The organism is Aeromonas sp. FDAARGOS 1408, from assembly GCF_019048665.1.
Lineage (GTDB): Bacteria > Pseudomonadota > Gammaproteobacteria > Enterobacterales > Aeromonadaceae > Aeromonas > Aeromonas dhakensis.
In genome coordinates this window covers 906881-1019902 of sequence record NZ_CP077394.1, presented here as the reverse complement: position 1 = coordinate 1019902, position 113022 = coordinate 906881, and the positions used below count along the sequence as shown (strand labels likewise).

Below are 113022 nucleotides of genomic sequence, written 5' to 3'. Positions count from 1 at the left end.
GACCAGGATCTGCTCCGGGCAGGCCGTGAGACAGTCACCGCAGCGGGTGCAGTCGGCGGCAAAGTCGGACCAGGCGACGGACCAGGGCAGTTGTACCCGAGGTTCATTCGATGTCAGACGACCCCGAAACAGACTGCGACGCGACAGGTTGACCCCATCCGACATAACGGCTCCTTGTTGCTGGTGATGGCGCACGAGTGAGTCCTATGACAGGTATTTTCAATACCTATTATAAGAGTGGGTGTATATTGCGGCCCTGACAAGTTCAGGGATATACCACCAGGGAGATAAACAGGGGGGATTCTTGCGCTGGATCAAACCCTTGGCGCAGGAAAGAACAACGGGGGAAAGACAAAATACCCCCATTTGAGGATTGCTTATTAATCGATGGCTATTTTTTCGAGCGAGGTCGCTCAGCCACCGATGGAGGCCAGATGCGGGGTCATGCCGGCATTGCCTTCGTGCAGCCTGTGGGTCGCAGCCTTGCCGGCAAGGGCGCTGCGGATCCGCTGCTGCAATTCATCCTGCTGGCCGTCATCCGTCAACAGATCGCGAAGCTCCACCCCGTGATCGCCGAACAGGCAGAGGTGCAGCTTGCCGAGGGAAGAGACTCGCAGCCGGTTGCAACCGGCACAGAAATCCTTGCTGTAGGGCATGATGAGCCCGACCCCACCCATCGACTCCGGATGCATGAATACCTGGGCGGGGCCATCGTCGTCGCCACGCAGCTGCTGCAACCAACCGGCATCGAGCAGACGCTGTTTGATGAGCGCCCCGCTGGCGTGGTGATCGCGAAACAGGGTATCCATCTCGCCGGTCTGCATCAGCTCGATGAAACGCAGCTCGATGGGTTGGTGCCGGATCCAGGCCAGGAAGGCATCCAGCTGGTGGTCGTTGAGACCCTTAAGCAGTACGGCATTGATCTTGACCGACTTGAAGCCGGCGGCCAGCGCCGCTTCGATCCCCTCCATCACCTCCGCCAGCTTGTTCTCGCCGGTGATCTGGTGAAACTGACGCGGATCCAGGCTGTCGACGCTGACGTTGAGGGCGGTCAGGCCCGCATCGAACCACTCTTTGGCCCGCTCTTTCAAACGATACCCATTGGTGGTCATGGCCACCTTCTCGATGCCGGGGGTATTGGCCACCGTCTCTATGATGGCGGTGAAGTCCCGGCGCAGGGAGGGTTCCCCGCCGGTCAGACGCACCTTGCGGGAGCCCATGGCGGCAAAGCCACCGACGACGCGGCGGATCTCTTCGAGAGAGAGAAAGGGCTGGCGCCCCGCCTTGCCACCGGCCGGTGGCCGATAGCCATCCGGCAAACAGTAGGTACAGCGAAAATTGCACACGTCGGTGACCGACAGGCGCAAATAGTAAAAACGACGGGAAAAACCATCTTGCAGTGGCGACATAAACACCTTTCCAAATACGGGAGGCCAGGGCATTTCTTTCCTGACCCTTACAGCTCGAACATCGGCTGACGGCGGTTTCCCCCTATCATGAGGACTTAGGCAAAACCGCTCGGAGTTCATCTAGTTTTTCGATGCTAGCACAAGTTGGAGTACACTCCCATGCTACTTTGTGGGGTTATTGTCTGCAGTGAAGGAAGAGAGCCGGCATGGGAAAGTGGTTCAAAGTACATTCGGTCAGCAGCGCCATCGGACGCTCCATGGTGCTCATCCTGTTCATGGCGAGCCTGATCGCCGTGGTGGCCATGGTGACCCTGTTCTATTCGGTGCCCGATGCCAAGGCGATCAACCTCTCCGGCTCCCTGCGGATGCAGGCCTACCGGATGGCCTACGAGATTGAGCAGGGCCAGCAGGTGCTGAGCCGGCTCGATCAGTTCGAGCAGACCCTGCACGCCGCCGAGCTGCAGGAGACCCAGCGCTGGATCACGCCAGCCTCCCTGCGTCGCACCTACGGCGAGGTGCTGCAGCAGTGGCAGGTGATGCGCGAGCACATCGAGAATGCCACCCCGCGGCGCTATACGGATAACACAGAGCAGTTCGTCGCCGCCATCGATGACTTCGTCAACCAGATGCAGTATCACGTGGAGTTCAAGGTGCGCATGCTGGCGCTGGCCGAGGGGCTCGGGCTGCTCTCCATCATCACCATCGCCTGGTTCACGGTGCGCTTTACCCGCCAGCAGGTGGTGGCCCCGCTCAACCAGCTGGTCTATTGCGCCCGCCAGATCCAGCGCCAGGAGTTCGATCTGACCCTGCCCCCCCGCTGCGAAAACGAACTGGGGGAGCTGTCGGGGGCCTTCGTCACCATGGCCGATGAGCTTGGCAAGCTCTACCGGGAGCTGGAGAGCAAGGTGGAAGAGAAGACTGCCAAGCTGCAACAGGCCAACGACACCCTCTCCTTTCTCTACAGCACAGCCCAGAAGCTGCACGCGGCGCCGCTGAGCCGGCGCACCCTGCTCAAGCTGCTGGAGCGAGCGGCGGCCCACCAGCACATCGACTACATCCGGCTGACCCGTTTCGAGCACAATGCCATGCCGGACTACATCACCGGCCGCAAGGGTTGGCCAGGCGATCTGGAGGCGGTGGTCAGCTTCTATCTGCAGATGGACGAGCAGGAGTATGGCCGGCTCGACGTCATCAGCAGCCACCCCATCGACGAGCGGCTGATGAAGAACTTCTCCATGTTGCTGGCTCAGGTGCTGCACAAGGATCAGACCCTGCTGCAACACCAGCGCCTGCTGCTGATGGAAGAGCGGGCCGTCATCGCCCGCGAGTTGCACGACTCCCTGGCCCAGGCGCTCTCCTATCTCAAGATCCAGGCCACCCTGCTCAAGCGCTCGTTTGCCAAGGGGGATACCGCCAAGGCCGAAGCCGCCATGCAGCAGATCGATGAGGGGCTTGGCAGCGCCTACACCCAGCTGCGCGAGCTGCTCGGCACCTTCCGCCTCAGCATTGGTGACGCCAATCTCGGCGAAGCCATCAAGGTGATGCTGGAGCAACTCAAGCCGCAGACCCAGGCCGATATCAGGCTCCATTACGGTCTGGCCGATACCGACCTCGAAGCGGGTCAGCACATTCACATTTTGCAGCTGATCCGTGAGGCAGTCCTCAATGCCATCAAACATGCCAGCGCACAAGTGATTGATGTTAGCTGTGAGACCCTCGCCGATGGTAACATCCAGGTTCAGATTTCAGATGATGGTGTCGGAATAGGGATCGCAAGCTCGGCGGTCAACCACTACGGCCTGAGCATCATGAACGAGCGTGCCAACAAGCTGCATGGCCTGCTGACCATCAGCGAAAGGCCGCCCAGAGGCACCTGCGTACATCTGACCTTTCCCACCAGCCTAACAAGAGACGCCTGATGGACGAGATGAAATATAGTGTTCTGGTCGTGGATGACCATCCCCTCATGCGCAAAGGGATTGTGCAACTGCTGGCACTGGAAGAAAACATCGAGGTCGTCGGTGAAGCTTCCAATGGTACCGACGCCGTCGCCATGGCCAAGGAGTCTGAACCGGACCTGATCCTGCTCGACCTCAACATGAAAGGTCTCTCGGGCCTGGACACCCTCAAGGCGCTGCGCGCCGAGGAGGTGACCTCCCGGGTGGTGATCCTGACCGTCTCCGATGCCCGTCAGGATGTGGTGGCCCTGCTCAAGGCCGGTGCCGATGGCTACCTGCTCAAGGACACCGAGCCCGATATGCTGCTGGCCCAGCTGGCAGACGTGATGACCGGCAAGCAGATCCTGAGCGAACCGCTGCGCCCCTACCTCGAGAACATCTACGAGCTGGATCACCTGCAGCAGAAGCTGGAGAGCTTAACGCGTCGCGAAATGCAAATCCTGCGTGAAATTGCAAAGGGCCTCTCCAACAAACAGGTCGCCTCCGTGCTCCATATTTCCGAAGGCACGGTCAAAGTTCACGTCAAGAGCCTGCTCAAGAAACTAGAGGCGCAAAGCCGCGTGGAAGCGGCTGTCATGTACCTGGAGCAGCGCAACTAAGCCCCCTTTTTACCCAGCCAAAGCCACCGTCCGGTGGCTTTTTTCATCCTCTGGCACAGTCGCTGCATTGTCCTGTTCAGTAACAACTGAATGGAGGATGGAACATGAAACTTCAACCTTTGGCACTGTTCCCCTTGCCTTCCCACATCCTGCCTGGTGGCAAGCTTCCTCTGCGTTTGTTTGAGCCGCGCCACCTGCAGATGCTCAAAGAGTCATTCATCAATGACCAGGGGTTTGGCATCGTGATGGAAGAGGCAACCACCTCGGGCAAGTCGGGTCGGATCCTGCCGGTCGGCACCCGGGTCAAAGTCACCGACTTTTACACCCTGAATGACGGCCTGCTCGGTGTCACCGTGCTCGGCATGGAAAGATTCTGCATCCACGAGATGGAGACTGACGAGCTGGGTCTGCGCCGCGCCAAGGTCGAGGCCCTGCCCAACTGGCCGAGCACCCACTCCAATTTCAGCGACAAGCCGCTGGTCACCCGGTTGCAGGAAGTGTTCGAACAATATCCGGAGCTCGACGAGCTCTATCCGGACAAGCGGTTTGACGATGCAGCCTGGCTCTGCCAACGCTGGCTCGAGATCCTGCCGATGCCGATCTATGAGAAGCAGATGTTGATTGCCAAACAAAATAGCGAAGCGGCTCGTCAATTCTTGCGCCGTCTGATCGCACAGTGAGTCAATTCGGGCTTTGCAAAATGCAAATATTCCGATAATGAAAATGTCAATTTCGCATTTTGCAAATTGCAGGACGCAATAAAAACCGATAATCGCGCTGCAAGCCCTGTAAAACCGGTTCTGAAAAGTTGGCACGACTTTTTCATATAGAATCGTACAACCCGATTTATCCCGTGCTCTCTTCAGTATTTGCTGAAGAATTGGTCAACCACCCAGGTTGACCATTTTTTTTAGCTGCGATCCGGTGATGCGGGATGAAAATGACGTTGCAGGCACTCTCGCAACCGCATCAGACTGATGGGCTTGGCCAGAAAATCATCCATACCCTGTGCCAGGCACCGGGCTCTGTCTTCCGCCATGGCGTTGGCCGTCAGCGCCACTATGGGCATGCGGTAACCCAGCTCCCGCAAGCGGCGGGTCGCCTCCAGTCCATCCATCTGCGGCATTCGCATGTCCATCAGAATGAGATCCGGCTGTTGCTGGGCGACCTGCGCCAGCGCCTCCAGTCCGTTGGCGGCCACTCTGACCCGGCTCACCAGCTTTTGCAGCATGAGCGAGACCACCAGCTGATTGACCGGGCTGTCCTCCACCACCAGCACATCCAGAGCCTGAATGGGCTGCTGATCCGGCTCGGGTCGGCTGCTGCACTCGCATGGCAGCGCCATGCCCGGCAAATCGAACCAGAAACAGCTGCCCTCGCCGGGGGCACTGCGCAGATGGATGCTGCCCCCCATCAATTCCACCAGTCGCTTGCTGATGGCCAACCCCAGTCCGGTGCCGGAGAAGCGGCGGGTGGCCGAGCTGTCCACCTGGGAAAAGGGCTCAAACAGCAGCGCCTGATCCTCGGCCGAGATGCCGATCCCGGTGTCGGTCACCGTCACCCGCAACTGCTGATCATGCCACTCCAGCTGCAACAACACCCGACCCGTGCTGGTGAATTTCACCGCGTTGCCAAGCAGGTTGCTGATCACCTGGGAGAGGCGCACCGGATCCCCTTGCAACTGGGCCGGCACGGCCTCATCGACCTGCCAGCGCAGATCGATGCCCTTGGCGACAGCCCGCGCCAGCAACGGCTCGATGAGGGACTGGCAGAGCTGGGCCGGCTGCAGCGTCTCGCAGTGAAACTCCAGGGTGTGAGACTCAATCTTCGAAAAATCGAGTACGTCGTCGATGATGGTCTGCAGCAGGCGCGCCGCATGGGTGGCATGGCCAAGCAGCGTCTGCTGCTGGGGTTCGAGCTGGGCGTGTTGCAGCAGATCAAGCATGCCCAGCACCGCGTTCATGGGGGAGCGGATCTCATGGGTCATCATGGCCAGAAACTGCGACTTGGCACGGTTGGCTGCTTCCGCTTCGTCCCGCGCCCTGGCCAGCTCCTGCTCACGGCGGATCTGGTTGCCCACATCCCGCGCCGTGCCGCGATAGCCGATGAAAACACCGGCCCCGTCGAAACAGGGTTCGGCGTTGATCTCCATCCAGCGCGGCCCCCGCGCCAGGCTGACCTGCACCCGCACCGCCCGTACCGGCAGGTGCAGGCCGATGAGCCGGCGGTACTTGCCCCATTCGGGATCCCGCCTATCATAGGCGTAGTCGTAGAGACTCTGGCCAGTCTGATGCACCAGCATCTCTTCCTGCTGGCCAGGGGCCGAGACGTAGCTCAGCCTGTGCTCGGTATCCGTCTCCCAGAACCAGTCGGAAGCCATGCCGGCAAAGCTGCGAAAACGCTGCTCACCCGCCTGCAACGCCAGGGTCTTGAGTTCAACCTGCTCCTGCAAGCGGGCCCGATAAGCGATGTTGACCAGTGCCTGGGAGATGAGCGGCCGGCAGCGCTGCATGGCTGCCTTGCTCTTGAGATCGAAGGTGCCCATCAGGGAGTGGCGGCAGATGAGCACGCCGGAGAAACCGGGGGCCCGCAGCCCCGTCATCATGACGCTGGCCCAACCCGTCACATCGGCCAGCGGCGCCAGCTCGGGCAACTGGGTCGGGTCATAGATGACCAGGGTCTCCCCCTCGATGGCCCGGGAGAAGATAGGAGTCAGCTGCCAGGGGCGGCCCACTTCCCCCTCCTGGGTGCTGAGGTGGGTCAGCCCCCCCTCGCCCTCCCAGGCCACCACATCCGCGTGTTCGAAGCCGATGAAGGGTTTCAGCACCTGGATGAGGCTGTCCAGCACCTGCTCCAGCGTCTGGGCATCGGCCAGGGTGGCCACCCCGCACAGCAGGGTTTGCGACTCCTGCCGGTATTTGGCCTCGCGCTCCCGACAGCGCACCAGCTCCACCAGGGTGGTCTGCAGCTTGTCGCCAAGGGCTTCCAGTTCCGTATTACCAATCATCTTGTTTCCAGCGCAGTGTCAGCTGTCGAGAAAGATCACACTCGATATCATCAGGTTGCCGTGTGCCAGCTCACCGTGTGGCAGACGTCCCTGCTCACCGAAGGTGAACGGGGTGATGAAGGGGATGTCCCCCAGCCGGGTATGAAATTGATCGACAAATTGGCATAAGCTATCACCAAGAGCCAAGCGGCAACCAGCACAAAAGATCACGAGGGCACCAAACGGCTGCATCTCGGTGGCCATGCCGTACTCTGGCTCGATGCGGGTCGCATTCAGACAGCGCTGCAACAGGCCCTCCTGGCTGCTGTACATCAGCAGCAACCGCTCCCCGACCTGAGTATCGGTAAAGAGGCGCAATCCGCCACCTTCTGTCACGGCTTCGGGGTGGGAGAGCTTGTAATAGGGCATGTCATCCAGGGTGCCAACCTGCCTCGCCAGCGGAGACAAGGTGGTTTCTCGCAGGATGGGCCCCACCGGCCAGGGCGTCGTGCGTCCAGTCCAGCGGGCATAGACGGTGGCGGCCGGTTCATCGTCAATGGTGAGGATCTCACGTCCTGCCAACGCCGTGATGATGCCGCGCTGTTCGGTGGGGACATAGCCGGAGTGGAACTGGAACGCCAGCTGGCAATCGGGATAGAGCACCGCCAGCACCACCCCCTCGCGAGTACTGCCCTCGTCCCAGCACAACTGCCACTCCTCGCTCACGCTGTTGTCGGCGGCGGAGCCGCCGACCACCGGCACCGTTGTGCCCAGTTCGGCTTCGATGCTCTCCAGCATCGCCTCCTCCTGGCCCGGGCTTGCATGCAACAAGATGAGTTGCGGCAACTCGCCGGGGCGCCCCCCGTCAGCAATGGCGCTGCGCAGCAGCTGGCGCACATCGACGGCAGCCCCCGCCTGACCCGCCACACCGTAGGCGCCCTTGTCATCGTAGATGGCCGCAACCGCCACCCCTCGCCCTTGGCGGGCATGGTGGCCGGTCTGGGTCATGACCCCGCCGCAGGAGCTGCAACCGATCAGCCGAGACGACGGGAACTGCTGTTTGAAATGATGACGCAGTTCCTCGGCATCATGAGCCTGAGTAAAATAGACCAACAACAGCGAAGGGGAATCGGGTGATTGAGCGAGCAGCCGCTCACTGATCTGTCGGGCAGCCAGCAGGGAGGTCTCTTCAAGAGAGTGAGCCGTCAGAAAGTTCAACACCATCTCCTAGTTGTGCATGATGCTGGGGGTAAGCAAAAATCATACCTTAATCAAACAATTATCCCGTTTCATCGACTAGAATGCTCTCAATCGAGACCAAGCACAGGACAGCCGCATGTGGCAAAAGAACATCAATGATTTTGACCGGGTCGTCGCCATCGGTGGCGGCCATGGCATGGGCCGCGTGCTCTCGTCCCTCTCGTTCCTGGGATCGCGCCTGACCGGCATCGTCACCACCACGGATGATGGCGGCTCCACCGGACGACTGCGCAAGAGCCAGGAGTGTATCGCCTGGGGTGATCTGCGCAACTGTTTGAATCAACTGGTCACCGATCCCAGCATCGGCAGCCTGCTGTTCGAGTATCGCTTCGCCGGTCGTGGTGAACTGGCCGGCCACAACCTCGGCAACCTGATGCTGCTGGCACTCGACAACCTCTGCGTACGCCCTCTTGATGCTATCAAGCTCATCAGCGACATGCTGAAAATAGAGTCACAATTGTTACCCATGTCTGAATTTCCCACCGACCTGTGTGCCCACACCGTCTGTGGCAACCAGATCCTTGGGGAAGTATCCATCGATCAGCTCGATACCCCGCCGCTCTCACTCAGCCTGAGCCCCGAGGTTCCGGCCACCCGCGAGGCGGTACAGGCGCTGGAGCAGGCCGACATGATCATTCTGGGGCCCGGCAGTTTTCTCACCTCCATCATGCCCCCGCTGCTGCTGGCGGAGGTGGCGCAGGCCATCAACGAGAGCAACGCCATGCTGGTGTTCATCTGCAATCTGGTGGCGGAGAATGGCCCGGCTGGCCAGCTCAGCCTGCTCGATCAGTGGCGCTGGCTGGAATCACGGGTCGGTACGGGACGGCTCGACGCCATCCTGGCTCCTGCAGGAGAGTACCAACCTGAACTGGCTAGCAGGTTGATCCAGGCCGATCTGGGTGAAGCCGCGCTGCCCCATCGCCATGATCGCCTGAAACTGAAACTGGCCCTGGACAGGGTGATCCAACAACTGGTCAATCAACGTTAGCGGGCAGGTGGAGTCTGGCAAGTCCGGCGCCCATGCGCCGGCTGCCCGGGCTCAATGGTAGTTGGCAAGGTGGGAGAGCACCTGGGGCAAGGATTGTTCAAGCTCGTTGAGCAGACGGGCGACCTCGGCCCCATCCGCTTGTTTGCAGGCGAGCTCCAGCGCCATCACCTGCTGATAGCTGACTTGAGCACCGTAACTGCCGCAAGAAGACTTCATGCTGTGGGCAAGCCGGGCCAGGGCCGTCCAGTCCTGCCGCTCATAGAGCGGGCGTAGTTGAGTGAGCTGCTCGCCCACCTCCTCGATAAACACCGAGATCACCACCGGCATCATCTCCTGGCCGATATCTTCCGCCAATTGTCGCAATACCTTCTGATCCAGCCACTCCATTTCATCATCCTCCCGTGGTATTCAAACAGACCATACTATAGATGCCCGGCATGGTACCGTCACGTCTGCTTCCCTGCCAACAATTAGACCCGCACGGGGCATAGGATGAAAAACGTGATCGAGCTCGCCTAACCAGACAATAGATGGCCGGATTGCAACATAATGGTTGCCAATAAATTAACAATTAAATAACAATGACAGCCGTGAGAATGATGCGACTCAGCAACACCTCTCTCATCCCTTTTGCCTGTATGGCTGCTGCGAAGAACCAGGGTAGGATTCTACCCTGGTATTTTTTTACATTGAGATCAGGGTGTTATCACTTCTGATCGGCAGACACCCGCTCACCCAGCCGAAACAGGTTGAACTCGCCAGGCGCCATCCTGACCCAGTCTTCATTGCCGGTCAGCGGCCGCGTGGCAATCAGGGTCACCACATCGTTCGGGGTCGTCTCGCTCTGAAAATCGATGGCGACATCCTCATCCAGCAGACGTGCCTCCCCGAATGGAGCTCGCCGGGTCAACCAGTAGAGGTTGTTGCTGCAATAGGTCATCACGAACTCCCCATCCGACAGCAGCATGTTGAATACCCCGAGGCTGCGCAGCTCGTCGCACAGGGTCGCCAGATAGCGGAACATAGCGGGGAAATTGGCAGGGCGCCTGGGGTATTTCTGCTCCAGCCGCTCGAGCAACCAGCAGAAAGCGTGCTCGCTGTCGGTATCCCCCACCGGCCTGTGTCGCCCGGTGGCCAGCTTCTTGTAGCCGGTCAACTGGCCGTTGTGGGCAAAGGTCCAGTAACGACCCCACAGTTCGCGGGTAAAGGGGTGGGTATTTTCCAGCGACACACAGCCACGGTTGGCCTGGCGGATATGACTGACCACGGCGCGGCTCTTGATGGGCAGCGCCTGCACCAGCCTGGCGATGGGGGACTGGGCGCTGGGTTCGGGATCCTTGAAGGTACGAAAGCCCTTTCCTTCATAGAAGGTAATGCCCCAGCCATCCTTGTGGGGTCCCGTCTTGCCGCCGCGCAGCATCAGGCCGGTGAAGCTGAAGCAGATATCGGTCGGCACATTGGCACTCATGCCGAGCAGTTCGCACATAGGCTGCGGGCTCCTTGCTTACTTGATCGTCGCACGTTCAAGGGGTCGCCCGGCGGGGATTCAGAACTCTGCCGGCCGACCTCTTGCACCGGATCACGCTGGCCGGAACATAAACCCGCAGGATTCAGCGGTTCCGGCGCGGGATCACATCCTTACTTGGCCATCTCTTTTTCGACCAGCTGGATCAGGATGTGGATCACCTTGATGTGCACTTCCTGAATGCGGTCGGCATAGCCGAAGTGCGGCACCCGGATCTCCACATCGGCCAGACCGGCCATCTTGCCGCCATCCTTGCCGGTCAGCGCTATCACCTTCATGCCCTTGGCACGAGCCGCCTCGATGGCCTTCAGGATATTGCCGGAGTTGCCGCTGGTGGAGATGCCAAGCAGCACGTCGCCGCGACGGCCGACCGCTTCCACATAGCGAGAGAAGACGTAGTCGTAGCCAAAGTCGTTGGAAACGCAGGAGAGGTGGCTGGGATCGGAGATGGCGATGCCGGCGTAGCCGGGGCGGTTCTCGCGATAACGACCGGTCAGCTCTTCGGCAAAATGCATGGCGTCACAGTGGGAGCCACCGTTGCCACAGGAGAGTACCTTGCCTTCCTGCTTGAAGGAGTCAGCGAGCAGCTTGGCGGCCGCTTCGATGTTCTTCAGATTTTGCTCATCTGCCAGGAACGCCTGGAGCACGCCGGCAGCTTCGGTCAATTCATTGCGGATCAGTTCTTGGTACATGATGTCTCTTCCAAAATATGGGCGGCGCCATTGTCGCACAAGCCAATCCCGGAGTCGCCCCCCGCCCGTCAAGATGGCGCCGACACTACGTTATGCCGATCACAGAGCCAAGGTAACAAGCTTGTAAACAGCTTGATAAGTTTGTGCGTATGAATTACAACAGAGGCCACATCCAACAGGTCAGACCTCTGGATCAGTTAACCCCCAGTTCACCCAATTTCGGCAACTCATGCAAGGAGCGAAAAATGACGACGACCCTCACTCTGCTCGGAGTGATCCTGGTGATCGGCGCCATGGCTTATCGCCGGGCGTCTCTGTTCACCTCCACGCTTGCCACGGCGGCAGCCCTGATTGCCGGCACCCTCTATGGCCACGTTCCCCTGCTGGTCTGGGTACTGTTTGCGGTGATCGCCATACCTCTCAATCTGGTGGATTTTCGTCGCAATCAACTGACCAAGCCGCTGTTCAAACTCTACAAATCCATCATGCCGGAGATGTCCCGCACCGAGAAAGAGGCCATTGAGGCGGGCACCACCTGGTGGGAAGCCGACCTGTTTGCTGGCAACCCGGACTGGAAAAAGCTGCACGCCATCCCGGTCAGCACCCTCTCTGCCGAAGAGCAGGCCTTTCTGGACGGCCCGGTGGAAGAGGTGTGCCGCATGGTCAACGACTGGGAAGTGACCCATGAGCGGGCCGACCTCTCCCCCGAGGTGTGGCAATACCTGAAGGACAACAAGTTCTTCGCCATGATCATCAAGAAGAAGTACGGTGGCCTGGAGTTCTCCGCCTACGCCCAGTCCTGCGTGCTGCAAAAGCTGTGCGGCGCCAGCGCCGTACTCGCCTCCACCGTCGGCGTGCCCAACTCGCTGGGCCCGGGCGAACTGCTGCAACACTATGGCACCGATGAGCAGAAGGATTACTACCTGCCACGTCTGGCGGTCGGCAAAGAGATCCCCTGCTTCGCCCTCACCAGCCCGGAAGCGGGCTCTGACGCAGGCTCCATCCCCGACTTCGGTATCGTCTGCAAGGGCGAGTGGGAAGGAAAAGAAGTACTCGGCATGCGCCTGACCTGGAACAAGCGCTACATCACGCTTGCCCCCATCGCCACCGTACTGGGCCTCGCCTTCAAGTTGCGTGACCCCGAGCACTTGCTGGGTGACGAGGAAGAGCTCGGCATCACTTGCGCCCTCATTCCGACCCACATCAAGGGTGTCGAGATCGGCCGTCGCCACTTCCCGCTCAACGTACCGTTCCAGAACGGCCCGACCCGCGGCAAGGACGTGTTCGTCCCCCTCGATTTCATTATCGGCGGCCCGGCCATGGCCGGTCAGGGCTGGCGCATGCTGGTCGAATGCCTGTCGGTCGGACGCGGCATCACCCTGCCCTCCAACAGCACCGGCGGCGTCAAGATGCTGGCCCTGGCGAGCGGCGCCTACAGCCGCATCCGCCGTCAGTTCAAGCTGCCCATCGGCAAGATGGAAGGCATTGAAGAACCGCTGGCCCGCATCGGCGGCAACGCCTACATCATGGGCGCCGCCGCCAAACTGACCGTAACCGGTATCGATTTGGGCGAGAAACCCTCGGTCATCTCCGCCATCGTCAAGTACCACCTCACCGATCGTGCCCAGAAGTGCATCATCGATGCCATGGACATCCACGGCGGCAAGGCCATCTGCATGGGGCCCAACAACTACCTGGCCCGTGGCTATCAGGGCGCACCCATCGCCGTCACGGTGGAAGGGGCCAATATCCTGACCCGCAGCATGATCATCTACGGTCAGGGCGCAATCCGCTGCCACCCCTACGTGCTGCCCGAAATGCTGGCGGCCAGCCACCCGGATCAGGAGCAGGCCCTCAAGGACTTCGACAAGGCGATATTCAGCCACGTCGGCTTTGCCATCAGTAACCTGGTGCGCAGCTTCTGGCTGGGTTTGAGCGGTGCCCGCTTCGCCGCCGCGCCGTTCAAGGATCAGACCAAGGGCTACTACCAGCAGCTCTCCCGCCTCTCTGCCAACCTGGCGTTCTTGTCGGACATGGCGATGGGCACTCTGGGCGGCGAGCTCAAGCGTAAAGAGCGGGTCTCCGCCCGCCTCGGCGACGTGCTGAGTCAGCTCTATCTGGCCTCCAGCGCCCTCAAGCGCTATCAGGACGAGGGTCGCCAGCACGCAGATCTGCCGCTCTTGCACTGGGCGCTGCAGGATGCCCTATTCAAGGCACAGGAGGCGATCGACGAGCTGCTGCGCAACTTCCCGAACCGCTGGATTGGGTTGGCTCTGCGCGTCATCGTGCTGCCACTGGGGCGCGACCTGAAACGTCCGAGCGACAAGCTGGACAACCAGGTAGCCCGCCTGCTGCAAACCCCGAGCGAAACCCGCAGTCGACTGGCCCAGGGTCAGTATCTCACCCGCGAAGAGGGCAACCCCTTCGGTCTGCTGGAGCAAGCGCTGGACGACGTGCTCTCTGCCGAGCCGCTGTTTGAGAAAGTATGCAAGGCTGACGGCATAAAGCGTCCGTTTATGCAGCTGGACAAGGTGGCGGAAGCCGGCCTGACGCTGGGGGTACTCAACCAGACCGAAGCGGACCTGTTGCGCCGCGCCGAAGAGAGCCGTCTGCGCACCATCAACGTCGATGATTTTGATCCCATCGAGCTGGTCGCCAACAAGGCCCTGTTCGAGCCATCGGCCTATCACAGAGCCGCCTGAACGCCCTATAGATAGTCAAACGCCTCCCAAGTGGAGGCGTTTTTTATGGGGCAGGATCAGGATGACGACAAAGAGATTTCACAGATCAAATTTTATTTCCCAATAAGTTTCCTATCCTTAGTGAAGCAGTTAATGTAAGCACAGGATCCCAAACAGGATTGCATGATGGATGACCAAATCCTGATTATTGACGATGACGATCTGCCCCTTCTCGACGACCAGCAGGCTGGATGGAAGGTGATGATTGTGGACGATGAGCCCGAAGTGCATCGCATCACCAAGATCACCCTGAGCAAGTTTGAATTCGATAATAGACCCATTGAATTTTTGCATGCTTATTCAGCCGCTCAGGCCAAGGAGCTGCTCGCCAAGACCCCGGACGTGGCCTTGCTGCTGCTGGACGTGGTCATGGAGGTCGATCACGCCGGTCTCGATGTGGTCAAATTCGTGCGCGAGGATCTGCAAAACAAGATGGTGCGCATCGTGCTGCGTACCGGTCAACCGGGCCAGGCCCCGGAAGATGACGTGGTCAGCAACTACGACATCAACGACTACAAGGACAAGACCGAGCTCACCTCCCAGAAGCTGCGCACCCTGCTGCGAGCCAGCCTGCGCTCCTATCGCGACATCCGTACTCTCGAGAGCAACCGCCAGGGGCTGGAAAAGGTCATCGAGGCCTCCAAGGGGATCTTCGAGAAGCGGGCACTGCGGCAGTTTGTCGAAGGGGCCCAGGAGCAGCTCAGTGCCCTGCTCAATCTGGAAGATTCACATATCTATGATGTGAAGCAGTATGCCTACGAGGTACGGGATCAGATCCTGGAACCTCTGCTGCCGGGCCATCCGTCGCTGCGTCTGGCCGACGCTCCCGTCATCCTGCGTCAGGCCATGAACAATCGCGCCAACGTCTATGACGGCAACCAGATGGTGCTCTACTGCCAGAATCCACGCCATCATCTGCTGTTTCACATCGAGACCACTCGCCAGCTCAGCCAGATGGATACGGGCCTGCTCAGCCTGTTCACCGAAAACATCATAGTGGCGCTGGAGAACATCCGACTCAACGAGGTCATCGCCGACAACCAGCGCGAGATCATCTACCGCATTGGCGAACTGGTGGAGACCCGCTCCAAGGAGTCCGGCCTGCACGTCAAGCGGGTCGCCCTCTATACCGAGCTGTTCTGCCAGTTGCTGGGCATGAGCGAGGAGCAGAGCGAGCTCATCAAGCGCGCCTCTCCGCTGCACGACATCGGCAAGGTGGGCATTCCGGATGCCATCCTGCACAAACCGGGCAAGCTGACCCCGGAGGAGTGGGAGATCATGAAGACCCACGCCCAGCTGGGGCAGGACATGCTCTCCGGCAGCGATCTGGCGCTGTTCCAGATTGGTGCCACCATCGCCGGCAACCACCACGAAAAGTGGAACGGCAGCGGCTATCCCCGTGGCCTCAAGGGCGATGCCATTCCGCTGGAAGGGCGGGTGGTGGCGCTGGCCGACGTGTTCGATGCACTCGGCTCGGATCGCTGCTACAAGAAGGCCTGGCCGCTGGACAAGGTACTGGCGCTGATCCAGGAGGAGAAAGGCCAGCACTTCGACCCCCAGCTGGTGGAGCTGATGCTGGCCAACCTCGATAAATTCCTCGAGATCCGCGAACAGCACAAGGATATCTACGTCGGGGAACATTGAGCTGGATGGGTTGTTCAACCACCCCAATAATCTGCCCATATAGAAAAAGCCGCCCTGACAGGCGGCTTTTTACTGCTTCCAGCATTCCCCTCGCCTACTGTTCGGGCAGGTTGAGATCCAGCTTGGCCTCCGGCTTGGCGCTCTCGCTCTCGGCTTTTTGCGATGCCATGGCTTTTTTCAGCGCCCGCCGCTTTTGCAGCACGATGAAGCCCACGCCGCCGAGCAGGAGCAGCAATAATATGCCAGCGCCACCCAGCAGCCAGACCAGCCAGCCGCCGCTCTCCTTTTCCTCGAATTTGACCTGGCTCGGAATTGCCGCCGAGGCTTCTGACGCGGCAGAGGCGGCCGATGGCGGCGTTGCCAGCACCGGGAAGATATTGAAGGATTTGACTGGCAGGCTCACCTGAATTTCGCGGCCCAGCCGGGTTGTGCCAAACAGGGTGGCCGTCACCTCATATTGGCCGACTTCCTTGATGGCAGAGAGATCCACCTCCACCTTGGGTTCGGTGGCCACCGCATTGAACGGCATGCTGGTCCCGACCGCGCTGGTCGCCTTGCCCTGGATCACCACGGAAGCGGGATCCAGTTCATCCACGTCGATCAGGAAGGAGAGCTTGGCCCCGAACTCCTGAGAGGGAGGCGCGAGGGAGTAACTGACAGGTAGCGGATAGATCAGCACATCCTGATAGCGGGCACGGGAGAAGACCTGATTGCCCGTGCTGTACATGGCCCGGTATTTCCCGGCAGGCACATCCAGCACCGCCTCGGCGGTCATGATGCCGTCGCCTGGTACCTCGTCGAGCCCCTTGCCATCGTCACGATAGTGACCGAGCACCTCATCGACCACCGGCTCCCCTTCCGGCTTGGCGTCATTGAAACGCTGCAGCCGTACCGTCATGCCGAGATCGGACAGGTAATAACCATCCTTGGGTGGCGCGTCGTCGATCAGCAGCCAGGATTTGAGCTTGACCTTCTCCCCCTGATAAAGCTGGGTCGGCAACAGATCGGTTTCCAGCTTGATGTTCGACAGCAGGCGCACCCGGTTGTCGGGGTCCACCTCGCCGATGGCCTGCCAGGGGCCCGGCATAGGGTTGCGGATGGTGATGAGATCCTGATCCTTGAGCGCCAGCCAGCCCACATCAGGCGGCGTCACCTTGCTCACATAGAGCTTGCTGCCATCGGGCCGCACCAGGATCACCGACGGAGTGCCCGGCTTGCGCGTCACGATGAAGGTGATCTCCTTCGCCCCGTAATCGATGCGGAAGCGATTATCGAGCAGGGGGATGTCGGAGGGGGCAAATACCTCGTTGGCCCCAGCCGTCAGCGAGGCCAGCAGCAGCAGGCCGCCCCATAGCTTGCTCATTGCCGCCACAGGCAGGCTCCTCCCTTCTTCTGCACCAGATCCAGCCGCGCCTCGTGTACCGCCTCAACCTCGGCACTGGCCCGGATCACCTTGAGCGGCGGACGGTTGCTCTCCAGCCGCCGGATACTGGTGTCCTGGTTGCTTTCATTCTCATTGCTCTCGGTGGCTAGGTTCAGTTTGGTCTGGCCACCCGTCATCAACAGGTAGACGTCTGCCAGGATCTCCGCATCGAGCAAGGCCCCGTGCAGGGTACGGTGCGAGTTGTCGATACCGTAGCGATCGCACAGCACGTCCAGGTTGTTGCGCTTGCCCGGGAACAGGTCCCGCGCCATCGCCAGGGTATCCGTGATGCCGCAGATGTCGGCGGTCTTGAAGTTGAGGCCGAGCTTGCTGAACTCATAGTCCATGAAGCTCACGTCAAACGGTGCGTTGTGAGCAATCAGCTCGGCGCCGCGGATAAACTCGATGAACTCGTCGGCAATCTGGCTGAACGACGGCTTGTCACGCAAAAACTCGTCGGTGATGCCGTGCACCTGGATGGCTTCCGGGTCCACCAGCCGGTCCGGCTTGATGTAGACGTGGAAGTGGTTCCCGGTCAGCTTGCGGTTGATCACCTCCACACAGCCGATCTCGATGATCCGGTGTCCCAGATAGACGGGGCCACCGGCCGTGTTCATACCAGTGGTTTCAGTATCCAGAATGATCTGGCGATTCAGTTGGGGTGTGCTCATGATCCAATCTATGTCAAACTTCGGCTTTACCCGCTAGTTTACCCCAAGCCTCATGTTAAAACAGATTGATTTGTATACGGATGGTTCCTGCCTCGGCAACCCGGGCCCGGGTGGTTATGGTGCCGTCATGGTCTACGGCAAGCATCGCAAGGAGATCGCCGCCGGCTTTCGCCTCACTACCAACAACAGGATGGAGCTGATGGCCGCCATCATGGGGCTGCGCACCCTGAACGAGCCCTGCCAGGTGCGCCTCACCACCGACAGCCAGTATGTGCGCCAGGGGATCACCCAGTGGATCATCGGCTGGAAGAAGAAGGGATGGATGACCGCCAACCGTCAACCGGTCAAGAACGTCGATCTCTGGAAAGCGCTGGATGCGGAAGTCAGTCGCCACCAGATCGAGTGGCTCTGGGTCAAGGGGCACTCCGGACACCCGGAGAACGAGCGCTGCGATGAGCTGGCCCGCGAGGCCGCCAGCGGCAAACAGCTGGCCGAAGATACCGGCTATCAACCCTGACCGCCTTCCCCTCTGACGCATGAGTCTGACCGGCGGCTGACGACTAGCCGCCCTGGCGCGCCATCCCCGGCGTGGCGATGGAACCCGGCAGACGCCAGCGACGGCGCACCGGTGTCAGGGGGAAGCGCCGTTTGCGCGCCGCTATCACGTAGACAGACGCAAACGGCCGACAGTAATCCCGCCCCACACTCTCCCGCCACCAGCCGATCCGGCTCTGCCTGCCCATGAATGAATAGCCGAAGCGCTCGTCAAACATCACCTCGCAGCCAAGCAGCTGCAACCAGTCGGTGACCCGTGCCGGGGTGAACATGCGGGCGGACCAGGGCAGATGTTGACGCAGGAAAGGCAGGCAGTGGCCGATGCCCACCAGACTGAGCGGATTGTAGCCGCTGACGATGAGCCAGCCATCGTCGGTCAGTACCCGCTCCGCCTCCCGCAGCACCTGGTGCGGGTCGGGTGAAAAATCGAGACAGTGGGCCAGCAGGCAGGCATCCACGCTGCCGGTGCGTACCGGCAGGGCCAGCGGATCCCCCTTGAGATCCAGCAGGCGGCCGCCAGGGGCGACCCCTATCTGGTGGCGAATGGAGGAGCAACCGCAGGAGAGCTCGGCGCTCAACGCGCCGACCTTCAGCAGATGATAACCAAACAGATGCGGGCACCAGCTGTCGAGTCGCTCCTGGATCTCGGCCGCTACCCAGTCCCCCATGGGCAGTGCCGACCAGCTGGTCGGGATCTCGATTTGTTGTTCGGTACGTGCCACCTGCATAATAGGGCTCAACTTGGGGTTCGAACGCCATCCAGTTATATAAGATACCCTCCATAAAGAGAAGCAGACTCATGTATCCAGTGATCACAGTTCCAGCCTTTAACGACAACTACATCTGGTTGATCCGACACGAAAATCACTGCCTGGTCGTCGATCCGGGCGAGGCCGCTCCCGTGCTGGAACGGCTGGCCGTGCTGGAGCTGCAACTGGATGCCATCCTGCTCACCCACCACCATCACGACCATGTGGGCGGCGTGGGCGAGTTGCTGGAACATTTTCCCCATGCCCGCCTCTATGGCCCCAAGCTTGACCCCATGCCGGCGCACCACGGCCAGTGGCTCGATGACGGGGATCAGATCAACTGGCACGGCCTGAGCCTCGAGGTGATCCACGTGCCCGGCCACACCCACGGCCACATCGCCTACCACGGTCACGGCATGCTGTTTTGTGGCGACACCCTCTTCAGTGCCGGCTGCGGCCGCCTGTTCGAAGGGACCCCGGCCCAGATGTTCGGATCGTTGCAGCGCCTCACCGCCCTGCCCGATGACACCCTCATTTATTGTGCCCACGAGTACACCCTCTCCAACCTGCGCTTCGCCCACGCTGTCGAGCCCGACAACCAGGCGATCCAGCAACAGATCGGGCTGATCAGCAAGCTGCGCCAGCAGGGCCTGCCGAGTCTCCCCTCACGGCTGGGGGATGAGAAGCGCTTCAATGTTTTTCTGCGTTGCGAACTGGATTCTGTGAAATTTTCTGCTGAGAAACACGCTCTGAAATGCGTGGAAAATCCGGTAGATACCTTCACGATCCTGCGCCAATGGAAGGATGTTTTTTGAACAAACCTTGATCAGGGGGCCATTGCCCCTTATGATGCGAGCTGTTTTTCCCAAAGATGACCTGAGCGAGATGAAGGTACGAACGGCCTTATTGGCGGCGCTGTTTCTCAGCGGCTGCCAAAACCTGAGCCATCAGGATGACCGGGCGCTAACGGCAATCGAGCCGATCAAGTCCCCCCAAGTCAATAAAAAAGCGTATAAAAAACATTCTGCGCGCTTCCTGTTCGGTGACGAACAGATCGACGAACTGGATGACACCGATAACCTGTGGGTGCGTATCAGCGATGATATGCAGTTTGATCCGCAGGAGAACGACCGTGTCCGCCAGCAGCGTGATTGGTTGTTGCGCAATGATAAGCATCTGGCGACCATTGCCAGCCGGGCTGAGCCCTACCTGTATCTGATGGTAGAGGAAATCGAACGGCGTGAGCTGCCAATGGAGCTTATTACCATTCCCATGATCGAGAGCATGTTCGATCCCCACGCCCGTTCCCGCAGCAATGCGGTGGGTCTGTGGCAGTTCGTTCCTGCGACCGGCAAGAACTTCGGCCTGCGCCACGACAACTGGTACGACGGCCGCCGCGATGTACTGGCCTCCACCAATGCCGCGCTGGATTATCTGGAGTACCTGAACCGTTTCTTCGACGGCGACTGGCTGCAGACGCTGGCCGCCTACAATGCCGGTGAAGGACGGGTGCGCAACGCCATCATCCGCAATCAGAAGGCTGGCCGGCCGACCGACTACTGGTCGCTCGATCTGCCTCGCGAGACCCGGATGTACGTGCCCAAGATCCTGGCCATGGCTGACATGATCCGCAATGCGGACAAGTACAATGTCACCCTGCCGGTGCTGGCCAACAAACCGCAACTGCGGGTGGTCAACACGGGAGGTCAGATCGACCTGAACGTGGCAGCCCAGCTGGCGGGCCTGCGCCCGGCCCAGCTGAAAGAGGTCAATCCGGCGCTGACCCGCTGGTCGACCTCGCCCAAGGGCCCCTATCGCCTGCTGGTACCGGTTGAATATGCCGATACCCTGGAGCTGGCCCTGGCCGACCTGCCGCAGAGCGAGCGCATCCGCACCCGCTCCTATCAGGTGACCAGTGGCGACACCCTCTCCCGCATCGCCCAGAATCACGGGGTGAGCGTGCAGCAGATCAAGCTGGCCAACAACCTGCGCAGCAACAACCTGCGCCGTGGTCAGACCCTGATGATCCCGACCAGCGGCAGCAAACCGGTGGTCAGCCAGAGCGTCCAGAGCAAGCCACAGCAGCTCGCCAGCCGTGGCAGCGGCAAGATCCAGTACAAGGTACGGGCCGGCGACAATCTGTGGAGCATCAGCCAGGCACACGGGGTGACCCATGACGAGCTGGCCAAGTGGAACGGTCTCAACGCCAAATCGGCCCTGAAACCGGGCATGAAGCTGGTGGTCTGGCCCAAGCAGGGCAAGGGTGGCAACAAGTCCATGGTCTATCAGGTGCGCCGCGGCGATTCCCTCTCCTCCATCGCAGCCCGCTTTCAGGTCGCCGTGATGGATGTGATGCGCTGGAATCAGCTGGGCAAGAGCGATTACCTCAAACCGGGTCAGGAGCTGACCCTGTTCGTGAAGAACAACAGCTGATCGTTCATCACTTCATAAAAAAATACCCCGCCTGATGCGGGGTATTTTTTTATCTGGAGCAGGGCTCAGGGGGTGATGGCCTGGGCCGCAAAACGGGCCACGATGGGATTGTGATCCGAGGCATCGGTCGCCGGGCTGCTCACTTCCACCAGATCCAGATTGCGGTAGTAGAGGTGATCGAGCGGCCGGCCGAAGGCGGTCCGGCGCAGATCCGGCATCGGGATCGCCTCCTGCAGCCCCAGATCGCTTACCAGCCGCTTCAGCCAGAACTCCCGCTTGTCGCTCCAGGTATTGAAATCCCCGGCCAGAATGACGGGCCCCTGGTGACGATGGATGAGGGCGGTCAGATCGTTGATCTGCTCGCGAAAGGTCGCCATCCCCAGCTCGAAGTTGACCGCATGCAGGTTGACCACCAGCACGCCGTCAGGATCTCCCTGCAACGGGTAGAGGCTGACCAGACCGGATTTGGGGATGCGCAGCAGCGGCTCGGGCGAGCGCACGCCGCACACGAACGCCTGCGGCGTCTTGGCCACCGTCATCACGCCGAAGGAGACGCCGCCCTGAGTAAAGGCTTGCAATTGTTGCCACTGGAAATCACCGGCCTTGAGCCACGCCAGCATCTCGGGGCGGGTCGCCGACTCCTGCAACAGCACCAGATCCTGGGCCTTGGCATACTCGTCCAGTCCCTCGCGCCAGTTTTTGCGCTGACCCTTGTAGAGATTCCAGACGGTAATGCCAAACTCGCGGGGCAAGGCGGTGGAGGCCAGCGCCACCAGCGGCGGCTTCTGGCAGCTGGCGCCGGGGATGATGCCCTGCGCCGTGACCAGGTGATCCTGATCCGGCACCTCGAAACAGCCGACCAGTCCCAACGTCAGCAGCGACGTACCCAGAATGCGATAACTATTTTTCATTGGCTAACAACCACCTGCCTCTGCATTGTGTCATGACCATCCCAAACGTCATCGCTGCCGACTAGGCTCATAACTCGTGTCCGGCCCGGCTCATCCAGAAGGAATTCAACGATGGCGAGACAGCACCAGTACCGCGTGACGTTTTATGATCAACAAGGAAATTGTCATCAAGTGGAGCTTTCCACCGTCTATCAGATCAGACGGGATCCCCAGTGCGATCTCTGCCTGTTCGACACCCAGCAGTGCGTCGGCTCGGAAGAGATGCTGGAACGCATGATACGGCAAAAAACCGGGTTTGAGCAGGAAATATCCATCATCAATGCCCGGCTTATCTGACCCGGATCAGACCGGTACCGGGCGGGATTTTCCCTGTTCGTCGATGGCGACATAGGTGAAGATCCCCTCGGTGACGCAGTAGCGCTGGGCTTCGTTTTCACGCAGTACCGGCTTGACCCACACCTCCAGTTTCAGCCGCATGGAACTGCGACCAATCTTCAGGCAGCGCCCGTAGCAGCACACCACGTCTCCCACCTTGACCGGGCTGTGAAAGGTCATGCCCTCGACGGATACGGTACAAATACGTCCTTTTGCCAGCTCCTTGGCCATGATGCCCCCACCTATATCCATCTGGGACATGATCCAGCCCCCGAAGATATCGCCATTGGGGTTGGTATCGGCTGGCATTGCCAGGGTTCTCAACAACAGTTCCCCATCGGGGTGACGTCTTGTATCTACCATCATTACCGCTCTCTCTATATGGATGGCGGCATGATAGGGGGCGAGCTCCCCCTTGGCAAACCTCAATTGCCCGTCAAACGGCAGGCCCGACCAAGGAGCGGAGCCGCCTGTGCCCCACCGCCATACTCACACATAGCACCGGGTAGTATGCTCAGTGCCCCCGAGCTGCCAGCTCGGCAAACCAGTGCGCCGGATCGGGCCAGCGGTAGACAAACCCGCGCTGCTCGCAGATGCGCAGCCCCTCGACGGGAGCAAACCGGCCGACCGGCTCGATGAAGATCGGGGCCGGCAGGCCCAGCTGGCGCGCGGCAAAGGGATAGAACTGCTCCCGGCGCGGGTGCACTGGCGCACTCAGGTTGTAGGCATCCCCATCCTTGCCCTGTTTCAGCAGCAGCAGGCAGGCGGCCACCACATCATCCAGATGCACCAGGTTCACCGCCTGGCCGCCCCCCTCCAGGGTCTTGCCCGCCAGGAAACGGCCGGGATGGCGCTCTGGCCCGTAGAGCCCGGCCGGGCGCAGCACCATGGAGCATGCAATGCCGGCCCCCATCGCCGCCTGCTCGGCGGCCAGCATCCGCATTCCGCGCTCGTGGGCAGGCATGGGGTGTTCATCCTCCCCCTGCCCCGGCGCCCAGACCGAGGTGGCGCTCACGAACAGCAACCGCTGCACGCCGGCCCCCTTAGCCAATTCAGCCACCCGCGCGATGGCGGTCGGATAATCCTCGACCTTGCTCGGCGGCACGCAGATCACCAGCTCGCGGCAGCGAAACGGCAGGACCGCCAGCCCGGAGCCCAGTTGCAGCGGCCAGGCCTTCACCCCCTCTGCTGTCAGCTGCGCGGCTTTTTCGGCCGAGCTGACCGTCACCGCCACCTGGCGGCCCTCGGCCTGCAGCGCCCGGGCCAGCGGCAGTCCCAGCCAGCCTGCCCCCACGATCCCGGTCTGGTATTCACGCTCTGTTGTCATGACAAAATCCTGGCAAAAAAAAACGGCCATCCATGATGACCGTCGAAAGTAACGAAGGAAATAGCTGGATTAACCAGTTACCTCCCACAGCGGGAAAATCGGGAGCGTAGGCTCCTAATTCGTGGGGCCTATGCTAGTGGCAGGCAGTCCAAAAAGCTTTGAAGCGGATCACAGTTGAAAAGGATTTCTGAAAACGCTTTCAATTTTTCTGCAAAATTCGGGAGCGACATTGGCCCGTTCAGGGCCAATGTCGACCACTCAGGCGACGGATTCCCGTCTCACCAACTCGGCCTCGAACTTGAGCTCCAGCCCCTCGGCCGGCTTGTGATCCAGCAGGCTCAGCGCCAGCTCGGCGGCCCGGCCGCCCATCTCCTCGATGGGGTAACGCACCGTGGTGAGCTTGGGATAGATGTAGCGGGCATAGGGAATGTCATCGAAGCCCACCACCGAAATCTGCTGCGGGATCTTGTAACCGCGCTCCAGCAGGCAAGAGATGGCCCCCGCCACCATGGCGTCGTTGAAGCCGAGCACGGCGGTAAACTCAACCCCCCGATCCAGCAGCTCGCCCATCGCCACGTAGCCACCGTTCTCGTCGGCAAAGGCGCGGCCGATGAGGGCAGGATCAAGAGCGATGCCGGCCCGCTGCAGGGCGTGGTGATACCCGGCCATCCGTTGCTGGCCATCGACGAACTCTTCATCGTCCGAGGTGACGAAGGCAATCTTGCGATGACCTGCATCCAGCAAGTGCTGGCAGGCGGTGGTGATGCCGGCCTGGTTGTCCAGCCAGACGCAGCGATCTTCGGCGCCCGGCACCTGGCGGTTGATGAAGACCACTGGGGTGCTACCCGCCACCAGCTCGCTCAGCTCCTCGTCGGGCAACGCCTTGCTGTGCAGGATCAGCGCATCGCACTGGCGCTGCAGCAGCGCCTGGATGGCGTGACGCTCGCGCACCTCGTCGTGATTGCCGGACATGACGATGGTGAACTTGTCCGCCTTGTCCACCACGCTCTCGATGCCGCGCATCATCTGGGCGAAGAAGGGGCCACCACACAGATCCCCCACCAGCACGCCGATGCAGTTGGAGCGCTTGCTGACCAGCGCCTGAGCAAAACTGTTGGGACGAAAATTCAGTTCCTTCATGGCCGCCAATACGGCCTCACGCTTTTCTGGTGCCACCTGCGCCGTGTTGTTGATGACTCGCGACACAGTTGAAATGGACACATTAGCCAACCGGGAAACGTCTTTAATCGTTGCCACTATCAATTCCTTTGTTGGGGAAGCCTGTCTGTGTTGAACGGGCGATTATAACGAACCTGCCAGACCAAGAGAGGGCGCCCGATCACCTGGCAGGTTTCCTTTTGTAACAAAACCTTATGGGATAATAACCATTTTGGGGAAGGAATGGGAATCCGGCTGCCGCCAGGGCGGCAGCCGTCTCAATAAGCGTGACTCAGCTCGCGCTCGGACATGAAGCGCAGTGGCTGCTGCAGCTTGTGCTGATAGATGAGGTCGAACGACAGCACGTTCTGCACATAGTTGCGCGTCTCCTTGTAGGGAATGCTCTCGACCCAGACATCCATCGGCTTGTCCGCACTCTGATCGCGCCAGCGTTTGACCCGGCCGGGGCCGGCGTTGTAGGCCGCCGCCGCCAGGATCCGGTTGCCGTCATACACATCCAGCAGCCGCTTGAGATAGGCGCTGCCAAGGCGGATGTTCATGGCGGGATCAAACAGCTGCTGCTCGTTGCGATAGGGCACCCCCAGCTTGCTGGCCGTCTCCTTGGCGGTAGTCGGCATCAGCTGCATCAGCCCTCTCGCCCCCACCGGCGACTGCGCCAGCGGGTAGAGGGCGCTCTCCTGGCGGGAGATGGCGTAGAGCAGACTGGTGTTCATGGTTCGCTCCTGCGCCATCTGGGAGAAGGTGTGCTTGAGCGGCAGCGGGAAGCGCAAGTCGAGGGCATCCCAGGCCTCGGCCCGGATGCTGGCCAGAATGGCCAACTCGTGCCAGCCCTGATTGAGGGCGATGTGACCAAACTCGAGGCGCTGGGCCACCGGGTTGCGATCCATGTTGTGGATCCACTCCGCCCGCGCCGCCGTGATCTCGTTCATGTCGAGCAACTCGCGCACCCGCAGCAGGAAGGGCCAGCGGCGACTGGCGGTGCGCCAGTCCGGCACCTTGTGCGCCACGCTCTGGTTCTTCATCCGATAGGGCACGCCGGTGCGCTGCGCCGCCATGAAGCCGTAGAAGCCGCGCAGATTGGCGGTCTCCAGATAGAGATCCCGCGCCGGCTTCTGCTGGCCCTGCACTTCCAGCGAGCGCGCCAGCCAGTAGCGCCAGCGATCTTCCTTCTGCAGGCCCATGGGCATGCGCTTGACCCAACCGGAGAGCCCTTTCCAGTCCTGCTCCCAGATAGCGAGCCTAGCCCGCAGCTCCAGCAGATCCGGGTCGGCCTGGCGCACTACCGTTGCATCCAGCCAGCTGCGCTGGGCGGTGGAGCGATCCAGCAGCAGCCGTCTGGCCACCGCCCGTTCCACCGGTTTGAGCTCGGCCGCGCTCAGTGCAAAACGCGAGCGCAGATAGCCGAGCTGCCCCAACACCGCCTCCGGCTGCTGGTTGGCATAGCGGGCCAGTCCCAGCAGCAGCAACTTCCGGGAAGGGGCTGCGTTAGTGAAATAGGTCGTGTTCATCGCCTTGGCGGGCTGCTCGAACAGGGTGATCATCTGATCCCCATAGGCCTTCATGCCGCTACCGAGCTGGGCGCCGAGGTGGCGGATGAGATTAGGGTTCTCCGCCTCGAAGGCCAAGGTCATGCGGGTCCAGATCTTCTCCTGGGTGCGCAAGCCCGCCTGCTGCCAGAGCTGGAACAGGGGATCGCAGGCATCGGGACGGGACTGCCCGCTCAGCCAGAGCTTGCCCGCCTCCTGCAGCGCCTGGCTCTGCTGACCGGTGTAGTAGCGCGCCTGATAGTGCATGCAGAGCAGATCGGTGGAGTTCGGCTTGGCCGGGTAGAAGCGCAGGAACTGGGACCACTGCTGGCTCTGGGCCAGATAGGTGAGGTAGCTGCGCTCCAGCCGGTTGGACTGGGGGGTATCGCCGTGCTCGCGGATGAAGCGGGTCACGTCGCCATAGTCCGCGGCCCCGGGCCGGAAGGCCAGCTGGTAGTAGTCGAGATAGGGCAGCAGCGGATAATGGGTCAAACGGGCACGAATTTGCTGAAAACGGGCCTGATCGTCGGCCCGCACCGCGTCATAAGCCTGGCGATAGAGAGATTGTTCCAGGGTCTGCGCCGCCACCTGCGTCAGCAGCCCCGGCACGCACAGCGCCGATAAAATGATTCCCTGCACGGCTTTCACGAGAGACGTCTCCATTGAGAGGCAATGCCACCGCCCGTTGGCGGTGGTGTCATATTCCCTCATTCTACCCGTTAACCTCGGGGGCTACAGCTCGCCGGCGAGACTATTTTTACTCGCCGCTGGCGAGGCTTTCACTGCGGGCGAGGCGCCGCACGTAGCGCTCCAGGTAGGTCACCGGCAGTGGCTTGGAGGCCAGGTAGCCCTGGTAGAAGTGGCAGCCCTGGGCCTGCAGAAACTCCAGCTGCTGGCGCGACTCCACCCCCTCCGCCGTCACGTTGAATCCCATGTGACGCGCCATGGCGATCACCGCCTCGACGATGGCCATGTTGTCGCCATCGCGTGGTATGTCCTGGATGAAGGAGCGGTCGATCTTGAGCTCGTCCGCCGGCAGCCGCTTGAGGTAGCTCAGGGAGGAGTAACCGGCGCCAAAATCGTCGATGGCAAAGCTGATGCCGAGCGCCTTGAGCTCGCTCATCTTGCTGATGGTGTCTTCTGCGTGGCCCAGCACCACGGATTCGGTGATCTCCAGATTCAGGCTGGCGGGATCCATGCCGGTGGAGGCCAGCACGTCGTGGATCCGGTCGACAAAATCGGCGGCGTGAAACTGCTTGGCACTGACGTTGACCGACAGCTGCGGGATGTGGATGCCATTCTCCTCCCAGCGTACGTACTGGGCGCAGGCCTCGTACAGTACCCAGTTGCCGATGTCGACGATAAGGTCCGTCTCCTCGGCGATGGGGATGAACTCGGCAGGCGACACCAGCGCCCGACCGGGCGGCTGCCAGCGGATCAGCGCCTCGACGCCGATGATGTCTCCCCCCTCCACCATGTGCTGGGGCTGGTAGTAGAGGGTCAGCTCCTGCTGGTTGAGGGCGCTGCGCAGCTCGTTGTGGATGAGCAGCCGGCGATCCGCCTGCAGCTGCATGGAGGCGTCGAAGAAGCGCCGGGTCTTGCGACCGGCCGACTTGGCCTGATACATGGCGGTGTCCGCCTGCTTGAGCAGATCGTCCACCCCCTGCTCCCGGCCGGGGAAGAGGGTGATGCCGACGCTGGCGCCGATGTGCAGCACCTGACCGGCGTGGTTGTAGGGGGCTGCAATCTCGCTGATGAGCCGCTCTGCGATAAGGTCGGCCTGCATCTCCGCCTGGGGGGGACTGGCCGAGAGGGAGGGCAGCAACAGTACGAACTCGTCGCCACCAAGGCGCGCCAGACAATCCCCCTGGCGTACCAGCCGCTTGAGCCGGCTGGCCACCTCCTTGAGCAGCCAGTCGCCGGTGGCGTGGCCGAGGGAGTCGTTGATGGTCTTGAAGTGGTCGAGATCGATGAACAGCAGGGCGCCGATCAGATAGTCGCGGCTCGCCTCGCCAAAGGCGTGGGCCAGGGTCTCGTGCAGTTGGCGGCGGTTGGGCAGGCCGGTCAACTCGTCGTAGTAGGCGAGATCCTGAATGCGGCGCTCCGCCTCCTTGCGCTCGGAAATATCCTCGAAGCAGATGACGAAGTGGCTGATCGCCCCCCTGTCATCCTGCACCGGGGTGACGATTTCCCACTGAGGATAGGGATAGCCATCCGCGTGCAGGCGCTGGGTCTCCCCCTGCCAGCGGCTCAGGCTGCCGAGCTCGTAGCCAAGCCCCCCCAGCCCGCACCAGAGATCGTTTCCAAGGTGCAAACCGATCACCCGCTGGCTGTCAAAGCCGGTGATCTGGCTGAAGGCGTGGTTGACCCGCAGGATCTTGAAGTCGGGGTCGGTGATGATGATCCCTTCGTGGGTTTCGAAGGCCACCGCCGAGAGGCGCAGCTGGGCATCGCTCTGCAGCCGCTCCAGCTCCGCCACCATGCGCATGGAGAAGGTGGTCAGCACCGAGCCCAGATTGGGGATCGCGCTCTGATCGGAGAAGAGCAGCGCCAGGTGCCCCAGCAGCTGGCCGTTGCGATCGCACAGGGGCAGGCCGTAGTAGCCCTGCCCTGCCTTGAAGCCGGCGCAGTGCAGATGCTCGGCGGTGAGCGGCAGAATGCAGGTCTCGCCGCGCTGATAGACCTGCTGGCACGGCATGCCCGCCAGCTCGTACTCCTTGAGGTCGATGCCGTGACAGGCCAGCACCTTGAGCCGCTCGCTGCCGGTGCGCTCCGCCAGCCAGACCGCATCCGCCACCAGAATGTGGGCAAGCTGGCTGACCAGGGTATTGAAGAAATCGAGCCCGGTACGGGCGGAGAGCGCCTGGGCCAGCTGGGTCAGCAGAGGGTCTTGCAGCAGTGGCAGTTGCTGGGAGAGATCGGCAGGCAACTGGGTGCTGCGGGTGGTGTCGAGCGGCGCAATCCAGCCACAGCACATCTGCTGGGCCGGTACGTACTGGCCGCTCCAGAGCACGTGACGCACCTCGCCGTTCTCGTCGCCGAGGTGGCCGATGAACTGGGCCGGTTGCTGGGAGTGATAGAGTCTGGCGAGAAAGTCGGCAAAGCCGGCCTCGTCATCTGCCGCCAGTTGCCCGAACCAGGGGTGAGGCCCCTCCCCTTGCCAGAGCTGGTAGGAGGCATGATCGGACAGGCTCCACTGGGCATGTTGCCGATCATAAAACCACATCATCTGAGTGGCTTGCTGTTTCATGTACTACTCCAACACCACAACAACCACGTTCAAGTCCCTGACGACTCGATAGCGCCCACATTCTCAGCGCGCACGTCGGCAAGGGCGGTGCGGGGGGAAGTGCGAAAGATGCGAGACTAAGCGGTGAAAACCGGACATGAGGTCGACATGCGGCGCTGCCACGAAGGGACAGAAACGATCCAAGTTTCCCCATACTGCCTGCCTGTTTCGTCGAGCTCAAGTGCTTTTTGGTGCAGAACGGGAAAAGATCACAATTTCCCCCTCCCCTTCGCAGCAAGACGCCATTTAGTGATGCAGATCACATTTTAATGTTCAGCCATGAGTAATCTGAAGGTGAAGACACAAGCAATACGACCCGAAGGGGGCCAATATGAAAATCGAAATTACCAGCAAAATCATCGAGATCACCCCGGCTATCCGCGAGCGCATTGAATCCCGCTTTGACAAGCTCGAACGTCTTCAGGTGCCTCTTATCACACCCCATGTGATTGTCTCCAAAGAGCGTCTGATGTTTATCGTTGAAGCCACTGCTGGCATCCCCAACGGCAAACTGTTTGCCCAGGCAGAACATGAGGACTTGTACGCCGCCATCACCGAACTGGGGCAAAAACTGGAGCGTCAGATCAACCGCCACACCGAGAAACCCATCGCCCGTCGCGCCGCTGCGGCCGGCAAGGAAGTCCCGCTGCCGGACGAAGCCGACGCCTGATCCAAGGCACGACACATCCATCACACAAAAGGCGGGGTCTCCCCGCCTTTTTGCTGCCTGACGCCTTGGGCACACCCTCAGCTGAGCCAGTGCAGGCCGGCATCCACCCCCTCCTTGAGCGCATCTAGCACGGGCAGCATCAGCAAGGGATCCTCGCGTCTGGGCTGATCCGCCAGCTTGCCTCGCCAGCGTTCGCGCCCAAGCGGCGAGAGGTTGTCATAGACGGCGGGCTCCAGCGCAGGCGGGGTACCGAGCAGCGGCGGCGAACGCAGCGCCAGCCAGAGCCGCACATCCACCATGGAGCCCCCCTGCTGCAGCCGTTCGTTGAGCACGCTTGCCTCGGCATCATCCTCGCTCCCCTGCAATGGGGTAGCCGCTGGCAGCTCAAAGCGGCTGCGCCAGACCCGACTCTCTGCCTTTGCTGGCTGCCTGGGATCAAACCAGGGCTGCTCTTCCACCGCATCGGTCAGCAGGGCCAGATGCAGACGAAAGTCCGCCCTGTCTCCGTGCTGGAGATCCTGGTTGAGACGTTGCCCGAGCTGGGCTTCGTCCACCAGCCATTGCTCACGAACGGCGCTGGGTAGCATGGGATAACTCTTGGAAACGGTGGTTTCATCCTTTATCGGCCGTAAATCCGATCCTTTGAGCAGGAAAAATCCCGCCGAGGGGTTCACAACCGCAGAAGATCTGTTAGTATGCGCCTCGCACTTGTGGAGGGGTTCCCGAGTGGCCAAAGGGATCAGACTGTAAATCTGACGGCTCTGCCTTCGAAGGTTCGAATCCTTCTCCCTCCACCATTTCAAGTGCCGTCACGCCCCAGGTTGTGATGCAAAATCAGCAATGCCCCGTGGAGGGGTTCCCGAGCGGCCAAAGGGATCAGACTGTAAATCTGACGGCTCTGCCTTCGAAGGTTCGAATCCTTCTCCCTCCACCATCTATTCAAGAAAACCCGGCCTCGCGCCGGGTTTTCGCTTTTCAGCGTCCCACCACATTCATCGGCACCTTCAACGCCCCCATAAAAACGGGAGGCCTGCGCCTCCCGTTTTTGTCTCTTGCCGCCCGTTACAGGGTGAAGCGATAGAAGATATCCACCGCCTGGGCCACCCCGCTCATGGCCTGCAGATAGAGCCTTGGCATCAGTTCGTAGCGCAGCTTGAACTCGGCGATGGGGCTGAACACCCCGACCCCGTACTGGAACTGCAGTCCAGGCAGCAGGTAGGCCGACAGGGTCACCTGGGTGTTCTCACCACTGCCGGCGGTGTCGAGGGCCACGTCGCTCATGCCGAGGGATTCCCCCAGACTGGAGACCACGCCGTTGGCCTGGCTGACTGCGCCCGCCACCAGCAGGCCGTTGAAACCGCCATCCTCGCCGCTGGTCTGCAGCCCCTTGCCGCGCAGCAAGTAGGAGAGCTGCTCGGACTGGGCCATCTGCGGCTCCGAGTAGACGGTGATCTTGGGCTTGCTGGCCGGCCCGGTCACCCGCACCCCCACCGTCACCTTGTCCTCTATGGTATCGGGATCCCGATACGCCTCTATGTTGAGGTAGGGCTGATCGAGGGGGCCGGAGAAGAGGATGCGGCCATCCTTGATGATGAGGTTCTGGCCATAGGCCTTGAAGCGCCCATCGTTGAGCACCAGCTGACCATTGCCCGCCAGCGGCCGCGAGGGATCCTGGCGAATGTTGATGCTGCCCCCCACCTTGGTCTTGAGTCCCATCGCCTCCAGCCGCACGTCATCACCCAGCCGGATGGCCAGCTTGATCTCCATCGGCAGCGGCGCGGCCTTGGGCACCGGCGGCAGATCGTCGTAGACCACGGTCACGTCATCCGACACCGCCACCGCGCTCTCGGGCAGACTCTTGACCAGGATCCGCGCCCAGGGGATATCCACCTGGCCGGTGATCCGGGTCTCCTCTCCCAGCGAGATGGCGATGTCCGGGGAGACCCGCACCCGGCCCATGCCAGGATACTGGGCCTCCAGCTCCTTGCCTTCGATGGTGAGGCTACCGGTAACTGGCAGCTGCGCCCAGCTCAGCCAGCCCCCCAGCGCCAGCGGGCCCTTGCCCACCAGCATGGTGCCGTCCAGCTCGGCCCGGTTGCCTTCAATCTTGAGGCGGGTCACCAGCTTGGAGAGGGTCACCATGTCGGAGTGGGTCTGTACTTCCCCATCCAGCAGATTGAGCTGACCAAACAGCAGCGGCGAGGCCAGAGTGCCATCGAAGCGGGCATCGGCCGAGATGACCCCTTGCAGTGAGCGCACCTCGGGTATGAGCGGGGCGAAGGTGGTCAGCTTGAGGTCGTCAAACTTGAGCTGGCCGGAGAGATTGCCGCGACCGGATGGCTCCCGGATATAGAGCTTGGTATCGATGTTGCCGATCTGCCCGGAGGCAAAGTCGAGCCGGATGGCCGCCTGCTGGCGCTCGAAGTCCACCCCGAGCTCGAGGCGCTGATAGTCGGTCTTGAGTTCGTCGGCCACGAAGGTGCCCGGCGTGGTGCGCACGGTGGCGTGCAGGGTCGGCTGATTGCCGCGCCAGCTGGCCCGCCCGTCGGCGGAGAGCACCGCCTGCCAGCGGAAGTTGTCCGGCAGCCAGGGCCGCAGGCGCTTGAGGTCGAACTGGTTGAGGGCAAACTCCAGGCTGCCCTGCTGGGCCGATACCTGACTGCCCTTGACGCAGAGGCTGGCCCCTTGGGAGCCGAGGCAGAGATCCCCCATGGTCAGCCGCTGCCGCGGCAGATCCACATCCAGATCCCAGGGTGCGCTCAGCTCCCAGCGCCGCAGCGGCGTCTTCAACTTGAGCTCGCCGAGGGCGCCGCGCCAGCGATCCCCGCGCAGGCCGCCGCTCAGCTTGAGGTTGGCCGCCACCGGGTCGCCCTTCATGGTGAGCGACAGGGCGTGCTGGTTGAGATCGCCGCTCAGGTTGAGCGCCAGCTGGCTGAGGCTGGTCGTCCCCTGCACCAGGCTGGCCACCGTCAGGGCCACCTCCCCTGCCGGCTTGTCGCCGACCAGGGCATTGCCCTTGATGGCGATCCCCTTCAGATCGGTGCCGGCATAATAGAGGCGGCTGGCGGCCAGATCTGTGGTAACCCGCGGCGCCTGCTGATTGCCGGTCAGCCGCACCTGCCCCTTGATGTCCCCCTTGAGCCCGGGGTAGAGCCCGGCCAAGTTGGGGGCGTCGAGATCCGCATCCAGCTTCCACGCCTGCTGGCTCAGGCTGCCCTTGGCCTGCAGCTGGTTGGGGCCGCTTTGCAGCGCCAGCGCCGGGATGGTCCACTCCATCTTGTCGTTGCCGCTCGCGCTGCCCTTGATGGCCAGCGGATACTGGTTGAGCTTGCCGTCCACCTTCAGCTCGGGCAGTTGCAGTTGCCAGTGACCTGCCTCATCGAGCTCGAAGCGGCTGACAATCTTGCCCGCCAGCGCCCCCTTGAGATCGGGCACCAGCTCGGCCGGGTTGATCCCCTTGAACTCCGTGGTGCCCTGCCAGCGTACCCCCTTGTCCCAAGCGAGCTTGCCGTCCAGCTTGAGCTCCCCCTTGAGGGCGTTGAGCAGCAGGTTTATCTGGTTCAGCTGCGTCAGATCCCCCTTGCCGGTCAGCGCCAGCTTGAAGGGGGGCACGTCCGTGCCCTTGCCGGCGGTATTCAAGGCAAACTGGTAGCCGGAGAGCTTGCCCTTGGCGCTCAGCGTACCCTTCTCCAGCCGGTAGCTGGGCTCGTCTTTGGCAGGCTTGTGCAGCGGCCAGCCCAGGCTCTTCCACTCCAGCCCCGCATCAAACGGCAAGTCGGGGTCGAGGGCAGCCAGAGAGCCCTTGAGGTTGGCGGCTACCGGCCCCTTGGCCTGCAGCGCCAGTGCTAGCTTGCCCACCGAACCGCCGAGGGTCAGGCTGGCCTGTTGCCCCTGCAGTTCGCCATCCAGCAGCCCCTTGCGGGCCTTGGCATCCAGGGTCAGGGCGAGCGGGTAATCCTCTTTGAGCTGGATCTTGCCCTTGAGCGCCAGATCCGCCATGGCGTGGCGCAAGGAGAGCTCGCGCAGCGCGATGTCGCTCCCCTCGGCGCTGGCCGACAGCAGCAGCTTGTCGAGCCCTTCAATCAATTCACCTTGCTGATAGCGAAACGCCGTGACCTGCAAGCCTTCCAGCTGGATGGGGAAAGGCAGCCGGATGGCGGGCAGCGCGATAGGCTCCGCCGGCTTGGGCGGTTGCGCCTTGCCCGCATTTGCCGCTTTGTTCCCGTTGCCGGCAGCCTTGGCCACGTTTTGCGGGTTGGGGGCCGCCTTGACGCCAGCCGGTTTGGCAGTCTCGGCCAGGGTCACCTTGAGGCCGTCCAGCACCGGCCCCTGCACGATCAGCCCCTTGCGGCTGAGGGTGGCGCCGATGTCGAGGGACTTGAGGCTCACTCCCACCCCAGGCACTGTCACATCGAGATCCGCCACCGTCAGACTGTCGACCTGGATTTTCAGCGGCAGCGGGTGCCAGACGAAGGGTTCCGACGGCTCTTCCGGGGCCGGCTCCGAGTCGGCCACCTTGACCACCGGGTGGGTAACGTTAAGGGATTTGATCCAGAGCTTGCCCTGCAGCAGCTTGCCCAGATCCCAGTCCAGCACGGCGCGATCCACCGTGACGTCCACCAGCTCGTCCTGCCAGCCGACCCCTTCCAGGGTCCAGCCGTAGCCGAGCTGGCCCGCCACCAGCTCCCCCTTGAGGGAGGGAAGAGCAGCCCTAGCCTGCTGCCACAGCCACTTGTTGCCCTGATGGGTGAAGCCCAGCAGGCTGACGCCGATGAGCAGCAGGAAGATGAGCCCCATCAGCCACAGAAAGATACGTTTTACCCAGATCACAATGCAGACCCCCGCGAAAGATGCAGCCGCAGCGGCCGGTCAGAAGAACATAAGAGAAGAGAGGTGGAGCAGGGCCGGATCATAGTTCAGGCCCCAGCGCGAAGTGGAGCCGCAGCGGCTTCTCATCTTCGGAAATGCCCACCGCCAGATCGAGCCTGACCTGGCCGATGGGGGTCACCCAGCGCACACCGACCCCGGTGCCTATCTTCCAGGCCTCACTGTAGTCGACCGTGGCGGTACCGCTGTCGACGAACAGGGCTCCCAGCCACTTGTCGCTGAAGCGGTAGTTGTACTCGGCGCTGGCGACGCTCACGTAGCGGCCCCCCAGCAGCTTGCCGTCGCTGCCCCGCGGCGAGATGGTCTCGTAGCCGTAGCCCCGCACCGTCTGGTCACCACCGGTAAAGAAGCGCAGGGAGGGCGGCACCAGCGAGAAGCTGTCCCCTATGATGGCCCCCTGTTCGGCCCGCAGCAGGAAGCGGTGATCCTCCCCCAGGGTGCGCAGCCACTTGCTGCGCCCCCACACCCGCACAAAGCTGATGTCGGAGCCCCAGTAGGGGTCGGAGAACTCCAGGGTGAGCTGCTGGCGATCGCCCCAGTCGGGCACCAGACCGCCGCGCACCCGCAGCCGCGACCAGGAGACGCCGGGGATCAACAGCAAGCTGTTGCCCTCGTCAGCACCCTGGGTATAGACCTCGTTTTCCAGCCGGATGAACACGTCCCGGTCCCAGCTCTCCGGCCGCCGCTTCCAGCGGTGCACGCTGAAGGTGGTCAGATCGGAGCGGGTATCGTTGTTGTCCTTGTACTGATAGCCGGCCTGCAGCGAGTAGTAGTCCCGCAGCGGGTTGCCCACCGGGATCTGATAGTCGAAGCTGAGCTCCGCCTCGGGCTGGGATACCTTGGCGGTGGCGTTGAGCCGGTGGCCGTAGCGGTTGACCCAGGGCTTCTCCCAGGTGGCACTCATGCGCGGCCCCACGTCGGTGGCATAGCCGATACCCGTTTCAATCTCGTGATCGACCCGGTTGGAGAGAGTCACCTGCACCGGCACCCGGTTATGCTCGGCCTGGCTGATGAGGGGCTTGATGTCCACCTGCTTGAACAGCTTGGTGGAGGAGACATCCTGCGACATCTCCGCCAGCCGGATCGCCAGATAGGGGTCGCCGCTCTTGATGTTGATGAGGGGACGGATGAGGCGCAGCGCCTCCGGCGTTGCGTCGTAGCGGATCTCGCCGAAGTGGTAACGCGGGCCGGAGCGAAACAGGATGTAGATCTCGGCGGTGCCCTGATCCGGGAACACCTTGACCTGGCTCTTGCTGATCTTGGCGTCGAAGTAGCCGCGGGCCAGCCCCAGGCTGCCCAGATCCGCCTTGATGGATTCGTATTTGCCGTGGTTGAGGGGATCCCCCTCTTTCAGGGGCAGCTTGTCCAACAGCTCGCTGTAGAGCTCGTCGCTGCCGGCATCCCCTTCCAGCAGGATGTCGAGGCGGGAGATCATGACCGGCTTGCCGGGATCCACCTCAATGATCACTTTAGAGGGGGTTTTCTTGTCCCGGCTCAGGGTGATCTTGGGCTGGTAGTAGCCATAGACCTGCAGCGCCTTTTGCACGCTCTCGGTGATCTTGGGGCGGGCCGGACGGTACTGGCGCTCCTGATAGACCGGCAGAGCATTGAGGTAGGCCTCGACGTTGTCCTTGTTCTCCCCTTTCAATCCCTTGATCTGATAGGTGAGTTTGGCCGCCATGGCGGGCGTGACGAACAGCAGCAGACAGAGGCTCAGTCCCAGCGCGCGAAGCCCACGACGAAAAGCCCGTGCGGGCGGTGAGATCCCTGCAGGCAGGGGCGGATTGCATCCTGTCAAACGTCAATTTCCCCGAAGAACATGATTAAAATAATGCGATATTCAGAACGAATATGAGGCTCACTCGATCGCAAGCGCGCCTCATCCTAGCATATCCCCGGCTCGACATCAGAGCGGGTTGACCGCGAATTTCGCCATATTATTGAAGCCTTTGCCCGCGCGGGCCGCCCATTTTTCAGGCATTCCCCCGCAGACTTATGCCACTATGGGCCCAAAAGGGCAATCCATGACCCTCAGGGCCTGGCCAGATGGCCCCTGCCGGCCAATCCGGCCCGACGGCGCAATCTCCCCGATTTCCCGATGGGCGCGACACCAACTGTCGGCAACGGGTCAAGATAGCAGCGACGCCCCCTCCCCAAGCGGCACAGCCAGGCCCCTGGCCGACACTGGGCCGGTACTCGGCCATCTCACTCCCCCCTCCGCGGGACTGCGGATTTTATCTTGCCGGATCAAACAGTTGCCGTCACACAATCAAAGCCTCGTTCAACCCAATCGATTTATCCCGCTGCCCCCCTGCTCACTTCTCGCCCACACTGGAGCCATTGGATCAGACCCCTGCCCCACCAGAGGAGACACAGCATGCACGCACGCAGCGAACAGATGGCGGACTACATCGCCGATAGACTCGAATTCATCACCTTTCTCGCCTGTTGCAGCGCCCTGCTGGCCCTGCTGACCGGCATGAACGGCCAGCAGGCGCTGGCCTTCACCGCGCTAAACCTGCCGTTCGGGCTCGCCATCCTGCTGGGCATGGCCATGCTGGCACCGCTGCCGACCCACTGGCGCCTGCCGGGCATCACCCTGTTGCTGGCAGGCAGCGCCCTGGCGACCCTGCAACTGGGGGGCAACTGGCTCAATCCGCTGGCCATCTGGAGCCTGCATGCCCTGCTCGGGCTGGAGATCCTCTGGCAGGCGCGGCCCAGAACCCGGCTCGGAGCCCGCGCCCGCGGCTGATATGCCGATGACGGCTGACGCGCGGCAGGAATTGGAGTACTCTTTGCGCCCCCAATTTGCCCGCTACCGAGGAGCACCCCGATGAAAAAAGCCTGTGCCCAGCACATCCTGGTCAAGACCGAGAAAGAGTGTCTGGAGATCAAGGAGAAGATTGCCAAGGGAGCCGACTTCGGCCAGATGGCCAAGCGCTTCTCTACCTGCCCCTCCGGCAAGCGCTTCGGCGATCTGGGGGAGTTTTCGAAGGGCGACATGGTCAAGTCGTTTGACGATGCCGTGTTCAAGGGCGAGCTGCTGACCGTGCTCGGCCCGGTGCGCACCAAGTTCGGCTTTCACCTTATCAAGGTGCTCTACCGCAACTGAGTTCAGGACCCGGTTCAGGGTTCTGGATTCAGCTCCACCGGCCAGCCGCCGCAGCGGCGGGCATAGAAGCCGAAACGCCAGGGGTGGCGCGCCGCCCAGTCCTCCATCTCCGGCGCCGGGGTGAACCGGCTCTGCGGCCAGAGCGCTACCCGGCTCGGCCGCCCGTGCAGGGCCTGCCAGCGTGTCAGGCTCACCTGGGCCAAACGCCACTGATAGTCATCCTTCGGCAGCAGGGCCGGCGCAAATGCCAGCCCCCGGTTGCAATACTGGCCGTCGCCATCGCCCCCATCCACCAGCAGCCAGAAGACGTTGAGCAGATCCCCATACCCCACCTTGACCGGGTCATAATCGATGCGCACCGCCTGGCGCCGCGGTGGCACTTCCCGCCAGCTCGACCCCGTTGCCACCCGCTGACTCACATAGCCCGGCTCCACCCGGCTGACCCCGGGCAGGGTCTCGTAGACGGCCTCGGCGCGCCACATGTCCCCCGCCGCCAGCACGGCGCTGTCCGCCCACAGCGGAACACTTGGGAAAAGCAGCAGGATTGAGATAAATTTACTAACGTTATCAGTCAATTAAGTTTATCCTTCTGGGCACTTGTTCATCATAACCAGGGGATCCCCGTTATGCCCAGTTATTTGTGGTGGCCACTGCTGGCCTGGTTGCTGCCGCTCGCCGGCGCCCTCGGCAGCCGTGTTCACCTCTGGCCCTGGTGGCTGGGATTCGCCCTCTGCCTGCTCGGGGCCCTCGTCTCCCTCGTCTTGCTGGCTCGTCTGCCCTGGTGTCGCAGCCGCTGCGCCAACGGCTGGGGCGCCGTCCCCCTGCTGTTGCCCCTGGCCTTCGTGGTGCAGGCGCTGCGCACGCCGCTGGTCAACGACGTGAGCACGGATCCCAGCAACCCGCCCCAGCTGCGCTGGGCAGCCGAACTCAGAACGGCGCAGGATCTGCCCATTAATCCGGCCCCCTTGAAAGCATTTGAGGGGAAACCCGGTCCTCTCTTTACCAGCGCCCCCCCGGCCGAGGTGATCACCGAGGCCCACGCCCTGATGGAGCAGCTCGGCTGGCAAGTGCGACCAAGCCCACAAGGGCTCGAGGCGGTGGTCACCACCGGCTGGTTCGGTTTTCAGGATGACGTGGCGCTGCGGGTCTTTGCCGGACCCAGCGAAACCCGCATCGACATGCGCTCCGCCTCCCGCCAGGGACGCAGCGACCTGGGCACCAACCGGGCCCGTATAGAGGAATTTCTGATCCGCCTCAACGAGCGGCTGGGTCAGGCCTACAAACCCAATTTGAAGCAATAAGAAGGTCATCCATGCGCGTCGAGGTGAAGCCCGATCGGGAATATGCCTGGTTCATCCGCCCCTTTTTCTGGTTGCAAAAACGCAACTACGGCCAGGTGCTCATTCCGGGCAAGTGCTGGGGCCGCTCGCCGCGCCTGTTTGCCGCCGTCGCCACCCTCTATGGCGTCATCAACCGCAAGCGCTCCCCCATCGACCCAGTGCTGCGCTCCCTTGTGACGGTGCGGGTATCCCAGCTCAACTGGTGCCGCTTTTGCGTCGACATCAACGCCATGACACTGATCAAACGGGCGGGCTCCAGCGAGAAGGTGGAGGCGCTCGCCAACTGGCGCGAAAGCCCGCTGTTCGATGAGCGTGAGCGGGCCGTGCTCGACTACACAGAGGCGATGACGGGGCTCGATGGGGTCAGCGATGAGCAGGCTGCCCGCCTCAAGCCCTGGTTCGACGACGATGCCATGGTGGAGCTGACCGGCCTCATCGCCTTCCAGAACATGTCGGCCAAGTTCAACGCCGCCCTCGATATCGCCCCGCAGGGCTTCTGCCAGCTGCCGGTCCAGCCCGAGCGTCCGGCCCAACCGGATAACAAGGACGCCTGATGAGCGGCTCCCGCCTGCTGCTGGTGCTGGTGATGGGCTGCCTCATCGGCGCCTTTTTCGCCTTCGACCTTGGCCACTACCTGAGCCTGCCCCAGCTGCAGGCCCGTCAGGCCGAGCTGGCCGCCCTGGTCGACCGCCATTTCGTCAGCGCCGCCCTGCTGTTTGTCGCCGTCTATGTGGTGAGCACCGCCCTCTCCCTGCCCGGCGCCAGCCTGCTCACCCTGGCCGGCAGCGCCGTGTTCGGCGTTGTCTGGGGGCTGCTGCTGGTCTCCTTTGCCAGCAGCATTGGCGCGACCCTGGCCTTTCTCAGTGCCCGCTTTCTGCTGCGCGACTGGGTCGAGCGGCGCTTTGGCGACAAGCTGGCCAGCTTGCAGGCCGACATGAAGAAGGAAGGGGTGCTTTATCTGCTGAGCCTGCGCCTCATCCCTATCTTCCCCTTCTTTCTGGTCAACCTGCTGATGGGGCTCACTCCCATCAGAGTCAGCACCTACTACTGGGTGAGCCAGCTCGGCATGCTGCCTGGCACCTTCGTCTACGTGCTGGCGGGCAGCGAGCTCGCCAACCTCACCAGCACCGGCAATATCCTCTCCCCCGGCCTGATGGTGGCGCTGACCCTGCTCGGCCTGATGCCGATGCTGCTCAAGGGCCTGCAGCGGCGCCTCGCCCTGCATCGGCTGCACGCCCCCTACCGCAAGCCAACACACTATGACTACAACCTGCTGGTGATTGGTGCCGGGGCCGGCGGTCTGGTGACCAGCTATATCGCTGCGGCGGTGAAGGCCAAGGTAGCGCTCATCGAGAAACACAAGATGGGGGGCGATTGCCTCAACAGCGGCTGCGTCCCCTCCAAGGCGCTGATCCGAAGCGCCCGCTTTGCCGCCGAGCAGCGCCGGGCCAGTGAACTGGGCTTTGACCCAAGCCAGACCAACGCCGATTTCGCCGCCGTGATGGAGCGGGTCGCCCGTGTCATCAAGGAGGTTGAACCCCACGACTCCATCGAGCGCTATCAGGGGCTGGGAGTCGAGTGCATCGAAGGGGAGGCAAGGCTTGTCTCCCCCTGGGAGGTGGAGGTGAACGGCCAACGCCTTGCCAGCCGCCATATCGTGCTCGCCACCGGTGCCCGGCCGCTGGTGCCCACGCTGCCGGGGCTGGATCAGGTGCCTTACCTCACCTCCGACACCCTCTGGCAGCTGCGCACTGCGCCGCGCCAGCTGCTGGTGCTGGGCGGCGGCCCCATCGGCTGCGAGCTGGCCCAGAGTTTTGCCCTGCTTGGGGTGCCCGTTACCTTGGTGGAACTCTCGGATCAGCTGCTGCCCCGCGAAGAGCGTGAGGTGGCAGAGCTGCTGGCGGCTCAGCTGGCCCGCGATGGCGTGCGGGTGCTCACCGGCTGGCGCGCCGAGCGAGCCGACTATCTGCCCGCAGCTGCGGGGGATCTCCCCATCCGGCTGCAACTGCGCCGAGGCGAAGAAATGCAGGTGGTGGAAGGGGATCAACTGCTGCTGGCGCTAGGCCGGGTCGCCAACGTCAACGGCTTCGGGCTCGAAGAACTGGGAGTAGAGCTGACCCCGCGCGGCACGGTGGCGGTCGATGGTTTCCTCGCCACCAACTTCCCCAGCATTCTGGCGGTGGGGGACGTAGCGGGCCCTTACCAGCTCACCCATGCCGCCGCCCATCAGGGCTGGTATGCCGCAATCAATGCCCTGTTCAGCCCGTTCAAGCGCTTTCGGGCCGACTATCGGATCATGCCGGCGGCCATCTACACCACCCCAGAAATCGCCCGGGTCGGCCTCAACCAGAAAGAGGCCAGGGCGCAGGGCATCCCCTTCGAGCTGACCCGCTTCGCGCTGGCCGAGCTGGACAGGGCCATCGCCGACGGCGAGCGCCAAGGCTTTATCGAGGTACTCACCGTGCCCGGCAAGGATCAGATCCTGGGGGCCACCATAGTGGGCACTCACGCTGGCGAGCGGATCGCCGAATTCGTGCTCGCCATGCGCCACCGACTGGGGCTTGGCAAGATCCTCGCCACCATCCACGCCTACCCCACCCTGATGGAGGGGAACAAGTATCTGGCGGGCGAGTGGCGACGGGCCCGTCAGCCCGCCACCCTGCTGGCGCTGCTGACCCGTTATCACCGCTGGCGCCGCGGCGCCTGACCCAACTCCAGGTAACCCAGATGCGACACTCATTGCCCTCGTTCAAACAGCTGTTGCGCGCCCTGCCCCTGCTGGCAGGCAGCCTCCTCTTCACCCAGGCCTACGCCGCCGACAACCCGCAGTGGCAGCAAACTCTCGAGGAGGCCAAGGGGCAGACCGTCTACTTCAACGCCTGGGGCGGCAGCCCGGAGATCAACGCCTATCTGGTGTGGGCCGGCCAGGAGCTGGCGCGCGAATACCAGGTCAAGCTGGTGCAGGTGAAGATGGATGACATAGCCCAGAGCGTCAGCCAGTTGCTGGCCAACAAGCAGGCGGGCAAGCAAGCTGGCGGCCCCATCGACCTGCTCTGGGTCAACGGCGAAAACTTCAAGGCGCTCAAGGAGCAGGGGCTGCTCGGCGCCCCCTTTACCCGTGAGCTGCCCAACATGGCGCTGGTCGACGGCACCCTGCCGGTGAGTGAGGACTTCACCGTGCCGGTGGAGGGGCTGGAGGCTCCCTGGGGCATCGGCCAGCTCAACCTGATGGTCAACAGCGAAGAGGTCAAACAGCTGCCCACCTCGGCGGCGGCCCTGCTTGCCTGGACCAAGGCCCACCCCGGCCGCTTCACCTATCCCAAACCGCCCCAGTTCCACGGTTCCAGCTTCCTCAAGCAGATCCTGCTGGAGCTGACACCGGCCCCCGCCCCCCTCTATAGGGAGGCGACCGAGAGCGATTTTGCCAGGATCACGGCCCCGCTCTGGGCCTGGCTGGATGAGCTGCACCCGACACTCTGGCGCAAAGGCAAGCTGTTCCCCACCAGCGCCGCCGAGACCCGCCAGCTGCTCGATGACGGCGAGCTGGCCATGGCCATCAGCTTCAACCCGCAAGAGGCGCAGAGCGCGGTACAAAATGGCACCCTGCCCCCCAGCGTGATGGCGGTGGCCATGGCGAAAGGGGCGCTCACCAACAGCCACTTCCTCGCCATCCCCTTCAACGCCAACGCCCGCGCCGGCGCCAAGGTGGTGGCCAACTTCCTGCTGAGCCCCGCCGCCCAGGCGCGCAAGGCCGAACCCGCCTTCTGGGGCGATCCCAGCGTGCTGCGGGCCGATGCCCTGCCCGCCACCCAGCAACCGGTGCCGGCTCTGCGCTTCAAGGCGGTGGCCGAACCTCACCCCAGCTGGCAGCTCAGGCTCGAAGCCGCCTGGGCCGAGCGCTACGGTCACTGATGAGCCGGTTCGGCCGCTCTTTGCTTGATTGGCGCCCCCTGTTCGCCGCCGGGTGCGCCCTGGTTTTTGGCCTCCCGCTGCTGGCGGGGGGCTGGCAACTGCTGGCCGAGGGGCTGAGCCATGCCCACCTGCAGCGGCTGCTGGCGCAGCCGGGCCTCTGGCACTCGGCGCTGCTGAGCCTGTGGATTGGCGCCGCCTCGACCCTGGTCAGCCTGCTGCTGACCGCCCTGCTATTGGCCCACAGCGACAGCCGGGCCGTCGGCTGGCTGCGCCGGCTGCTCTCACCCTTGCTGGCACTGCCCCACGTCGCCTTTGCCATCGGCTTTGCCTTTCTGCTCGCCCCCTCCGGCTGGCTGCTGCGCCTGCTCTCGCCGACCCTCACCGGGTTCGAGCTGCCCCCCGACTGGCAGACCCTGCGCGATCCCGCCGGGCTCGGGCTCATTCTCGCCCTGACCCTCAAGGAGACTCCCTTCCTGCTGCTGATGGCGCTCGGTGCGCAAGACCCCGCCAGTGTGGCGCGCCAGCAGTGGCTGGGGGCGAGCCTCGGCTTCAGCGCCCCCCAGATCTGGTGGCGCCTGCTGCTGCCGGCGCTGTGGCCCGCCCTGCGCCTGCCCCTCTATGCAGTCGCCGCCTACGGAGTGGCGGTGGTGGATCTGGCCCAGCTGCTCGGGCCCGATGCCCCCGCTCCGCTGGCTGTGCGCCTGTGGCTCTGGTATCAGGACCCGGATCTGGTCTGGCGCGGCGCCACCGCCAGCGGCGCCCTGCTGCTGCTCGCCATCACGGCGCTGCTGCTGGCCCTGTTGCGGCTACTGGAGCTGGCCCATCGAATCTTTGGCAAACCCGGCTGGCTCAATGGCAGACGATCAGCCCCAAGCTCTTTTGGCCGCACCCTTGCCACCGGCAGTGTGATGGCCCTGATCGTCCTCAATCTGGCGGTGCTGGGGGCGCTGCTGCTCTGGTCGCTGGCCCGGCGCTGGCCCTTTCCCGCCCTCTGGCCGAGCCAGTGGAGCGGCCGCTATTGGCTCGAACTGCTGCCGACCCTGTCGTCGCTGCTGACCACCAGCATACTGCTGGCGCTGGCAAGCGGGGCGATATCGCTGATGATGGCGGTGCTGAGCCTAGAGGTGCAGGCGGGCCGCCGCCCCTGGCCGCTCTGGCTTATCTGCCTGCCGCTGTTGCTGCCGCAGGCCAGCCTGCTGTTCGGCATTCGCCTCGGGGTGGACTGGTTCAGCCTCGGGTGGGGGGGCGATGGCATCGGCTGGGGCTGGGTGCTCTGGAGCCAGCTGCTGTTTGTCTTTCCCTATGTCTATTTGTGCCTGCAGGGCCCCTATCGCCAGTTCGACCCGCGGATCACCCAGAGCGCCCTGCTGCTTGGGGCAACCCCGTGGCGAGCCTGGTGGCAGGTGAAAGGGCCGCTGCTGGCGCGTCCGCTGTTGTTTGCCTTCGGCGTCGGAGCCGCTGTGAGTCTGGCCCAATACCTGCCGACCCTGCTGTTTGGCGCCGGCCGGGTGGTCACCATCACCACCGAGGCGGTGGCCATCGGCAGCGGCCTCAACCGGCGGCTGGCGGGGCTCTACGGCCTCTTGCAACTGCAGCTGCCGCTCCTTATCTATCTGCTGGCGCTCTGGCTGCCGGCCCGACTCAACCCGGCGCTCAAGGGGGGTAGCTCACGATGAACTCTCATGATGGAAACAGCCATATGCTGAGCACCACGCCCCTTCGCCTCTATCTGGAGGAAAACCTGCTACTCTCGCTGCCCGCCCTGCAGGTGGCGCCCGGCGAGGTGTTGACCCTGATGGGGCCCAGTGGCTGTGGCAAGAGCTCGCTGTTGGCGGCTCTGGCGGGGGTATTGCCCGCAAGCGGCCCCATCCGGCTGGAGGGGGACGTGACCCTCGGCGAGCGCCGACTCACCCAGCTGCCGCCCCAGGCGCGGCGCATCGGCATGCTGTTTCAGGATGATCTGCTGTTCGAGCACCTGACGGTGGCGGAAAACCTGATGTTCGGCATGCCAGCCAGCCTGAAGGGGCACGGGGCACGGCGGGAAAAGGCGGTGGCCGCGCTGGCGCAGGTGAATCTGACAAATCAAGCGGACAAGCTGCCGGGGGCGCTCTCCGGCGGCCAGAAGGCCCGCGTCAGCCTGCTGCGGGCGCTGCTGGCCGAGCCCGAGGCATTGTTGTTGGACGAGCCCTTCTCCCGCCTCGACAAGCCGCTGCGGGCCGCCTTTCGCGAACTGGTGTTCGCGCAGATCAAGGCGCTGGCCATCCCCGCCATGCAGGTGACCCACGACGAAGATGACGCGCCGGGCACCATACTCCAGCTCACCGAATCCCGTTTTTGACCGAGGAGTGCACCTTGTTTGACCGCCACCTGATCCCCGTTATCCGCAGCCCCCTCACCCGGCTCGCCAGACCGCTCTGCCGCGCCGGGATCAGCGCCAACCAGATAAGCCTCACCGGCTTTACCATCGGCATGCTGGCGTTGCCGTTGCTGGCTTTTGGCTGCTATCAATGGGCGCTGGCGGCCATCCTGCTCAACCGGCTGCTGGACGGACTCGACGGCGCCGTGGCGCGGGAGACCGGCATCACCGACTGCGGCGGCTTTCTCGACATCACGCTCGATTTCATCTTCTACGCCGCCGTGGTGCTGGGCTTTGCCCTCGCCGCCCCCGCCAATGCGCTGCCCGCCGCCACCCTGCTGTTTGCCTTCATGGGCACCGGCTCGAGCTTTCTGGCGTTTGCCATCATGGCGGGCAAGCGGGGCATCGACAATCCGGTCTACCACCACAAGTCTCTCTACTATCTGGGCGGCCTCACCGAGGGGAGCGAGACCATCGCTCTGTTCGTGCTGATGTGCCTGTGGCCCGCCGCCTTCGCCCCGCTCGCCTACGGCTTTGCCCTGCTCTGCGCCATCACCACCCTGACCCGGCTTTGGAGCGGTTACCACACCCTGCGTTGAGGCGGGACGGCGGGAGGGGGCCGCTACGGAACACTTGCGCATGGACGACAATGTTTTACCATGGCGACACTCTTTTTCAGGCTCATGAGAACCTTATGCGTCGCCTTGTCTCCGTGCTCACCCTCTCCCTGTTTCCCATGCTCTATGGCTGCAGCAGCACGCCGGCTGCCAAGCCCGTGGTCAAGCCCCAGCCCAACAGCGCCTTCATCAACCAGACGCCGCCGAGCAAACCCTTCTACGGGCAGGTTAGCCAGCCGGGAGTCAGCAAGGGGGACTTCGCCAATCGCGCCAACGTGGACAACTTCGTGCAGCGGATGGTGCAAAAGCACGGCTTCGACGGCGCCGAGCTGCACCGGGTGCTGGCCCAGGCCGAGCGCTACGACTGGATCATCCGCCTGATGGATGCCCAGGCCCCCACCACCACGCCGCCCACCGGTCCGACCGGCGCCTGGAATCGCTACCGTGCCAAGTTCATCACCCCGGACAACGTACAGAACGGCGTCAGCTTCTGGCGTGAGTACGAGAACGAGCTCAACCGTGCCCAGCAGGTCTATGGGGTGCCGCCGGAGATCATCGTCGGCATCATCGGCGTGGAGACCCGCTGGGGCCGGGTGATGGGCAAGACCCGCATCCTGGATGCGCTGGCGACCCTGGCGTTCGACTACCCGCGCCGGGCCGAGTTCTTCACCAGCGAGCTGGAATCCTTCCTGGTGATGACCCGCGACGAGGGGATGGATCCCACCGAACCCAAGGGCTCCTACGCCGGCGCCATGGGCTACGGCCAGTTCATGCCCTCCAGCTTCCAGCGCTACGCGGTGGACTTCAACGGCAACGGCCACACCAACCTGTGGGATCCGGTGGATGCCATCGGCAGCGTGGCCAACTACTTCAAGGCCCACGGCTGGGAGAAGGGACAGCCGGTGGCGGTGCGCGGTCAGGGCCAGCTACCCGGCTACGAGCACGGCTTCCAGACCCGCTACCCGGTCGCCTCCCTGCGCCGCGCCGGGCTGACCCCCACCAGCACCCTCGGCAACCACAGCGAGGCGAGCCTGCTGCGCCTGGATGTGGGCACCGGCTATCAGTACTGGTACGGCCTGCCCAACTTCTACACCATCACCCGCTACAACCACAGCACCCACTACGCCATGGCGGTCTGGCAGCTGGGGCTGGCGGTCAAGGATGCCCGCGGCGGCTACTGATCCGGCCGGATAAAAAAGGCGGCCCTCGGGGCCGCCTCGCCAATCATCCACACTGCGCCTTCGGGCGCAGTGTGCGTTTACAGCGCCCCCGCCTTCGCCAGACGATCCAGCTCGGCAAGCAGGGCGGCCGGCTCCACCCGACGGGTGTAATCGGCGTTGATGAAGTGGTAGAGCACGGTGCGGTCCTGGCCGATGATGTAGCTGGCCGGCACCGGCAGAGTAAAGCTCTCGTCGCCGTTGCTCGCCGGGATGTCGATGCCAAAGCCGGCATCGATGGGCCTGAGCGCCTCCGGCAGCTCGAACACCAGTCCCAGCGCTGCCGAGACCCGGTTGCCCTCATCGCTCAGCACTGTGATCGCCAGCCCGTTGGCGGTGAGGGTATCCTGCGCCGAACTGGGGGTTTCCGGCGTCATGCCGATGAGGTTCACGCCGCGCTCGCGCAGCGCCGGCAACACGGCGTTGAGCGCCTGCATCTCCATGTTGCAGTAGGGACACCAGCCACCGCGATAGACGTTGAGCAGCACAGGCCCCTCAGCCAGATAGTGGGAGAGCGGGCGCACCACCCCGTGCTGATCCGGCAGGGCGAAGTCGGGCATCCGCTCTCCGCGTCCCAGCGCAGCCTGCTCCAGCCCGCTTGCCTGCAGGCTGCGGGTCGCCTCCTCCATCAGGGCCAGCACCGGGGCCGGTACCTGGCGCTGCTTCTGCTCATCGTACGCTTTGATTTTTTGCTCGAGTGTGTGCATCATGACCATCCTTTTTGTAGTGGTCGCTACAATATCAGGCGGACCAAGCTCCATGGTCAAGTTGTTTTTTAGCGATCACTCCAAAATAACGTTTCACAAGGCAGGAATCGAGATGGCAAGACCCGCATCATTTGACAGAGAACAGGTACTGGAAATCGCCCTCAACGCCTTCTGGGATACCGGCTTCAGCAACACCGGCATTGCCGCGCTGGTCGAACGGATGGGACTCAAGCCCAGCAGCCTGTACGGCGCCTTCAGCTCAAAGGAGGGGTTGTTCATGGAGGTGCTGCAGCGTTATTCGGCGCAGAGCCTGGCGCAGATCGAGCAGATCCTGGGTTCAGCTGCCTCCCCCCTGGCGGGCGTGCAGGCCCTGCTCGATGCAGTGGCCCGGGATGCCATCGCCAGCGAGGCGCACCGTGGCTGCCTGCTGGTCAACACCTTGCTGGAGATCGGCCGCCACCACCCGCTCATTCAGGAGACCGTCAGCAGCCACCTCGCCGAGGTCGAGCTGCGGGTCAGTGCAGCCCTGCGCCAGGCGCAGGCGGCAGGGGAGCTGGCCGCCGGGCGCGACGTCGACGCCACCGCCGCCTTGCTGATGACCATGGTGTGGGGATTGCGCGTGCTGGGCCGCACCCATCCGCCCGCCGCCAAGGTGAACGCCGTGCTGGCCCAGATGCAGGCCATCTTGTCTGCGGACGCGTGACGACCGCTCACCAGGCTCTGGGGGTCACTCGTTTTCCAGCAGCCAGCGCTTGAGCAGGGCGGCCAGCTGCTCCTGCTCGGCCAGGCTCAATGGCGCCAGCAGGCGCCGCTCATTGGCCACGTGTCGCTCCACCGCCCGGTCAACCAATTCTCGACCCGCCTCGGTCAGACAGACCAGCAAGCTGCGCCGATCGCTCGGGGCGGCTTGGCGTTCGATCAAGCCCCGCTCTGCCAGTTTGTCGAGGCGGGCGGTCATGGCCCCCGAGCTCAACATGGCGGATTGATAGAGCACGGTCGGGGTGAGCGGTTCGCCGGCCCGGCGCAAGGTCGCCAGAATGTCGAAGTCGCTGCCGAGCAGGCCGCACTCCTTGAGCTCCTCGCTCACTTCCCGTCCGGCGATCGCCGCCATTCGCGCCACCCGTCCCAGCACGCCCATGGGAGAGCAGTCGAGATCCGGTCGCTGCCGGGCCCACTGGGCCAGCAGCAGGTCTACATGATCTGATTCCATCTTCGGCCACTTATCTTTTTATCGAGATACTTGATGGTAAACCAATTAGAGGCTAATTTATCTTTACTTAAAGATACTTCATAAAGAGACAAATACATGCCCATGCTGATCGCCCTGCTGGCCCCCCTGCTCTGGGGCAGCACCTATGCCGTCGTCAGCCTCTACCTGACCGACTACTCCCCCTACTGGGTGGCGGTATGGCGGGCGTTGCCAGCCGGCCTGCTCCTGTTGCTGGTGCACCCGCGCCTGCCCCCCCTGTCCTGGGGCAAGCAGAGCCTGCTGGCGTTTTGCAACATCGCCGCCTTCTTCGCCCTGCTGTTCGTGGCCGCCTTCCGACTGCCCGGGGCCGTGGCGGGCACCTTGGGTGCCACTCTGCCGCTGATCCTGATGTTGCTGGCCTGGTTGCAGGATGGCGTCAGGCCATCCCTGAAATGGCTGTTGCTGGGCCTGATGGGACTGGGCGGGGTCTTGCTGCTGCTCAACCCTTCCGCCAATCTGGATCCTGTCGGCGTGACCTGCGCCCTGCTGGCCACCCTGCTCATCGGCCAGTCCAGCCGCTGGATGCGCCACTGGCCGGTCAGCGATCTGCTGGCACTGACCGCCTGGCAACTGCTGCTGGGCGGCCTGATGCTGATCCCGCTCGCCTGGTGGCTGGCCGGCCCCATGCCGCTGCCACAGCCGGCAAGCGCCCCTGGTCTGCTCTGGCTGATCCTGCTCAATACGGCGCTGGCCTACTGGGCCTGGCTGTGGGGGCTCAAGCGCCACGGCCCGGAGGTGATGGGCATGCTGGCCCTCACCAACCCCATGGTGGCGGTCTCCTGCGGCGTGCTGATGGTGGGCGAGACGCTGGATGCTCGCCAATGGCTCGGCATCGGGGTGATCCTGCTATCCCTGTTCCTGATGAAGCTGCCTGCCCGCCCCTTCTTCAAGCGCTGGCAGGCCCGCCGGGCGTGCACCGACCAGTGCGGCAAGCCGTGAGCACGACCCATCCAGCTCAAGCGCAATAAAAAAGAGGAGCCATCAAGGCTCCTCTTTCACATTCCGCAGGGGGATGAGTCGAACTCAGACCCCGGCCTTGGCCAGTGCGGCGGAGACGATCTGCTGGGCTTCCTGCTGGATGAGGTCCAGGTGCGCCTCGCCCTTGAAGCTCTCCATGTAGATCTTGTAGATGGACTCGGTACCGGAGGGGCGCGCCGCGAACCAGCCGTTCTCGGTCACCACCTTGAGGCCGCCGATGGCGGCATCGTTGCCCGGCGCCTTGGTCAGCTTGGCGACGATGGGCTCGCCGGCCAGGGTGGAGGCTTCCACCAACGCCGGATCCAGCTTGGAGAGCACCGCCTTCTGGGCGCTGTTGGCCGGGGCGTCGATACGGCGATAGCTGGAGCGACCGAACTTGGCTTCCAGCGCATCGTAGTGAGCCTGCGGATCCTTGCCGGTCACCGCCAGAATTTCCGCTGCCAGCAGCGCCAGGATGAAGCCATCCTTGTCAGTGGTCCAGACGGTGCCGTCTTTGCGCAGGAAAGAGGCGCCCGCGCTCTCCTCGCCACCAAAACCGAACTCGCCGCTGTAGAGGCCATCCACGAACCACTTGAAGCCGACCGGCACCTCTTTGAGGGTGCGGCCAATCTCGCCGGCCACCCGGTCGATCATGGACGAGGAGACCAGCGTCTTGCCGACGGCCGCATCGGCAGACCAGCCGGTGCGATGGGTAAACAGATACTGGATCGCCACCGCCAGATAGTGGTTCGGGTTCATCAGGCCGGACTTGGTAACGATGCCGTGGCGGTCGTAGTCGGGGTCGTTGCCAAGGGCGATGTCGAACTTGTCCTTGAGGGCGATCAGGCTGGCCATGGCGAACGGGCTGGAGCAGTCCATCCGGATCTTGCCGTCTTTATCCAGGGTCATGAAGGAGAAGGTCGGGTCGACCTTGTAGTTCACCACCTCAATGTTCAGACCATAGGTTTTGGCGATGACGTCCCAGTAGGCGACGCCGGAGCCGCCCAGCGGATCGACACCGATCTTGATGCCAGCCTGCTTGATGGCCTCCATGTCCAGCACGTTCTTCAGATCATCCACATAGGGGGTGACATAGTCGTGCTCCACCACGAACGGGCTCTTGAGGGCCTCGGCGAACGGCATCCGTTTCACCCCGGCCAGACCCGCTTCCAGAATGGCGTTGGCGCGATCCTCCACCCACTTGGTGATCTCCCCTTCCGCGGGGCCGCCGTGGGGCGGGTTGTATTTGAAGCCACCGTCTTCCGGCGGGTTGTGGGACGGGGTGATCACCACGCCGTCGGCACGGGCGGCGGGCTTGCCAGCATTGTGGCGCAGGATGGCGTGAGAGATGACCGGGGTCGGGGTAAAGCCGAGGCCGGCCTGAATGCGGGTTTCGACGCCGTTGGCGGCCAACACTTCGACTGCGCTGGCAAAGGCAGATTCAGAGAGAGCGTGGGTATCCATGCCGACAAACAGCGGGCCCGTGATGCCGGCCTGCTGGCGATACTCCACCAGCGCCTGGGTCACCGCCAGGATGTGGGATTCGGTGAAGGCATTGTGCAGAGCGCTGCCGCGGTGGCCGGAGGTGCCGAAGGCAACCCGCTGCTCGGGGCGGCTCATGTCCGGCTTGTTGAGGTAGTAGGCGCTGACCAGACGGGGAATGTTGGTCAGGTCGCTCAAACGGGCCGGCTGACCGGCGTGGGAATGCTGTGCCATGGCGTTGTCCTTGCTTGATGGCGGCCTTGCCCGGCAAGGCCTGAGTCTGATGAACCGTTAGATTGCGCCGCACACCCGGGCGATCACCTCGTCGCCATATCCCATGCTGGCCATCAGCTGGGCCACCATGTTCTGTTTGCGACTGGTGTTGGTGTTGGTGATCACCCAGAACGGGGTTTGTGGCACCTGCTTGGGCTTGGTGGTGCTGCCGCTGGCGCGCAGGGCATCGGGATCCCGCGAGAAATAGACGCGCTTGCGCCCCTTGATTTCGGTGGCCTGGGTAAACCCGACCGGATCATCCCGGTAGAGGGTACTGAGCACCTGCATGAAGCGGTTGATGGACTTCTCTTCTTTTTGCAGCTCGCCGGAATCGAGCAGCGTTTCCAGCCCCATGGCGTCGGCCACGGTGGGCGACGGAGCCGCCGTCACCTCTGCTGCGACCGGCGAGGCCTGGCGGGCGGGCTGTTCCAGCAGGCGGCGCAGGATATCGGAGGCACTCTCACCGATGTGCCGGGTCTGGCTGGCGATATAGAAGTAGAGATCGTCATCAAGCTCGATGGTTTTCATAGGGATGCGCTGGACTCGTCGAAATTCGGATGCGGCGATTATACATAGGCAAACCCGGCAGCCCAAGCAAGGGGCGGACAGATGTGCATGAATCTCATCGAGAATACGGCATAATAGCGGCCCAAGTGTGTGATCCGTCGCACTGATAGCCGATCTGGCTGGCTTTTTTTAGGAAAAAAAACCACATTTTTTTGCTCCGTGATGAGTGAAATCCTTTTCTTTCCAGTGCGTTAAATCATGGCGAGCAACGTACTCACGACCGACAAGGTGTCATTTTGCAACAAAACCCATTATTGAACTTCAAGGAGCAGGGCCAGGGCCAACCCGTCGTGCTGATCCACGGGCTGTTCGGCAGCCTGGACAACCTGGGCCTGCTGGCACGCCCGCTGAGCGAACAATACCGGGTCATCAGCGTCGATCTGCGCAACCACGGCGCCTCCTTTCACTCCGACGAGATGAGCTACCCGACCCAGGCCGCCGACCTGCTCGCCCTGTTCGATCAGCTGGGGCTTGAACAGGTGGCGCTCGTGGGCCACTCCATGGGGGGCAAGGTGGCCATGCAGGTTGCCAAGCAGGCGCCGACCCGCGTCGCCAGGCTGGTAGTGGCCGACATAGCGCCGGTCGCCTACCCTCACGCCCGCCACCAGAACGTGTTTGCCGGCCTCAATGCCACGCTCGAACAGGCTCCGCAAAGCCGCGGCGAGGCGGAAGCCATCCTGGCCGAGCATGTCGAGATCGCCGGCGTGCGCCAGTTCCTGCTCAAGTCCTTCGCCAAGGGGGAGTCGGGTTGGGGCTGGCGTTTCAACGTGCCGGCCCTTGAGCGCAACTACGCCAACATCATGGGCTGGCCCGATCCACAGAGCCGTTTCGAGGGGCCTGCGCTCTTCATCAAGGGGGGCGATTCCGACTACATGCTGCCCGCGCATACCGAGACGGTTATGGCCCAATTTCCCGCTGCCAAGGCCCGGGTCATCGCCGGCACCGGTCACTGGCTGCACGCGGAAAAGCCGGTTTTGTTCAACAAACTGGTTGTGGATTTCCTGTCGACAGGCGGTTAACAGTTTCAAATCCTTTGTGATATAGTGCGCCCGTCATAAGGAGTGTGCGCAATCCATGCTAAGTGAACATATCGACCTGATCGAGAGTCTGGGCCTGAAGTTATTCTTTGTGGCCATTTTCGTATTGATTGGCCTGGCCATTCAGGACGTGCTCAAACGCGGCAATGTGCCCCGTTTCGGCCGATTCATCGTCTGGTTGGTACTCTTCCTGGGTTGTGCAGGTTTTGTCGCCAAGGGGCTGATCGAACTGGGCTGGGAAGGCTCAGGCATCGGCTAACTTATTTCCATCTGTGATGTATGGCCAAACAGCAAACTGATCGAACAACACTGGATCTGTTCGCAAACGAGAAGCGCCCCGGCAGGCCAAAGACCAACCCACTCCCCCGCGAGACCCAGCTCAAGATCAACAAGCGCAACCAGCTCAAGCGCGATCGAGAGAACGGCCTGAAGCGGGTAGAGTTAAAGGTGGAGGCCGAATTGCTGGAGCGCCTGAATCAACTTGCGTTACAACAGAACGTCAGCCGAGCCGAGCTGATCCAATCTATCCTGAAGCAACAGATTGAGTCTGCACATGCAGCAGGCATCGCAATCTGACCGTTAAGCATTAACACCAGATACGGGTAACTAAACACTATGGCTAGTGTAGGTCTGTTTTTCGGCAGCGATACCGGTAATACCGAAGCTGTCGCCAAGATGATCCAGAAAGAACTGGGCAAACAACTGATTGAAGTCCGTGACATTGCCAAGAGCAGCAAGGCCGACATCGACAGCTTCGATCTGCTGATGTTCGGTATCCCGACTTGGTACTATGGCGAAGCCCAGGCCGACTGGGACGACTTCTTCCCCGAGCTGGAAGAGATCGACTTCACCAACAAGCTGGTCGCCATCTTCGGATGCGGCGATCAGGAAGATTATGCCGAGTACTTCCTCGACGCCATGGGCACCCTGCGTGACATCGTCGAAGCCAAAGGCGCCATCGTCATCGGCCACTGGCCGACCGCCGGTTACGAGTTCGAAGCCTCCAAGGCGCTGGTGGACGACAAGCACTTCGTGGGTCTGGGCATCGACGAAGATCGCCAACCCGAGATGACTGCCGAGCGCGTCAAGGGCTGGTGCAAACAGCTGCATGAAGAGATGTGCCTGGCCGAGCTGGAGTGATCCACGCTTGCCAGCACCTCTGACAACAAGGGCCCCGCGGGGCCCTTGTTGTTTTCTGGTCATGCGCTCTCGCCGCCCCTGTGCTCGGGCTTGGCCCGCACATAGAGGGTGCGCTTGACCTGGGCCACCAGCTCGCCCTGGCCATCCTGTACCGTCACCTCGAACTCGGGAAAGTGCTTGTCTCCCCCTTCGGTCGCCGCGACTATGGCGGCCAGCTTGCCGTCGGTCAGGTTGAATTCGGCCACCAGCTTGCCCTTGCCCGGCTTGATGTAGTTGATGCTGCCCGCCTTGTCCCAGACGTAATAGCGGTTCTTGAAATAACCCATCAGCATCAGCGGATAGATGGGATCGGTCATCGCAAACATGCTGCCGCCAAACTGGGTGCGGTTGGCGTTCTTGTTCCACCAGCGGGACTTGAGGGTGACCCGGCAGAAGCGAAAATCATCGCTCAATGTCTCTATCTTGATGCCCGCGCCCCAGAAGGGGGGCCAGGCGTTGAGGGCGCAGCGCACCCAGGCCGCGTTGTCAAAAAGCCAATCCATGGATCTCATCCGACCAGAGTGAAGAAGGTTACATTTTATCAACATTCGGCGGGTGAGCAAGCCGCCGTCACAATCCGCACAATTCGTGGATAGGCGGTCGATCGCGCTAAAGCCCTTGAATTACTGGGTTTATTTTTAGGTGAGCTACGACCTATAATGACAGGCCAAGCGAGTTCGTGGTTGCCATTACAGCGGCAGTCAATCAGAATAACCACACCTTCGAGAATGCGAATAAATAGAAATGGCAGACAACAACCAAGCGTTAAAAAAGGCCGGGCTCAAGATCACCTTGCCCCGCGTCAAGATCCTGGAAATCCTGCAACAGCCGGACTGCCAGCACACCAGTGCGGAAGATCTGTACAAACGACTGATCGACCAGGGTGAAGAGATTGGTCTCGCTACCGTCTACCGCGTTCTCAACCAGTTTGATGATGCCGGTATCGTCACCCGTCACCACTTCGAAGGGGGCAAGTCGGTGTTCGAGCTGGCCACCCAGGAACACCACGACCACCTGGTCTGCCTCGACTGCGGCAAGGTGATCGAGTTCTCCGACGAGGTGATCGAGCAGCGCCAGACCGAGATCGCCAAGAAGCACAACATCCGTCTGACCAATCACAGCCTCTATCTCTATGGCCACTGCGCCGCCGGCGACTGCAAGCACGACGATTGATTGGCAGAACCCGCGCAATAAAAAAGCCAGCATGATGCTGGCTTTTTTGTGCCCATATTCCGGACAAGAAAGGGCAGGGTCTCCCCTGCCCTCCTTCATCAGGCCTCGGCCTTGCCCCACACGTCGCGCAGGGCCACGGTGCGGTTGAACACCAGGTGTTCCGGGCTGGAGAGCTTGTTGTCGGCGCAGAAATACCCTTCACGCTCGAACTGGTAAGCCTGCTCCGGCTTGGCATCCTTGAGGGAAGCTTCCACGCGGGCACCCTCGATGATCACCAGGGATTCCGGGTTCAGGGCCGCTTCGAAGTCCTCTTCGGCACCCGGGTTCGGCACCTTGAACAGGCGGTCGTAGAGGCGCACTTCGGCCGGCAGGGAGTGAGTGGCGCTGACCCAGTGGATCACCCCTTTCACCTTGCGGCCATCGGCCGGGTCCTTGCCCAGGGTCTCGGGATCGTAAGAGCAATAGATGCAGGTGACCTTGCCGTCCGCATCCTTCTCGACCCGCTCGGCCTTGATGACATAGGCATTGCGCAGGCGCACTTCCTTGCCCAGCACCAGTCGCTTGAACTGCTTGTTGGCTTCTTCTTTGAAGTCCGCTTCATCGATGAGGATCTCGCGGGTGAAGGGAAGCGTGCGGGTACCCATCTCGGCATTGCTCGGGTGCGCCGGTGCAGTCAGCACCTCATCGGCGGCCAGGTTCTCGATGACCACCTTCACCGGATGCAGCACGGCCATGGCACGCGGGGCATTCTCGTTGAGATCTTCGCGGATGCAGGCTTCCAGCATGCTCATCTCGACGATGTTGTCCTGCTTGGTGACGCCGATGCGCTTGCAGAACTCGCGGATGGAGGCCGGGGTGTAGCCGCGGCGGCGCAGGCCGGAGACGGTCAGCATACGCGGATCGTCCCAACCGTCCACGTGCTTCTCGGTCACCAGCAGGTTCAGCTTGCGCTTGGACATGACGGTGTACTCGAGGTTCAGACGAGAGAACTCGTACTGGCGCGGGTGGCAATCGATGGTGATGTTGTCCAGCACCCAGTCGTACAGGCGACGGTTGTCCTGGAACTCCAGCGTACAGATGGAGTGGGTAATCCCTTCCAGGGCGTCCGAGATGCAGTGAGTGAAGTCATACATGGGGTAGATGCACCACTTGTCACCGGTCTGGTGGTGGTGGGCAAACTTGATGCGATAGATGACGGGGTCACGCATCACCATGAAAGGGGAAGCCATGTCGATCTTGGCGCGCAGGCAGGCGGTGCCTTCGGCAAACTCGCCGTTCTTCATCTTCTCGAACAGGGCCAGGTTTTCTTCCACGCTGCGATCGCGGAACGGGCTGTTCTTGCCCGGCGCGGTCAGAGTACCGCGGTATTCACGCATCTGCTCGGCAGAGAGCTCGTCCACGTAGGCCAGCCCCTTCTCGATGAGCTCGATGGCATAGCCGTGCAGCTTGTCGAAATAGTCGGAGGAGTAGCAGATCTCGCCGTTCCACTGGAAGCCGAGCCACTGCACGTCCTGCTTGATGGACTCAACGTACTCGATATCTTCCTTCACCGGGTTGGTGTCGTCGAAGCGCAGGTTGCACTGGCCCTGGTAGTCGCGGGCGATGCCGAAGTTCAGGCAGATGGACTTGGCGTGACCGATATGGAGATAACCGTTCGGCTCGGGCGGAAAACGGGTATGCACACTGGAGTGCTTACCGCTGGCCAGATCTTCATCAATGATCTGACGAATAAAGTTAGTTGGGCTGTTCGCCTGACTCATGGCTCACCTCAAAAATGCGTCACTGGCGGAAGTTGTGCCGGCTGGCACCCTCAACCCCCCGCCGTCAAGCCGGATATGATCCCTCATTACGCGCCCTGTCTCAACCTGAATTTGCCCGTTTCGGGGTACTGGCGCCGCAAAACGCCCCGCACTGGTGGCCGGTTTGACTGACTGGCGAAAAAAAGACCCCGCACGAGGCGGGGTTCAAGGTGATGAAAAACAAAAACAGACAATACACACACAACAAAGGCTCACACGCACAGTCAACCTTTCCCAAGCCCGATGGCCATCGCCCTTGGGAAAGGCGGGTCTTGCGACCCACCTTGCGTTATGGACTGAGGGCTATCAGTTCAGCTCGGTGACGCGGCTGGTGCGCTTGCCGTCGAAGCTGGTGGTACGCAGGTAGACCTTGCCGTTGACGCTCGGCTTGGCGGCAGCGTCGTAGGCGCTCCAGCTCTTGCCATCCAGGCTGTACTGGATGGGCAGACCCGGCAGATCAACGTTCGCTTCCAGCACGCCGTTCACCACCTTGGCGCCCGGTACGGAGAGGCGGTATTCCACCCCGGCCTGATCCAGTTTCGGCAGCACGCGCTGACCCAGCACGTTGGCAAACTGGTTCCACTCCTTGTTCAGGGTGGCCTTGTTGACGAACTTGGTGGTGCCGGAGAACTCGCGGTTCTTCACGTAGTCCAGCTCGAAGCCACCCTTGTGCCAGGCGCGCTCGGCCATGGAGAAGATGCGCGGGTAGACCATGTACTCGTATTGCGCGTCGGTACGCACGGTTTCACTCCACTGCTGACCGGAGATCCCCTTGAACTTGACCGGATCCTGGTCACCCTTGGCCACGAAGGCGTTGCCGTCGCGGTCAACCGAGGTCTCGGCGTTCTGCGGCAGGTTTTCCGGGGCGAAGGCGAACACCTTGCGGGTGTCGTTGAAGCGGGTGGCCCAGTAGTAGCCGCGCTCGGCCGGGTGTACCTCGTTCGGGAAGTCGAAGTAGAGGTAATCCGGGTTGGAGAGCACCACGTCATAGCCCTTGTGCGCCCACTTCATCGCTTCGTTGAAGCCACCCCAGTAGAGGGTTTCCCAGAAGTTGACCCGGGTCTTGTCGGTGGCGAACACGCTGGCGTCAGTGGCGTACTTGAGACCATCTTCCCACGCCTGCAGGGTGGAGAAGCCGTGGCCCTTGACCATCTCGCTCACTTCCTTGGCGAAGTAGACCGGCAGCTCGGCCACGTCCTTGATCTTGCCCTCATCCACCATCTTCTGGCACATGGGGGACTTGCCGAACGGCTTGTCCTGCTTGCTGGAGTCGACGTTGCCCTTCCAGGCCACCAGATCTTCTTTCTTGGTGACGGCCGGGTCCTGGTAACCACCGCCCTGCATGATGTTCTTCGCCTCGTCACCACCGTAGTGCCAGGCGGTCAGCGGTTGACCGGCGGCCTGGTGCATCTGGGCCACTTCGTCCATCACCTTGGCCACAAAGGTGGCGGCGCCCGGCTGGCAGGGGTTGATGAAAGACATCTTGTCGTAGAACTGCACCGAGGTGACGTTGGAGGTATCGGCCGGGTCGGTCAGACGGAACTGGTTGGCCTCGGCCTCTTTACCTTCAGCCATTAGACGCTTGTAACGCGCCTCCATGGAGACCACGGCGGCACGGGCGTGGGCCGGCATGTTGATCTCGGGGATCACGGTCACGCCGCGGGCCTTGGCATAGCGCACCAGGTCGATGTAGTCGGCCTTGCTGTAGAAACCGGAACCCTGGTTGTCGCTGGTCGGGCCGGAGCCCAGCTGCGGCATCAGGCACTTGGTTTCGGACTCGTCATGGCAACGCTGGCTGCCGACGTCGGTCAGCTCCGGCAGGCCCGGGATCTCCAGACGCCAGCCTTCATCGTTGGTCAGCCCCAGGTGCAGCACGTTGAGCTTCATGGCGGACATCTGATCCACCAGCTTCTTCAGGGTCTCGGGGCTTCTGAAGTGACGGGCCACGTCGGTCTGCATGCCGCGGTATTCAAAGCGCGGGGCATCCTCGACGGTCATCTGGCTGACCAGCTTGTCGTTGACTCCCAAGAGGGAGATCAGGGACTGGGCACCCCAGAAGGCGCCTTCGATGTCGTGCCCCTGAATGACGGTACCCTTCTTGCCGATGGTCATGTCGTAGCCTTCAGCCTGCTTGAGCTTGCTGCCGAGCTTGATGGTCACTGGGTAGCCGGTGTCGGAGAGGGTAACACCCAGCTTGGTCAGTTGAGCCTTCAGGGCTTCGGCGCGATCGCTCGGCAGGTCGAGGGCATTGAGCTTGATGGTGGAGAAGTCGACCTGCGGGCCGGCCTTGACCACCTGCTTCATCGGGGTCGGCAGGATCTGGTTGTCGACCTTGCCAGCCGGCAGCAAGGTGCTGGTCTGGTTGGCGGCGAAACGGGTTTCGCTGTTCATCAGGATGTTGTTGTCATCCTTGGTCCGCTTCCAGCCATCGGCCGGCATCGGCTTCTCGTAGGTGGTGGCATCGTCGATGTTGCTCATGCTGGCCAGCACTTTCGGCTCGGCCCCTTCGCTGGCGACATACCAGTTCGGCATGATGTCAGATTCGAACAGTACCCAGTACTCCACCACCAGCGGCACTTCGACCGTGGCATCCTTGGCAAAGCCCTGGAACTTCTCGGTCGGCGTCAAACGATAGAGGTCGCCGGTCAGATGGGTGATAGTGAACTGGTCGTTGTCTACCCGCTGGATGCGACGGATGGAGGAGACATAGATGTTCCAGTCTTTGGAGGTGACGTCAGCACCGGTGTTGGTCAGGTGCAGCTTGGCAACGCCGCAGCTCGCCCACTCGGAGCCCAGCGCCTGACAGTCGAGGCCGGCGCCGGCACCGTCGTTGGTGACGACTTCGTACTTGACGACGAGGTTGCTGGCGAGGGCGTCGACCACGGCTTGCTTGGCGGCATCGGCTGCAAGTGCCGGACCGGCGAAAACGGTAGACATGGCAATGGCTAACAGAGAATGTTTCAAGTTCATAACTGCTGCTCTCATTTGAAGTAAAGGTTGGATTTTCTTGGCTTTTTTTATATGGGGCCCCGAGGCGGGGCCCTTAGTTATGTCAACAATGGACTTAGACTTGAGGCGAGCTTGGCGCCCGATTAACGCAGGGCCTTCATCTCACCGGCGATGATTTCGGCCAATGGGCCCAGAATCACCTGCAGGTTCTGCTCACCGAGCTTGACCACACCGGCCGCGCCCAGGGCTTTGAGCTTGCGCTCGTCAACGATGCTGCGATCTTTCAGGGTCAGACGCAGACGGGTGATGCAGGCATCGATGGTCACCAGGTTCTCCTGGCCGCCCAGCACTTCCAGGTATTGCTTGGCCAGCTCGGTGCGGTCGGTGGTTTGAGCCTGTGCCGGTACCGCTTCGTCATCTTCACGACCCGGGGTTTTCAGGTTGAACTTGGCGATCACTGCGCGGAAGACCACGTAGTAGAGACCGAAGAACACCAGACCCTGCGGGATCAGCATGTACCAGTGGGTCGCCAGCGGGTTACGTGACTGGATAAACATGTCGACAAAACCAGCACTGAAGCCGAAGCCAGAAATCCAGTGCATGGAGGCGGCGATGAACACGGAGATACCGGTCAGGAACGCGTGGATGACGTACAGTACCGGCGCCACGAACATGAAGGAGAACTCGAGCGGCTCGGTCACCCCGGTGAAGAAGGAGGCAAAGGCGGCGGCGATCATGATGGACGCAACCTTGTCCTTGTTCTCTTTCTTGGCGGAGTGGTAGATGGCCAGTGCGGCGCCCGGCAGACCGAACATCATGATGGGGAAGAAGCCGGCCTGATACATGCCGGTCACACCCACGACCGCCTTGCCGGCGTCAATGGAGGATTGACCGCCCAGGAAGTTCGGGATGTCGTTGATGCCGGCCACGTCGAACCAGAACACGGAGTTCAGGGCGTGGTGCAGACCAATCGGGATCAGCAGACGGTTGAAGAAGGCGTAGATACCGGCGCCGGTGGAGCCCAGGTTGACGATGGATTCACCAAAGCTCACCAGACCACCGTAAATGACCGGCCAGACGGCCATCAGGACGAAGGAGACCACGATCATCACCACGGAGGTCACGATCGGCACCAGACGACGACCGGAGAAGAAGGCCAGCGCCTTGTGCAGTTCCACACCACTGAAGCGGTTGTAGAGCTCGGCCGCGATCACACCGGTCAAGATACCGATGAACTGGTTCTCAATCTTGCCAAACGCAGCAGGCACCTGGTCCAGCGGGATCTGCTGGATTTGGGATACCGCGCCCGGGCTCAGCAAGGTGGTCACCACCAGGAAACCGACCAGACCGGCCAGCGCGGCGGAACCGTCTTTGTCTTTGGACATGCCATAGGCAACACCCACGGCAAACAGGATGGCCATCTTGTCGATGATGGCCGCACCCGCCTTGATCAGGAAGGCGGCCAGCGCGCTGTCACCACCCCAACCATTCGGGTCAATCCAGTAGCCAACCCCCATCAGGATCGCGGCGGCAGGCAATACCGCTACCGGCACCATCAGGGCCCGGCCGATCTTTTGCAAATAACCGAGAATGTTCACGGTTCCTCTCCTTAGTTAATGTTTTTCTAGAAATTAAGTGCTTATCACGTTTGACGCATAAGCCATCAAGGCTTGATTGGCAGTCTAGGGCTTTTATTTCGCTGCGCAAATTAATAAACCTGTAATCGTGATCATTATCACCCAAACGAGATAAAGGTGGCGGATAGATGTGGCTTAGTTCGCAATCTTTATTTACGCTATAAAACAACTTAAATCCGTCCCGCTCTTCTTGCCGCCGACATCCCGGCCGCAACCCGTACAGAGGTATCTACAATGCGCCTGATCCCGTTGAAATCTGCCAGCCAAGTGGGGCTGTGGTCCGCCCGTTACATCGTTGACCGTATCAATGCGTTCAAACCCACTGCCGATCGCCCCTTCGTACTGGGCCTGCCCACTGGCGGCACTCCGCTCAACACCTACAAGCGCCTGATTGAGCTGCATAAAGCCGGTGAGGTGAGCTTCCAGAACGTGGTCACCTTCAACATGGACGAGTACGTCGGCCTGCCGGAAGACCACCCCGAGAGCTACCACAGCTTCATGCACAACAACTTCTTCAGCCACATCGACATTCGCCCCGAGAACATCAACATCCTCAACGGCAACGCGCCGGATCTGGTGGCCGAGTGCAAGCGTTACGAAGAGAAAATCAAGTCCTACGGCAAGATCCACCTGTTCATGGGTGGCGTCGGCAACGACGGCCACATCGCATTCAACGAGCCGGCCTCTTCCCTGGCCTCCCGCACCCGGGTCAAGACCCTGACCGAAGACACCCGCATCGCCAACTCCCGCTTCTTTGGCGGCGACATGGAGCAGGTGCCCAAGCTGGCGCTGACCGTGGGCGTCGGCACCTTGATGGATGCCGAGGAGATCATGATCCTGGTGACCGGTCACGGCAAGGCGCAGGCCCTGCAGGCCGCGGTGGAAGGCAGCGTCAACCACATGTGGACCATCTCCACCCTGCAACTGCATCCGAAGGGAATGATGGTGTGTGACGAGCCCTCCACCATGGAGCTCAAGGTCAAGACGGTACGCTACTTCCAGCAGCTCGAAGCCGCCAACATCGGCCGTCTGTAAGGAGTCACCATGTACGCATTGACCAACTGCACCCTCTACACCGGCAGCTGCGTGCTGACCGGTTACGGGGTGGTGATCGAGGGCGACCAGATTGTCGCCATCTCCCATCAGGCCGAACTGCCAGCCGGCATCGAACAGATTGACCTCAAGGGTGCCAACCTCAGCCCCGGCTTCATCGACGTGCAGCTCAACGGCTGCGGCGGCGTCATGTTCAACGGCCACATCACCACCCAGACCCTGGCGACCATGCAGGCCGCCAATCTGAAATCCGGTACCACCAGCTTCCTGCCGACCCTGATCACCAGTCCGGATGCGGACATGAAGCAGGCCGTCGCCGTCACCCGCGACTACATGGCGGCGCACCCCAACGAAGTCCTTGGCGTGCACCTGGAAGGGCCCTACACCAACCTCAAGCGCAAGGGGATCCACCCGGCCGAGCAGATCCGCCAGCCCGCCGACGAGATGATCGACTTCTTCTGCACCAACGCGGATGCCATCGCCAAGATCACTCTGGCGCCGGAGCGCAACAAGCCGGAGCACATCCGTCGTCTGGTGGAGGCCGGCATTCTGGTCTCCGCCGGCCACACCGCCGCCAATTACGATCAGGCCATGGCCGGGTTCGACAGCGGCATTCGCTTCGCGACCCACCTCTACAACGCCATGACCCCGACCCTGAACGGCCGCGAGCCGGGCGTGGTGGGTGCCATCTATGATCGCAAGGATGTCTACGCCGGCGTCATCGTCGACGGCCATCACGTGCACTGGGCCAACGTGCGTCTCGCGCACAAGATGCTGGGGGAACGGCTGGTGCTGGTCACCGACGCGACCGCGCCGGCAGGGGCACCGGAAGGCTTTGAGAAGTTTGATTTTTGTGGCGCAACCGTCTATTTCCGCGATGGTCAGTGCGTCGACGAGAATGGTACACTCGGCGGCTCTGCCCTCACCATGATTGAGGGGGTGGAGAATCTGGTCAAACAGGTCGGATTACCGCTCGATGAAGCACTGAGAATGGCCACCCTTTACCCTGCACGCGCCATTGGATGGGACTCACGTCTCGGTAGTATCCAGGTCGGAAAAATAGCCAACCTGACTGTCTTTGATCAGGCCTTCACGGTCTGCGGGACCGTGGTTAACGGACACTACACAACACAGTGACACTATGACTGGCGGACAAATAGCAAACGTAGATCTTATCAAGCAGGTCAACAGTGCAGCCGTGTATCGGCTCATCGACCTGCAGGGGCCCATCTCGCGGGTCAAAATTGCCGAGTTGAGTCAGCTGGCCCCGGCCAGCGTGACCAAGATCACCCGGCAACTGATCGAGCATGGCCTGATCAAGGAGACCTCGCCGCAAGCCTCCACCGGTGGACGGCGCGCCATCTCCCTGACCACCATCAAGCATCGCTTCCAGTTTGTGTCCGCCAAGCTGGGTCGCGGCTACCTGCAGCTGAGTCTCTATGATCTCGACGGCAAGGAGCTCGACCAGCATGTCACCCAGGTGACCGAGATCGAGCAACAACCGGTGGTAGACATGCTGCTGCGGGAGATCGGTGCCTTCATCGACTCCCAGCAGGATCGCAGCCGAAACCTCATCAGCATAGCGCTGACCATGCCGGGCCTGGTCAATCCGGAATCGGGCATGGTCATCTACACCCCCAAGTACCAGATCCGCAATCTGGCGCTGGCCAAGCTGTTGGAAAACCACTTCAACCTGCCCTGCTACGTGGGTAACGACACCCGCTCGCTGGCACTGGCCGAACACTTCTTCGGCGAGTCCCGCGACTGCATGGACTCCATTCTGGTGAGCGTCCACCAGGGGGCAGGCTCGGGCATCATCACCAAGGGCAAGGTGTTCCTCGGTCAGAACCGCAACGTCGGCGAGATCGGTCACATCCAGGTCGAACCGCTCGGCAAGCGCTGTCACTGCGGCAACTTCGGCTGCCTGGAGACCATCGCCTCCAACGAGGCCATCGTCGACAAGGTGAAGGAGCTTATCAGCCGCGGCCACCTGAGCTCGCTGCAGGAGAAGCACATCACCATCCAGGAGGTGTGCAAGGCGGCCATGGCCGGTGACGAGCTGGCCCGCAGCGTGATCGAGAACGTGGGTGAACATCTGGGGCGGGCGGTGGCCATCACGGTCAACCTGTTCAACCCGCAGAAGGTGTTGATCGCCGGCGAAATCACCGCCGCCGAAGAGATCCTGTTCCCGGCCATCCGCCGCTGCGTGGAGCACCAGTCCCTGCCAAGCTTCCATCGCGGCCTGCCCATCGTGAAGGCACGCTTCCAGAATCAACCCACCGTCGGTGGTTTCGCGCTGGTGAAGCGGGCCCTGCTGGAGGGAGACCTGCTGCAGATCATCATGGAGCAGAAGTAGGGCCGAGGCCTTGCGAAACAACAACGGCAGCCAGTGGCTGCCGTTTTTATTGATAGATTCTTCGAGCGTAGGTTCGATTAGCCGCATAGCGGCGTAATCGGACGCGGTGACTCACCCCGCCCGGCACGGCTTGAACAGATCCAGCGCGCCGTTGTAGACCTGGGTCTGCACATCCATGATCCCCAGCATGGAGTGGAACAAGTTGTCGTGGGAGAAGCGCTTGCCGGCCGCCTCCTGCTGCAGACAATCCAGATCCAGCTTGCGGTCCGCCTGCAACTGGGGGGAGAACCAGGTCATCAGCGGCACCCGGGTCTGATCGTCCGGCGCGAACTTGTAGGGGGTGCCGTGCAGGTAGAGCCCCATGGCCCCGAGGGATTCGCCGTGATCCGACAGATAGACCAGCCCCACGTTGTAATCCTTCTCCAGCGTCTTGAGCTTGTCGATGAGACGGGCCACCACCTTGTCGGTGTAGCGGATGGTGTTGTCGTAGGTGTTGACCAGCTCTTCATTAGTGCAGTTTTCGATGTCGCTGCGCGGGCAGTCTGGCACGAAGGTCCGTTCACTGGCGGGATAGCGGCGATAGTAGGTCGGGCCGTGGCTGCCCATCAGGTGGAAGGCCACCAGCTTGTTGCCCTTCATCTGCGCGATCTGCCGATCCAGCCCCTCCAGCATCACCTCATCGTAGCAGGAACCCTTCTGGCAGTACTGGGGAAAATCCTTGGCCTCGATCTCGATGGTGGGCACGTTCTTGCACACCCCCTTGCAGCCGCCGTCGTTCTCCTTCCACAGCACGGAGACGCCGGCGTGCTGCAGCACATCCAGCATGCCGTCACGGGACTGGGCCAGGGTGTCGTCATAGCCGCGTCGCGTCAGGTTGGAGAACATGCAGGGCACCGAGACCGCGGTGGCGGTGCCGCAGGAGCGCACGTTGCGAAACGAGACCATGCCCGACTCCCTCGCGGTGAAGCTGTTGGTAGCCTTGCCGTAACCGTTGAGGGAGTAGTTCTGGCTGCGCGCCGTCTCCCCCACCACCAGGAACATCAGGGTCGGCTTGCTGCCCTGCCCCACCACCCTGGCGTCCGTGCCCAGCTGCTGATACGGGATCGGGGTGGCGAACAGGATGTCGGTGGCGTAGCGATAGAGGCCGTGTACGTAGTTGGCGGGCACTATCTCCTTGCCGAGGGACTTGTTGTTGCGCCCGACCGAGGCGTAATCCTGGTAATAGAGGGAGGCCACCCCCACCAGAAACAGCAAGGAGAGGGCGATGGAGCCGAGCCGCAGGCCCAGCCCCTTGTACCAGGGACGGGGATAGTCAATCTTCACCCACAGCAGGGCCAAGGCCGGCAGCAGGCCGGTCAGCGCGAACCAGAGCAACACGGAACCATTGAGGTAGGAGGCCGCCTCCCCGCTGTTGGTCTCGACGATGTTCTGCACCATGCTCACGTCGAAGATGACGCCGTATTTCAGCATGGCGTAGCTGACCACGGATCCCATCAGGATCAGCAGCACAAAGAAGGGCTTGAGCAGATAGCGAAAGGTAAAGGGCAGGAACACCGCGTTGAGCGCGGCCAGCAGCACGAAGGGGATCGAGACGACGAAGCCCGCCTTGACGTGTTCCAGCTTGGTAAGAATGGTGTAGAAGTGGAGGAAAATGGGCCAGTTGAAGAGCAGTGCAAACAGCAGCACCAACAACAGATTCACCTTCATCACACCCAAGGTGATACGCATAACGATACTCCGACAAACCAGACAAGACAGGGGGCTTGGCAACAGCCCCTCTTTGGATCTTCCGCGCCGGCGCCCTCTTCCCGAGGTGCAGACCGGCCGTAGGCGCGAGGGCCCCGGGACGCAGGCAGGGTAGAAAACCAAACTTAAGGGAGAATTAAGGCGGGGCCTGTTCTGGCCGAAGGGCGGGTCGATGCGGGTTATACGGATGAAAAAAAACGGCAGCCGAGGCTGCCGTTTCGAGGAATATTGCCGATCTGATTACAGGGTGGCGGCAACTTCGTCGGAGATGGAACCGTTGTGGTACACCTCCTGCACGTCGTCCAGATCTTCCAGCATGTCGATGAGGCGCATCAGCTTGGGCGCGGTCTCGGCATCCAGCTCCGCTTCGGTGGAAGGGATCATGGTCACTTCGGCGCTCTCGGGCTTGAAGCCGGCGGCTTCCAGACCGTCCAGCACGGTGCCGAAGTCGTTCGGGGTGGTGTACACCTCGATGGTGCCATCTTCTTCGGTCACCACGTCGTCGGCACCCGCTTCCAGGGCGGCGTCCATCAGGGCATCTTCATCGGCGCCCACGAAGGTCAGTACACCCTTCTTGGTGAACAGGTAGGCCACGGAGCCATCGGTACCCAGGTTGCCGCCGCACTTGCTGAAGGCGTGACGCACTTCGGCCACGGTGCGGTTGCGGTTGTCGGTCAGGCACTCCACCATGACGGCGGAGCCGGCCGGGCCGTAACCTTCGTAGACGATGGTTTCGAGCTGCTCGCCGTCACCACCGCCGGCCCCACGGGCGATGGCACGGTTGATGGTGTCACGGGTCATGTTGCTGGTCAGGGCCGCCGCCACCGCCGCACGCAGGCGCGGGTTGTTGGCCGGGTCGGCATCACCGAGACGCGCGGAGGTGGTGATTTCGCGGATCAGCTTGGTGAAGATCTTGCCGCGCTTGGCGTCTTGCGCCGCCTTGCGGTGTTTGATGTTGGCCCATTTACTGTGACCTGCCATAGGGACTCTCCGTTATAGTTTGAAATTTCAGTAACACAGGTTGCGACTACCCGGGGAAACGGGAAAGGCCGCATTGCTGCGGCCCTGGTTGCCGATAAAGGCTTATTCGTCACCCTTGACGGTGGTCGCAATCGCCAGCTCGCCCAGCTGGGTCGGGTTGGCAAAACTGGGGGCGTCGGTCATCAGACAGGCGGCCGCCGTGGTTTTCGGGAAGGCAATCACGTCCCGAATGTTCTCGGTACCGGTCAGCAGCATGCTGAGGCGGTCCAGACCGAACGCCAAGCCGGCGTGCGGCGGGGTACCGTATTTGAGGGCATCCAGCAGGAAGCCGAACTTCAGGCGCTGCTCGGCCGGGGTGATCCCCAGGATGTCGAACACGGTGGACTGCATCTCGCTGTTGTGGATACGGACAGAACCGCCACCCACTTCGTAACCGTTGATCACCATGTCGTAGGCGTTGGCGTAAGCGCCTACCGGGTTGGCCTTCAGCTGCTCCGGGCTCAGGCCGCTCGGCGCGGTGAAGGGGTGGTGCATGGCGGCCAGACCGCCTTCGCCATCTTCCTCGAACATCGGGAAGTCGATGACCCACAGCGGCTTCCAGCTGTTCTCCAGCAGGCCCAGATCGCGGCCCACTTTCAGACGCAGGGCGCCCATGGCATCGCACACCACTTTCTTGGAGTCGGCGCCGAAGAAGATGATGTCGCCGTCGGCTGCGCCGGTGCGGGTCAGGATCTCGCGCACGATGGCGTCGGAGAGGAACTTGGCCACCGGGGACTGTACCCCTTCGATGCCGTTGGCCGCTTCGTTGACCTTCATCCAGGCCAGGCCCTTGGCACCATAGATGCCGACGAACTTGGTGTACTCGTCGATCTGCTTGCGAGAGAGCTCGGCGCCGCCCGGTACTTTCAGGGCTGCCACGCGGCCTTTCGGATCGTTGGCGGGGCCGGCGAACACGGCGAACTCGACCGCGGTCAGCAGATCAGCCACATCCACCAGCTCCATCGGCAGACGCAGGTCCGGCTTGTCGGAGCCGTAGCGACGCATGGCTTCGTCGAAGGTCATGATCGGGAAGTCGCCCAGATCCACGTTCAGGATGTGCAGCCACAGTTTACGGATCATCTCTTCCATGATTTCACGCACTTGCGGTGCGGTCATGAAGGAGGTCTCCACGTCGATCTGGGTGAATTCCGGCTGGCGGTCGGCACGCAGGTCTTCGTCACGGAAGCACTTGACGATCTGGTAGTAACGGTCGAAGCCGGACATCATCAGCAGCTGCTTGAACAGCTGGGGGGACTGCGGCAGAGCGTAGAACTTGCCCTTGTGCACGCGGCTCGGCACCAGATAGTCACGGGCCCCTTCCGGGGTGGCTTTGGTCAACATCGGGGTCTCGATGTCGAGGAAGCCGTGTTCGTCCATGAAGCGGCGCACGAAGGCACTGGCCTTGGCACGGGTCTTCAGGTATTTGGCCATCTCGGGGCGACGCAGATCCAGGTAGCGATACTTGAGGCTCACCTCTTCGCTGTTGACCTGGTTGAAGTCCAGCGGCAGCGGCTCGGCACGGTTGATGATGGTGAGCTCGTGGGCGAACACCTCGATGGCGCCGGTGGCCATGTCGCTGTTGCGCTGGGAGTCGGGACGGGTGCGCACCACGCCGGAGACCTGAATGCAGAACTCGCCGCGCAGTTCGGAGGCCAGGGCGAAGGCGTCCGGTTTGTCCGGATCGAAGAACACCTGGACGATGCCCTCGCGGTCACGCATGTCGATAAAGATGAGGCCGCCCAGATCGCGACGACGATGGACCCAACCGCACAATGTAATGGTCTGCCCTGCATGGGCCTCATTGACCTGTCCGCAATAGATAGAGCGCATGGACTTCTTCCTTCGAAATTGTAGAGAGACGGTTAACCTGGGTCGCCGGGCACGACTGGCAAGCACCGTCTGTCTCACAGCTGGCCAGATCCTGCTTCTTGCCCGGTTTGAAATCTGTCTCGTACCGTCCGACCGCCGGGATCGGACACCTGCCGCCGATATCGGCTCGACCAGAGGCGGCTGGCAAGCGGCCGGGTTGTCGGGCGGAGGGCATCGGCAAGCGATTGTTGTTTGGCCGCATCATGGCCGCTGCCGTCGTCACAATATGCGTACAGCGGCGTGAGTCACAACAAATTGGCAAACAAAAGGGCTGGCATTATAGAGGAAAACCCCCATTTGGGTAAAATGGCCAGCAGCCTCCTTTGCCCTGTTTTTTACATCCCGGGGCAAAAAAAGGGGAAAATCGAGACAAACCCGCAGACAGGATCCCTCATGAGCCTCTTTTTGGGCCTGCCACAATGGTCGCACCCGGCCTGGCCCGGTCACTTGCTGGGGGTGGGCGCCAAGCCCGCCGAGCACCTCGCCCACTATGCCCGGGTCTTCAACACGGTGGAAGGCAATACCACCTTCTACGCCTCGCCGACCCCCGACACGGTCCGGCGCTGGGCCGACGCGGTGCCATCGGACTTTCGTTTCAGCTTCAAGTTTCCGCAAACCATCAGTCACCAGAGCGATCTGGTGAGCGCCGACAAGCAGGTGAGCGACTTTATCCGCCTGCTGACCCCTCTGCATGACAAGCTGGGGCTGCTCAAGCTGCAGCTGCCCGCCCGCTTCGGACCCGACGGTCTTCCTCGCCTGGCGGCCTTCTTCGAACGGCTGCCGACACAATTTAACTATGCCCTCGAGGTGCGCCACCCCGATTTCTTCACCAAGGGCGAGGCGGAGCGGCAGTTGAACCGGCTGCTGATGGAGAGAGGTATCAACCGCATCATGCTCGACAGCCGGCCGCTCTTCTCGGTGCCCGCCACCTCGGCGGCCATGATCGATGCCCAGGGCAAGAAACCGAGGCTGCCGGTGCACCTGCTGGCCACCGCCGATGCCCCCGTGGTGCGGCTCATCGGCCTGCCACATCCCGAGGACAACCACCCCTTCCTGCCAGGCTGGCTCCCTCACTGGCGTCAGTGGTTGGCGGAGGGAAAAGATCTCTACCTCTTTATACATACTGCCGACAACGCCCAGGCCCCCGAACTGGCCCGTCAGGTGGCCCGCCTGCTGGGGCAGGAGATGGCCCCCTGGCCGGGGGAAAACGATCGCGCGCGCCAGGGCGTGCTGCCCTTTTGAGCGGCGCTTTCGCCGCCCCCGCTTCGGCGCGAAAAAAAGCCGTTTTTTTCTGTTCTGACGGGGCTTGGCGTCAAGACAAACGGCCGCCTTTCCTCTACACTAGCGCCCCATGCAAGGACCCGGTCTGCCCGCCCATCGCACTTGATTGCAGGCGAGCATCCGGCTCCGGTAACAGGGCCCCGACGCCCCTTGACGACAACCGCTTGTCGCCCAGGGCGCAGCCCATCAAAAGGACCAGGATGATGGTCCATTGCGAACGGAAGCGGCCCGATGGATCTCAAGGCCCGCCACCCCGTTCGTGAACCGGTGACGACACGACCCGGACGGGTGTCACCCAACGATTCAATTGAACAAAACAGTCGGTTCGCGCACCGGCTGTCAGGTTGCGCCAGCATGCACGATCAGATTTTTGCCGCCCCCATCGCCCGATTGGGGGATTTTTGCTTTGACGAACAGGTCGTCGATGTCTTTCCCGACATGATCCAGCGCTCGGTGCCGGGTTACAGCAACATCATCTCCGCCATCGGCATGATGGCCGCCCGCTACGCCCAGCCCGAGAGCCGACTCTACGATCTCGGCTGCTCCCTGGGTGCCGCCACCCAGGCGATGCGTCGCCATGTTGCCCAGCCCGGCTGCCGCATCACGGCAGTGGATCTCTCCCACCCCATGATAGAGCGGGCCCGCGCCCACCTCTCAGGCTTCAAGTCCGAGGTGCCGGTGGAGCTCATCGAGGCGGACATCTGCGACATCGAGATTGAGAACGCCTCCGTGGTGGTGCTCAACTTCACCCTGCAGTTCGTCGCGCCCGAGAAACGGACTTCCCTCATCCAGCGCATCTTTGACGGCCTGCGCCCGGGCGGGATCCTGATCCTGAGCGAGAAGTTTCGCTTCGAGGACGAGCAGGTCAACGAGCTGCTCATCGACCTGCACCTCGACTTCAAGCGCGCCAACGGTTACAGCGAGCTGGAGATCAGCCAGAAACGCACCGCCCTTGAGAACGTGATGCGCACCGACAGCCTGCCGGTGCATCAGGCCCGCCTGCGGGAGGCCGGCTTCGCCCATCAGGATCTCTGGTTCCAGTGCTTCAACTTCGGCTCCATGATCGCCATCAAATCCAGCGAGCCTGCCCAGCCATGATCGACTTTGCCAACTTCTATCAGCTGATCGCCAAGAACCGGCTGAGCCACTGGCTGCACACCCTGCCCGCCCAGCTGCACGCCTGGCAACACGACAACCAGCACGGCGATCTGCCGCGCTGGAACCGCGCCCTCAACAAGCTGCCGCAGGTAGCCCCCGGCCACGTCGAGCTGACCAGCCGGGTCGAAATCGGCTCGGCCGAGAGCCTCGGCGAAGGGGAGCGCAAGAAGGTGGAGAGCCTGCTGCGCCACTTCATGCCCTGGCGCAAGGGCCCGTTCACGGTGCACGGCATCCACATCGACACCGAGTGGCGCTCCGACTGGAAGTGGGATCGGGTGCTGCCCCACATCAGCCCGCTTGCCGGCCGTTACGTGCTGGACGTGGGCTGCGGCAGCGGCTATCACCTCTGGCGCATGGTGGGCGAAGGGGCCAAGCTGGCGGTCGGCATCGATCCGAGCCCGCTGTTCTTGTGCCAGTTCGAGGCCATTCGCCACTTCGCGGGCAACGACCAGCGCGCCCACCTGCTGCCGCTCGGCATTCAGGAGCTGCCGGAGCTGCGGGCGTTCGACACCGTCTTCTCCATGGGGGTGCTCTATCACCGCAAATCCCCCATCGAGCACATCGAGCAGCTGCGCAACCAGCTCAAGGACGACGGCGAGCTGGTGCTGGAGACCCTGGTGATCGACGGCGGCGTCAACGACGTGCTGATGCCCACCGATCGCTACGGCAAGATGCGCAACGTCTGGTTCATTCCCTCCAGCGCGGCGCTCAAGCTGTGGGTCGAGCGCTGCGGGTTCACCGATGTGCGGATAGTCGACGAGAATATGACCAGCACGGACGAACAGCGTCGTACCGACTGGATGATTAATGAATCCCTGAGTGATTATCTGGATCCAGCCAATCCAGCACTCACGGTAGAAGGACACCCGGCACCCAAACGTGCCGTACTGATTGCCAGAAAGGCCAAAGACTAGCCGATGGCCGCGGTGGAAGTTACACTGACCCAATTCCAGGAAGCACAGTTAAATGAATGACATGAAAAGCAAATTAAAAGGAATGACCCTGCTCTCCCTGCTCAGTCTCGGCGGGTGTGTCACGATGGAAAAAGCGCCCCCGGTACCTACCCTGACGCTGGCCGAGCTTCGCAACGAGATCAATCTGAGCGAGCAGCGCCTGCAAACATCCATGGAACAGCAACAGAAGCAGTATGTGCAGCAACAGCACCTGCTGGTTCAGCTCAACACTGATGTCAACAACATGAAAGAGTCCGTGAACAAAGTCGGCAGCAAGCTGGAACACCTGCCGCCCGAGCCGCCCAAACCCATGGCGATCCCGACCGAGAAGTGCCAGGCCCCGAGCCAGGGTCACACCGTCGACGGCAAGCTGCTGGTCGGCGAGGCGGAGTGGATCTGGGTTGACGCGGCCAACGACGCCTTCCAGGCGCGGGTCGATACCGGTGCCACCACCTCCTCCATCAGCGCCCAGGACATCACCATCTTCGAGCGCAACGGCAAGAACTGGGTGCGCTTCTTCCTGAGCCATCAGGAGATGGACGACAAGATCCAGATTGAAGCGCCGCTGGTGCGCCACGTGCGGGTGCGTCAGGCCTCCGCCGACGATCTCGACCGCCGCCCTGTGGTACGCCTCGCCGTACGTATCGGCGACATGACCGAGAAGGCCGAATTTACCCTGAAAGATCGCAGCGACATGGCCTTCCCCGTGCTGCTGGGTCGTGAATTCCTCAAAGACATCGCCGTGGTTGATGTGGCCCGCGAATATATCCAACCAAAACCCAAGCTCAAGGATGTGAAATAATCCATGGTTTCCCGTAAGCCGTTCTATTTGCTGGTTGCCCTGCTGTACATTGTCGGCCTGGGGATGACGTTCTATCACCACATCGCGCTGGACGTACCGCTCACGCCGGGTGAAAAACGCCAGATCTGGTCCATCGAAGCCAAGCTGGAGTTCGAGGCCACCGGCGAGCCGGTGATCGCCTCCCTGGCCATTCCGGGCACCCAGCCCGGTTTCACCCTGATGAACGAGAACGCCGCGAGCCCGGGTTACGGCCTCTCCTTCGTCGAGAAGGATGGCGATGCCCGTGCCGAGTGGTCGATCCGCACCGCCTCCGGCCGTCAAGAGCTCTACTACCGCGTCGACATGATGGCCGATGCCCACGCCAAGCCGGCTGCCAACCCGCAGCCGCCGGCCATCGAGAAGCAGATCGAGAGCGAGCCCTACGCCACCGCCATGCAGCAGATCCTGGAGCGTGCCCAGGAGCGTTCCGCCGACGGCTACACCCTGACTCGCGAGATCATCAAGGAGATCGAGAAGCAGGAGCAGAACGCCGAGCTGCTGAAAAAGCACAAGAGTCGTGCCAACCTGATCGCCGAGCTGCTCAACAACGCCGACGTACCGGCCCGTGTCGTCCATGCCCTGAGCCTGGAAGACGGTCGCCGTCGTCAGGAGCTGGTGGATTACCTGCAGGTGTTCAACAGCCCGACCGACTACAAGCTGTTCAACCCGCAAACCGGTGAACAGGGTCGCCCGGCCAACCTGCTGCTGTGGGAGTACAACTCCGGTGCCCTGCTGGACGTGACCGGTGGCCACAACTCCAAGGTGAGCTTCTCGATGATCGCGCAGGAGCAACCGGTGAGCGTGGCGCTGGCCCAGAAGTTTGAAAAATCGGAGATGATGAACTTCTCCATCCACAGCCTGCCGCTGGAAGAGCAGACCCTGTTCAAGGGCCTGCTGCTGATCCCCATCGGCGTGCTGATGGTGGTGTTCCTGCGGGTCATCGTCGGCATCAAGACCTCGGGTACCTTCATGCCGGTGCTGATCGCGGTCGCCTTCATCCAGACCCAGCTGATCACCGGTCTGGTGGGCTTCCTGCTCATCGTCGGCACGGGTCTGGTGATCCGTTCCTACCTGTCGCGGCTCAACCTGCTGCTGGTGGCGCGGATATCGGCCATCATCATCATGGTGATCTCGATGATCGGCATCTTCTCGGCGTTTGCCTTCAAGCTGGGGCTGACCGACGGCATGAAGATCACCTTCTTCCCGATGATCATCCTCTCCTGGACCATCGAGCGGATGTCCATCCTGTGGGAAGAAGAGGGCCCGAAAGAGGTGTTCCGCCAGGGCGGCGGCTCCCTGCTGGTGGCCATCATCGCCTACCTGGCCATGGACAACGAACTGATCCGCCACCTCACCTTCAACTTCCTCGGTCTGCAGCTGGTGCTGATGGCGACCGTGCTGTTGATGGGTAACTACACCGGCTACAAGCTGAGCGAGCTCAAGCGCTTCAAGCCGCTGGTGGACGAGATGCGCTCCGGTGCCACCCCGGGTAAGGACAAGTAACAGATGTGGTTCTGGGAAAAGTACACCACCCCGTGGAGCCTGTCTCAGTCAGGCATCCTCGGCATGAACAAGCGCAACCACTCCTACATCAGCCGCTACAATCCGCGCAGCCTCTATCCGCTGGTGGATGACAAGCTGCAGACCAAGCGCATCGCGCTGGATGCGGGGGTGACGGTGCCGGAACTGATCGGCACCATCCGTGCCCAGCACGACGTGAGCCGCATCACCGAGCTGGTGAAGGATTGGCCGGGCTTCTGCATCAAGCCGGCGCGCGGCTCCGGCGGCAAGGGGATCCTGGTGATCCTGCGCCAGGAGGACGGCCTCTTCTACAAGCCGAACGGCAGCGCCAGCAACGGCCAGGATCTGGAGCGTCATGTCTCCAACATCCTGGCGGGGCTCTACTCATTGGGTGGCAAGCCTGACGTGGCGCTGGTGGAAGGGCTCATCAACTTCGATGACGTGTTCGACGGCTACTCGTTTGAAGGGGTCCCCGATGCCCGGGTGATCATCTTCAAGGGCTTCCCGGTGATGGCCATGATGCGCCTCTCCACCGCCGCCTCCGACGGCAAGGCGAACCTGCACCAGGGCGCCGTGGGGGTGGGTCTGTGCCTGCGCACCGGCCGCGCGCTGCGGGCAGTGCAGTTTGGCAATCCGCTGCGTCACCATCCGGATACCGGCCTCGATCTGTACGATCTCAAGGTGCCCCACTGGGACACCCTGCTGACCCTGGCGGCCTCCTGCTACGAGATGTCGGGCCTCGGCTACATCGGGACCGACATGGTGCTGGACAAGTTCCGCGGCCCCATGCTGCTGGAGCTCAACGCCCGTCCGGGCCTCGCCATCCAGATCGCCAACGGCCGCGGCCTGGTGCCCAACCTCAAGACCATCGAGAAGCTGGGTCAGGTGAAGATGAACGTGGAGCAGCGGGTCAACTTCGCCAAGGATCACTTCGGTATCTTTGACGAGTAGTCCGGAGCTGGATGACAAAAGCGCGCCAAAGGGCGCGCTTTTTTATGCCTGCCGTTTATCGGCAATCTGCCGGCAACAACAATCCTGCTGAGCTATGCATGGTTACTGAGCCGTGGTTACTAAATAATGTTACCAAGCCAGACCGCCAAATAGCGGCCATAAAAAACCGATGCCAGGGCATCGGTTTTTCACTATCCGGTGTACCGACCCGATTACAGGGAAGCGGCGTTCTCGGACAGGTACTTGGCAACGCCGTCCGGAGAGGCGGTCATGCCCTTTTTGCCTTTCTCCCACTGAGCCGGGCACACTTCGCCGTGCTCTTCGTGGAACTGCAGAGCGTCGACCATGCGCAGCATCTCGTCGATGTTGCGGCCCAGCGGCAGATCGTTGACAACCTGGTGACGAACGACACCGTTCTTGTCGATCAGGAAGGAGCCACGGAATGCCACGCCGGCTTCCGGGTGTTCGACGTCATAGGCTTTGCAGATTTCGTGCTTGATGTCGGCAACCAGCGGGTACTTGACCGGGCCGATGCCGCCGTCTTCGATCTTGGTGTTGCGCCAGGCGTTGTGGGAGAACTCGGAATCGATGGAAACACCGATCACTTCCACGCCACGCTTGTTGAACTCTTCCAGACGGTGATCGAAGGCAATCAGCTCGGACGGGCAGACGAAGGTGAAATCGAGCGGATAGAAGAACAGGACGGCTGCCTTGCCCTTGATGTGGGATGCCAGGTTGAAGGAGTCAACGATCTGGCCATTGCCCAGAACGGCAGCAGCGGTGAAATCGGGTGCGGGACGGCCTACCAATACCATATTCAATTCCTCTTTATGTGAAGTGAACAATCCTGTCAGGATTGGGCTACCTAGAGCCAAGTCCGTCTAATTAAAGCGACAAACTATAACCCCGATGGTAGATTAGTTAAATCAAATTAAATAGATAGCATTAATCGGGTTTTCCTATGCAACGTTGGCCCAGCCTGAAACAGCTGCAATATCTGGTCGCTCTCGACGAGCACAAGAACTTCAACCGCGCCGCCAAGGCCTGTCATGTCAGCCAGTCGACCCTGAGTACCGGGATCCAGACCCTGGAGGACATGATGAACCTGCAACTGGTGGAGCGGGACCACAAGAGCTTCATTATGACCCCGGTCGGCATGGAAATCGTCGAGCGGGCTCGCAATTTGCTCTCCGATGCGCGGGATCTGATGGAGCTCGGCCAGCATCAGGGGGGCGTCATGCACGGCACCGTGCGCCTCGGCTGCATTCCCACCATAGCCCCCTTCCTGCTCAGCAAGCTGCTGCAAGAGTGCGGCAAGACCTATCCTGAGCTGGAATTGTTGCTGCGTGAAGACACCACCACCAACCTGCTCAAGCAGCTGGAGCAGGGTCAGCTCGACCTGCTGATCCTGGCGCTGCCGGTAGAGATCGGCGGCTTTCACTGCAAGACGGTCGGCCAGGATCCCTTCCACATGGTGATGCCCGCCAGCATGGCGGCCAGCCTGCACACCCCGTTCGACTACAAGGAGCTGCCCAACCAGAGCATCTTCCTGCTGGAGCGGGAGCACTGCCTCACCGAACACGCGGTGAGCGCCTGCCGGCTGCGGGACAAGAGCAAGATCAACCCGTTTGCCGCCACCAGCCTGCACACCCTGGTGCAGATGGTCGGCGCCGGGCTCGGCACCACCTTCCTGCCGCAGATGGCCATCGATGCGGGCATCCTCGACAACACGGATCTGGTGGCCATCCCGCTGCCGGGGGAGCACCCCTACCGCGAGATCGGGCTGGTGTGGCGCCCCAGCACCACCCGGGTGCAGACCTTCTACAAGCTGGCGGAGCTGCTCGCCCCGCTCATCGACAACAAGGGCTGAAGCTCACTCCCATAAACAACGCCGGCACATGCCGGCGTTGTTGTCATGGGCGCAAGGCCCTGCTCTGTCAGTGGCTGGCCGGTGGCCCGAAGATGCGGGTGTAGGAGGTCAGGGTCCGTACGCTCACATTCTGCGGATTGCCGTTCTCGTCGTAGAGCCCCAGCGCCCCGCTCTGCTTGTCGTGACCCAGCAACTGGTGGGCACTCAGGTTGCTGAGTGCATCGCTGTCCGCTTGCCACTCCCAGCGCTGGCCCAGGCTCAGGCTGCAGCTCTGCAACTGGCCGAGGTTGTTGCCATCCAGGCAGCGGCGGGTATCCTGCGCACTGACATAACGGCCGTACTGGTCATAGATGAAGGACTGGGCGGCCGAGGTCTCGTCACAGGTCACCGCGCTCAAACCGTGGTTGGCATCCGCACTCAGGCAGCGGTTGTCAAAGCCCCCCAGCTGCAGGTTGACCGGGCGACCGCCGGTAAACACCGGGTGGTTCCAATCCACCTTGAAGCTGGTGGAGGCCGTCACCCGTCTGCGCTTGTCGGTATCCTCGAAGCCCTGGAAGGAGACATGGGCCCCCACCACGTAGTAGTGCTTGTAGATGCCGGTGTAGATGGGGCGGATGTTGACCGAGGAGTCGATCTTGAACTCGGTGCTGCCCGTCTCGTCCGGCGCTGCCTTGTAGATGACGTCCAGATTCGGCACGAACCCCTTGTAGCTGAGCGGCTGGATGCGGTTGTGATCCACGTCGTAGCCCATGCCCCAGACAGTGGCCGTCTTGGAGGAGAGCAGGGACTCCGCGGTCGCGTATTGATCGCGCACCCAGCTGAAACTCACCTTCTGGGCGCTCGGCGCCGAGCGTTCGACCCGGTAATCCTGGGTGTTGTAGGCGAGCTGGCGCTGCTGGCTGAACTTGGCCGAGGCCTCCAGCTTGGCCTTGGGCCCATCCTTGTTCACCTCGACCCCGCCGGTGACCCCCACCTCGAAGCCCGAGATCTCGCGATGCTCATACTTGCTGTTGAGGTTGGTCGGCAGGCTCTTGAGCACCGCCGCCTTGGTGTTGGACGCCTCTATGCTGAAGCGGTAATCCTGGGCGATGGCATCGGTGGCATAGTCGCGGGCCCAGCCGTCCAGCAGCAGGTAGTCCGCGATGTTCTCGCTCCAGCTGAGATCCTCGTTGAGCTGGATACCGGCACCGGCCGACTCTTCGTCCAGCGAGATCCGCACTATTTTGGCATCCGGCGTGGCGGAACCGGTGTTGCCAAATTGCAGGGAGCGCTCCAGGTTGACCCGGTAGACCAGCGAGATGTTCGGCGAATCGCAGAACAACCGATCACCCCGGCTCCAGGTGCGCGAGCGCGGGAAGGTGCACTCGGCATCGCTGATCTTGCGGTTGACGTTGAGATAGAAGGCCACGTGGGGCAGACCGGCCTCGGCGGCAGGCGGCTGGGTCAGCGAGCGCCTGTGGCGCTTGCCCTGCCCTTCCAGGCTGTCGACCCGCTCCATCACCTGATAGAAGGCCGGGTCATCGACGCCCCCCAGCGGGGTGAACAGCAACTCCCCCTTGTAGCCGGACACCAGTACCCAGTCGGCATCAAAAGAGATGCCGGCCAGCTGCTCCATGGCCTTTCTGGCCTGCTGCCGCTCGGCCTTGTCGGTGACGGCGCTGAAATCGATGAACAGGCGCTCGCCCCGTTCCAGCACCCGCTCGCGCAGCTGATCCCGGGTCATCAGCGACGTCGCCCCCTGCCCCTTCAGCCAGACGTCGGCATTGAGGTAAATCAGCCCCTGTTCGGATTGCAGACTGGCCAGCATGGCGGTGCCCTGGTCGGTGCGCTCGCCAATATCTTCGGCCTGCACGCTGCCTGCCAACAAGGCCAGCGCGAGCAGACTGAGAGCGGGAGCTTGCGTGATGAATTTGCGTGGTTTTTTGTTTTTCATTGTTATCTCCTTGTCGAATCACGCCAAGCTATTTAAACAGCGAACAAATATGGCATAACCATATTATTCACGGTTATATTTCGGGGCGTTATTCTGCTTGTCTGTCATGACATTCATTATTTTCGCCGTGAATTAACAGCGGGTGGCGAAGGTATTTATGGTTGACAGAACAAGGATCGCGAGGCGATCTAAGGTGGACGATTCGGCATGCGCCGATGCTATTACACGGGAGTCGCGACCTAATGGCGATCTTCCCTCAAGGCCGCCTGACTGCGCCTTGAACCTCGCATGGTACCCATTGGCTTTAACGTCGCGCTCATCGGCCTGAACGATGGCACAACAGCCAGATGCCGCAGGCATCCTGGTGCGAGGGAACACTCACTGCTATGGACCGGATATCATGGGGCGGCCCTCCTCTGTCTGGTGATATTGTCAGCCAACGCCAGTCATTGACCGAATATTATTATGTGAACCAGTTGCGGGAATATACCCAGAGATATCTTGTTTTTTGCCGTCATATTGGCGGTGAAAATGGCGGGGTCCCTTGCCATTTATTTCATGGCGTCATCATAACGAATTAGCCCTGAGACAGAACGTGACACAGATCACGGGGTGACGTCAACAAGGTTAATTATCATTTCATTGTCAGGCTGATTGGAATAACTACTTTAATATTGAAATGCTCATTCAAGATAATCAGAAAATATTATTCAAATGAATACAAACAATATTATAAGCCTCTCCATTTGCGCCTCTTTTGAGGTAGCAACAGGTGGTTTCTTGCAAGCAAGGCTATGTTCGAGCCCCAAACCCCGTTTATGATGGAGACGTTGTCGTCTCGAAGGAGCCCCCATGGATTGCAAGTTGCTGCTGCCCCTGCTGGCCCTGTTGCTGGCTGCCTGTTCCAGCACGCCCGAGCCTGCCCCACCGCGCCAGCAGAGCAGCGCCTTTGAAGGCTTTTATCAGCAGTGGCGCGGCGTCCCCTATCGCATGGGCGGCTCGGATCGGGCCGGTCTCGACTGCTCCGCCTTCACCCAGCTCGCCTACCAGCAGGTGATGGGTTTCAATCTGCCGAGGACCACCGAATCCCAGGCCAACCTGGGCCGACCGGTCGATCGCTACCGGCTGCAGCACGGCGATCTGGTTTTCTTCAAGACCGGCTGGCAGCAATACCACGTCGGCGTCTACACCGGCGGCGGGGAGTTCATCCACGCCTCCACCAGCAAGGGGGTGATCCGCTCACGCCTCGACAACGTCTACTGGAACAGCCGCTACTGGCAGGCGCGCCGCCTCACCCAGTGACAGCAACGACAGAACAGGGCCCACGACGGGCCCTGTTGTTGATCCAGTGGATGGCTCAGTGCTTGCGATGCCAGCGCGGCGAGGTGGCCCGCTCCCCCCAGGGGGTGACGCAAGGCAGCAGCGCCCCCTCGATCACTTTGTCGCTGCCGGCCAACGCTTCCGCAATCTTCTCGTGCAGCACCCGCAGCAGACGCCCCTCCTGTTCGGCCAGGGAGTGACCCGCGGCAAAAAATTCGCGCTGATGCTGCAGCGCCAGCTTCTGGGCAAACTCATAGGTGTTGAAGCAATCCGGCATCCGCTCGACCACATCCTCGAGGCGGGCCAACAAGCTGTTCAGTTCCCTGGTCATCGTGCTCTCTCCTTGTCGATTGATAGCCAAAACTACCCCTTATTGGATAATTCACCAACCCTGGATCCACGAAAATGTGGTAGCCAGCACAGTCGCCGGGTGAGTCACCCGCGCACCATGCCAAACCAGAGCACCGAACTTTACATTTGATTAACACGCAGCTAGATTTAGACCGACCAATCAGTCGGTCTATTTATCAGCGGGGTATGCCATGGAAGCGATGCAGTTGCAGGAGGCCGCCGACAAGTTGTCGCTCCCGGCCAGACTGACCAAACTCAGAGAGGCCTGTCAGCAAAATCCCATGCCGAGCCTGAGCGAGCGCAGAGCCCACCTCAGCCAGCTCAAGCGCGCCCTGATAGCCCACAAGCAACCGCTGTGCGACGCCCTGGCCAAAGACTATGGCCAGCGCAGCGACTACGACAGCATGATTGCCGACATTCTCCCCTGCGTCATGCAGATCAACTACACCCAGAAACGGATCAAGCGCTGGATGCGCCCGCACCGCCGCCACACCGGCCTGCTGCTGGCGCCGGCCCGGGTGGAGGTGTTCTATCAGCCGCTCGGGGTGGTCGGCATCATAGTGCCCTGGAACTTCCCGGTGATGCTGAGCCTCGGCCCCCTCATCAGCGCCATCGCCGCCGGCAACCGCGCCATGCTGAAGCTCTCCGAATTCACCCCCCACACCAACCGGGTGCTGCGCGAGCTGCTGGACGGCGTCTTCGACGAGCGCGAGGTAATGGTGATAGAAGGCGACGCCCAGGTGGCGGCCGCCTTCAGCGCCCTGCCCTTCGATCACCTGCTGTTTACCGGTTCCACCGCGGTGGGCCGGCTGGTGATGGCCGCGGCGGCCCCCCAGCTCACCCCGCTCACCCTGGAGCTCGGCGGCAAGAGCCCCTGCCTCATCGCCCCCGACATGCCGCTGGCGCTGGCGGTGGAGCGGATGATCTTCGGCAAGAGCCTCAACGCCGGCCAGATCTGCGTCGCCCCCGACTATGTGCTGCTGCCGCGCGGTCAGGAGCAGGCCTTTGTCGAAGCCTATCGCGATCACTTCGCCCATCTCTATCCCCAGGGGCTGGCCAGTGCGGATTACGGCTCCATCATCAACGGCCGCCAATACGAGCGGCTCACCGGCTGGCTGGCCGAGGCGGAGCGGGCTGGCGCCCAGATCCACCCCTGTGGCAGCCCGGCCCGCGACGATGGCGCCCATCGTCTGCTGCCCCATCTGCTGACCGAGGTGCCGAACCACTGCCAGCTGATGCAGCAGGAGATCTTCGGCCCGCTGCTGCCGATCGTGCCCTATGACTCGCTGGACGAGGCGCTCGCCTACATAGCCGCCCGGCCCCGCCCACTCGCCTTCTACCTGATGAGCCTGGATCCCGCCCTGCAGCAAAAGGTGATCCGGGAGACCCACTCCGGCGGCATGGCCATCAACGACAGCCTGTTCCAGGTGGCGGCCGACGACGTGCCCTTCGGCGGCATCGGTGCCTCCGGCATGGGCCACTACCACGGCCACGAGGGGTTTCTCACCTTCTCCAAGGCCAAGACCGTGCTGAGCCGGGGGCGCTTCAGCACCGGCACCATGGTGCACCCTCCCTATCGGCGCTGGCACCAGCGGCTGATGATGGCCCTGTTCTTACGTTGACGAGATGAATATGAATACGCCCGTGACCGACAAGCGTCGCCAGATCCTGGATGCTGCCCTTGCCCTATGCGCCGAAGATGGTTTGCAGGGGGCCGCTACCGCCCGCATCGCCAAGGCGGCGGGGGTGGCCAATGGCACCCTGTTTCACCACTTTCCCAGCAAGGAGGTGCTGATCCAGAGCCTCTATCAGGACATCAAGCTGCGCCTCGGCGCCGCCATTACTGAGGCTGACGCCACCTTGCCCCTCAAGGAGCAGGCGCATCACTACTGGAGCCAGGCGATGGCCTGGATGCAGGCCCACCCCCACGAGCTCAAGTTCGTGCTGGGTTTCTTCCACTCCCCCCTGCTGGCTCGCCCGCTGCGCAGCCAGATCCTGAGCGACACCCTGCGCTTTTTACCCCGCCTGCTGGCCCAGGGCCAGGCCAGCGGCGACTTGATGCAAGCCCCACCGGCCCTGATGCTGGAGGTGTGCCAGGGCCAGTTCCTGGCCTGCGCCTCCCTGTTTGTCGACCAACCTGAACTGGGACGGGACGCTCACTGGCAAGCCAGTGCCTTCGCCCTGTTCTGGTCCGCCATCTCGGGAGCTCACGCGTATGCACAACCGACACCTTGATACCCTGGCGGCGCTGGGCCGCCGTCTCTGGATAACCAGCCTGCTCTGGATCATCGGCCGCACCCTGTGCCGCGCCGCCCGGGTCGACGAGGCGGTGCGCCGGGAGCTGGCCCCTCTGCCGGACGGGCTCACCATCCGGCTAGAGGTGGGCGGCATGGCCCAGGGCTTGACCATTCACAAGGCTGACGGCCGCTGGCAGAGCGGTCCTGCCCCCGATACCGGCGCTCTGCACCCGCTGCGGGTCCGTTTCAAGCATCCCGCCATCGCCTTTCGCGCCCTCAGCTTTCGGCTCGGGGTCAATCAGGCGTTCAGCGAGAACCGCCTGCTGGTGGAGGGAGATCTCACCGTCGCCATGCACCTGGTGCGCGCGCTGGAGCAGCTGCAGGCGCTGATCCTGCCGGCCTTCATCGCCCGCCCCTTGCTGCGCCACTATCCGGACCCGAGCCACAAGCTGAGCCGGGCCTGCCATATCTACCTGGGTCTGTTGACCGGCTGAACGAGAGGATGAGCCTATGAGTCGCTATTACGATTTTTTCTGTCCGGTCAAACTGATCGCAGGGGAGCAGGCGCTGGAGCAACTGGCTGGCGAGCTGGCGGGATTGGGGGCGCGCCGGCCGCTGCTGCTCACCGACAAGGGGGTCAGCAGCACCGGGCTGGCTACCTTGCTGGCCGGGGTGCTGGCCGAGGGTGAGCTGCCGGTAGCCGCCATCTGGGACGAGATCCCGGCCGACTCCTCCACCGCCGTGGTGGAGCGGATCGCGGCCCGTCACCGGGAGCTTGGCTGTGACAGCCTGGTGGCGCTGGGGGGCGGCTCCGTCATCGACACCGCCAAGGCGGTCAACATCCTCGCTTCCATGGGAGGGGAGCGGCTGCTCGATTACGCCGGCGCCGGCTGCCTGACCCGGCCGCTGCAGCCGCTGGCGGTGGTGCCCACCACGGCGGGCACCGGCTCGGAAGTGACCCTGGTGGCGGTGATCAAGGACGAGGCGAGCGGGCGCAAGGTGCCCTTTACCTCCCCCTTCCTGCTGCCCCAGCTGGCGGTACTGGACCCGCGCCTCACCCAGGGGTTGCCGCTCAACATCACCGCCGCCACCGCCATGGATGCCATGACCCACGCCATCGAGGCCTTCATCGGCACGGCCAAGAACCCGGTCAGCGACGCCCTGGCCCTGATGGCGGTAGAGAAGATCGCCAACGCCCTGCCCCAGGTACTCAGCAACCCGCAGGACAAGCAGCTGCGGCTGCAGCTGGCGGAGGGCTCCACCCTGGCGGGCATGGCCTTCTCCAACTCCATGGTGGGACTGGTGCACGCCCTCGGTCACAGCCTGGGGGCCCGCTGCCACCTGCCCCACGGCCTGTGCATGAACCTCTTCCTGCCCACCGTGCTCGACTACAACCGGCCGGGCATAGACCCCGAACTGGCTCGCCTGCTGCTGCCGCTGGTGGGGGCCGAGCGCTTTGCCGCGACCCCGGCCGCCGTGCGGCCCCAGGCCGCCATCGAGGCGCTGCAGGCGCTGCGCAATACCTTGTGGGAGACGGTGAAGCTGCCGCGCACCCTGCGGGAGGCGGGTCTCACCGACAAGGCGCTGCTGCCCGAGATCCGCGATCTCGCCATCAACGACGGCGCCCTGCTCTACAACCGCAAGGATGCCGACCGGGCCCAGCTGCTGGCCCTGCTGGAGCAGGCCTGGGAGTGATCAGGCAGGCGGTCCCGCCTCGCGGGGCCACCTGTTACCAGCGGATGGTGGCGCCGGCGCCGTAGTTGCCGCTATCTTCGGGCGTCTTCTCGCGCCAGATGGACTCCTTGTTGCGGCGCACTGCCTCTTCCCGCTCCTGCTTGCGCTCCCAGACGGGTTTCACCTCGTCCTGCGGCCGCTCCTGTTTCTGCCCCTTGTGATCGGTCACCGAGCACTGCTTGTCGCCACACTGATAGGCATAGGGTTCGACGGTGCAGCCTGCCGTGGCCAGACAGAGGCCAAGCAGAGAAACACGAAGAGAGGAAGGCAAGATCATGGGACGCTCCTGTTTGCAGCGGTCAACAAAAGAGGCCGAGTGTCAAACAGGAGGCAAATGGAATCAAGCCTGCCAGCAGGCTTGATTGTTACAAGCGGTACACAGTGCGATGTATCAGCAAGCTATTGATACATATCATGTTAATCAGCACGCCGACCTGGGCTCTCACCCCTGCTCGTCGCTGAACACCCCGGTGGAGAGGTAGCGATCCCCCCGATCGCAGATGATGGCCACCACCACCCCCTGTCTGATCTCTGCCGCCACCCGCAGGGCGCCAGCCACGGCGCCGCCCGAGCTGACTCCGCAGCAAATCCCCTCCTCCCGCGCCAGCCGGCGCATCATGGCGAGGGACTCGTCGAGCGTGACGTCCAGCACCCGGTCGACCCGGGCGGGTTCGAAAATGGCGGGCAGGTAGGCCACCGGCCAGCGCCGGATGCCGGGGATCTGGCTCTCCTCGGCCGGTTGCAGGCCGATCACCTGCACTGCCGGGTTCTGCTCCTTGAGGTAGCGGGAGACCCCCATGATGGTGCCCGTGGTGCCCATGGCCGAGACGAAGTGAGTGACCGCCCCCTCGCTCTGGCGCCAGATCTCGGGGCCGGTGGAGAGGTAATGGGCATCCGGGTTGGCCGGGTTGTTGAACTGATCGAGCACCAGCCCCTCACCCCGCGCCTGCATCGCCAGAGCGAGGTCGCGCGCGGCCTCCATGCCCCCCTCCACCAGTACCAGCTCGGCGCCGTAGGCCTGCATGGCATCGCGCCGCTCCTGGCTCATGATATTTGGCATGATGAGTCGCATCTGGTAGCCCCGCGCCGCCGCCACCATGGCCAGCGCGATGCCGGTGTTGCCGGAGGTGGCCTCGATGAGTCGGGCCCCAGGCGCTAAGTGACCGCTCGCCTCCGCACACTTGATGAGGTTCAGCGCCGGCCTGTCCTTGACCGAGCCGGCCGGGTTGTTGCCCTCCAGCTTGACCAGCAGGGTGACATCGGGGTGGGGATTGATGCGACGCAGCGCCAGCAGGGGGGTATTGCCGATCAACTCTTCCAGCGTGGCAAAAGCCATAATGGGATCCATCCTTCGTGAACTGTTCTATACCTTGGCTAGCGGGTATGTACCCGGCCGGGCTCGCAGTGTAAGCGACCCCGAACAGTTGGCAAAGGGGCGCCGACATGGTCAGATAACCCCATCCCCCGTACCGAGGAGCAAGCATGAGCGAGATCATTCATCAGGCCAACCAGCAGCAATTCATCTGTGTGGTGGATGGCAAGGAGTCCAGGCTGCGTTACCGGCGGCTCGATGCCAAGACCATCGACGCCTACAGCACCTTCGTCCCGCCCGAGCTCAGGGTACAGGGGATCGCCGATCAGCTGGCTCGCACCTTCTACGACTGGACCCAGGCGGAAGGGCTCACCATAGTACCGAGCTGCAGCTACATCGACGTCTGGTTGCGCCGCAATGCCGGCTGACCCCCAGACGCGTCACCACACGCAAGCGTTCAACCTTCGCCCGGGCGCCCGGGAAGCCGACCTGCAGGAACAAACCGAAGCCCTGCTGCGGGCCGATGCCCAGCGCATGGATTGCCTGCGGGCAGCCCGTGAACTGGCACTGCCCGACTGGGCGCTGGGGGCCGGTTTTATCCGCAACCTCATCTGGGATCACCTGCACCACAAATCGGCGCCGACCGCCCTCAACGACATCGATCTTATCTATCTGGACAGTGCTGATCCGACTGGATTGAAGGAGACCGATCACGAAACCTGGCTTGCCGTCAGGATGCCGGGCCAGCAGTGGGAGGTGCGCAACCAAGCCCGCATGCATCTGCGCCAGCGGGTGGCTCCGTTTACCAGCTCGCTGTCGGCCCTCAGCCACTGGGTGGAGGTGCCCACCTGCATCGGGGTCCGGCTGCTGGCAGACGACTCATTCGAATGGCTGGCCCCCTACGGCTTTGCCCCCAACTGGTCCCTGCAGGTGGATCCCAACCCGCGCTGCCGCCAGGAGAGCCGGGTCTTTACCGAGCGGGTCAAGGCCAAGAAGTGGCAACGGCTGTGGCCTGACCTGGTGGTGAACTGGCCATAACCTGATTGCAATGTTTCGATAACCTTGGGCACACTAAGGAAAAGCTGTTTGTAACTCAATGGGTTAAATAATGCGCGACTTCTTCTCACTCGAACGCTGGCTACCGGGCCTCGCCGCCCTGCTGCAATACCAGCGGGCCTGGCTGATGCCGGATATGCGCGCTGGATTGTCGGTGGCCGCGGTGGCCCTGCCCGTGGCCATCGCCTATGCGGAGCTGGCCGGGGTGGGGCCGCTGGTCGGCCTCTACTCCTGCATCCTGCCCATGCTGGTGTACGCCCTGTTCGGTACCTCCCGCCAGCTCATCGTCGGCCCGGACGCCGCCACCTGCGCGGTGATCGCCGCCGTGGTGACCCCGCTCGCCGCCGGGGATGCCACCCGCCACTGGCAGCTGGTGATGACCATGACCGCCATGACTGGCTTCTGGTGCCTCATCGCCAGCCGCTTCAAGCTGGGGGTGCTGGCTGACTTTCTCTCCCGCCCGATCCTGATGGGGCTGCTCAACGGGGTGGCCATCACCATCATGGTGGGCCAGCTCTCCAAGATCTTCGGCTTCACCTTCAGCGAGCGCTACCTCATCGAGCGGATCGCCGGCGGTGCCAGCTACATCACCCAGACCCATCTACCCACCCTGGCCATGAGCCTGACCGCCCTGCTCACCCTGCTGCTGGCCAAGCGCTTCAAGCCGGCCTGGCCCTCCTCCATGGTGGCCATGGTGGTGACGGCGGGACTGGTGTGGGCGCTCGATCTCGGCCGGTTCGGCATCGCCACCCTGGGCGCCATCGGCTCGGGCCTGCCCGCCTTCCAGATGCCGGAGTTTCCCCCCGGCCTGATGCGGGAGCTGGTGCTGCCGGCGCTCAACCTGGCCATGGTGAGCTTCGTCTCCATGATGCTGACCGCCCGCAGCTTCGCCGCCAAGAACGGCTACGAAATAGATGCGGACAAGGAGTTCCGGGCGCTGGGCATGGCCAACCTGGCGGCGGCGGCCTCCCAGGGCTTTGCCATCAGCGGGGCCGATTCGCGCACCGCGGTCAACGACGCCAACGGCGGCAAGAGCCAGCTGGTCTCCATCATCGCCGCCGCCGTCATCGCCCTGGTCACCTTCTACCTGACGGCGCCGCTGCAATATATCCCCACCGCCGCCCTTGGGGTGGTGCTGGTGATGGCCTCCTTGTCCCTCACCGACTTTCGCGGCCTGTGGGCCCTGCGCAACTCCGATCGTTCCGCCTTCTGGCTGGCGCTCATCACCTTTGTCAGCGTGCTGGCCATGGGGGTCATTCCGGGCATCACCCTCGCGGTGCTGCTGGGGCTGTTCCAGTTCCTGCGCAACGTGATGCGCCCCACCGACCAGTTGCTCGGCATGGACGACGAAGGGGTGGTGCGCACCCTGGGGGACAACGAGCAGGCCAAGGCCATTCCCGGCATCCTGGTCTATCGCTTCAACTCGCCGCTCACCTACTTCAACGCCCCCTACTTCAAGCGGCGGGTGCTGGCGCTGCTGGTGCAGGATCCCCACAGCCCCAAATGCCTGGTGGTGGACGCGGTGGCCTGCTTCACCCACCAGGACATCAGCGTGATGAGCATGCTGGGTGAACTGCACCGCGACTTGAAACGGCGCGGCATCCACATGGTGATGGCCGGCCGCCACGGCCAGATGAGCCTGTGGCTCAAGCAGGCCGGGATCCGGGTCGGCGACGAGGGGATCATCCTCTGCCCCGACATGTATCAGGCGCTGCGCATGACCCGCTGCTACCGCGAGCCGGTGTTCAAGGATGACGAGGTGGTGGAGAGCACCACCGAGGCCATCCTGTCGCGCTGGCCCCAGGATGAGGCCCTGCCCGACTCGGCGCGCCTCACCCTGCCAAGCGAACAGGAGGCGGGCGCCACCCCTGCTTGACCAAGCTCGGCCCAGCCCCTGCGGCAGGGCCGCGTCTCTTGCTCCCCTGCTTGGCCACCGCCACGATTGCGCCTCGCACCCGCTTGGTGTTAAATGCCCGTCCAGATGGCGCCGACGAGGGCCATCCCCAGTATTTGGACACCCCATGCAAACTCAATCCCACGCAGGTCCGGGCTCCCTCTTCGCCCTGACCTGGCCCCTGTTTATTGATCTCGCCCTGCACTTTCTGACCGGGGCCCTCAACACCTTCATGGTGGGTCACGTCTCCTATCAGGGGGTGGCGGCGCTCGCGGTCGGCAACCAGGTGTTCGATCTCGCCATCACCCTGTTCAGCTTTGTCAGCATCGGCACCAGCGTGGTGATCACCCAGTATCTGGGGGCCGGCGACAAAGAGAAGGCCCGTGTCGTCATCCACACCGCCATCGGTTTCAACCTGCTGGTGGGGCTGGTGGCCGCCGTCGGCGTCATCGCCGGCGCCAGTACCATGCTGGCGCTGATGAACCTGCCCGCCAACCTGATGAGCGATGCCACCCTCTACCTGCAGATCATCGGCCTGTGCCTGCTGCCGGAAGCGGCGGCCCTCTGCCTGGCCGCCACCCTGCGTGCCCACGGCCACACCCGTCAGGCCATGTACGTGACCCTGACCGTCAACCTCATCACCTTCGTCGGCAACCTGCTGCTGCTCTACGGCTGGTTCGGCCTGCCCCAGCTCGGGGTGGCCGGGGTCGCCATCAGCACGGTGGCGGGTCGCATCGTCGGGGTGGTGCTGCTGGTGTGGCTGGTGGCGCGCAAGACCGGCATCCACCTGAAACTGCCGGAGATCGTCAAACCCAGCCGGCTGATGCTGGGCAAAGTGCTGCACATCGGCCTGCCGGCCGCCGGCGAGAACCTCTCCTGGATGCTGCAGTTCATGGTGGTGACCGCCTTCGTCGGCCTGCTCGGCGACAAGGCGCTGGCGACCCAGTCCTACTTCTTCCAGATCTGCCTGTTCATCCTGCTGTTCGGCCTCTCCATCGGCCTTGGCAACGAGATCATCATCGGCCATCTGGCGGGGGCCCGCCGCTTTGAGCAGGCCTACACCCAGCTGATGAAGAGCCTGAAGCTGGGGCTCGTCGTCACCGCGCTCATCGCTCTCGCCGCCGCCCTCAACGGCCGCACCATCATCAGCCTGTTCACCGATGACACCGACATCATCACCCAGGTGGCGCAGCTGTTCTTGATAAGCCTCATTCTGGAACCCGGCCGCACCTTCAACCTTGTGGTGATCAACGCCCTGCGCGCCACCGGTGACGCCCGTTTCCCGCTCTACATGGCGCTGCTCTCCATGTGGGGAATTGCCGTTCCACTGGCCTATTTCCTTGGTATCATGCAGGGTTATGGACTGGTCGGTATCTGGTTGGCGCTCGCCTGCGACGAGTGGGTGCGCGGTCTGGCCATGTTCTGGCGCTGGCGCAGTCGTCGCTGGCAAAACAAAATTCTTGTTGAAACATAAGCGGAATCACAATGAAGAAGATAGGACTCTTGTTGGCGGCCATCCTGCTCAGCCCGCTCGCCATGGCACAAACCGCCCCCGCCGCCCCCAAGGCGCAGGCGGCCCAGACCTGGTACGTGGCCCCCATCGCCATCGATGAAACCAGCGAGGCCCAGAAGGCGCTGACCAAGGACTTCATGACCCAGATGATCAAGACCATCAAGATCAACGAGTACCAGACCGGCAAGGCGGTGGGCAAGACCAAGTCGCCCAAGTGGCTGATCCGCACCAAGCTGATGCCGGCCAGCAGCGAACCCCTGGTCGGCAAGAAGCACCCGCAGGGCCTCACCTACGGCAAGGGCATCCCCACCCAGGAGATCGTCGGCGAGCTCATCATGAACGGCACCCTGGTGGCCCATGTGGGTCAGGGCTGGCGCGAGCCCATCGTCCCGGGTACCCCGGTGGCCGAGAAGATCACCATCGCCAACTATCAGTACGCCATCGGCAACGAAGCCAAGGCCGCGGATCTGGAAGAACTGGCGGCGCAGATCGGCTTCGAGGTGGGCAAGGTGATCGCCCGCGATGGCAAGCCGCTGCCCGAGAAGAAAAAGAAAAAAGAGTAAACGCGACACCTGTTACCAAGAAGGGGCCCTGTGCCCCTTTTTGCTGCCCGCCCGGCGGCCCCAGGCTGTCATCCGGCAGTCACAATTGTGATCCATCCGGCACTTTTCAGACTCTCCGCTTACCGATAAAAGCCTTATCAGCTTGTGATTCAAACAGTTAAAAATCGCCCGTCGCATGCAGCAAATCATTGGTCCCGAATTGGAGCCGGATCACATTTATCTCGCAGGGGACGCGGTAGTTTGGTCTTGCAGGCACAATCAAACGAAACCAAGGAGGCCGCATTACATGTTCCCAGAGTACAGAGAGCTCATCTCGAAACTGAAGAGCAGTGATGTCCATTTCCAAAAGAAGTTTGACTTGCATAACGACCTGGATGTGGAGATTAGAAAGTTGGAGAAACATCACGCCAGCGACTACAGCGCCGAGGTGAAGGATCTGAAAAAACAGAAACTCAAACTGAAAGAGGAGATCTACGACATCCTCAAACAACATCCACAATAGACGCCTCGACGAATACCTGGATAAGCAACTTATCCTGCCAGCCCGGCCCGACGCCGGGCTTTTTGTTGGCCGCTCATCAGGAGGCGACGGCCGCTTGCCCCCCCTGACGTCGAAACTCGCTCGGCGTCTGGCCGGTGTGGCGGCGAAAAGCACTGTTGAAGGTGGACTTGCTGTTGAACCCGGCCCGGTAACAGACAGAGGCCACCGTCTCGTCGCTCTCCTGCAACAGTCGCTTGGCCTCCGCCACCCGATATCGGTTCAGCCAGTCGTAGAAGTTGCCCCCCGAGCAGGCGTTGATGGCGCTGGATGCCTGATGAAGGCTCAGACCGCACTCCTCGGCCAGCTTGCCAAGGGAGAGGGCGGGATCCCGATAGGCACCGCGCCCGAGCTGGCGCTCCAGCGCCTCGAACAGGGGGCGCAGGCCCTCATGCCGAACCGGTTCCGATGCGGCATCATTGGTGCGCTCGCGCACGCCCCCCTCCGGCACCCCTCCCTGTTGGGGCAGCCTGGCATGGGCCAGCACTTGCAGCAGCAGATAGGCGGTGACCGGAGCCTGCAGATAGACGGTAGAGAGCGGCCAGCCGAGCCAGCTCAAGGCGATGCGCACCAACAACAGCAAGGCCACCAGCAGTTGCAGCCCCTGCAACTGAGCGATCCAGGCCCGCAGCGCCGGCTTGCGGCTGGCCACTCCCAGGCGCCGCTGTTGCCACCAGTAGGCCAGCCCCAGCAGGGCGATGCAGGCCAGATAGCGGTTACCATAGAGGGTCACACCGGGCCACAGCGAATCCCCCTGCTTGCCAAGCAGGATCCAGCTCACCTTGTCGGCCCCCGGCAACAACCAGTAGGGCAACGCCAGAGCGGCAACCAGCAGCAGGGGCAAGCCGTGCACCAGCCGCTCACGCCAGCCACCGAGCACCGACTCCCCCTGCAGAGCCCTGATGTAGCCATAGAGGCAGAACGGCAACATCACCACCAAGGGGTCAGCCAGCTTGAGCAGATGGGGCCAATGGTGAAACCACTGCTGCTGGTGGTAGAGATACTCCAGCGCCTGCAAGCCGCTCAGGCTGAGCAGGGCCAGCAGATAACCGGCGGCGGCATCCCGCCGCATGCGCCGCAGCCAGCCGAGCGTGGCCAGCAGCAACATGCCGGTCAGGCTCAGACTGAGCACGGCGGCCACTTCTTCCCACTGCATATGCGTCCTCCTGCAGGTACGCCTCCATCGAGACGTACCTGTTTACCCTTGTTTTTATTATGTTTTCCAACCATTGACCGGTTCCATCCAGCGAGGCGACAGGGGCGGAAGGGCTGCGCTTAAATACCTTCGCCTGCGGCTGAAAAGCAACAGAACAATAACAAGTCAGGACCACAGAAGGAACCAGGATGAAAACCCATTTTCCCCTCCCCCTGCTCGGCTGCCTCGTACTGGCCGGCTGCCAGGAGAACAGCAGCGAGCCGGATCCCGCTCGCCACTACGACGTCACCCTTACCTACACGGAGCAGGGTGTTCCCCACATCAAGGCGAACGACTACACCAGCCTGGGCTTCGGGGCCGGCTATGCCCATGCCGAGGAGAACCTCTGCACCCTGAGCGAGCAGATCATGAAGCTGCGAGGAGAGAAATCCCGCTGGCTGGGCGCGGGGGAGCAGCAGCGCAACTTGCTCTCCGACGTGGGTTATCGCGCCCTCGACCTGCCTGCCCAGGCCGCGGCCCTGTATGGCAAGCTGGCGCCGGATGCCCGTGACCTTGTCGAAGGCTATGTGGCGGGGTTCAACCACTCACTTGCCGGCCGCGCCGGCCCGGCGGACTACCCCTCCCCCTGCCGCGGGGCCGAGTGGGTCGAACCCATCACCCCGGTCCAGTTGCTGGCCTATCACCTGGATCTTGCCCAGCTGGCCAGCGGCCGCAGCTTTATCAGCGCCATGGCCAGCGCCCAGCCCCCCGCCACTGCCGGTGCACAGGGACGTGCCGCCCTGCCCGCCCCGGCGCTGGATCCCGTCTCGCTGCTCACCTCGGAGGGGATCGGCAGCAACGGCTGGGCGCTGGGGGCGGATCGCAGCAGCAACGCCAACAGCCTGCTGCTCGGCAATCCCCACTTTCCCTGGGATGGCGAGCTCAGATTCTATGAACAGCACCTGCAGATCCCGGGCAAACTCAATGTGACCGGTGCCACCATGATGGGCTTTCCCGCCATCCTGATCGGCTTCAACGAGCAGCTGGGCTGGACCCACACCGTCTCCCAGTCCAAGCGCTTCACCCTCTATCAGCTCACCCTGGATCCCGCCAATCCGCTGCGTTATCGCTACGGCGACCAGTGGCGGGAGATGAGCCAGAAAGAGATCACCGTGCAGGTCCGCCAGGCCGATGGCAGCCTGCAGCCCCATGTCCAGACCCTCTATGCCAGCCACTTCGGCCCCATGGTCAACCTAGCTTCCCTCTCGCCCAGCCTGGGCTGGACCAGCAGCAGCGCCGTCAGCCTCCGCGATGCCAACGCCGGCAACTACAAGATGCTGGAACAGTGGCTGGCCATGGCCAGGGCCCAAAGCACCCCGGCCTTCTTCGAGGCGCTGGCCGAGCATCAGGGGGTGCCCTGGGTCAATACCCTGCTGATCGACAAGACGGGCCAGGCCAGCTATGTGGATGCCACCCAGGTACCCCGCCTCGGCGCCAAGGCAGAGGCCTGGTGGCGAGCCGCCTCCCAGACACCGCAACTGGCCCCCATCTGGCTGGATGGCGAGGGCAGCGTGCTGCTGCCGGGCAACGACCCCGATTTCGAGTGGGTCGACAGCGGCCAGACCCGGGCTCCCGGCCTTGTTCCCCTCAGCCAGGCCCCCCGCCTGAGTCGCAGCGACTACGTCTACAACGCCAACAGCAGCCACTGGCTGACCAACCTGGCGGCCCCGCTGGAGGGATACTCCATTCTCTACGGGCCGGAGCAGACGGTGCGCAGCCCGCGTACCCGCTACAACGCCCAGCTCATCAGCACGCCCGATGCAATGGGACTGACCGGGGCTGATCGCCGCTTTACCCTGCAGACACTGCAAGGTGTGGTGACCCACAACGGCTCCCTGTTTGCCCGCGAGCTCAGAGATCCCCTACTGGCCCGTTGTCAGGCCCATCCGTTGATCCAGCTGACCAGCGGCCCGCTGGACTTGACGCCGAGCTGCAACGCGCTCGCCAACTGGGATGGCGGATATCAGCTTGAAAGCCGGGGGGCTCACCTGATGCGCGAATGGTTGACGGCGTTTCGCACCAGCGGCCACAGAGACATCAAGGATGCCCTGTTTGCCATCCCCTTCTATCCGGCCCATGGCGCCACCACGCCGAGCGGGCTGGCCCCCTGGAGCGGCGCGCCGGATGAAGACCCGGCCCTGCTGGCGCTGGCCCAGGTCCAGCAACGGTTGCAGGCGGCCGGTATCGCGCCGGATGCCGAACTCGGCGCACTGCAATTCGTGCAAAAAGCGGCCGGGCTGACCCCCATCGCGCTGCCTGGAGGCAACTCCTTCGAGGGGTTGTTCAACATGGTGCAGACCAACCTGCCTTCGCGCAGCAGCTCGGATCTCGCCAACATAGTGACCGGCAAGGCCGTGGCAGGCACCACGCTGCGCAGCCTGGATGACGACGGTGACGGCCAGCCCGAGCTGCGTTATCGCGCCAACTACGGCTCCAGCTTCGTGCTGGCCCTGCAGTTCGATGACGCCGGCCCCAAGGCGGAGCGCTTCCTGAGCTACGGCCAGTCCCATGACCCCGAGAGCCCGCACTTCACCGATCAGACCGAGCAGTTCGCCCGTCAGCAGTGGCAGCCCATGCGCTTCACCGAGCAGGAGATAGCGGCCCACCAGGAGCGCACCCTGCACCTCAAGGTGCTGCGTACCACCAGCCCCTGAGTCAACCCTCTCTATCCAGCCATAAAAAAGCGGGCCAATGGCCCGCTTCGTCATACCTGTTTCGCCCCATCATCACACCGGCGGATGGAACTGGCTGGCCTCGCGGGTGGCCATCTCCTCGTAGGTGGCCCACTTCTGCCACGCCACTTGTTGCGCCACCTGCATCAGCCGCTCGGCCTCCTCCGGATGGCTCTGGGCCAGCACCCGATAACGGGTCTCCTCCTGCCGGTATTCAGCAAGCGGAATGGAGGGGCGCAGGCTGTCGAGGCTGAAGGGGTTCTGTCCCGCACTGCGCAATACCGGGTTGTAGCGCATCAGCGGCCAGTGGCCGGAGGCCACGGCGCGTTTTTGCTGGGTCAGGCCGAACTCCATGTCGATGCCGTGGGCAATGCAGTGGCTGTAGGCGATGATGAGCGACGGGCCTGGGTAGGCCTCCGCTTCACGCAAGGCTTGCAGCGCCTGCTGAGGATTGGCACCAAAGGCGATGCGGGCAACATAGACGTTGCCGTAGGAGATGGCCTGCAGCGCCACATCCTTCTTGGCCAGCGTCTTGCCCCCCGCCGCGAACTTGGCGACGGCACCGAGCGGGGTCGATTTCGACATCTGGCCGCCAGTGTTGGAGTAGACCTCGGTATCCATCACCAGCACGTTCACATCGCGTCCGGAAGCGAGCACATGATCGAGCCCCGATGAGCCGATGTCATAGGCCCAGCCATCGCCGCCGATGATCCAGACCGAACGACGCACCAGCTGATCGATAAGCGAGAGCAGCTCGCGGGCCTTGCCGGACTTCACCTCTTCCAGCCGCTCGCGCACTTGTGCCACCCGGGTGCGCTGGGCGCGGATCTCCGACTCCAGCCGCTGCGGTGCGCTAATCAGGGTATCGACCAGCTCTGCGCCCAGCTCCCCTTTCATCGCTTTGAGGGCCGCCACCGCCTGACCGTGATGCTGATCGGCAGTGAGGCGAAAACCAAAGCCGAACTCGGCATTGTCCTCGAACAATGAGTTGGACCAGGCCGGCCCCTTCCCTTCACCGTTCTTGGCCCACGGCGTGGTCGGCAGGTTGCCGCCGTAGATGGAGGAGCAACCGGTGGCGTTGGCCACCAGCATGCGGTCACCAAACAGCTGGGTCAGCAGTTTGAGGTAAGGGGTCTCGCCACAGCCGGCGCAGGCGCCGGAGAACTCGAACAGGGGTTCGAGGAACTGGGCACCGCGCACCGTGGAGAAATCCACCCGCTCGCGAGCAGGCCACGGCAGGCTCTCGAACCAGCGCAGCGCCTGTTTCTGGCCAGCCAGATGGGGCGCCTTGTCCATCATGGCGATGGCACGCTCGCCCTCATGGCTCTCATCTTCTCCAGCCCGCACCGGACAGGCCTGCACGCACTGGCCGCAGCCTGTGCAATCCTCCGGATAGAGCTGCAGGGTGTAGCGGCTGTCGGGGAAGCCCCTGGCGGTGACGGGCACCGACTGGGCGGCCTCGGGGGCGGTTGCCAGCCAGTCCTGATGGTAGAACTTGGCCCGCAGCGCCGCGTGGGGGCAGACGAAGACGCAGTTGCCGCACTGGATGCAGATATCGGAGTGCCAGATGGGGATCTCGCGGGCGATATCCCGCTTCTCGAAGCGGCTGGTAGCGGTGGGGTAAGTGCCATCCACCGGCAGCATGGAGACGGGGATCAAATCGCCGCGCCCCGCCAGCATCTCGCCAGTGACGCGCTGGACAAACTCGCTGCCCCCCGGCGCCAGCGGCAAGGGGTAGTCGCTCGCCACCTCCTCACCGGCTGGAATGGCCACCTGATGGAGGTGGGCCAGGGTATCGTCCACCGCCGCGAAGTTGCGCTCGACTACCTCGGGCCCCTTGCGGGCATAGCTCTTCTCGATGCTCTTCTTGATAAGCGCGATCGCCTCGTCCCGCGACAAGATGCCGGCCAGGGCGAAGAAGCAGGTCTGCATGATGGTGTTGATGCGATTGCCCATGCCGTTTTGCTCGGCCACCCGATCGCCGTCGATGCAATAGAGCCGGATATTGAGGGCCCGGATGCGGGCGCGCAGCCGCTCGGGCAGCTCGGCCCAGACCCGGTCGGGCTCATAGGGGGCGTTGATCAGCAGGGTCGCCCCCTCGGCGGCGTGCTCCAGCAAGTCTACCGATTCGACAAAGCCCCACTGGTGACAGCCGATAAAACTCGCCTGTTCGATAAGCCAGGGGGCGTCGATGGGCTCGGGACCAAAGCGCAGGTGGGAGACGGTGCGCGAGCCCGACTTCTTGGAGTCGTAGACGAAGTAGCCCTGAGCGTGGAACCCCTCCAGCTCGCCGATGATCTTGATGCTGTTCTTGTTGGCACCGACCGTGCCGTCGGCGCCGAGGCCGAAGAAGAGCGCCCGCACCCGGCTAGGGGGCTCCAGATCGCCGATGGGGTGCCAGGCCAGACTGAGGCCCGAGACGTCGTCCACTATGCCCACGGTAAAGCGCGGGCGCGGCGCGTCGGAGGAGAGCTCCTCAAACACGGCCGCGCACATGGCGGGGGTGAACTCCTTGGAAGAGAGGCCATAGCGACCGCCGCTCAGCCAGGGCAGGCGCTTGATAAGGCCGCGCTGCAAACCGTCGATCAGCGCGCTCTGCACATCCAGCAGCAGGGGCTCGCCGCCAGCGCCCGGCTCCTTGGTGCGATCCAGCACCGCCATGCGCCGCACGCTCCTGGGCAGGGCATCGAGCAGTGCCTGCACCGGGAAGGGGCGATAGAGGCGCACCACCAGCGCTCCGGTCTTGCGATCCTGCCGGTTGAGCCAATCCACCGTAGTGCGGGCGGTGGCCGCCCCCGAGCCCATCAACACGATGACGTCGGTGGCATCCGGGGCGCCGTGATACTCCACCAGCCGGTAGTGGCGGCCGGTCAGCTCGCCGAGGCTCTCCATGCACTGTTGCACCCGTGCTGGCACCGCCTCGTAGAAGGGGTTGACGCTCTCGCGGGACTGAAAATAGGTGTCCGGGTTCTGGGCGGTGCCGCGCATCATCGGGTGATCCGGGTTGAGGGCCCGGGCGCGGTGGGCGCGCACCCAGTCGTTGTCGATCAGCGCCCGAATTTCATCCTTGTGCAGGGCGACTATCTTGTTCACCTCGTGGGAGGTACGGAACCCGTCGAAGAAGTGGATAAAGGGCACCCGGCACTGCAGGGTGACGCTGTGGGCGACCAAGGCCAGGTCCTGCGCCTCCTGCACCGAGCCGGAGGCGAGCATGGCAAAACCGGTGCTGCGCGCCGCCATCACGTCCTGATGGTCGCCAAAAATCGACAGCCCCTGCGCCGCCAAGGATCGGGCCGCCACATGGAACACCGCCGAGGTCAATTCGCCTGCGATCTTGTACATGTTGGGCAGCATCAGCATCAGCCCCTGGCTGGCGGTGAAAGTGGTGGCGAGCGCCCCCGCCTGCAGGGCGCCGTGCACCGTGCCGGCCGCCCCCCCTTCGCTCTGCATCTCCACGACTGTGGGGATGTTGCCCCACAGGTTGGTCTGCCCCTCCGCGGCCCAGGCGTCGGCCAGTTCGGCCATGGTCGAGCTCGGGGTGATGGGGTAGATGGCACACACTTCGCTCAGCTGATACGCCACCCGGGCCGCGGCTTCGTTGCCGTCGACCATGATCAATTCATGTTTCATTGGGACTCCTCCGGTTGGCGCAACTCGATGGCATGGCAGGGACACTGGTCATGGCAGGCACCGCAACCGGTGCAGAGTTCGGCATCCACCTGATACCCCAGACCCGGCCCCAGCTTGGCGATGGCCTGCTCGGGGCAGCTGCCATAACAGCCGTCGCACTCGAAGCAGTTGCCGCAGGAGTAGCAGCGCGCCGCCTCGTAGCGGGCCGCCGTCTCGTCCAGTCCGCCGATGATCTCGCCAAAGTCGTCCCGCGCCGAGGGCGGTTTGACCGGCTGGCTGCTGGCGGGAGCATGGGTCTGGAACCAGAGCTGCAACTGCTCGGGCCCCACCAGCGGGTAGGAGAGCGGTTTGTGGTAGAGGCGACCACGCAGCCAGGCATCCATATGGCGCGCCGCCTTCTTGCCGTGGCCGGTGGCGATGGTGACGGTGCGCTCGGAGGGCACCATGTCACCGCCGGCAAACAGACCCGGCACATCCGTCATCAGGTTCTCGCCAACCTGCACCACCCCCTCCTTGTTGACCCGCACGCCTGGGATGCTCTCCAGCACGCTCAAGTCCACCTCCTGACCGAGCGCCAGAATGAGGGAGTCCGCTTCGAGGGTTTCAAACTGGCCGGTGGGCACCGGCTTGCCCTCTGTATCCAGCGCCATCACCTCCACTTCGATATTGGTGCTGTCGAGCTGGCGGATGGTGCGCAGCCAGTTGATCTTGATCCCCTCCTCCTCGGCCTCGTCGGCTTCGAAGGCGTGGGCCGGCATATGATCCCGGTCGCGGCGGTAGATGATCATCGCCTCCTCGACACCGAGGCGGCGGGCGGTGCGGGCCGCGTCCATGGCGGTGTTGCCGCCACCGTAGATGGCCACCCGTCGTCCCAGTTTGGGTGGCGGCAAGCCTTTCTCCTCCGCCAGGCTCGCCTGCTCGAGGAAGCTCACCGCATCGAGGATCTTGCCCGCCTCCCGGGCCGGAATGTCGACCCGCTTGGCCAGATGGGCGCCGATAGCCATGAAGACGGCGTCAAAGCCCCCCTCGTCGCGCGCCTTGAGCACGTCTTCCACCTTGTGGTTGAGGGTCAGCGTCACCCCGGCGGCAACGATGCGGGCCACCTCCCTGTCCAGCACCTCGCGGGGCAGGCGGTAGGCGGGAATGCCAAAGCGCAGCATGCCGCCGGCAAGCGGCCCTGCCTCGCGGATCTCCACCTGATGGCCGAGCCGGTTGAGGTGCCAGGCACAAGAGAGGCCGGAGGGGCCGGCACCGATCACCAGCACCCTCTTGCCGCTGGCAGGCGCGGGGGCTGCAGGTTGCCAGCCCCTGGCCAGCGCTTCGTCGCCGAGAAAGCGTTCGATGGCGTGAATGGAGACGGCATCATCCACCTGGGCCCGGTTGCAGGCGCTTTCGCAGGGGTGATAGCAGACCCGCCCGTGGACCGCAGGCAGGGGATTTTCTTCGATGAGAGTCTGCCAGGCCGCCTCGAAGCGGCCCGCTTCAGCCAGGGCAAGCCAGGCCTGGATGTTCTCGCCAGCCGGGCAGGCATGATTGCAGGGTGGCAGGGCCGGCCGCCAAACGGGTAGCCGAGTACGGACCGGGCCTGTTCCCGTTTTCTGGGAAAGATCCGGCTGTGGGGTCATATCCAGTTGTTTGCTCATACATTGCTTTCTTCTTTTTGGGTGACAGGCCCCATCCGAATGCACTTGATACCGTTTAACCGAAGCGGACGGTGGCCGGAGAGGGAAGAAGCGAAAGCGTCAGAAACTGGAAGCTGACTCGATAATGGACTGATTTTTGTACTGAATGACGGATCAGGATCAAAAAATGTTGCACTTTATGAGGTATGGAGTGCACAACGTGACCCGTGTAACATCTTGCCCGTCTGCAGGAACTCCGCTCGGGCTCACGCCTCGCAAGCGACGCAGCACCGTCGGCGACCCCGAGTGAGCGCCATCCCTGCAACCATTGCTGCACGGAACGGGGCTCGCCCGCTTCTCTCCTGCACTGAAACCGCCACCGCACAAGGACCCGGCCATGCCAACACTCGCCAGCATTCATCTCTACCCCATCAAGTCGACGGCAGGCATGCCACTGACCCGCGCCCTGGTCACCGAAGAGGGACTGCAGGGGGATCGCCGCTACATGGTGGTCAAACCGGACGGCAGCTTCATCACGGCACGCACCCATCCCCAGTTGCAGCAGGTGGTGGCCACCCCCATCGAGGGCGGCCTGCAGCTGCGCTATCCGGGCTTCGAGCCGCTCACCCTGCGAGAGACCGAGTTCAGCCGCGCGCCCCGGGCCACTGGCGTCTGGAAAGACAGCTTCAACGCCCTGCACACCCACGCCCAGGCCGATGCGTGGCTGAGCAAGGTGGCGGGGGAGCCGGTGCAGCTGCTCTGGCTCGGTGAAGAGTCCGCCCGCTTTCGGGAGAAGACCGGCACCCGGGTCAGCTTTGCCGACGGTTACCCCCTGCTGCTGATAAGCCAGGCGTCTTTGGAAGATCTCAACCTGAGATCCGACGCGCTGCACCAGATGAGCCAGTTTCGCACCAACCTGGTGGCGAGCGGCACCCTCCCCTTCGAGGAGGACGGCTGGAAGCGGATCCGCATCGGCGAGGTGGAGTTCTTGGTCGCCAAGCCCTGCAGCCGCTGCATCATGACCACGGTGGAGCCGGGCACGGATCGCTTCAATGCCCTGAAAGAGCCGCTGGCCACCCTCACCCGCTACCGGCGCGGCGAGGATGGCGAGGTCTACTTCGGTCAGAACCTGGTGGCCCTCAACGAGGGCTGGATTGAGGCGGGCAGCGAGATCGAGGTGCTGGAGCGCGCCCGCGCCCCTGTCTACCCCAACGCGGCCCCGAAAAAAAGGGAGCTGGTGTGCGTGGCCCGCGAGCCGCTGGCGCGGGATCTGGAGACCTTCTGGTTCGAGGCGGCCGATGGCGAGCCCCTGCCCGACTACCTGCCGGGCCAGCACCTGCCCATCAGCCTGGACATTGGCCTGGGTCTGCGGCGCGAGCGCCTGCTGCGCCGCTATACCCTGAGCTCCACCCCGGAGCAGCCGGAGCGTTACAGCATCAGCGTCAAGAAGGTGGGGGGCGGCCGCATCTCCCACTGGCTGCACCAGCAGTTGCAACCGGGTGACCGTCTGCTGGCCACCAACCCCGCCGGCGAATTTCATCTGGGCCGGGATCGCAATCTCTTGCTGCTCTCGGCCGGCTCGGGGGTCACTCCCATGCTCTCCATTGCCCGCACCTTAGGCTTGCGCGGTGAACTCGGCGACGTGCACTTCATGCACCTGTGCCGCAGCGAGGCGGACATTCCCGCCGCCGCCGAGCTGCACACCCTGGCGCAGCAGGGGATGACCCTCACCCTGATCCTGAGCCAGCCTGATACGCACTGGCAGGGGCTCAAGGGGCGGCTGGACGATGTTCACCTCAAACAGATCAAAGGGTTGCAACAGCGGGAAGTGTTTATCTGCGGTCCCCATGGCTTTATGGCCGATGCAGCCACCAGACTGGCCGCCCTTGGCGTGCCGGCCGGGCGGATCCGTCAGGAGAGCTTTGGCGGCGCCATCCTCTCCCTCTCCCGCCCCCATCAGGCGGTGCAGCTGCGCATCGGCGAGCAGGCGTTTGCCGGCAACAATCAGGGCACCGTGCTGGATCAGGCCCACAAGCAGGGGGTGGAGCTGCCCTGGAGCTGCCGCGCCGGCATCTGCGGCAGCTGCAAGCAGACCCTGGTCTCGGGTGAAGTGGATCACCCGGATGCCCCGGCCATCACCGCCGCCGAGCGGGCCGCGGGCAAGATCCTCACCTGCTGCGCCGTCCCCCTCACCGACATCGTCATCAAATAAGGTGATCGAGACACAATAATACAGCCGGCCGGGAGCATGCTCCCGACCGCGCTTTTCCCCTCCTTTGCCTTCGCGCCTCCTTTCTCGCACCTTTTCGCCGACCCGCCGCAGCCTTGGCGAAGAGCGCTCCTATACTCACTGCAACAACAATAAAACCCCACAGAAGTACCGGCCTTCGCCGCGTGACAAAGGGGGTTATCGGTGAGAATAAGGACGCTCAAACCATGGAACAGAACAGACCCGCCTTTCAGCTCAATCTGCTGCTCTCAGTCATCACCCTGATCCTGCTGTCGCTGGTGTTTTTCGCCTACAGCTGGTCGGGAAAACAGATGGAACAGAGCTATCAGCAACGTTACCAATCCTATCTGCTGGCCGATGAACTGCGGCAATCCTCCGACGATCTGACCCGCCTCGGCCGCACCTACGTGATCACCAAGGATCCCGCCTACGAACAGCAGTACATGCGGATCCTGGCCATTCGCAACGGGGAACAGAACCGGCCGCAGGGCTACAACCGCATCTATTGGGACTTCGTCGCCGCCAACGGCCAGAACCCGCGCCCGGACAGCCAGGTGCGCCGCGGCCTCATCGATCTGATGAAGGATGCCGGCTTCACCGAGGGCGAGCTGGCCAAGCTCAACGAAGCCAAGAACAACTCGGATGCCCTGGTCAACACCGAGGTGGCCGCCTTCAAGCTGGTGCAGCAGACCGATGGCGATCTGGCCGCCAACCAGCAGAAGGCCATCGCCATGATGCATGACAAGGCCTATCACCAGAACAAGGGACGCATCATGTCCCCCATCGACGACTTCTACGTCATGATGGAGACCCGCACCCAGCAGGCGGTGGATGACGCCACCAGCCAGTCCGCCATGCTGCGCTACCTGTTCATCGCGCTCGGCCTGGTGTTGATGTTCTTCCTCTGGCGCACCTACAAGGCGCTGATCGATCTGGTCGGCACCTCGGTCGATCAACTCAGAAGCGATCTCAACCACCTGGCCGAGGGGGACTTCTCCCAGCCGATCAAGGTGCCTGCCGGTGCCAAGGAGAGCCTGATCGGCCTGCTCGCCACCATGCAAAGCACCCTCAAGGGGATCATCGCCCAGGTCTCCCACTCGAGCGAAGAGCTCTCAGGCTCGGCCGACAGCATCGCCCAGATAGCGGAGCAGACCGCCCAGTTCGCCACCTCCCAGCAGACCAGTACCCAGACCATGGCGGCCGCCATCGAGGAGCTGGTGGTGAGCATCAGCCACCTCTCGGACAACGCCACCCACGCCGACGAGCTCAGCAAGATCTCCGCCAACACCCTGGAAGAGGGCTCCGGGGTCATCAAGCAGACCCTCGACAGCATCCAGAGCATCTCGGACACCGTCTCCAACGCCGCCAGCAGCATCGCGGACCTAAACAGCCACACCCAGCAGATCTCGGAGATCATCGAGGTGATCCGCGGCATCGCCGATCAGACCAACCTGCTGGCCCTCAACGCCGCCATCGAGGCGGCCCGGGCCGGCGAGCAGGGACGCGGCTTTGCGGTGGTGGCCGACGAGGTGCGCAACCTCGCCAGCCGCTCGGCTGCCTCCACCCAGCAGATCACCGGCATGATCGGTAAAATTCAAAGTGGAGCGGACGCCTCCATCCGCAGCATGGAGAACACGGTCAACAACGTCTCCCGCGGGGTGAGCCTGGCCAGCCAGACCGGCGCGGCCATCGCCAGCATCCAGGATCACGCCTCCAACCTGACCGGCCTGATGGGGGAGATCAGCCACACCCTGCGCGAGCAGTCCACCGCCGCCAACGAGGTGGTCTCCACCGTCGGCAACATCACCTCCCTCTCCGAGCAGTCGGGGGATGCCGCCCGCCACGTCTCGCAGGAGGCGGCCAAGCTCAAGCAGCTGTCACGGCTGCTGCGCCAGGAGATGGCCCACTTCAAGCTGTAGCGCAAAGCGCACAAAGCAAAACGGCTGCCCGAGGGCAGCCGTTTTCATTGGCGCTTTCGCTTAACCGCGCAGGGCGGCGATGCGCTGCTCGATGGGCGGGTGGCTCATGAACAGCTCGCTCATGGAGCGCTTGCCGTTGATGCCGAACGCCATCATGGAGCCTTCCAGCTGCGGCTCGGCACCGCGGGAGAGGCGTTCGAGGGCGGCGATCATCTTGTCGCGGCCAGCCAGTTTGGCAGCGCCGGCGTCGGCGCGGAATTCGCGCTGACGGCTGAACCACATGACGATGATGGAGGCCAGCACGCCGAACACCATCTCCAGCACGAACACGGTGATCATGTAGGCAAAACCGCCGGTGCTGCTGCTCTCTTCCTCGTTGTTGGAGCTGAAGAAGTTGCTGATGACGCCGGCCACGATACGGGCGAAGAACATTACGAAGGTGTTCACCACCCCCTGGATCAGGGTCAGGGTCACCATGTCGCCGTTGGCCACGTGGCTCACCTCGTGGGCCAGCACTGCTTCCGCCTCGTCACGACTCATGCTGTAGAGCAGACCGGACGACACGGCGACGAGCGAGTCGTCACGGCGGGCGCCGGTGGCGAAGGCGTTCATCTCGGGGGAGTCGTAGATCCCCACTTCCGGCATCTTGATGCCCGCTTCACGGGCCTGACGGGCCACGGTACTCACCAGCCAGTGCTCGGTCTCGTTACGGGGTTGCTCGATGACCTGGACGCCATAGCTGCGCTTGGCCATCCACTTGGACATCAGCAAGGAGATAAAGGAACCCCCAAAACCGAACACGGCACAGAACACCAACAGACCGGAAATGCTGGACTTGTTGATCCCCAGAACCGAGAACAGGATATTGAGTACCACCCCCAGCACCAGCATGACGGCCAGGTTGGTCACCAGGAATAGCATAATTCGCTTCATATTGACTCCTTGTGAGATATGGATGCGTGGCCCGTCACCAGTTCGCTGCCGGCCGGGCCACACCTGTCACGCATAATAGACAGTTTCTATGAATGTTCGCTGAATGTCGGATTCAGAGCAGGGGCGAAATGTCGAGTCGCCCGCGCAGATCAGCCTCGAGCGGATTGTTTACAAAGGGTATTTCACCCAAAAACGGGGCCGGCAGCAAGCCCCGCAGGGTGTCCAGATTCTCCTGATAGTGGCTCATGGAGCCGTGCAGCCGGTTGATGACCCAGCCCGCCACCGGCAAGTTGTTGTTGCGAATGGCGGCGAAGGTGAGCAGGGCATGGTTGAGACAGCCCAGTTTGGCCCCCACCACCATGATCACCGGCATGTTCTCCTGCTTGACCCAGTCCGACAGCAGGTGCTTGCGATCGAGTGGCAGGAACCAGCCCCCCGCCCCCTCTACCACCACCAGCTCGGCCCCCGCCTGTTCAATCTGGCGCAGCCCGTCCGACAACCCCTTCAGGGTGATGGCGTCGCGCGCTTCGCTGGCGGCGATATGGGGCGCGATGGGCGGCTCGTAGGCGTAGGGGTTGACCAGATCGTAGGGCAGCGGCAGGCTCGCCGCCTCCTGCAACAGCACCGCATCCAGATTGCGCAGTCCCTCCGGGGTGCGGGCACAGCCGGCGGAAACGGGCTTGTAACCGGCGCAGCGGATGCCGTGCGCGGCGAACTCCAGCAGCAGGGTGCGGGCGACCAGCGTCTTGCCCACATCGGTATCGGTGCCGGTGACGAAGAAGGATTTGACCATGATGACTCCTCAATACGGTGCGGGTGCCCAGGCTCGATACGGCGGGGCACCCGCAGCTCAATTCTCTCGGCCTAGATCGCCGGTTAACGGCGGATCAGCTGGCCGAGGCAAACCTGATAACTGGCGGCCAGCAGACCGTCCGGCTGACGATGGGCCTCATAGGCCTGGCTCAGACGCAACAAGCGCTGACGGCTGCCAAGGCCGGTATGGCGATCGTCATTGACCTGGCTGGCGCCGATCCCCTTGAGATCGCGCAGCAAGCCGTTGAGCTCGGGGTAGCCGAGCGACCAGGTCAGGCTCTCCAACGTCGGGGCGGCAAAACCGCCGGCGGCGATGGCATGCTGCAATTGTGGCAGGCTGAGGAAGCGATTGACATGATCACACTCGTCAACCGTGCGCCAGGCCTCACGCAGTTGCCAGAGCGACTCGGCCAAGAGGGTCGAGAACAGCAGCCGACCGCCGGGTTTGAGCACCCGGTGCAGCTCGGCAAAGGCCTGGGCCGGCCGCTCGCACCACTGCAAGGCCAGGCTGGAGAAGACCCAGTCAAACGTCTCGTCGGCAAAGGGCAATTGCTCGGCATCGCCGCACAGCAGGCGGGCGCCGCTGCCACGCAGGGCCGCCTGGGCCAGCATGCCGGGGGCGAGATCCAGCCCGGTCAGCTCGCTGCAACGCCCGGCCAGAGCCGGCAGAAAGAAACCGGTGCCGCAGCCGAGATCCAGCCCGCTCACCGTCAGCTCAAGGCCAACCTGCCTGTCCGGCATGCGCTCCAGCAGCGCCAGCCCCACCTCCTGCTGGAAGCGGGCGTGGGCGTCGTAGTGACGGGCGGCCGCGCCGAAACGGCGGGCAAGCTGGGCCTTGTCGACCGCCTGAAAACGCTCATGCAGCATGGGCGCCTCCTCTCTCGTCGGTGGCCTGGCAGGGACCGAGGGCATCGAGCAGCCGATCCACGTCCTCAGCGCGGTGAGCCGCGCTCAGGGTGATGCGAAGGCGCGCCGTGCCGACCGGTACAGTGGGCGGGCGGATGGCACTCACCCAGACGCCGCGCCCCCGCAACCGCTCGGCCAGTTGCAGGGCAGCACTGCTTTCCCCCACCAGCAGCGGCTGGATGGGGGTATTGCTGGCACCCAGCTGCCAGCCCAGCGCCTGCGCCCCTTGTCGGAAACGGGTGATGAGTTCACCAAGCTGGGCGCGGGCCTCGTCAGCAGCACGCACCAGCGCGATGCTCTGGCGCACGGCGCAGGCCTGGGCCGCCGGCATATGGGTGCTGTAGACGTAGTGGCGGGCGAAGTTGACCAGATACGCCACCAGCTCGCGACTGCCGCCCACAAAGGCGCCGGCCACCCCGAGCGCCTTGCCAAAGGTGCCCATCTGGATGTGCACGCTAGCCGGGTTCACCCCCTGGGCCGCCAGGGTGCCGCGCCCTTGCGGCCCCAGCACGCCGAGGCCGTGGGCATCGTCGATCATCAGCCAGTTGCCGCTCCGGGCGGCCAGTTGGCTAAGCTCGCGCCAGGGGCCCTGATCCCCGTCCATGCTGAACACCCCCTCCGAGACGATGAGCCCCCGGTTTGGCTCAAGCTGCCGCTCAAGGGCCGCCATGTCGTTGTGGCCGAAGCGCTTCATCTTGCAGGGCAGCTGACTACCCATCTCCTGCAGGGAGGCGTGGTTGAGCCTGTCCTGCCACAGTAGATGTTCCTTGCCGAGCAAGGCTTTCAGCACCGCCTGATTGGCCGAGAAGCCGCAGTTGAACAGCAGCACCGCCTCCAGCCCGAGCCACTCGGCCAGCGTCTCTTCCAGCTGTTGGTGGGCCCGGCTGTAACCGGTCACCAGCGGCGAGGCGCCGGCGCCCGCACCATAGCGGTCAATCCCCTCCTGGAAGGCGCTTTTGATGGCGGGGTGATCGGCCAGCCCCAGATAGTCGTTGGCGGAAAAGTTGAGGTAATCGCCCCCCCCAACCTTGAGGCGCCCGCCACTCGCCCCGTCGGTGGCGACGCGACTGCGCAGCAGGCCCGCCTGCTCGCGCTCGGCCAGCGCTGCGCTCAACCCGAAGGGGCCCGTGACTGCGGGGCCCGTCATGACCGCGCGGCCCCGGCACGGGGGCGGGTGGCGTCATAAAACATCTCGGTGGGCTCGCTCTGGCGGCTCACCTCGGCCAACAATTCCTCTTCTTGAACCTGATCCGGCTTCTGGGCCCGCTGGGCGGGGCGAATGCCGAGGCGCTTGAACAGCTGCATGTCGCTGTTCTCGTCCGGATTGGGGGTGGTCAGCAGCTTGCAGCCGTAGAAGATGGAGTTGGCCCCCGCCATAAAGCACATGGCCTGCATCTGCTCGTTCATCTTCTCCCGCCCGGCGGAGAGGCGTACGTGGGAGGCCGGCATCATGATGCGTGCCACGGCGATGGTGCGGATAAATTCGAACGGGTCCAGGTTCTCCTGGTTCTCCAGCGGCGTTCCCTTCACCTTGACCAGCATGTTGATGGGCACGCTCTCCGGGTGGCGCGGCAGGTTGGCCAGCACCATCAAGAGGCCCGCCCGATCCTTCGCCTGCTCGCCCATGCCGACGATGCCGCCGGAGCAGACCTTCATGCCAGCGCCGCGCACATGCTCCAGGGTATCGAGCCGGTCCTGATAGGTGCGGGTGGTGATGATGTCGCCGTAGAACTCCGGCGAGGTGTCGAGGTTGTGGTTGTAGTAGTCAAGGCCGGCGGCGCCGAGGCGCGCCGCCTGATCGGCGGTGAGCATCCCAAGCGTCATGCAGGTCTCCATGCCGAGCCCGCGCACCTCCTCGATCATCCGCAGGATATAGGGCATGTCCTTCTCTTTGGGGTTGCGCCAGGCCGCCCCCATGCAGAAGCGGGACGAGCCGTTGGCCTTGGCTTCGCGGGCCCGCTCCAGCACCTTCTCCACCTCCATCAGCCGCTCGGCCTCAAGGCCGGTGTGATAACGGGCGCTCTGGGGACAGTACTTGCAATCCTCCGGGCAGGCACCGGTCTTGATGGAGAGCAGGGTGCTCACCTGCACCTCGTTCGGATCGAAATGGGTACGGTGCACAGTCTGGGCCTGGAACAGCAGATCGTTGAATGGCAGGGCAAACAGGGCCTGAACCTCGGCGAGGGTCCAGTCGTGACGAAGGGCGTGACCGCCCGCGGTGAGAGCATTCATACATGGCTTCCGGTTGTTATTGGTGGGATCCTGCGCCGCCTTGCTTGCAAGACCTCTTTGCAAAAGGTCCTTGCAAGAGAGAAGCGCAAAACCCGCCACCTGGCCCGGGCGAACAGAGATGCGCGCAGGGCCAAGTGGCTGAAATTGTTGGCTAGTGTAGAGAGCGCGCGTAGACTGTCAACACCGACCAGATCAAACTAATTGACAACAGAACAACAAATGACCAACCAAGAATTCGATTTGCACCATGTGTGGCACCCCTATACCTCTCTCACCCATCCCCTGCCCTGCTATGAAGTGGCCAGTGCCAAGGGGGTGACCCTCACCCTCAACGATGGCCGCGAGCTGGTGGATGGCATGAGCTCCTGGTGGGCCTGTGTGCACGGCTATCAGGTGCCGGAACTGGACGCGGCCGCCACCGCCCAGCTCGGCAAGATGTC

The 113022-nt window shown here is 62.7% G+C and carries 97 protein-coding genes, 2 tRNA genes and 1 riboswitch (2 of these 100 only partly in view); of the genes, 55 read left to right on the top strand and 44 right to left on the bottom strand.

Annotation, left to right across the window (positions count from 1 at the left end; all coding sequences use genetic code 11):
- Both napF and moaA read right to left on the bottom strand, forming a co-directional pair.
- Positions 1-165, bottom strand: partial view of a ferredoxin-type protein NapF gene (gene napF, locus I6L38_RS04910; RefSeq protein ID WP_024942813.1) — the beginning only. 345 nt of this gene lie to the left of the window's left edge; 165 of the gene's 510 nt are visible here — the first part of the coding sequence; it begins with the start codon at positions 163-165; the stop codon falls past the left edge of the window.
- Between the two features lie 248 nt (positions 166-413).
- The gene (moaA, locus tag I6L38_RS04905; RefSeq protein ID WP_041204756.1) at positions 414-1409 is read right to left on the bottom strand and encodes a GTP 3',8-cyclase MoaA; all 996 of its coding nucleotides are present in this window, start codon (positions 1407-1409) and stop codon (positions 414-416) included.
- A riboswitch (molybdenum cofactor riboswitch) is annotated at positions 1397-1536 on the bottom strand. Its footprint overlaps the gene before it by 13 nt.
- A gap of 79 nt (positions 1537-1615) precedes the next feature.
- Here moaA and narQ point away from each other — a divergent pair.
- The 3 genes from narQ to I6L38_RS04890 all read left to right on the top strand — a co-directional run bounded on the left by narQ (position 1616) and on the right by I6L38_RS04890 (position 4646).
- On the top strand, positions 1616-3328 hold the full coding sequence (narQ, locus tag I6L38_RS04900; RefSeq protein WP_024942815.1) for a nitrate/nitrite two-component system sensor histidine kinase NarQ: 1713 nt from the start codon (positions 1616-1618) through the stop codon (positions 3326-3328).
- Positions 3328-3966, top strand: coding sequence for a two-component system response regulator NarL (gene narL / locus I6L38_RS04895; protein ID WP_005299317.1), 639 nt, complete (start codon positions 3328-3330; stop codon positions 3964-3966). Before narQ ends, narL begins: the two co-directional genes overlap by 1 nt.
- A gap of 104 nt (positions 3967-4070) precedes the next feature.
- A complete protein-coding gene (locus I6L38_RS04890; protein ID WP_005299312.1) occupies positions 4071-4646 on the top strand; it encodes an LON peptidase substrate-binding domain-containing protein in 576 nt (191 codons plus the stop codon).
- 230 nt (positions 4647-4876) lie between these two features.
- On the opposite strand, the gene I6L38_RS04885 is transcribed toward I6L38_RS04890, so the two are convergent.
- Together I6L38_RS04885 and I6L38_RS04880 are read right to left on the bottom strand one after the other, a co-directional pair.
- A complete protein-coding gene (locus I6L38_RS04885; RefSeq protein ID WP_024942816.1) occupies positions 4877-6973 on the bottom strand; it encodes an ATP-binding protein in 2097 nt (698 codons plus the stop codon).
- A gap of 18 nt (positions 6974-6991) precedes the next feature.
- On the bottom strand, positions 6992-8176 hold the full coding sequence (locus tag I6L38_RS04880; RefSeq protein WP_024942817.1) for an FIST signal transduction protein: 1185 nt from the start codon (positions 8174-8176) through the stop codon (positions 6992-6994).
- A 112-nt stretch (positions 8177-8288) separates the two neighbouring features.
- Here I6L38_RS04880 and yvcK point away from each other — a divergent pair, with 112 nt between their 5' ends.
- Positions 8289-9200: a uridine diphosphate-N-acetylglucosamine-binding protein YvcK gene (gene yvcK / locus I6L38_RS04875; RefSeq protein WP_024942818.1), complete on the top strand. Its 912-nt coding sequence runs from the start codon at positions 8289-8291 to the stop codon at positions 9198-9200.
- Positions 9201-9251: 51 nt separating this feature from the next.
- Here the strand turns inward: yvcK and I6L38_RS04870 are convergent, their stop codons facing one another.
- From I6L38_RS04870 to lpcA, 3 genes are all read right to left on the bottom strand, one after another.
- Positions 9252-9587, bottom strand: a complete 336-nt coding sequence (locus I6L38_RS04870; RefSeq protein ID WP_005299299.1) for an Hpt domain-containing protein — start codon at positions 9585-9587, stop codon at positions 9252-9254.
- Positions 9588-9906: 319 nt separating this feature from the next.
- Positions 9907-10686 (bottom strand): class II glutamine amidotransferase, encoded by a 780-nt coding sequence (locus tag I6L38_RS04865; protein WP_005299296.1) that lies wholly within the window; start codon positions 10684-10686, stop codon positions 9907-9909.
- Between the two features lie 152 nt (positions 10687-10838).
- Positions 10839-11417: a D-sedoheptulose 7-phosphate isomerase gene (gene lpcA, locus I6L38_RS04860; protein WP_005299294.1), complete on the bottom strand. Its 579-nt coding sequence runs from the start codon at positions 11415-11417 to the stop codon at positions 10839-10841.
- A gap of 245 nt (positions 11418-11662) precedes the next feature.
- Between lpcA and fadE the strand changes: the two genes are divergently transcribed.
- Both fadE and I6L38_RS04850 read left to right on the top strand, forming a co-directional pair.
- Positions 11663-14119, top strand: a complete 2457-nt coding sequence (fadE, locus tag I6L38_RS04855; RefSeq protein WP_024942819.1) for an acyl-CoA dehydrogenase FadE — start codon at positions 11663-11665, stop codon at positions 14117-14119.
- Positions 14120-14284: 165 nt separating this feature from the next.
- Positions 14285-15802: an HD domain-containing phosphohydrolase gene (locus tag I6L38_RS04850; protein ID WP_005299285.1), complete on the top strand. Its 1518-nt coding sequence runs from the start codon at positions 14285-14287 to the stop codon at positions 15800-15802.
- A gap of 94 nt (positions 15803-15896) precedes the next feature.
- Here I6L38_RS04850 and I6L38_RS04845 read toward each other — a convergent pair whose 3' ends face one another.
- Together I6L38_RS04845 and dnaQ are read right to left on the bottom strand one after the other, a co-directional pair.
- Entirely contained in the window at positions 15897-17165 is a 1269-nt protein-coding gene (locus tag I6L38_RS04845; protein WP_216989218.1) for a TIGR03503 family protein, read from the bottom strand.
- A complete protein-coding gene (gene dnaQ, locus I6L38_RS04840) occupies positions 17162-17896 on the bottom strand; it encodes a DNA polymerase III subunit epsilon (protein WP_005299278.1) in 735 nt (244 codons plus the stop codon). Before dnaQ ends, I6L38_RS04845 begins: the two co-directional genes overlap by 4 nt.
- 52 nt (positions 17897-17948) lie before the next feature.
- On the opposite strand from dnaQ, the gene rnhA reads away from it, so the two are divergent.
- Positions 17949-18413 carry a ribonuclease HI gene (gene rnhA, locus I6L38_RS04835; protein ID WP_005299276.1) on the top strand — a complete coding sequence of 155 codons (465 nt, stop codon included), beginning with the start codon at positions 17949-17951 and terminating at the stop codon, positions 18411-18413.
- 43 nt (positions 18414-18456) lie between these two features.
- Here the strand turns inward: rnhA and I6L38_RS04830 are convergent, their stop codons facing one another.
- Entirely contained in the window at positions 18457-19179 is a 723-nt protein-coding gene (locus I6L38_RS04830; RefSeq protein ID WP_010634452.1) for a methyltransferase domain-containing protein, read from the bottom strand.
- A 71-nt stretch (positions 19180-19250) separates the two neighbouring features.
- On the opposite strand from I6L38_RS04830, the gene gloB reads away from it, so the two are divergent.
- Complete coding sequence (gene gloB / locus I6L38_RS04825; RefSeq protein ID WP_216989217.1) at positions 19251-20015, top strand: hydroxyacylglutathione hydrolase; 765 nt, start codon at positions 19251-19253, stop codon at positions 20013-20015.
- Between the two features lie 70 nt (positions 20016-20085).
- Complete coding sequence (locus tag I6L38_RS04820; RefSeq protein WP_017779259.1) at positions 20086-21633, top strand: LysM peptidoglycan-binding domain-containing protein; 1548 nt, start codon at positions 20086-20088, stop codon at positions 21631-21633.
- A gap of 65 nt (positions 21634-21698) precedes the next feature.
- On the opposite strand, the gene I6L38_RS04815 is transcribed toward I6L38_RS04820, so the two are convergent.
- Positions 21699-22544 carry an endonuclease/exonuclease/phosphatase family protein gene (locus I6L38_RS04815; RefSeq protein WP_010634455.1) on the bottom strand — a complete coding sequence of 282 codons (846 nt, stop codon included), beginning with the start codon at positions 22542-22544 and terminating at the stop codon, positions 21699-21701.
- A gap of 111 nt (positions 22545-22655) precedes the next feature.
- Here I6L38_RS04815 and I6L38_RS04810 point away from each other — a divergent pair, with 111 nt between their 5' ends.
- Positions 22656-22880: a hypothetical protein gene (locus I6L38_RS04810; protein WP_005299261.1), complete on the top strand. Its 225-nt coding sequence runs from the start codon at positions 22656-22658 to the stop codon at positions 22878-22880.
- A 6-nt stretch (positions 22881-22886) separates the two neighbouring features.
- On the opposite strand, the gene yciA is transcribed toward I6L38_RS04810, so the two are convergent.
- The 5 genes from yciA to I6L38_RS04785 all read right to left on the bottom strand — a co-directional run bounded on the left by yciA (position 22887) and on the right by I6L38_RS04785 (position 30201).
- Positions 22887-23285: an acyl-CoA thioester hydrolase YciA gene (gene yciA / locus I6L38_RS04805; RefSeq protein ID WP_024942822.1), complete on the bottom strand. Its 399-nt coding sequence runs from the start codon at positions 23283-23285 to the stop codon at positions 22887-22889.
- A gap of 148 nt (positions 23286-23433) precedes the next feature.
- Positions 23434-24246, bottom strand: coding sequence for an NAD-dependent epimerase/dehydratase family protein (locus tag I6L38_RS04800; protein ID WP_024942823.1), 813 nt, complete (start codon positions 24244-24246; stop codon positions 23434-23436).
- A 258-nt stretch (positions 24247-24504) separates the two neighbouring features.
- Entirely contained in the window at positions 24505-25503 is a 999-nt protein-coding gene (locus tag I6L38_RS04795) for a LacI family DNA-binding transcriptional regulator (RefSeq protein WP_005299251.1), read from the bottom strand.
- Positions 25504-25682: 179 nt separating this feature from the next.
- Positions 25683-27599 (bottom strand): transglycosylase SLT domain-containing protein, encoded by a 1917-nt coding sequence (locus I6L38_RS04790; protein ID WP_024942824.1) that lies wholly within the window; start codon positions 27597-27599, stop codon positions 25683-25685.
- Positions 27600-27708: 109 nt separating this feature from the next.
- Positions 27709-30201 carry a bifunctional diguanylate cyclase/phosphodiesterase gene (locus tag I6L38_RS04785; RefSeq protein WP_024942825.1) on the bottom strand — a complete coding sequence of 831 codons (2493 nt, stop codon included), beginning with the start codon at positions 30199-30201 and terminating at the stop codon, positions 27709-27711.
- A 370-nt stretch (positions 30202-30571) separates the two neighbouring features.
- Between I6L38_RS04785 and raiA the strand changes: the two genes are divergently transcribed.
- On the top strand, positions 30572-30910 hold the full coding sequence (gene raiA / locus I6L38_RS04780) for a ribosome-associated translation inhibitor RaiA (protein WP_010634460.1): 339 nt from the start codon (positions 30572-30574) through the stop codon (positions 30908-30910).
- Positions 30911-30987: 77 nt separating this feature from the next.
- Here raiA and I6L38_RS04775 read toward each other — a convergent pair whose 3' ends face one another.
- On the bottom strand, positions 30988-31497 hold the full coding sequence (locus I6L38_RS04775) for a VC2046/SO_2500 family protein (protein WP_024942826.1): 510 nt from the start codon (positions 31495-31497) through the stop codon (positions 30988-30990).
- 125 nt (positions 31498-31622) lie between these two features.
- On the opposite strand from I6L38_RS04775, the gene I6L38_RS04770 reads away from it, so the two are divergent.
- Both I6L38_RS04770 and I6L38_RS04765 read left to right on the top strand, forming a co-directional pair.
- A tRNA-Tyr gene (locus I6L38_RS04770) sits at positions 31623-31707 on the top strand.
- A gap of 52 nt (positions 31708-31759) precedes the next feature.
- A tRNA-Tyr gene (locus I6L38_RS04765) sits at positions 31760-31844 on the top strand.
- A gap of 128 nt (positions 31845-31972) precedes the next feature.
- On the opposite strand, the gene I6L38_RS04760 is transcribed toward I6L38_RS04765, so the two are convergent.
- Entirely contained in the window at positions 31973-35740 is a 3768-nt protein-coding gene (locus I6L38_RS04760; protein ID WP_024942827.1) for a translocation/assembly module TamB domain-containing protein, read from the bottom strand.
- Positions 35741-35819: 79 nt separating this feature from the next.
- The gene (locus tag I6L38_RS04755; protein WP_301952235.1) at positions 35820-37520 is read right to left on the bottom strand and encodes an autotransporter assembly complex family protein; all 1701 of its coding nucleotides are present in this window, start codon (positions 37518-37520) and stop codon (positions 35820-35822) included.
- Positions 37521-38174: 654 nt separating this feature from the next.
- Between I6L38_RS04755 and I6L38_RS04750 the strand changes: the two genes are divergently transcribed.
- On the top strand, positions 38175-38549 hold the full coding sequence (locus I6L38_RS04750) for a hypothetical protein (RefSeq protein WP_005299231.1): 375 nt from the start codon (positions 38175-38177) through the stop codon (positions 38547-38549).
- An 81-nt stretch (positions 38550-38630) separates the two neighbouring features.
- Positions 38631-38909: a peptidylprolyl isomerase gene (locus I6L38_RS04745; RefSeq protein ID WP_017779266.1), complete on the top strand. Its 279-nt coding sequence runs from the start codon at positions 38631-38633 to the stop codon at positions 38907-38909.
- 14 nt (positions 38910-38923) lie between these two features.
- On the opposite strand, the gene I6L38_RS04740 is transcribed toward I6L38_RS04745, so the two are convergent.
- Positions 38924-39484: a peptide-methionine (S)-S-oxide reductase gene (locus I6L38_RS04740; RefSeq protein WP_216989216.1), complete on the bottom strand. Its 561-nt coding sequence runs from the start codon at positions 39482-39484 to the stop codon at positions 38924-38926.
- Positions 39485-39535: 51 nt separating this feature from the next.
- Here I6L38_RS04740 and I6L38_RS04735 point away from each other — a divergent pair, with 51 nt between their 5' ends.
- From I6L38_RS04735 to mltB, 8 genes are all read left to right on the top strand, one after another.
- A complete protein-coding gene (locus I6L38_RS04735) occupies positions 39536-40210 on the top strand; it encodes a DUF1499 domain-containing protein (RefSeq protein ID WP_126882159.1) in 675 nt (224 codons plus the stop codon).
- 11 nt (positions 40211-40221) lie between these two features.
- Positions 40222-40803, top strand: coding sequence for a carboxymuconolactone decarboxylase family protein (locus tag I6L38_RS04730; protein WP_216989215.1), 582 nt, complete (start codon positions 40222-40224; stop codon positions 40801-40803).
- On the top strand, positions 40803-42956 hold the full coding sequence (locus I6L38_RS04725) for an FAD-dependent oxidoreductase (RefSeq protein ID WP_216989214.1): 2154 nt from the start codon (positions 40803-40805) through the stop codon (positions 42954-42956). Before I6L38_RS04730 ends, I6L38_RS04725 begins: the two co-directional genes overlap by 1 nt.
- A gap of 20 nt (positions 42957-42976) precedes the next feature.
- Positions 42977-44161 carry an ABC transporter substrate-binding protein gene (locus tag I6L38_RS04720; RefSeq protein WP_043118838.1) on the top strand — a complete coding sequence of 395 codons (1185 nt, stop codon included), beginning with the start codon at positions 42977-42979 and terminating at the stop codon, positions 44159-44161.
- The gene (locus tag I6L38_RS04715) at positions 44161-45837 is read left to right on the top strand and encodes an ABC transporter permease (protein WP_216989213.1); all 1677 of its coding nucleotides are present in this window, start codon (positions 44161-44163) and stop codon (positions 45835-45837) included. The genes I6L38_RS04720 and I6L38_RS04715 overlap by 1 nt, the downstream gene beginning before the upstream one ends.
- A gap of 23 nt (positions 45838-45860) precedes the next feature.
- Positions 45861-46499, top strand: coding sequence for an ATP-binding cassette domain-containing protein (locus I6L38_RS04710; protein ID WP_216989212.1), 639 nt, complete (start codon positions 45861-45863; stop codon positions 46497-46499).
- A gap of 14 nt (positions 46500-46513) precedes the next feature.
- Entirely contained in the window at positions 46514-47116 is a 603-nt protein-coding gene (locus I6L38_RS04705; protein ID WP_043162237.1) for a CDP-alcohol phosphatidyltransferase family protein, read from the top strand.
- A gap of 95 nt (positions 47117-47211) precedes the next feature.
- Positions 47212-48315, top strand: coding sequence for a lytic murein transglycosylase B (gene mltB / locus I6L38_RS04700; protein ID WP_011705439.1), 1104 nt, complete (start codon positions 47212-47214; stop codon positions 48313-48315).
- A 77-nt stretch (positions 48316-48392) separates the two neighbouring features.
- On the opposite strand, the gene I6L38_RS04695 is transcribed toward mltB, so the two are convergent.
- Entirely contained in the window at positions 48393-49058 is a 666-nt protein-coding gene (locus I6L38_RS04695; RefSeq protein ID WP_216989570.1) for a peroxiredoxin-like family protein, read from the bottom strand.
- 112 nt (positions 49059-49170) lie between these two features.
- Between I6L38_RS04695 and I6L38_RS04690 the strand changes: the two genes are divergently transcribed.
- Positions 49171-49761 carry a TetR/AcrR family transcriptional regulator gene (locus I6L38_RS04690; protein WP_024942838.1) on the top strand — a complete coding sequence of 197 codons (591 nt, stop codon included), beginning with the start codon at positions 49171-49173 and terminating at the stop codon, positions 49759-49761.
- Positions 49762-49785: 24 nt separating this feature from the next.
- Here I6L38_RS04690 and I6L38_RS04685 read toward each other — a convergent pair whose 3' ends face one another.
- Positions 49786-50268: a MarR family winged helix-turn-helix transcriptional regulator gene (locus I6L38_RS04685; protein WP_024942839.1), complete on the bottom strand. Its 483-nt coding sequence runs from the start codon at positions 50266-50268 to the stop codon at positions 49786-49788.
- A 96-nt stretch (positions 50269-50364) separates the two neighbouring features.
- Between I6L38_RS04685 and I6L38_RS04680 the strand changes: the two genes are divergently transcribed.
- Complete coding sequence (locus I6L38_RS04680) at positions 50365-51246, top strand: DMT family transporter (RefSeq protein WP_024942840.1); 882 nt, start codon at positions 50365-50367, stop codon at positions 51244-51246.
- An 84-nt stretch (positions 51247-51330) separates the two neighbouring features.
- Here the strand turns inward: I6L38_RS04680 and pgm are convergent, their stop codons facing one another.
- Together pgm and seqA are read right to left on the bottom strand one after the other, a co-directional pair.
- Entirely contained in the window at positions 51331-52980 is a 1650-nt protein-coding gene (gene pgm / locus I6L38_RS04675; protein WP_024942841.1) for a phosphoglucomutase (alpha-D-glucose-1,6-bisphosphate-dependent), read from the bottom strand.
- Positions 52981-53037: 57 nt separating this feature from the next.
- Positions 53038-53547 (bottom strand): replication initiation negative regulator SeqA, encoded by a 510-nt coding sequence (seqA, locus tag I6L38_RS04670; protein ID WP_005299178.1) that lies wholly within the window; start codon positions 53545-53547, stop codon positions 53038-53040.
- Between the two features lie 293 nt (positions 53548-53840).
- Between seqA and I6L38_RS04665 the strand changes: the two genes are divergently transcribed.
- The 4 genes from I6L38_RS04665 to fldA are packed head-to-tail and all read left to right on the top strand — an operon-like array spanning position 53841 to position 55763.
- Entirely contained in the window at positions 53841-54605 is a 765-nt protein-coding gene (locus I6L38_RS04665) for an alpha/beta fold hydrolase (protein ID WP_201880959.1), read from the top strand.
- 55 nt (positions 54606-54660) lie between these two features.
- A complete protein-coding gene (locus tag I6L38_RS04660; RefSeq protein ID WP_005299172.1) occupies positions 54661-54882 on the top strand; it encodes a DUF2788 domain-containing protein in 222 nt (73 codons plus the stop codon).
- A gap of 20 nt (positions 54883-54902) precedes the next feature.
- Complete coding sequence (gene ybfE, locus I6L38_RS04655) at positions 54903-55199, top strand: LexA regulated protein (protein ID WP_005299169.1); 297 nt, start codon at positions 54903-54905, stop codon at positions 55197-55199.
- A 39-nt stretch (positions 55200-55238) separates the two neighbouring features.
- Positions 55239-55763 carry a flavodoxin FldA gene (fldA, locus tag I6L38_RS04650; RefSeq protein WP_005299167.1) on the top strand — a complete coding sequence of 175 codons (525 nt, stop codon included), beginning with the start codon at positions 55239-55241 and terminating at the stop codon, positions 55761-55763.
- Between the two features lie 59 nt (positions 55764-55822).
- Here fldA and I6L38_RS04645 read toward each other — a convergent pair whose 3' ends face one another.
- Positions 55823-56305 (bottom strand): DUF4442 domain-containing protein, encoded by a 483-nt coding sequence (locus I6L38_RS04645; RefSeq protein ID WP_024942843.1) that lies wholly within the window; start codon positions 56303-56305, stop codon positions 55823-55825.
- Between the two features lie 241 nt (positions 56306-56546).
- Between I6L38_RS04645 and fur the strand changes: the two genes are divergently transcribed.
- The gene (gene fur / locus I6L38_RS04640; protein ID WP_005299160.1) at positions 56547-56975 is read left to right on the top strand and encodes a ferric iron uptake transcriptional regulator; all 429 of its coding nucleotides are present in this window, start codon (positions 56547-56549) and stop codon (positions 56973-56975) included.
- 98 nt (positions 56976-57073) lie between these two features.
- Here fur and glnS read toward each other — a convergent pair whose 3' ends face one another.
- The 3 genes from glnS to nagE all read right to left on the bottom strand — a co-directional run bounded on the left by glnS (position 57074) and on the right by nagE (position 63321).
- The gene (gene glnS, locus I6L38_RS04635) at positions 57074-58735 is read right to left on the bottom strand and encodes a glutamine--tRNA ligase (RefSeq protein ID WP_017781826.1); all 1662 of its coding nucleotides are present in this window, start codon (positions 58733-58735) and stop codon (positions 57074-57076) included.
- A gap of 345 nt (positions 58736-59080) precedes the next feature.
- Complete coding sequence (locus tag I6L38_RS04630; RefSeq protein WP_024942844.1) at positions 59081-61744, bottom strand: beta-N-acetylhexosaminidase; 2664 nt, start codon at positions 61742-61744, stop codon at positions 59081-59083.
- 122 nt (positions 61745-61866) lie between these two features.
- Positions 61867-63321 carry an N-acetylglucosamine-specific PTS transporter subunit IIBC gene (nagE, locus tag I6L38_RS04625; protein ID WP_024942845.1) on the bottom strand — a complete coding sequence of 485 codons (1455 nt, stop codon included), beginning with the start codon at positions 63319-63321 and terminating at the stop codon, positions 61867-61869.
- 273 nt (positions 63322-63594) lie between these two features.
- Between nagE and nagB the strand changes: the two genes are divergently transcribed.
- Genes nagB through I6L38_RS04610 form a run of 3 tightly spaced genes read left to right on the top strand, consistent with a single transcriptional unit; the run spans position 63595 to position 66769 of the window.
- Positions 63595-64395 carry a glucosamine-6-phosphate deaminase gene (gene nagB, locus I6L38_RS04620; protein WP_005299147.1) on the top strand — a complete coding sequence of 267 codons (801 nt, stop codon included), beginning with the start codon at positions 63595-63597 and terminating at the stop codon, positions 64393-64395.
- Positions 64396-64404: 9 nt separating this feature from the next.
- Positions 64405-65550, top strand: a complete 1146-nt coding sequence (gene nagA, locus I6L38_RS04615; RefSeq protein ID WP_024942846.1) for an N-acetylglucosamine-6-phosphate deacetylase — start codon at positions 64405-64407, stop codon at positions 65548-65550.
- Between the two features lie 4 nt (positions 65551-65554).
- Positions 65555-66769: an ROK family protein gene (locus I6L38_RS04610; RefSeq protein ID WP_010634486.1), complete on the top strand. Its 1215-nt coding sequence runs from the start codon at positions 65555-65557 to the stop codon at positions 66767-66769.
- A gap of 111 nt (positions 66770-66880) precedes the next feature.
- Here I6L38_RS04610 and I6L38_RS04605 read toward each other — a convergent pair whose 3' ends face one another.
- The 3 genes from I6L38_RS04605 to aspS form a co-directional block, all read right to left on the bottom strand.
- The gene (locus tag I6L38_RS04605) at positions 66881-68497 is read right to left on the bottom strand and encodes a phosphoethanolamine transferase (protein ID WP_024942847.1); all 1617 of its coding nucleotides are present in this window, start codon (positions 68495-68497) and stop codon (positions 66881-66883) included.
- Positions 68498-68755: 258 nt separating this feature from the next.
- Positions 68756-69496, bottom strand: coding sequence for a YebC/PmpR family DNA-binding transcriptional regulator (locus I6L38_RS04600; protein WP_005299136.1), 741 nt, complete (start codon positions 69494-69496; stop codon positions 68756-68758).
- Positions 69497-69598: 102 nt separating this feature from the next.
- Positions 69599-71365 carry an aspartate--tRNA ligase gene (gene aspS / locus I6L38_RS04595; RefSeq protein WP_024942848.1) on the bottom strand — a complete coding sequence of 589 codons (1767 nt, stop codon included), beginning with the start codon at positions 71363-71365 and terminating at the stop codon, positions 69599-69601.
- Between the two features lie 432 nt (positions 71366-71797).
- Between aspS and I6L38_RS04590 the strand changes: the two genes are divergently transcribed.
- The 6 genes from I6L38_RS04590 to I6L38_RS04565 all read left to right on the top strand — a co-directional run bounded on the left by I6L38_RS04590 (position 71798) and on the right by I6L38_RS04565 (position 78109).
- Positions 71798-72646 (top strand): DUF72 domain-containing protein, encoded by an 849-nt coding sequence (locus I6L38_RS04590; RefSeq protein ID WP_024942849.1) that lies wholly within the window; start codon positions 71798-71800, stop codon positions 72644-72646.
- 393 nt (positions 72647-73039) lie between these two features.
- Positions 73040-73783, top strand: a complete 744-nt coding sequence (gene cmoA / locus I6L38_RS04585; RefSeq protein ID WP_024942850.1) for a carboxy-S-adenosyl-L-methionine synthase CmoA — start codon at positions 73040-73042, stop codon at positions 73781-73783.
- Entirely contained in the window at positions 73780-74757 is a 978-nt protein-coding gene (gene cmoB / locus I6L38_RS04580; protein ID WP_010634491.1) for a tRNA 5-methoxyuridine(34)/uridine 5-oxyacetic acid(34) synthase CmoB, read from the top strand. The genes cmoA and cmoB overlap by 4 nt, the downstream gene beginning before the upstream one ends.
- Positions 74758-74839: 82 nt before the next feature.
- Positions 74840-75598 (top strand): ATP-dependent zinc protease, encoded by a 759-nt coding sequence (locus I6L38_RS04575; protein ID WP_010634492.1) that lies wholly within the window; start codon positions 74840-74842, stop codon positions 75596-75598.
- Between the two features lie 3 nt (positions 75599-75601).
- Entirely contained in the window at positions 75602-77140 is a 1539-nt protein-coding gene (locus I6L38_RS04570; protein WP_005299120.1) for an inactive transglutaminase family protein, read from the top strand.
- A 3-nt stretch (positions 77141-77143) separates the two neighbouring features.
- Positions 77144-78109 carry an alpha-L-glutamate ligase-like protein gene (locus tag I6L38_RS04565; RefSeq protein WP_005299117.1) on the top strand — a complete coding sequence of 322 codons (966 nt, stop codon included), beginning with the start codon at positions 77144-77146 and terminating at the stop codon, positions 78107-78109.
- Between the two features lie 212 nt (positions 78110-78321).
- Here I6L38_RS04565 and I6L38_RS04560 read toward each other — a convergent pair whose 3' ends face one another.
- Positions 78322-78924, bottom strand: a complete 603-nt coding sequence (locus I6L38_RS04560) for a peroxiredoxin C (RefSeq protein WP_005299113.1) — start codon at positions 78922-78924, stop codon at positions 78322-78324.
- Between the two features lie 146 nt (positions 78925-79070).
- On the opposite strand from I6L38_RS04560, the gene I6L38_RS04555 reads away from it, so the two are divergent.
- Positions 79071-79979 carry a hydrogen peroxide-inducible genes activator gene (locus tag I6L38_RS04555; RefSeq protein ID WP_005299110.1) on the top strand — a complete coding sequence of 303 codons (909 nt, stop codon included), beginning with the start codon at positions 79071-79073 and terminating at the stop codon, positions 79977-79979.
- A gap of 67 nt (positions 79980-80046) precedes the next feature.
- Here the strand turns inward: I6L38_RS04555 and ahh1 are convergent, their stop codons facing one another.
- Positions 80047-81912 carry a hemolysin Ahh1 gene (ahh1, locus tag I6L38_RS04550; protein WP_017783860.1) on the bottom strand — a complete coding sequence of 622 codons (1866 nt, stop codon included), beginning with the start codon at positions 81910-81912 and terminating at the stop codon, positions 80047-80049.
- An 852-nt stretch (positions 81913-82764) separates the two neighbouring features.
- Between ahh1 and I6L38_RS04545 the strand changes: the two genes are divergently transcribed.
- Positions 82765-83214, top strand: coding sequence for a C40 family peptidase (locus I6L38_RS04545; RefSeq protein WP_005299102.1), 450 nt, complete (start codon positions 82765-82767; stop codon positions 83212-83214).
- A 55-nt stretch (positions 83215-83269) separates the two neighbouring features.
- On the opposite strand, the gene I6L38_RS04540 is transcribed toward I6L38_RS04545, so the two are convergent.
- Positions 83270-83563 carry a hypothetical protein gene (locus I6L38_RS04540; RefSeq protein ID WP_005299095.1) on the bottom strand — a complete coding sequence of 98 codons (294 nt, stop codon included), beginning with the start codon at positions 83561-83563 and terminating at the stop codon, positions 83270-83272.
- 211 nt (positions 83564-83774) lie between these two features.
- Between I6L38_RS04540 and I6L38_RS04535 the strand changes: the two genes are divergently transcribed.
- From I6L38_RS04535 to I6L38_RS04520, 4 genes are read left to right on the top strand one after another with little or no spacing between them, the layout of a single operon-like run.
- Entirely contained in the window at positions 83775-85205 is a 1431-nt protein-coding gene (locus I6L38_RS04535; protein ID WP_024942852.1) for a coniferyl aldehyde dehydrogenase, read from the top strand.
- 10 nt (positions 85206-85215) lie between these two features.
- Positions 85216-85818 carry a TetR/AcrR family transcriptional regulator gene (locus I6L38_RS04530; RefSeq protein ID WP_010634496.1) on the top strand — a complete coding sequence of 201 codons (603 nt, stop codon included), beginning with the start codon at positions 85216-85218 and terminating at the stop codon, positions 85816-85818.
- Positions 85799-86314, top strand: coding sequence for an SCP2 sterol-binding domain-containing protein (locus I6L38_RS04525; RefSeq protein ID WP_024942853.1), 516 nt, complete (start codon positions 85799-85801; stop codon positions 86312-86314). The genes I6L38_RS04530 and I6L38_RS04525 overlap by 20 nt, the downstream gene beginning before the upstream one ends.
- Positions 86315-86330: 16 nt before the next feature.
- On the top strand, positions 86331-87515 hold the full coding sequence (locus I6L38_RS04520; protein WP_024942854.1) for an iron-containing alcohol dehydrogenase: 1185 nt from the start codon (positions 86331-86333) through the stop codon (positions 87513-87515).
- A 34-nt stretch (positions 87516-87549) separates the two neighbouring features.
- On the opposite strand, the gene I6L38_RS04515 is transcribed toward I6L38_RS04520, so the two are convergent.
- Positions 87550-87831 carry a hypothetical protein gene (locus I6L38_RS04515; RefSeq protein WP_024942855.1) on the bottom strand — a complete coding sequence of 94 codons (282 nt, stop codon included), beginning with the start codon at positions 87829-87831 and terminating at the stop codon, positions 87550-87552.
- Positions 87832-87996: 165 nt separating this feature from the next.
- Positions 87997-88902 (bottom strand): cysteine synthase CysM, encoded by a 906-nt coding sequence (gene cysM / locus I6L38_RS04510; protein WP_024942856.1) that lies wholly within the window; start codon positions 88900-88902, stop codon positions 87997-87999.
- Positions 88903-89036: 134 nt separating this feature from the next.
- On the opposite strand from cysM, the gene I6L38_RS04505 reads away from it, so the two are divergent.
- The 6 genes from I6L38_RS04505 (at position 89037) to I6L38_RS04480 (ending at position 94394) form a co-directional block, all read left to right on the top strand.
- The gene (locus I6L38_RS04505) at positions 89037-89294 is read left to right on the top strand and encodes a GNAT family N-acetyltransferase (protein WP_005299077.1); all 258 of its coding nucleotides are present in this window, start codon (positions 89037-89039) and stop codon (positions 89292-89294) included.
- Positions 89284-89904, top strand: a complete 621-nt coding sequence (locus I6L38_RS04500; protein WP_024942857.1) for a nucleotidyltransferase family protein — start codon at positions 89284-89286, stop codon at positions 89902-89904. The genes I6L38_RS04505 and I6L38_RS04500 overlap by 11 nt, the downstream gene beginning before the upstream one ends.
- Before the next feature lie 70 nt (positions 89905-89974).
- On the top strand, positions 89975-91798 hold the full coding sequence (locus tag I6L38_RS04495; protein ID WP_017781843.1) for a SulP family inorganic anion transporter: 1824 nt from the start codon (positions 89975-89977) through the stop codon (positions 91796-91798).
- Between the two features lie 145 nt (positions 91799-91943).
- Positions 91944-93290 (top strand): MATE family efflux transporter, encoded by a 1347-nt coding sequence (locus I6L38_RS04490; protein ID WP_024942858.1) that lies wholly within the window; start codon positions 91944-91946, stop codon positions 93288-93290.
- Positions 93291-93301: 11 nt separating this feature from the next.
- Positions 93302-93892 (top strand): hypothetical protein, encoded by a 591-nt coding sequence (locus I6L38_RS04485; protein ID WP_043170139.1) that lies wholly within the window; start codon positions 93302-93304, stop codon positions 93890-93892.
- 286 nt (positions 93893-94178) lie between these two features.
- Complete coding sequence (locus I6L38_RS04480) at positions 94179-94394, top strand: YdcH family protein (protein ID WP_005299061.1); 216 nt, start codon at positions 94179-94181, stop codon at positions 94392-94394.
- Between the two features lie 76 nt (positions 94395-94470).
- Here the strand turns inward: I6L38_RS04480 and I6L38_RS04475 are convergent, their stop codons facing one another.
- On the bottom strand, positions 94471-95586 hold the full coding sequence (locus I6L38_RS04475; RefSeq protein WP_024942860.1) for an AraC family transcriptional regulator: 1116 nt from the start codon (positions 95584-95586) through the stop codon (positions 94471-94473).
- Between the two features lie 188 nt (positions 95587-95774).
- On the opposite strand from I6L38_RS04475, the gene I6L38_RS04470 reads away from it, so the two are divergent.
- A complete protein-coding gene (locus tag I6L38_RS04470; protein WP_216989211.1) occupies positions 95775-98279 on the top strand; it encodes a penicillin acylase family protein in 2505 nt (834 codons plus the stop codon).
- Between the two features lie 72 nt (positions 98280-98351).
- Here the strand turns inward: I6L38_RS04470 and nifJ are convergent, their stop codons facing one another.
- Together nifJ and I6L38_RS04460 are read right to left on the bottom strand one after the other, a co-directional pair.
- On the bottom strand, positions 98352-101927 hold the full coding sequence (gene nifJ, locus I6L38_RS04465) for a pyruvate:ferredoxin (flavodoxin) oxidoreductase (protein WP_024942862.1): 3576 nt from the start codon (positions 101925-101927) through the stop codon (positions 98352-98354).
- Positions 101924-103570 carry an NAD(P)-binding protein gene (locus tag I6L38_RS04460; protein ID WP_024942863.1) on the bottom strand — a complete coding sequence of 549 codons (1647 nt, stop codon included), beginning with the start codon at positions 103568-103570 and terminating at the stop codon, positions 101924-101926. Before I6L38_RS04460 ends, nifJ begins: the two co-directional genes overlap by 4 nt.
- A gap of 376 nt (positions 103571-103946) precedes the next feature.
- On the opposite strand from I6L38_RS04460, the gene I6L38_RS04455 reads away from it, so the two are divergent.
- Positions 103947-105761 carry an MOSC N-terminal beta barrel domain-containing protein gene (locus tag I6L38_RS04455; RefSeq protein ID WP_024942864.1) on the top strand — a complete coding sequence of 605 codons (1815 nt, stop codon included), beginning with the start codon at positions 103947-103949 and terminating at the stop codon, positions 105759-105761.
- A 224-nt stretch (positions 105762-105985) separates the two neighbouring features.
- The gene (locus I6L38_RS04450; RefSeq protein ID WP_017766177.1) at positions 105986-107698 is read left to right on the top strand and encodes a methyl-accepting chemotaxis protein; all 1713 of its coding nucleotides are present in this window, start codon (positions 105986-105988) and stop codon (positions 107696-107698) included.
- 60 nt (positions 107699-107758) lie between these two features.
- Here the strand turns inward: I6L38_RS04450 and htpX are convergent, their stop codons facing one another.
- The 5 genes from htpX to bioB all read right to left on the bottom strand — a co-directional run bounded on the left by htpX (position 107759) and on the right by bioB (position 112582).
- Positions 107759-108631: a protease HtpX gene (gene htpX, locus I6L38_RS04445; protein ID WP_010634511.1), complete on the bottom strand. Its 873-nt coding sequence runs from the start codon at positions 108629-108631 to the stop codon at positions 107759-107761.
- 112 nt (positions 108632-108743) lie between these two features.
- Positions 108744-109424, bottom strand: a complete 681-nt coding sequence (bioD, locus tag I6L38_RS04440; RefSeq protein ID WP_005299037.1) for a dethiobiotin synthase — start codon at positions 109422-109424, stop codon at positions 108744-108746.
- An 83-nt stretch (positions 109425-109507) separates the two neighbouring features.
- Positions 109508-110311 carry a malonyl-ACP O-methyltransferase BioC gene (gene bioC, locus I6L38_RS04435; protein WP_024942865.1) on the bottom strand — a complete coding sequence of 268 codons (804 nt, stop codon included), beginning with the start codon at positions 110309-110311 and terminating at the stop codon, positions 109508-109510.
- Positions 110301-111497 (bottom strand): 8-amino-7-oxononanoate synthase, encoded by a 1197-nt coding sequence (gene bioF, locus I6L38_RS04430; protein WP_216989210.1) that lies wholly within the window; start codon positions 111495-111497, stop codon positions 110301-110303. Before bioF ends, bioC begins: the two co-directional genes overlap by 11 nt.
- Positions 111494-112582, bottom strand: a complete 1089-nt coding sequence (bioB, locus tag I6L38_RS04425; RefSeq protein ID WP_216989209.1) for a biotin synthase BioB — start codon at positions 112580-112582, stop codon at positions 111494-111496. Before bioB ends, bioF begins: the two co-directional genes overlap by 4 nt.
- A 219-nt stretch (positions 112583-112801) precedes the next feature.
- Between bioB and bioA the strand changes: the two genes are divergently transcribed.
- Positions 112802-113022: the beginning of an adenosylmethionine--8-amino-7-oxononanoate transaminase gene (gene bioA / locus I6L38_RS04420; RefSeq protein WP_054545229.1), read on the top strand. The gene runs 1054 nt beyond the window's last position; the window shows 221 of its 1275 coding nt (coding positions 1-221); it begins with the start codon at positions 112802-112804; its stop codon lies off the right edge, out of view.

What these genes read in the sequence shown, in the direction of transcription:
- bioF (WP_216989210.1), bottom strand. Translation starts at nt 111,497, where the DNA reads ATGACGGGCCCCGCAGTCACGGGCCCCTTCGGGTTGAGCGCAGCGCTG.
- nifJ (WP_024942862.1), bottom strand. Translation starts at nt 101,927, where the DNA reads ATGAAACATGAATTGATCATGGTCGACGGCAACGAAGCCGCGGCCCGG.
- I6L38_RS04485 (WP_043170139.1), top strand. Translation starts at nt 93,302, where the DNA reads ATGAAGAAGATAGGACTCTTGTTGGCGGCCATCCTGCTCAGCCCGCTC.
- I6L38_RS04865 (WP_005299296.1), bottom strand. Translation starts at nt 10,686, where the DNA reads ATGTGCGAACTGCTCGGCATGAGTGCCAATGTGCCGACCGATATCTGC.
- I6L38_RS04505 (WP_005299077.1), top strand. Translation starts at nt 89,037, where the DNA reads ATGAGCGAGATCATTCATCAGGCCAACCAGCAGCAATTCATCTGTGTG.
- I6L38_RS04490 (WP_024942858.1), top strand. Translation starts at nt 91,944, where the DNA reads ATGCAAACTCAATCCCACGCAGGTCCGGGCTCCCTCTTCGCCCTGACC.
- narL (WP_005299317.1), top strand. Translation starts at nt 3,328, where the DNA reads ATGGACGAGATGAAATATAGTGTTCTGGTCGTGGATGACCATCCCCTC.
- gloB (WP_216989217.1), top strand. Translation starts at nt 19,251, where the DNA reads ATGTATCCAGTGATCACAGTTCCAGCCTTTAACGACAACTACATCTGG.
- nagA (WP_024942846.1), top strand. Translation starts at nt 64,405, where the DNA reads ATGTACGCATTGACCAACTGCACCCTCTACACCGGCAGCTGCGTGCTG.
- I6L38_RS04645 (WP_024942843.1), bottom strand. Translation starts at nt 56,305, where the DNA reads ATGGATTGGCTTTTTGACAACGCGGCCTGGGTGCGCTGCGCCCTCAAC.
- pgm (WP_024942841.1), bottom strand. Translation starts at nt 52,980, where the DNA reads ATGGCACAGCATTCCCACGCCGGTCAGCCGGCCCGTTTGAGCGACCTG.
- I6L38_RS04785 (WP_024942825.1), bottom strand. Translation starts at nt 30,201, where the DNA reads ATGAAACAGCAAGCCACTCAGATGATGTGGTTTTATGATCGGCAACAT.
- moaA (WP_041204756.1), bottom strand. Translation starts at nt 1,409, where the DNA reads ATGTCGCCACTGCAAGATGGTTTTTCCCGTCGTTTTTACTATTTGCGC.
- I6L38_RS04820 (WP_017779259.1), top strand. Translation starts at nt 20,086, where the DNA reads ATGAAGGTACGAACGGCCTTATTGGCGGCGCTGTTTCTCAGCGGCTGC.
- I6L38_RS04830 (WP_010634452.1), bottom strand. Translation starts at nt 19,179, where the DNA reads ATGCAGGTGGCACGTACCGAACAACAAATCGAGATCCCGACCAGCTGG.
- I6L38_RS04560 (WP_005299113.1), bottom strand. Translation starts at nt 78,924, where the DNA reads ATGGTATTGGTAGGCCGTCCCGCACCCGATTTCACCGCTGCTGCCGTT.
- I6L38_RS04735 (WP_126882159.1), top strand. Translation starts at nt 39,536, where the DNA reads ATGCCCAGTTATTTGTGGTGGCCACTGCTGGCCTGGTTGCTGCCGCTC.
- I6L38_RS04715 (WP_216989213.1), top strand. Translation starts at nt 44,161, where the DNA reads ATGAGCCGGTTCGGCCGCTCTTTGCTTGATTGGCGCCCCCTGTTCGCC.
- htpX (WP_010634511.1), bottom strand. Translation starts at nt 108,631, where the DNA reads ATGAAGCGAATTATGCTATTCCTGGTGACCAACCTGGCCGTCATGCTG.
- I6L38_RS04545 (WP_005299102.1), top strand. Translation starts at nt 82,765, where the DNA reads ATGGATTGCAAGTTGCTGCTGCCCCTGCTGGCCCTGTTGCTGGCTGCC.
- I6L38_RS04610 (WP_010634486.1), top strand. Translation starts at nt 65,555, where the DNA reads ATGACTGGCGGACAAATAGCAAACGTAGATCTTATCAAGCAGGTCAAC.
- I6L38_RS04685 (WP_024942839.1), bottom strand. Translation starts at nt 50,268, where the DNA reads ATGGAATCAGATCATGTAGACCTGCTGCTGGCCCAGTGGGCCCGGCAG.
- fldA (WP_005299167.1), top strand. Translation starts at nt 55,239, where the DNA reads ATGGCTAGTGTAGGTCTGTTTTTCGGCAGCGATACCGGTAATACCGAA.
- I6L38_RS04470 (WP_216989211.1), top strand. Translation starts at nt 95,775, where the DNA reads ATGAAAACCCATTTTCCCCTCCCCCTGCTCGGCTGCCTCGTACTGGCC.
- fadE (WP_024942819.1), top strand. Translation starts at nt 11,663, where the DNA reads ATGACGACGACCCTCACTCTGCTCGGAGTGATCCTGGTGATCGGCGCC.
- raiA (WP_010634460.1), top strand. Translation starts at nt 30,572, where the DNA reads ATGAAAATCGAAATTACCAGCAAAATCATCGAGATCACCCCGGCTATC.
- aspS (WP_024942848.1), bottom strand. Translation starts at nt 71,365, where the DNA reads ATGCGCTCTATCTATTGCGGACAGGTCAATGAGGCCCATGCAGGGCAG.
- I6L38_RS04660 (WP_005299172.1), top strand. Translation starts at nt 54,661, where the DNA reads ATGCTAAGTGAACATATCGACCTGATCGAGAGTCTGGGCCTGAAGTTA.
- I6L38_RS04745 (WP_017779266.1), top strand. Translation starts at nt 38,631, where the DNA reads ATGAAAAAAGCCTGTGCCCAGCACATCCTGGTCAAGACCGAGAAAGAG.
- I6L38_RS04815 (WP_010634455.1), bottom strand. Translation starts at nt 22,544, where the DNA reads ATGAAAAATAGTTATCGCATTCTGGGTACGTCGCTGCTGACGTTGGGA.
- narQ (WP_024942815.1), top strand. Translation starts at nt 1,616, where the DNA reads ATGGGAAAGTGGTTCAAAGTACATTCGGTCAGCAGCGCCATCGGACGC.
- I6L38_RS04775 (WP_024942826.1), bottom strand. Translation starts at nt 31,497, where the DNA reads ATGCTACCCAGCGCCGTTCGTGAGCAATGGCTGGTGGACGAAGCCCAG.
- I6L38_RS04525 (WP_024942853.1), top strand. Translation starts at nt 85,799, where the DNA reads ATGCACAACCGACACCTTGATACCCTGGCGGCGCTGGGCCGCCGTCTC.
- I6L38_RS04535 (WP_024942852.1), top strand. Translation starts at nt 83,775, where the DNA reads ATGGAAGCGATGCAGTTGCAGGAGGCCGCCGACAAGTTGTCGCTCCCG.
- cmoA (WP_024942850.1), top strand. Translation starts at nt 73,040, where the DNA reads ATGCACGATCAGATTTTTGCCGCCCCCATCGCCCGATTGGGGGATTTT.
- ahh1 (WP_017783860.1), bottom strand. Translation starts at nt 81,912, where the DNA reads ATGAAAAACAAAAAACCACGCAAATTCATCACGCAAGCTCCCGCTCTC.
- I6L38_RS04630 (WP_024942844.1), bottom strand. Translation starts at nt 61,744, where the DNA reads ATGAACTTGAAACATTCTCTGTTAGCCATTGCCATGTCTACCGTTTTC.
- I6L38_RS04680 (WP_024942840.1), top strand. Translation starts at nt 50,365, where the DNA reads ATGCCCATGCTGATCGCCCTGCTGGCCCCCCTGCTCTGGGGCAGCACC.
- I6L38_RS04710 (WP_216989212.1), top strand. Translation starts at nt 45,861, where the DNA reads ATGCTGAGCACCACGCCCCTTCGCCTCTATCTGGAGGAAAACCTGCTA.
- I6L38_RS04520 (WP_024942854.1), top strand. Translation starts at nt 86,331, where the DNA reads ATGAGTCGCTATTACGATTTTTTCTGTCCGGTCAAACTGATCGCAGGG.
- yciA (WP_024942822.1), bottom strand. Translation starts at nt 23,285, where the DNA reads ATGATGGTAGATACAAGACGTCACCCCGATGGGGAACTGTTGTTGAGA.
- cysM (WP_024942856.1), bottom strand. Translation starts at nt 88,902, where the DNA reads ATGGATCCCATTATGGCTTTTGCCACGCTGGAAGAGTTGATCGGCAAT.
- I6L38_RS04565 (WP_005299117.1), top strand. Translation starts at nt 77,144, where the DNA reads ATGTGGTTCTGGGAAAAGTACACCACCCCGTGGAGCCTGTCTCAGTCA.
- I6L38_RS04455 (WP_024942864.1), top strand. Translation starts at nt 103,947, where the DNA reads ATGCCAACACTCGCCAGCATTCATCTCTACCCCATCAAGTCGACGGCA.
- I6L38_RS04515 (WP_024942855.1), bottom strand. Translation starts at nt 87,831, where the DNA reads ATGATCTTGCCTTCCTCTCTTCGTGTTTCTCTGCTTGGCCTCTGTCTG.
- bioD (WP_005299037.1), bottom strand. Translation starts at nt 109,424, where the DNA reads ATGGTCAAATCCTTCTTCGTCACCGGCACCGATACCGATGTGGGCAAG.
- I6L38_RS04690 (WP_024942838.1), top strand. Translation starts at nt 49,171, where the DNA reads ATGGCAAGACCCGCATCATTTGACAGAGAACAGGTACTGGAAATCGCC.
- ybfE (WP_005299169.1), top strand. Translation starts at nt 54,903, where the DNA reads ATGGCCAAACAGCAAACTGATCGAACAACACTGGATCTGTTCGCAAAC.
- bioC (WP_024942865.1), bottom strand. Translation starts at nt 110,311, where the DNA reads ATGCTGCATGAGCGTTTTCAGGCGGTCGACAAGGCCCAGCTTGCCCGC.
- I6L38_RS04885 (WP_024942816.1), bottom strand. Translation starts at nt 6,973, where the DNA reads ATGATTGGTAATACGGAACTGGAAGCCCTTGGCGACAAGCTGCAGACC.
- I6L38_RS04590 (WP_024942849.1), top strand. Translation starts at nt 71,798, where the DNA reads ATGAGCCTCTTTTTGGGCCTGCCACAATGGTCGCACCCGGCCTGGCCC.
- seqA (WP_005299178.1), bottom strand. Translation starts at nt 53,547, where the DNA reads ATGAAAACCATCGAGCTTGATGACGATCTCTACTTCTATATCGCCAGC.
- I6L38_RS04605 (WP_024942847.1), bottom strand. Translation starts at nt 68,497, where the DNA reads ATGCGTATCACCTTGGGTGTGATGAAGGTGAATCTGTTGTTGGTGCTG.
- I6L38_RS04540 (WP_005299095.1), bottom strand. Translation starts at nt 83,563, where the DNA reads ATGACCAGGGAACTGAACAGCTTGTTGGCCCGCCTCGAGGATGTGGTC.
- mltB (WP_011705439.1), top strand. Translation starts at nt 47,212, where the DNA reads ATGCGTCGCCTTGTCTCCGTGCTCACCCTCTCCCTGTTTCCCATGCTC.
- rnhA (WP_005299276.1), top strand. Translation starts at nt 17,949, where the DNA reads ATGTTAAAACAGATTGATTTGTATACGGATGGTTCCTGCCTCGGCAAC.
- fur (WP_005299160.1), top strand. Translation starts at nt 56,547, where the DNA reads ATGGCAGACAACAACCAAGCGTTAAAAAAGGCCGGGCTCAAGATCACC.
- I6L38_RS04750 (WP_005299231.1), top strand. Translation starts at nt 38,175, where the DNA reads ATGCACGCACGCAGCGAACAGATGGCGGACTACATCGCCGATAGACTC.
- I6L38_RS04695 (WP_216989570.1), bottom strand. Translation starts at nt 49,058, where the DNA reads ATGCACACACTCGAGCAAAAAATCAAAGCGTACGATGAGCAGAAGCAG.
- I6L38_RS04460 (WP_024942863.1), bottom strand. Translation starts at nt 103,570, where the DNA reads ATGAGCAAACAACTGGATATGACCCCACAGCCGGATCTTTCCCAGAAA.
- I6L38_RS04810 (WP_005299261.1), top strand. Translation starts at nt 22,656, where the DNA reads ATGGCGAGACAGCACCAGTACCGCGTGACGTTTTATGATCAACAAGGA.
- glnS (WP_017781826.1), bottom strand. Translation starts at nt 58,735, where the DNA reads ATGAGTCAGGCGAACAGCCCAACTAACTTTATTCGTCAGATCATTGAT.
- I6L38_RS04730 (WP_216989215.1), top strand. Translation starts at nt 40,222, where the DNA reads ATGCGCGTCGAGGTGAAGCCCGATCGGGAATATGCCTGGTTCATCCGC.
- I6L38_RS04575 (WP_010634492.1), top strand. Translation starts at nt 74,840, where the DNA reads ATGACCCTGCTCTCCCTGCTCAGTCTCGGCGGGTGTGTCACGATGGAA.
- I6L38_RS04600 (WP_005299136.1), bottom strand. Translation starts at nt 69,496, where the DNA reads ATGGCAGGTCACAGTAAATGGGCCAACATCAAACACCGCAAGGCGGCG.
- I6L38_RS04845 (WP_216989218.1), bottom strand. Translation starts at nt 17,165, where the DNA reads ATGAGCAAGCTATGGGGCGGCCTGCTGCTGCTGGCCTCGCTGACGGCT.
- cmoB (WP_010634491.1), top strand. Translation starts at nt 73,780, where the DNA reads ATGATCGACTTTGCCAACTTCTATCAGCTGATCGCCAAGAACCGGCTG.
- lpcA (WP_005299294.1), bottom strand. Translation starts at nt 11,417, where the DNA reads ATGTACCAAGAACTGATCCGCAATGAATTGACCGAAGCTGCCGGCGTG.
- dnaQ (WP_005299278.1), bottom strand. Translation starts at nt 17,896, where the DNA reads ATGAGCACACCCCAACTGAATCGCCAGATCATTCTGGATACTGAAACC.
- I6L38_RS04530 (WP_010634496.1), top strand. Translation starts at nt 85,216, where the DNA reads ATGAATACGCCCGTGACCGACAAGCGTCGCCAGATCCTGGATGCTGCC.
- I6L38_RS04720 (WP_043118838.1), top strand. Translation starts at nt 42,977, where the DNA reads ATGCGACACTCATTGCCCTCGTTCAAACAGCTGTTGCGCGCCCTGCCC.
- I6L38_RS04495 (WP_017781843.1), top strand. Translation starts at nt 89,975, where the DNA reads ATGCGCGACTTCTTCTCACTCGAACGCTGGCTACCGGGCCTCGCCGCC.
- I6L38_RS04880 (WP_024942817.1), bottom strand. Translation starts at nt 8,176, where the DNA reads ATGGTGTTGAACTTTCTGACGGCTCACTCTCTTGAAGAGACCTCCCTG.
- I6L38_RS04870 (WP_005299299.1), bottom strand. Translation starts at nt 9,587, where the DNA reads ATGGAGTGGCTGGATCAGAAGGTATTGCGACAATTGGCGGAAGATATC.
- nagB (WP_005299147.1), top strand. Translation starts at nt 63,595, where the DNA reads ATGCGCCTGATCCCGTTGAAATCTGCCAGCCAAGTGGGGCTGTGGTCC.
- I6L38_RS04475 (WP_024942860.1), bottom strand. Translation starts at nt 95,586, where the DNA reads ATGCAGTGGGAAGAAGTGGCCGCCGTGCTCAGTCTGAGCCTGACCGGC.
- I6L38_RS04570 (WP_005299120.1), top strand. Translation starts at nt 75,602, where the DNA reads ATGGTTTCCCGTAAGCCGTTCTATTTGCTGGTTGCCCTGCTGTACATT.
- I6L38_RS04480 (WP_005299061.1), top strand. Translation starts at nt 94,179, where the DNA reads ATGTTCCCAGAGTACAGAGAGCTCATCTCGAAACTGAAGAGCAGTGAT.
- I6L38_RS04800 (WP_024942823.1), bottom strand. Translation starts at nt 24,246, where the DNA reads ATGACAACAGAGCGTGAATACCAGACCGGGATCGTGGGGGCAGGCTGG.
- I6L38_RS04725 (WP_216989214.1), top strand. Translation starts at nt 40,803, where the DNA reads ATGAGCGGCTCCCGCCTGCTGCTGGTGCTGGTGATGGGCTGCCTCATC.
- I6L38_RS04555 (WP_005299110.1), top strand. Translation starts at nt 79,071, where the DNA reads ATGCAACGTTGGCCCAGCCTGAAACAGCTGCAATATCTGGTCGCTCTC.
- bioB (WP_216989209.1), bottom strand. Translation starts at nt 112,582, where the DNA reads ATGAATGCTCTCACCGCGGGCGGTCACGCCCTTCGTCACGACTGGACC.
- I6L38_RS04450 (WP_017766177.1), top strand. Translation starts at nt 105,986, where the DNA reads ATGGAACAGAACAGACCCGCCTTTCAGCTCAATCTGCTGCTCTCAGTC.
- I6L38_RS04890 (WP_005299312.1), top strand. Translation starts at nt 4,071, where the DNA reads ATGAAACTTCAACCTTTGGCACTGTTCCCCTTGCCTTCCCACATCCTG.
- I6L38_RS04850 (WP_005299285.1), top strand. Translation starts at nt 14,285, where the DNA reads ATGGATGACCAAATCCTGATTATTGACGATGACGATCTGCCCCTTCTC.
- yvcK (WP_024942818.1), top strand. Translation starts at nt 8,289, where the DNA reads ATGTGGCAAAAGAACATCAATGATTTTGACCGGGTCGTCGCCATCGGT.
- I6L38_RS04500 (WP_024942857.1), top strand. Translation starts at nt 89,284, where the DNA reads ATGCCGGCTGACCCCCAGACGCGTCACCACACGCAAGCGTTCAACCTT.